This window comes from Nocardia sp. JCM 34519.1, assembly GCF_020361265.1.
GTDB lineage: Bacteria > Actinomycetota > Actinomycetes > Mycobacteriales > Mycobacteriaceae > Nocardia > Nocardia arthritidis_A.
The window spans coordinates 341,644-456,986 of the sequence record NZ_JAIRBR010000005.1 but is presented as its reverse complement, the minus strand read 5'-3'; the positions used below and the strand labels follow the sequence as shown (position 1 = coordinate 456,986).

Here is a 115,343-nt window from a genome sequence, read left to right as displayed (position 1 = left end):
CGGGCGAGGCGCTCTACGACATCGACCGGCCGGTGGTCTTCGCGCTGTTCCGGCCGCCACGCGCGCTACAGCACCTGCACAGCGTGCACGGGCTGCTCGCGGAGGAGCCCGCCACGCCGGCCGATGCGGCGCGCCGAGTGCGCCGCGCGCTCGTCGAACGACCGGTGGTGTATCTGGAAGACCTTGTGCCGCAGGAACGTCCGCTGCTCGGGCAGGAGCGGCTGATCGCGGAGGTCGAACTGCTCACCGGGCTGCGGGCCGAGCGCAGGGCCGAGGGCGTCGCGCTGATCGATGTCTCGGGGCGGCTGTCGGATATCCGCTTCCCGAGCACCGGGACGCTGGCCCAGGTGGCGCTGCTGCTGGTCGGCGAGATCGCCGATCTGGTGCTCGATATCGACAATCCGGTCGAAACCCGCACGGGCGCAACGGAACCCGACTCGGCCCTGACCGAACAGCTGGACGCGGCGATTCCGGAATCCACGCTGTTCGCACCGCTCGCCGAGCTGCCGCTACCGGATAACGAAGCGGCCGAACCGGATTCGGTGGACGAGGCCGAGGAGGACGCGGAACCCGAAGCGGCGCCGACATATCCGTACCTCGCCATGTCGTGGGTGCGGGAAACGGTGCAGGCGCTGGCCGACCGATACGGCAATACCTTCGCCGCCCAGTGGCAGGCCGATGTGCCCGGCCTGACCGCCGAGGTGGTCGCGCTGCTGGAGCGGCTGCGCCTGATCCGCACGGCGGACGACGGACTGCTGGTGCTGCCCGCGCTGGCGCGCTATCGCGGCGCCGTGGTGACCGTGCGCACCAAACGCGCCGAGGAGCTTTTCGTCCCCGCGTGGCGAGCGACGGGCCCGGAGGAGGCAGCGGAGCGTGACCACGGAGGGACCCGGGAGCCGCGCAAATCGAACACAGCCGCCGAAACCATGGGCACGGAAGGGATTTGATATGACGCTCATCCACGGCGGGGTCCGTTTCGTGCCGACCAGGGCCGGCATCGTGAACCTGTGGGACTACCGCGATCAGGAGTTCTGCTTCGCCGACGGCCGGCTGGTGCTGCGCGGGCCCAACGGTTCGGGTAAGACCAAGGCGCTGGAGGTGTTGTTCCCGTTCGTATTCGACGGGCGGATCGAGCCGCGCAGGCTCAACCCGTTCGCCGGTGAGGAACGCACCATGAAGTCGAATCTGCTGTATCGCAAGCAGGAATCGGCCTACTCGTATGTGTGGATGGAGTTCGCGCGCGGCGACTGGGACGATCCGGAGGTCGTCACGATCGGTATCGGCATGCGCGCGACCCGCTCGTCCGACAAGGTGACCCGCTGGTATTTCGTCGCGGACGGCCGTGTCGGCGTTGATTTCTCGCTTATCGGCCCGGACGATCGGCCGTTCACCCGCAAGCAGCTGGCCGACGAGATCGGCACCGACGCCATCGTCGACCGCCCGGTGGAATACCGGGCCGCGATCGATGCGCGAATGTTCGGTCTCGGCGTGCAGCGCTACGACCAGCTGATCAACCTGATCCTCACGCTGCGCCGCCCGCAGCTGGCGAAAAACCTCGACCCGCGCGGACTTTCGCAGGCGCTCACCGACGGCCTGCGCCCGCTGGACGAGCAGCTGATCCTGGACGCGGCCCGCTCCTTCAGCGATATGGAGGAGGTCGGCAAGACGCTGGAGGGTCTGGTGCACGCCGACAGCGCGACCAGGACCTTCGTCGACGTGTATCGGAAATACCTTGCGGTGCAGGCGAAGACGGATGTGGATCAGGTCCGCTCCCGGCTCGACGCGGTGACGCACGCGGGCACGGCGCTGTTCGCGGCCACCGCGCTGCGCGAGCGCAGGGAGGCCGAGCGCACCGCCGCCGAGACCCGCGCCGAGGACGCCGACCGCGCCTACGAGCAGGCGCTCAACGATCGCGAAACCCTGCAGCGCTCCAGCGCTTACGAGGGTAAGCAGCAGCTCGACGACCTGGCCGACGCGGTGCGCAGGCTGGAGACCTCGGCGGCGGTGCACCGGGACAAGGCGCTCAAGGCGCGCCAGACGCTCGACCAGCGGGCGCAGGAGGCCGAGCGGGCCCGCTCATCGGTTCAGGCGGCCGCCGCCGCGCTCGCCCGGGGTGAGGACGATCTGCGCGCCGCGGCCGAGGAGGCCGGCATCACCTGGACGACGCCCGCCGAGGACGCGCGCGCCGATCAGCTGACCACCGCGGTGCGCGGGCACGCCGAGGAGCGCGACGCCGATGTGCGCGCGGTGCGAAAGACGTTGGCGCTCATGGATACCGCCGCCGCCGAGCGAACGAGGGCGGAGCGGCTCGCCGAGCGCGCACGGGAACTGCGCGAAACCGCCGCGGCCGAGGTCGCGCATGCCGAGGCCGCCGTCGCGCTGGCCCGCACCGAGGCGTCGGCCGCGCTGCGCGCCTGGTGGCAGGAGTATCGCGCGGTCTACTCCCCCATCCAGGACGGCCTTTTCGACGCGCTCGACGCCACCATCGCGCAGGCCGGATCCGATGCGGCGACCATGCCCGCAGAGGTGCTGGCCGAGCGGTCCGAACCGTTGCTCGACGAGATACGCAATCGCCGTCAGGAGGCGCGCGCCGGTGCCGCCGCCGCGGCGGCACGACTCGCCGCGCTGGCCGCGGAGCGGGATCGGGTCGCGGCGCAAAGCGACGATGCCCCACCGGCTTTCGCCGCGCGCACCGGCACCCGCGAGGACCGGCCCGGCGCTCCGCTGTGGCGGCTGGTCCGGTTCGCCGACGACGTATCGCCCGCGGCCGCCGCGGGCATCGAGGCCGCGCTGCAGGCCGCCGATCTGCTCGACGGCTGGGTGTGCGATGAGCCGCCCGCCGATTACACCTCGGATCAGTTCCTGGTGCCGCTTCCGGTCGGGCACCGCCCCAAGGGCCGCACCCTCGCGGATGTCCTTGTAGTGGAAGAGGATTCGGCACAGCTCACGGTGCCGCGGGATACCGTCGCCGCGGTACTGTCCTCGATCGCGTTGTACGAGAAGGATTCCCAGCTCGACGGCGGTATCGCGGTCAGTAAGGCGGGCGGCTTCCGGCAGGGTGTCCAGATCGGCCGCCATCACAAGGCCGATGCCGAATTCATCGGCGCGACGGCCCGGGCCCGCCGCCGCGAACTGCGCCTCGCCGAATTGGCCACCGCCATCGAGGCGGCCGAGGCCGAGCGCGACGAGGCGCTGGCGGCCGAGGCCGCCGCCGAGGCCGAGCTGGCGCGAATCTCGGCCGCCGCCAAGGCCCTTCCGCGCCCCGGCGCGGTCATCTCGGCGCTGCGCGCGGTCTCGGAGACCGCGGGGATGATGCGCTCGCGCGCCGAGGCCGCGGCACAGGCCGAGCGCGATCTCGACCAGGCGGTCGCCGAGGCGACGGCCGTCGACAAGAAACTGCGCGCCGCGGCGGTGAAACACCGAACCCCGCGCGAGGCACGCGAACTCGACGCGCTGGCCGCGGCCATCCGGCATTTCGAGAACACCGGCACCGCGCTGCTGCGGCTGCGCGCCGACCACGAGCGGGAGCGCGAACGCGAACGCGAGGGCAGCGACCGGCACGACGAGGCCCGCGATCTGGCCGAGGCCTTCGCCGAGGAGGCCGCGGCCGCACAGGCGGGTTATGACGAACAGCTGCGCAAGCTGGAGACGCTGCGCGAGGCGCTCGGCGCGAGCACGGCCGATATCGATCGCGAACTCGAACAGGCGCGGGCGCGGATCGAGGCGGCCAAGGCCGAGCAGAAGGCGGCCCGCAAGGCGGCCAACGAGGCCATCGAGGCGGTCGGCGATGCCGAGGCCGCCTACCGCACCGCGCACGAATCGCTCGGCACCGCGCTCACCGAGGTGCTCGCCGATGTGAAAGCCCTTGCGCCCTATGCCCGTCCGGATCTGCTGTCGCTGCTCGGCGCGAATCCGGACAGCCGGTGGCCGAGCAGCGAGGCCGCCTGGTCCACGCCGGAGCAGCTGCTCTACCGCATCAGCGCGGCAGGCCCGGAGCAGGAGCCGAGCGTGCTGCCGGACGAGGTCGCCGAACTCTTCGAGAATCTGTCCGCCGCAACGGCTTCGGTCAAGGCCACCGAGGCGAACCGGAAGTCGACGCGCAGCGCGGTGACCTCGGCGCTGCAGGAATTCGATGCGGCGCTGGCCGGTTCCGGCCGCGACTACCGGCTGCAGTGGGACGCCGCCGACGGGCTCACCGTCGTCCAGGTCACCGACGACAACGGCGTCGCGGCGCTCGCCGATTTCGCGGCCCGCATCGATGCCGCCCGCCGCGATCAGGAGCTGCTGCTCACCGACGCCGAACGCCGCATCCTGGAGGACGCGCTGCTCACCGGCCTGGCCCAGCAGATCCACGAACGCACAAGCGACGCACGCGATCTCATCACCCGGATGGGTACCGAGATGAAGCAGCGGCGGATGTCGTCCGGCAATACCATCGGCGTGCATTGGGTACTTGCCGATACGTTGTCCGAGGCCGCCCGGGCCATGTGCAAGCTGCTGGACCGGGACGCATCCGCGCTCACCCCGGAGGATCTGGCGGCGATCCGGGCGCATTTCGCCTCCGAGATCCGCGCGGCGCGGGCCGCGCACCCGGAGCGGTCGTATCCGGAAATCCTGGCCGCCACACTGGATTATCGCACCTGGCGGGTGTTCTCGTTCACCATCATTTCCGGCGACGGCAGCGAGGACAAGCTCACCGTCGCCCGGCACAGCGCGCTGTCCGGCGGCGAGCAGTCGGTATCGCTGCACCTGCCGCTGTTCGCGGCCGCGCACGTGATGCTGGATTCGGCCGATCCGCAGGCGCCACGGCTGCTCGCGCTGGACGAGGCGTTCGCCGGCGTCGACGATAACGGCCGCAGCGAATTGCTCGGCCTCAGTGTGCAATTCGACCTCGACCTGTTCATGACCGGCTACGACCTCTGGATCACCTACGCGCATGTGCCCGGTTGCGCACACTACGATCTGGCCCATTCGACGGCCGAGAACACCGTCAGCGCGACGCTGCTGGTGTGGGACAGCGGCGAATTGCTCGCCGAGCACGACGGAACGGATCTGAGCAAGGCGCTCGGCTCACCGAACCGCCGCCGGGTGGCGCACACCATCGAGGGCGGACTGACCCTGCAGAGCGTCGGCTGAACGGCCGACGCCACAACACATTTGGAACGAGTTTGACTTACGCACTACCCCGGAAGGTCGCCGCGGCGACCGTGATCGGCACCACCATGGAGTGGTACGACTTCATGCTCTACGGCACGGCATCGGCGCTGATCTTCAACAAACAGTTCTTCCCGACGCTGAGCCCGGCTGCGGGCACGCTGGCCGCGTTCAGCACGTTCGCGGTCGGCTTCGGCGCGCGGCCGATCGGCGGACTGCTGTTCGGCCATTTCGGCGACCGGATCGGCCGCAAGGCGACGCTGGTGGTCTCGCTGCTGCTGATGGGTGTCAGCTCGACGCTGATCGGCGCGGTGCCGAATTACGCGAGCATCGGATTCTGGGCGCCCGCACTGCTTGTCGCGCTGCGGCTGCTCCAGGGCATCGGGCTCGGCGGCGAGGGCACGGGTGCGGTGGTGCTCTCGATGGAGTATGCGCCGCACGGCCGGGCCAACCGGTACGCGAGCTATCCGCAGTTGGGCACGCCCGCCGGATTGATCATCGCCAATGCTGTCTTCCTCGGCACCAGCGCGCTGCTGCCGGATGCCGCCTTCCTGGACTGGGGATGGCGAATCCCGTTCCTGCTCAGCGCGATTCTGGTGGGGCTCGGGTTGGTGGTGCGCCTCGGCATCGACGAGTCGCCGGTATTCGCGACCGCCGCCGAACGCGGCGAGCTGGTGACCTTCCCGCTGCGAGATTCGTTGCGGCTCGGCGTGGTTCGGCTCATCCTCATCTCGCTGACGACCATCGCGACCGGTGCGGTGGTCTACCTGTTCATGGCGTTCACGCTGACCTACGGCACCAAAGCCATCGGATACAGCCGGAATTTCCTGCTGCTCGCGGTGATCATCGCGTCGATCGTCTGGTGCGCGACCATGCCGCTGTGGGGTGCGCTCGGCGACAAGTTCGGCACCAGAAGGGTTTTCGCATTCGGCATGGCCGCGCTGCTGGTGTGGTGCGCGGTCTACTTCCCGCTGCTGAACACCGGTAATGCGGTGGCGGCGTATATCGCGCTGCTCGGCATGGGTGTCGTGCTGCCGATCGGGCACAGCGTCGGCGGCATCATCGTCGCCGAATTGTTCCCGGCGGCGGTCCGCTATTCCGGCGCCTCCCTGGTGATTCAGGTCTCGGTGGCGCTCGGCGGGGGTTTCGCGCCGTTGATCGCGGCGGCGCTGTGGGATGCCACCGGCGGTTCCGGCGGCGTCACCTGTTACGCGATCGGGCTCAGCGCGCTCAGTTTGATCAGCACGCTGCTGCTGGCTCAGACCGGAAGGCCGAGCGCGCCCGCCACCGCCGCGGTGAGCCGGTCGGTGACCCGTTCCGGCGACCAGCCGCGGCATACCGTCAGGTCGTAGATCACCCGCTCGTCGAAGACGGTGATCCACAGCAGCACCGCGTAGGTCGCCTCGAAGGATGCGGCTTCATCCTGTGCCACAAGGGATCCCAGTACATCGGCGAGGATGTCGTGCAGTGCGGTGATGGATTCGTCGCCCGCGTCGAGCCGCTCGATGAAACCCTTGTTGCTGCGGATGTGCCGCACCGCGGGCCCCCAGCGCATCGCCTCGGCCACCCAGACTCGGCAGAAATCGTGGAAACGCGCCGTCGGCTCGGCGGCGGGGTCGATCGCACCCAGGGCCGCGACCAGTTGTTCGATCGCCCGCCGGTGGAAGGCCTGCATGGCATCCAGCGGCGTCGGAAAGTGCCGGTACGCGGTCGCGACGCCGACCCCCGCCGCCCCGGCGAGTTCCGGGACGGAGAAGCCGAGGCGGCCGGACTCGAGCAGGCCGCCGACTGCGTCGATCAGCATCGCGATGCTGCGCTGCGCGTCACTGCGCGTCTTCGCCGGTCCGCCGCCGCGTGTGGTCTCGCCGGTCGGGAGCGCCACTCGACTCAGCCGCCCGGCCGGAGGTTCGATGCCGACCGTATCCGGCACATCCGCACGAAGTCAGCTGTCACGTTGGCAACCACCCGACCATCCTCCCTCTCGGCAGGGGTTGTGCCACGCAGACCACACCTTTCGCCGTTGAGTAGAGAAGATCTTCCCAACTGTTTATGCTACAGGCGAGAAGATCTCCTCAGTTAGGAGGGCGGATGCGCGCGGCGGCCCCGGGTGTCCTACTCGTGCTGATCATGGCCCAGCCGAATCTGGCGACGGGCATGATGCCGTACTACCGCCATGCCTGGGGGCTCGCGCCGCTACTTATCACGGTGATCTTCGCGGCCTACCTGTTCGCGCTGGTCCCGACGCTCGCACTGCTCGGCACCCCGCCGTCGCGCGCGGGCTGGTGGTGGCGCATCGGATTCGGCAGCGGCTGCGGCATCGCCGCGGATATCGCGATGAGCCTCGCCGATTCGGCGACGCCCGCCTGTGTCGCGCGGATATTCGCCGGGCTGTCGGTCGGGCTGGTGACCGGATCGCTGGCCGGGCTGATCCTGGAGCGGTCCGGGGAACGCGGACGCACCGCGATGGCCACCGCGACGGTGCTCGGCTCGGCGCTCGGCACCATCGGGGCCGCCTGGGCGGCGCAATACCTACCCCGGCCCGGCGTCACCGCATACGCCGGTCATGCCGTGCTACTGGGAATCGTTGCGGCCGTTGTCGTTTCGAATCGCTCACCGGTCGAGCGCGCACGGATCGACGCGGCGCGTACCGCGCTCCCGAGCACCGAATCGCCGATCGCCGGATATCTGAACGGAATCGCCGCATGGGTTTCGGCCGGATTGGTGGTGGCACTGCTGCCGAGTTACGGCGCGGAACTGCTCGGCACCGGCAATCTGGCGCTGCTCGCGCTGCCGGTGACCCTCTACCTCGTCAGCGCCTGGGTGGTGCAGCGGGCCGTGCCGCCGAATGTCCTTCCCGGCGAGCCGATTCTGGGCCAGCTCAGCATTATCGGCGGTATCGCGCTCGCGGCCGCGGTGGCGCTGGCGCCGAATCTGTTGCTGCTGCTCGCGGGCGCCGCGCTGGCGGGCTGCGGGCAGGGCATCGCCTATCGCACCGGGCTGCGCATCGTCAGCGCGGCGACGCCGCCGGATCGGCACGCGCGGGTCGCGGCGCGCTACGCGGCGGTCGCGTACCTGTGCGCGGCCGTCGCCACCATCGGCTTCGGCGTCGTCGCCACGGTGGGCACCATGCCGCTCGCCGTTGTCGCGGCGGCGATCGTGCTGTGCGCCGTGGCCGCGGCGACCGTACTCGTCCGCGGGCGTGCGACGGCGCGCGTCCCCGTCGATTCCCCGGCACCGACTACGACAACCGCATAACCGGACTCGATCCGCATTACGCCCGGATTCCGGCATTCGCCGGATAGCGCGCGAATATTCGCGATTCGGCATATCGCCCCCGATCGCGTAATTTCACATGCCCGATTCCGGTGCCGCATAATGTCTTTCACCACGAATCCGGAAACAGGCTCGTTACTTTCGTTCATCACGGGATAAAGACCCGATGTTTCACTTGAATACGGCCGAACGAAAAGTATTTTCGGCCTTGCTTATTCGGATAGTGAACGGAACCCGCCATGGCCGCACCGACTCGACTCGGCCCGAACAATCCCGCACTCGGCACACCGCCGACGGCGAATAACGAACTCAAACGCTCACTCGGGCGATTCGACCTGATCGCCATGGGCGTCGGCACCATCGTCGGCGCGGGCATCTTCGTCACCACCGGCGTCGCCGCGGCCACCAAGGCCGGGCCCGCCATCGTCCTGTCCTTCGTGCTGGCCGGGCTGATCTGCGTGCTCGTCGCGCTGTGCTACAGCGAACTCGCCGCCATGACACCGTTTTCCGGCAGCGCGTACACCTACACCCGGGCCACCATGGGCGAGGCGCCCGCCTTCCTGGTCGGCTGGAATCTGCTGCTCGAATACGCGGTCGCCGCGGCGGCGGTGGCCATCGGATGGTCCGGATTATTCGGTGCGGCACTGCATTCCCTTTTCGGCGTGACATTGCCGCACGCGATAAGCGCCGGACCCTCGGACGGCGGTGTGCTGAACCTGCCCGCCGTGCTGATCACCGCCGCGATCGTCGCAATTCTGGTGTTCGACGTGAAAGTCACCGCGGTTGTGGTGAAAACGCTCGTCGCGGTCACCATCGGAGTGCTGATCCTGGTTATCGCGGTAGGTGGCCCGCATATCGAACCCGGACGCTGGTCGCCATTTCTTCCGTTCGGCGTCAACGGAATCGCCGCGGGCGCGGCACTGGCCTTCTTCGCCTATCTGGGCTTCGATATCGTCGCCACCTCGGCCGAGGAGACGCGCAGGCCGGCGCGCGATCTGCCGTGGGGCATCATCGGTTCGGTCGTGGTGGCCACCGCGCTGTACGTCGCGGTGAGCGCGGTGCTCACCGGTGTCGCGCCCTATCGGAGCCTGGACAATGCCGCACCGGTGGCCACCGCACTGGCCGCCATCGGCGCCGGCTGGATCGGCAAGGTCATCCTGGTGGCCTCGGTCGTCGCACTCACCAAGGGTCTGCTGATGCTGTTCTACGGGCAGACCCGGCTGATCTTCGCGATGAGTCGCGACGGCATGCTGCCACCGGTCTTGTGCCGCACCAGCTCTCGCGGTGTTCCGGTGCGCACCGGCCTGGTGCTCGGCGTGATCATCGCGGTGGTCGCCGGGCTGCTGCCCATCGGAACCGTCGCGGAGCTGGTGAATATCGGCGCGCTGTTCGCCTTCGTCACCGTCGCGATCGGCGTCGTGGTGCTGCGCCGCACCGCTGCCGACCGGCATCGGCCGTTCCGGGTGCCGTTCATGCCGGTGGTCCCGATCGCCGCCGTCGCGGGATGCGCCTGGCTGGCAACCACTTTCGAGGCACTCACCTGGCTGCGCTTCGCCGTGTGGAGCGCGGTGGGCGCGGCCGTCTATTTCGGTTACGGCCGTGCCCATTCGGTGGCGGCCCCGACGAAAGGTCGAGCGTGACAGCGCAATTGGACAGCATGTATCCCACCCGAGTGGATTTCGGGACGGTCGAGGAGATCCATCGGGCCGCCGCGGCCGCACTGCCGCCGGACGTCCTCGATTTCGTCGAAGGCGGCGCCGGACGGGAAACTACGCTGCGCGCCAATCGGGCGGCATTCGAGCGCTGGCGGATCCTGCCCGAGCCGATGAGCGGCGTCGCGGTGCCCGACACCCGCACCACCCTGCTCGGTATGCCGCTCGAAATCCCGGTGCTCACCGCACCGTTCGGCGGTGACGCACTCTTCAACGCCGCCGGTCATCCGGCCGTGGCCACGGCCGCCCAACGGCACGGTGCGCTGTCGATCGTGCCGGAGGCGGGCAGTTTCTCCTACGAGCAGGTGCGGGCCGCAGCACCGGATGCGGCCCGGATCGCGCAGATTCACCCGTTCGCGCACGCACCCGCGGTCGCCGAGCGGGTGCGCAGGGCCGGGTTCGCCGCGCTCTGCGTGACGGTCGACTGCGCGGTCGGCGGCTTTCGCACCCGGAATATGGGTAACCGCTTCGATCCGGATATGCGGCATTTCGGCGGCAATCTCACCGGGCGCGACGGCGCGCCCGGAGTCGCCGAGGTGTTCGGCCATCTGCTGAAACACGGTGCCACCGCGTGGAATTGGTCCGATCTGCGGGCGGCCGCCACGGAATTCCGGCTGCCGTGGATCGCCAAGGGCATCCTGACGGTCGCCGCGGCCGAAACCGCTGTCGCGGCCGGCGCCGCCGCGCTTGTCGTATCCAATCACGGTGGCCGCCAAGTGGATCCGGCCCCCGCCAGCCTGGAGATGCTGCCGTCGATCCGGGCGGCGGCCGGGCCCCGGATCCCGATCCTGTTCGACAGCGGAATACGCACGGGCAGCGATATTTTCATCGCCCTCGCCCTCGGCGCCGACGCCGTGGTGCTCGGGCGCGCCACGATTTACGGCCTGGCCGCCGCGGGCGAGGCCGGGGTGAGCCGGGTACTCGAACTGCTCACCGAGGAGCTGCGCACCCTGATGATCCTGTCCGGCGCGGCCACCATCGCCGATATCGACGGCTCTCGGCTGCTGGCGGTGCGGGAATGAACGCCCCGTTCCCCGCGGCCCGGCTCGGCTCCGGCCTGGTGTTCACCTCCGGACTCGCCTCGATCGACCCGGCCACCATGACGCCGAAGCACACCGAATTCGCCGATCAGCTCGAAGACGTACTGCACCAACTGGATTCGGCGCTGATCGCGGCGGGCAGCTCGCGTGAGCGCACGCTCAAAATCGACTGTTATCTGGCGGATCGCCGCTGGTTCCCGGCCTGGAACGCCGCATTCGCCGCATTCTTCGGGGCCACCACACCCGCTCGCACCACCACCGTCACCACGCTGCCCATCGACGGGCTGCTCATCGAAATCCAGGCCGTCGCCGTCGCGGGCTGACCATCGAAATACAGGAGAATCCATCATGACCGCAGCAACTACGATCGCACTGTTCAACCAGCCCGAAGCGCCCGGACTCACCATTCGCGATGTGATCGAGGGCCAGACCGCCGCCCAACTGGTCGTCGCCGCCGACGACTGGGGTTGGTGGGCAACGCTTTTGAACGGCGACTCGATCGCGCCGACCAGCGGTATCCAGCACACCGTCACCGAGGGTCTGGTGCGCGCCGGATTCCTGACCCGGCGCGGGCACCGCTTCCAGCTCACCCACACCGGCCACGACATCGCGAAGAATCGTGGCTTCATCCGGGTCGCGACCCGCGGCTGGGAGCCGACGTTCCGGCAGCTGTCCGGCAATGGCGACCGGCCCTACATACCCGCCGCCACCGAACCGGCCGAGGTGGCCCGCGGCTGCACCGATATCGCGCGGCGCCGCCCGGAAATCCTGCAGGGCATCGGACGTGCCATCGCCGCGCGGGAACCGGGCTGCACCATCGATCTCGGCTGCGCGGGCGCCGGGCGGGTGCGGGCGCTGGCCGAACTCGCGCCCGCCGAACGGTTCATCGGAGTGGATATCGAGGACGAGGTGATCGCCGCTGCCACCGCCGAAATCGCGGAATCGGCGGCGGCCGACCGGATCCGGCTCTTCACCGGATCCGTGCAGCCCGGCGCTGCGACGCCGGACTGGCTCGCGCTGATCGACCGCGACGCGGTGACCACCGCGATGTCGTTCTTCCTGCTGCATCAGCTGGCCAGCGACGGCGGCGGCATCCTGGCGGTGCTCGGCGCGTGGATGGACTGGTTCCCGAATCTGCGCCGCCTCGTCGTCGGGGACGGATATCTGCTCGACGCGCCGCAGTGGACGGCGCAACCGTGGTTCGCGCCGACCTACGAGATCTACCACACCATCACCGGTGTCCGGCTGTGGACGCGGGAGGAGTACGAGCAGGCCTTCCACGCACTGGGCTGGTCGGTCGCGCGCAGCTTCGACGATCACACCATGCTGGTGACGACCATTCTGGAGCGCTGAACCACCGCGTCGCGCAGCCGGTTCGGGCCTACCGGTCGTGTGCGTCCGGGCGCATCGGCGGGCAGACGCCGCCTGGGATGGTCGCGCGTTCGAAATGCCACCACTCGTTGCCGTACATCCGGCACAGACCCCAACGGGCGCCGTTGGCCTCCAGCCATTGCGCGCCCGCCTGCGGGCCGACGTCGACCGCCTGTCCGGAGACGTGTGTCGATTCGTCGGGCGGCAGCACCCAGCGGCGGGCGGCATCGGGACTGCCGTAGGTCCGCACCCCGTCGTCCCAGAGTCGCTGCTGTTCGTCGCGGGTGCGGTAGCCGGAGGTGATGGACAGCGGCACACCCTCGGCGTGCGCCGCCCGCTCGGCGAGGGTGTACGCGACCGCGAGGCCCGGTTCCAGTCCCTCGGTGCCCGCAGCGGAGCCGAGGGCCGCACGCGGATCGATCGGTAGGCCGGGCGCGGCCTGCGCGGCGCCCGCCGCCACCGTGGCCGCGACCACCGCGGGCAGCAGCACCGCGGGCAGTCCGAGCCGAATCCGATTCGCCGAGCCATCGTTCGTCAGCAACATGGTGGCGATGTTAGCGGCACAGTCCACAATTCCCCAGGAAAGGTCGTTGTCCACAAACCTATTCCAGTGTTGTGGATCACCATGCACAGGAAATAGACATATATGAGTAACCGGAAAACTCCTGTGCTTTAGCGCAATTCGTGATAGATCCGCCAGCGGAATAGACCGATCGGACATGACCGCCGCATATGGCGGCGTGTCGGCCCGATCGCAGCCTCCCGCACCCCCGGATTCGGCCGTGACCACGCCGAATCCAGCCGCGGATCCGGGATCCAGGCTCAACGATCGCCCAGATCACACGAATCAGCTTGGCGCACAGCGCTTATCACGACCTAACGGGCCGATCGGCAATTTCACGCTCCCCCACCCGATTTCGCCTCGACCAAGCAGGTCGGCAGCCATTCGAACGGCATGGGATCCGGCGAAACAACGCAGGGCGGACATTCGAAACCGACCGCCCCGCTTCAAGATATCCACAGCTTGCGGAATTCCACAATTCACTCCCCAACCATGTGAAGAGTGAATACATCTGAATTGCCGGCACGTCGCACGGCAGCCCCCGTGCTACCCCTCCGCGCGACCCTCGAGCGCATGTCTGCCGTACGTTTCGGCGGCGGGCTGCATCCGGGTGCCCGCCCCGCGCTGGATCGTCTCCGTCGACTCCCGATTGCGCCCGATGCGCGCCCCGATCTCGCTGCCGTGCTCACGCGCGTAGGCGACCGCCAGCTCGATTTTCCGCGAGTGCAGATCGGACTGGGCGCTGAGCACCGCGATGCGGCGCTCCACCGGGCCGTCCAATTCCTGTAGGCGCGCAACGATTTCCCACACGTCCGGACCCGCCGCCAATGCGGCGCGGCGATCGCCGATGGGTCCGCGGAAAACGATGCCCGGATGTTCCAGCTGCGCGACACCCTCGCGGATGAGGCGATTCAGCAACACCTGGGCACTGGTTCCTTCCCGGGACGCTCGCTCGGACAACCAGCGGCTGGTCGCGTCCGAGATACGAATGGACGTACTCATTACCCTCCTCGACCTCCATTGGCACTTCCTCGGCAACATGGGTTCGCCATCCAAGGGTGCCGCGAAAACGGCGATGCCGCCCCGGTGATCGGGGGTGACATCGCCGTGTCCGCACGGATGTCAAAGCGGTCGAACGCCCAGTTCAGCGGCCCGAAGGGGCTCAGACGCGCTCCTTGGACCGGGTGCGCACCCGCAGCGCGATCGGCTTCTGGGTTTCGGCGAAGAAGTCGTTGCCCTTGTCGTCGACGACGATGAAGGCCGGGAAGTCCTCGACCTCGATCTTCCACACGGCCTCCATACCGAGCTCCGGATACTCCAGCACCTCGACCGATTTGATGCAGTCCAGCGCCAGCCGCGCCGCGGGCCCGCCGATGGAGCCGAGGTAGAACCCGCCATGCTCCTTGCACGCCTTGGTCACCTGCGCCGAGCGGTTGCCCTTCGCCAGCATGACGAACGAACCGCCCGCCGCCTGGAACTGATCGACATAGGAATCCATCCGGCCGGCGGTGGTGGGACCGAACGAGCCGGAGGCATAACCCTCCGGCGTCTTGGCCGGGCCCGCGTAGTACACGGCCATATCGCGCAGGTAATCCGGCATCGGCTCACCGGCGTCGAGCCGCTCCTTGATCTTCGCGTGCGCGATATCGCGGGCGACCACCAGCGGGCCGTTCAGCGAAAGGCGGGTCTTCACCGGGTATTTCGACAATTCGGCGCGGATCTCCGACATCGGCCGGTTCAGATCGATCCGCACGACGTCACCGCCCAGGATGGCGTCGGTCTGCTCGGGCAGGTACTGCGCGGGTTCGCGCTCGAGCTGTTCGAGGAATACGCCCTCCGGGGTGATCTTCGCCAGCGCCTGCCGGTCCGCCGAACACGAAACCGCGATGGCCACCGGACAACTCGCGCCGTGCCTGGGCAGGCGAACGACGCGCACGTCGTGGCAGAAGTACTTACCGCCGAATTGCGCACCGATACCGAAGGATTGGGTAAGTTTGAACACCTCTTCCTCCAACTCCAGATCCCGGAAGGCATGGGCCGCAAGGGATCCCTCGGTGGGCAGGTGGTCCAGGTAATGCGCGGACGCGTATTTCGCGGTCTTCAACGCGAATTCGGCACTGGTGCCGCCGATCACCACCGCGAGGTGATAGGGCGGGCAGGCCGCGGTGCCGAGCGAGCGGATCTTCTCGTCCAGGAATTCCAGCATCCGCGCCGGATTCAGGATGGCCTTGGTCTCCTGGTACAGAAACGACTTGTTGGCCGAACCGCCGCCCTTGGCCATGAATAGGAATTTGTATGCCGGATGCGCGGGATCGCCCGGGGTGGAATACAACTCGATCTGCGCGGGCAGATTCGAGCCGGTGTTCTTCTCATCCCACATGGTGATCGGCGCGAGCTGCGAATAGCGCAGGTTCAGCTTGGTATAGGCGTCGAACACGCCCCGGCTGATCCATTCGGCGTCGTCGGCGCCGGTGAGCACGCCCTCGGACTTCTTGCCCATCACGATCGCGGTGCCGGTGTCCTGACACATCGGCAGGATGCCGCCCGCCGAGATGTTCACGTTCTTGAGCAGGTCGAGCGCGACGAAGCGATCGTTGCCGCTGGATTCCGGATCGTCGATGATCTTGCGCAGCTGGGTGAGGTGCGCGGGCCGCAGGTAGTGGCTGATGTCGTGCATCGCCTCGGCGGTGAGCAGCCGCAGCGCCTCCGGCTCGACCTGCAGGAAGGTGCGGCCGTTGTGCTCGAACGTGCTGACGCCCTCGGTGGTGAGCAACCGGTACGGGGTGTCGTCGGCGCCGATCGGCAGCAGATCTGAATAGCGGAACTCCGGGGTCGTCACGGGTCGCGCACTCCTTCGGGGTGGGTCGGTGGGCTCGCGCCCGGCGCGGCCGGAACCGAAATCGGCCCGCTGGGACAGAGCACAGCGAGCGTATCGGCCATAACCGGCACCGACTTGCTTAGGCAAGCCTTATCGCCGCCGCGGAATGTGCGCGGCTGGGACCCGTCACAAAAGGTTGCACGTTCAACCCCGGGGGTGTTACCTCTTACCTGACACGTCAGAGTTTGGAGCGACCGTGACAGAACCCCACTGGCTCGATGACGTCGAAATGCGTGCCTGGTTGGGTTTCGTGCGCACTCGAGATCTGATCGCCGCCGCCGTCGGTCGCGACTCCACCCGCGAGTCCAACCTGACCTATATCGAATATTCCGTTCTGGCGAACCTGGCGAATTCCGCCGATCATCGACTCACCTTCGCCGACCTGGCCGCGCGCCTCGAATGGTCGCAAAGCCGGTTGTCCCATCAGATCACCCGGATGGAGAAACGCGGATTGGTGGTGCGCGAACCGATTCCGGACGACGCCCGCCGCACCGCCGCCCGGCTCACCCAGCGCGGAACCGATGTGCTGACCGCGGCCGCGCCCGCGCACGTGCTCAGCGTGCGCAGGCACATGATCGATGTGCTCGACCGTGAACAGCTGGCCGCGCTCGCCGATATATACGACACGCTGCTCGCACACCACCGCGGCACCGCGACCGAAAACGACTGAGCCCGGAAACGACTGGGGTTCAGGGCAATCCGAGCGCGCGCTCGAATCCGTCGGGCACCACGATATCGCCCCGATCCAATTCCGCCACCGTGGTTTTGCGCAGGCCCAGCAGCGCCGAATCGATTCCGCCGCGCAGGATGTCGAGCACATTCTCGACGCCCGCCTGACCGTTCGCGGCCAGGCCCCACAAATAGGCCCGCCCGATCATGACCGCGCGTGCGCCGAGCGCCACCGCCTTGACCACATCGCTGCCGCGCCGAATTCCGCCGTCCAGCAATACTTCCAGCTGCCCGCCGACCCGATCGGCGAGCACCGGGAGCGCGCGAATCGCCGCCGGTGTCCCGTCGAGATTGTTGCCGCCGTGATTCGATACCGAGATGGCGGCGACTCCCGCGTCGACCGCGCGCAGCGCGTCGTCCACCCGCATCACACCCTTGAGCATGACCGGGCCGTCCCACTGTTCGCAGATCCAGCGCACATCGGACCAGTCCGGCGGCGGGGTGCCCATCCATTCGCCGTACGCGCCGAAGAAGCCGGGCGCCGGTCCGTCGCCGACGGCCATATTCGGCGCGGTGAGATCCGGAATATGCTTGGCGCGCAGGTACGTTGCCAGCCAGCGCGGCTTCGCGACGGTCTGCGGCGCGAATTTCAGCATGGTGCGCAGGTCCAGCTTCTCGGGAATCACCGGGCTGCCCCAGTCCCGGCCGTGGGAGAAGGACCAGTCGAGGGTGAGGATGAGGCCCACCGCGCCCGCGCTTTTCGCGCGCGACATCCGCTGCAGGATCTCGTCCTTGCCGCCGCACCAATACAACTGGAAGAAGGTGGCCGGGTTCGCGGCGATCACCTCCTCGACCGGTTTGCTCGCGAATGAGCTGAGCCCCATGGCGATTCCGCGCGCGGCGGCGGCCCTGGCCACCGCGACCTCACCGTCCGGATGCACCGCCTGCACGCCGGTCGGCGAGATCAGCACCGGCATCGAAAGCGTTTGTCCCAGTACGGTCGTCGATTGGTCGCGAGCGCCGATCGGGCCCGCGACGTGCGGGGCGAAGCCGAGTTCGGCGAATGCGCGCTGATTGTCCTCGATGGTCTGGCCACGCTCGGATCCGGCGACCAGCGCGCCGTAAACCGATTTGGGCAGGCGCTTTTTCGCGCGCCGCTGCGCCTCGGCGACGGATTCGAACCACGGGTTCATCGGGGAGTTCCTTCCGCGAGTGTGTCCGGCCACAGCCGCCGGATATGTGCGACGAGGTCGGCGGTCAGCCGATCGAGCAGCTCGCGGCCCTCGATCGCGCCGGCGCCCACCGGATCTCCGAGCACACCATTCGGGCTGACGGCGCGCACGCCGCCGGACCGCAGCAGCGGCATGATCTCGGAAAGGGCTCTGGTATCGCCCTTTTCGGCGCGCTCCAGGCGCACCCTGGCCGGGTCGATGGCCAGTTGCAATGCGGTCTCGGACCGGCCCGCATGCGGATCACCCTGCCAGCGCGGCAGATACAGCCCGACATCGCGGGATTCCCCGCGCAGCACCGTCACCGCCCGGTCGAGCGGTTCCAGGTTGCCGCCGTGCCCGCTGACCAGCAGGATGCGCTCGAATGTCGCGGTGGCCGACCGGCACAGCTCCACCACCAGCAGCTCCAGCGCCGCCTGCCCGATCGAGATGGTGCCGGGAAATCCGGCGTGCTCACCGCTGGCACCGTACGGAACGGCCGGTGCCACAACGATATTCGAGTATCGCCCGGCCACCCGGCGGCAGAGTTCGACGGCGATGTCGGTATCGGTGGACAGCGGCAGATGCGGGCCGTGCTGTTCGGTCGCGCCGAGCGGTACGAGCAGCACCGCCACGTCCAGGGCACCCGCCTCCGGCCATGTGAGATCCGCCACCAGCATGCCGGGAGATTATCGTCAGTCGCTGACATAATCAACATCCGGCAATCGCGCCATAATCATCAGCTGTGACGGCAACGCGCGGCCGCCCCCGCGGCACCACCAAACGCGAACTCGAACTCATCGCCATGCGGCTGTTCACCGAGCAGGGCTTCGACGAGACGACGGTCGATCAGATCGCCGCGGCCGCCGGCATCAGCGGGCGCACCTTCTTCCGTTACTTCCCGACCAAGGCCGAGGTGCTCTGGTATCAGTTCGACGACGAAGTCGCGGCATTGCGCGCGGCCTTCGCCACCGTGCCCGACGATATTCCGATGATGACCGCCGTGCGTCGAGTCGTGGTGAACGCCAATCGATATCGCGCAGAGGACGTCCCCGAGCTGCGCACCAGGATGCACCTGGTGAGCGCGGTGCCCGCGCTCGCGGCCACCGCGGGTGCGCACTACGACGCCTGGGAGCGCGCCGTAAGCGACTTCGCCGCGCGCAGACTCGGCGAACCCACGGACGCGCTGATCCCGCTGGCCGTCGGCCGGACCACCCTGGCCGCCGCGCGCGCGGCCTTCGACGCGTGGCTGGCCCGCGCCGACACGGACCTCACTGTCTACCTCGACGCGGCACTGGCCGCACTCGCGCGCGGCTTCGACCCGACCGACGCCGAAACCGATCAGCTATCGGAGCTACCGGAAGGTTTCGGCGGCAAACGGCTCGGGGTATGACTAGGCTCGGTAACGGCTCGCAGCCGACAAGCACGAACGACCCGACAGATCCGTCGAAAGGGGCAGGAATTTCCATGTCCGAGGTTTCCATGAGCGTTTCGGCGGATTCGCTGCCGGCGGGCCCCGTCGACAACCTGCTCCCCGAACTCGTCGAGCATCTGCGGCAGAACCGCACCGCGCTGCGCGAGGAATGGGCCCGGCGCATCGGCGACGCCCAACTGCTCACCGCGATGACCCCGGAGGAAATCTTCTCCGAGGCGACCTCCATCTACGACAACTACGTCGAGGTGCTCGAGACCGGTAGCGCCGAGGCCCTGCAGGCCTACGCGCGCGACCTGTCCGAACGCATCATCCCGAGAGGCGTCGAGATCGAGGAGGTCATCGGCATCGTGCTGCTGCTGCGTGACGTGCTCGCCCGCTCGCTGTTCGAGAAGTACCAGGCCGATTTCGAATTGCTCAACGCGGTGCTCGACGCCTACGAGCCCGCCGCCAACCGCATCGCCAACACACTGGCCGTCTCGTTCGTGCAAGAGCGCGAACGCGTTATCCGCCAGCAGCAGGAGGCCATTCGCGAACTCTCGACTCCGGTGTTGCAGGTGCGCGAGCAGCTGCTCATCCTGCCGATCATCGGCGTGCTGGACGGCCAGCGCGCCCGCCAGCTCACCGAGCAGCTGCTGCGCGCGATCCGGGCGAACCGCGCCAAGGTGGTCGTCATCGATATCACCGGTGTGCCGCAGATCGATTCGACGGTAGCCAACCACCTGGTGCAGACGGTGGACGCCTCCGGCCTGATGGGCGCCAACGTCATCATCACCGGCCTGTCCTCGGAGATCGCCCTCACGCTGGTGACCATCGGCCTCGACCTGTCCAAGATGAACGCCGTCGGCGACCTCCAGGGTGGTATCGAGGAGGCGGAACGGCTACTCGGATACGAAGTTTCGCGGGTCACCGAGCGTGCCGGCGAGCGTGACGGTCGCTGATCAGGCGGGCTCATGCCGGTTCCGATTCTCAAGCAGGGTAACTATCTCATAGCGTCGGTCCAGTCAGCATTGACCGACGCCGATACCGAGCGCCTGCAGGACGACCTGATGAAGCAGGTCAGCAGATTCCGCGCGCAGGGGATCATCGTCGATGTCACCGCGATCGACGTGATGGATTCCTTCGCCGCGAGATCGCTGCGCACCATCGCGCATATGACGCGGCTGCGCGGCGCCGATACGGTAATCGTCGGGCTGCAACCGGAAGTCGCGTTCGCGATGGTGCAGCTCGGGTTGACGTTCGAGGATATGCACACCGCCCTCGATCTCGAAGAGGGTCTCGCGTGGCTGAATCGCAAGACGCCGACCCGCCGCGCGCAGCGAGACGGTCGTGACAGTGGCCGCTGAGAACGTGGTGATCGCGGTGCAGGTGTCGGGTGACATCGTGACCGCACGTCAAGCCGGACGTGAACTGGCAGCCAAACTCGGTTTCTCGCTGACCGATCGCACCATGATCTCCACCGCCATCTCCGAAATAGCCAGGAATATCACCAGTTACGCGGGCAGCGGCGAGATCCGGCTGCTGGTCGACGATCGCGAGGGCCGCCAGGCGCTGGTGGTCCAGGCCGAGGATCAGGGTCCCGGCATCCGCGATATCGCGCGGGCGCTCGAGGACGGCTACTCCACCGGGCGTGGGCTCGGGCTCGGATTGCCCGGCGCGAAAAGGCTGATGGACCGGTTGACCATCGAATCCTCGCCTGGCCGAGGCACGTTGGTGGAGATGTGGAAGTGGGTACCCAACGGTGCATGAGGACGGGTTCATCGGCCGAATCGAATGGGCGGTGGCCGGTCGCGCACTGCCGGGTCAGCGGGTCTCCGGTGATCGCGGGGTCGTTCTCGACGCGGGCGGGGGTTCGGTGCTCTTCGCGGTGCTCGACGGGCTCGGGCACGGTGCGCCCGCTGCCGACGCGGCCGACCGGGCCGCGCAGGTGCTCGCGGAGAACCGCGCCGAACCGCTGGACGTACTGATGGTGCTCTGTCACCGGGCGATGGCCGATACCCGCGGCGCCGCGGTGTCTTTGGCGCTGTTCGGCTCGGGCGATACGGTGCACTGGCTCGGGGTCGGCAATGTGGAGTCCCGGGTGTTGACGGCGGGTCCGGTCGGCCTGACGGTGCGCGCGAGCGCGCTGTTGACCGGCGGCATCGTCGGCTATCGACTACCGCAGAACCTGCAGACGCAGACCGTTCCGGTGCGCCCGGGCGATCTGCTGCTGATGTCCACCGACGGCATCGTCCCCGAATCCGCCGACGGCATAGATCTTTCCAAGTCGACCGCGGAGATCACCTCGGAGATTCTGGCCAGGCACGCCAAGGACACCGACGACGCGCTGGTGCTCGCGGCCCGCCATCGGGGTGGAACGGTCGCGGTGCCGTCATGAGCGAGGTCTTGGCGGCGTTTCTGGAGGATTACGCGAAAGCGCTACGGCGCCATCTGGATTCGCCGTCACAGGCCGGTCTCGGCGAGGGTTACGAACTCGGCAGGCGGGCGCTGGTGGAGGGCATCAGCCTGCTCGATCTCACCGAAAACCATTACCGGGTAACCCATTCGGTGGGCGGGCTGGATCCGCGGGTGACCGAGACGGCGCTGGAATTCCTGTTGCAGACGCTGGCGGCCCTCGATATCGCCACCCGCGGCTACCTCGACGGCGCCCGCCGCTACGAGCAACAGCGCACTCGCGCAGACGATCTCGCCGACCGTGACGCCTTCCGCACCGCGCTGGTGGAATCGCTGCAGGACGGTTTCTTCGTCGCCGACGCGCGCGGCACCATCGTCGAGGTCAACTCGGCCTTCGGCGCGCTGACCGGCTACGGCCCGGCCGATGTGCCCTATCCGCTGCCGCATCCGTGGTCGGTGCCGGACGGGCCGCGCTATCCCGATCTCGTCACCGCGGCACAGCGTTTCGTGCTGCCGATCCGGCACCGGGACGGGCGCCCGGTATGGCTCGCGGTGAGCACGAGCGCGCTGATCAAACCGGAGAACAACGAGCGCATCTTCGTCGGCACCATCCGCGACGTCACCGCGGAACACGATGCGCAGGCCCGGGATCAGGCCGCGTCCCGGCTGGCCACCGCGGTGGCCTCGGCGACGAGCGTGGTGGAGGTGCTCGCGGTCGGCCTCGACGAATTGCGGCGCACCGTCGGCGCGCAGAGCGCGGTGGTCTCGGTGTGGCCGAATCGGCACACCGGGCCCGAGGTGTATGTCTCGGGCGCCCAAGAGGATTCGGGCGACGCGGCGGGCGCCGGGCTCAGCGCGCGGGCGCGCGCGCTGCTCGACCGGGCGCGCAGGCAGCCGGGCCGCAGCCTGTTCGCGATTCCGGAGGGCACCGATTTCTCCGAGGGCATCGTCGCCCCGCTGGGCGAAACCGGCGACGCCGCACTGTGGTTGCGCTTCGCCGCGCCGCGCGCGATCAGTGCCGCCGACTGGACCCTGTTCTCTCTGCTCATCGGGCATCTCAGCCTGGCCGTGCAGCGGGCGCGCAACTTCGATCAGGCGCGGTCCACCTCGCTGACGTTGCAGCGGGCCATGCTCGGGCCGATCGAACTGCCGCCGCGCTTCTCGGTGCACTACGAGCCCGCGCTGCCGCCGCTGGAGATCGGCGGCGACTGGTACGACGTGGTGCCGCTGAAGGACGGCACCATCGGCGTCGTGGTCGGCGACTGTGTGGGCCGTGGCCTGTCCGCGGCCGTGGTGATGGGTCAATTGCGCACCGCGGCAAGGGCTTTACTGCTGCGCGGCGCCGGGCCCGCGCAGCTGCTCGCCGAACTCGACACCGTCGCGTCGCGGATACCCGGTGCGATGTGCACCACGGTGTGCGCCGCCGTGCTGGATCCGGTGCGCGGGCTGGTCCGCTACAGCAGCGCCGGACATATGCCGCCGATCCTCGCCGATGTGAATTCGACCGGCAGGCTGCTGGAGGGCGGGCGCTCGGTGCCGCTGGCCACCTTCGATCCGCCGCGGCGGCCCGAGGCCACCACCGCGCTGTCGCCCGGTTCGACGCTGGTGCTGTTCACCGACGGCCTGGTCGAGCAGCGCGGCGTCGATATCGATGACGGATTCGCCAAGATCGCCGCGGTGCTCGCCGACACCTCGGGCAAACTGCCGCGCGAGGTGGCCGACGCGGTGCTGTCGCGGCTGCGCCCGGCCGCGGGCTACGACGACGACGTCGCGATGGTCGTGTACCGGCAGCCGCCCGCCCCCCTGCATCTCGACGTGCCCGCCGAGGCGCGGCAGCTGGCCGGGCTGCGCCGCAGACTGAAGGCGTGGTTCGCGGCGGCGGCGGTGCCGCACGAGTTGGCCGCCGATCTGGTCGCCGCGGCGAATGAGGCGTGCAGCAACTGCATCGAACACGCCTACCGCGACGGGGCCGCTGTCGGAACCGTTGTGCTGCACGCCGAATGCGATACCGAACGGGTGGTCATCACGGTCGTCGACACCGGGTCGTGGAAGCCGCGCGCGGCGGATCCCGGCCATCGCGGTCGCGGCATCGATATGATGCGGGCGCTCACCGAGGAACTCGATATCGACCACACCGGACCGGGCACCCGCGTCCGCATGTCGGTCACCTTGCCCGCCATCGCGTTTCCGGTGGCCAATCCGCTGCGCGGGACGGGTCGGCGGACACCCGGGTAATCCGAGCTATCGAGCGACGCTCCCGGAGCCGGGAATACCGGCCTCGGGAGCATCGACCAATTCGGAACTACTCCGCTACGCGGACTGCGACAGCTGCTCGAGTATCTTCAACAAAAACATGAATGTGGACGAACCACTATCGATGCCCGCACCGATCATCATATTGTACAAAGAGTGCATTTTCGCTCCTAGCCATCAGTGCTTCGAATCGTTCCTACGATTCCGTTCAGAAATGCTAGAGCGAAGTGAAGCATGTCACAGTCACAATTAGATGTGATGTAAGTCACTCATTCTCCGTAGCACGCATAACTTCGGCAGTCGGAGGTCGAACCACGGATTCCCGCCGGTCGTAGGCCGGAACTTCCCTGCGGGCCAGCATATTTCAATCGCCAACAGCGACCGCGGCCACACCTCGGTCCGGCAACGGGAAGGGCAGGCAATGTCGTAGCAAAGTATTCTTCAGCAAATTTCGAGAATTTCACCGACCTGAAGTAAGCCGCTGGCGAAAACCGTGCCGCGCGCCCATTTGCCAGAAATAAGCGAGTACCGGGAAGAATTTTCGGCCACCTGTGCGACAGCTCCCGGCGACCGGGCGAAATGCACACCTATTGCGTGGATCGGGCCGCCCGATTTTGCGAGCTCGATGGCGGGCCCCGACCGGATGATCCGAGTGCGGGCGAGGCTCGATGCGGCGACACCCCGGACCGCAACGTGACAACCGTCCGCGATGGACAGGCGTCGTATAGGTTCGGTTACGGTGAGTGTGGCACGGCCGGTGCGTAGCCAGCGGTTGACAGGCTGTCCACCAGGCCCGAAGCCATGAGACGGATGGAGGAGATGCGGAAATCCGGTGCCGCGCCGACTGGAACGCCCCGGTTTCACCGGGATCGGACAGCAATCGGCATATGCTCGAAAGATCTTGTCGCGCAGGCTGTTACGACGGAATATCCCTGGTTGGGGCCGTTTTCGTGAACCATCAATAGTAGATTGGGATGCTGTGACCAACACTTCCGGAGATGCGTATCCCCTGGCGGAAACGATGACCACCTCGGTGGTGGAGCACGAGGGCGCGACCGTACTCGCGGTAGCAGGCGAGGTCGACCTGGCGACGGCCCCCGCACTGGAGAGCGCGATCGAGGGGATCCTGAGCGGTAAACCCGCTGCGCTGATCATCGATCTGAGCGCCGTCAGCTTCCTCGCCTCGGCGGGTATGGCGGCGCTGGTGGCCGCGCACAAGCGGGCGGGCGCCGCCACCGTGATGGCGGTGGTCGCCGAGGGACCGGCGACCAGCCGTCAGCTCAAGATGACCAGCCTCGATCAGGTCTTCGCACTACACGCGACCCTGGACGATGCGCTCGCGGGGCTCCGCTCGCGCTGATCGGGCTCGCGCTGACCGCTCAGCACAATTCCCGCAACTGCTCGACCAGCTTCACCCGATCGGCCGGGGTGGCCGCCATGGGGACGACGTTCAGCGTGGTGACACCCGCCTCGGCGAAGGCCGCGATCCGCTCCTTGACATATCCGGCCGGGCCGACCAGCGAGATGTTGCGGACCAGTTCGTCCGGCACCACCTTGGCCGCCTCCTCCTTCTTGCCCGCCAGGTACAGCTCCTGGATGCGGTCGGCCTCGGCGCCGTAACCGTATTTCGTGGCGAGGGTGTGATAGAAGTTCTTGCCCTTCGCACCCATGCCGCCGATGTAGAGCGCCAGATGCGGTTTCACGAATTCCAGCAGCGGTTCGACATTTTCGCCGATGGCCAGGGCCGGGCCCGCGAAAACCTCCAGCTCGCCGAGCTGCGGGTCGCGCTTGGCCAGGCCGGCCGCGAGCGCGCCGCCCCAGATCTCCTTCGCCTTCTCCGGCAGGAAGAAGATGGGCTGCCAGCCCTCGGCGATCTCGGCGGCCAGCTCGACATTCTTCGGGCCGAGCGCGGCGAGCAGCACCGGAATGCGTTCCCGCACGGGGTGATTGATGAGTTTGAGGGCCTTGCCCAGACCGGTGCCGCGCTCGGCGGGCAGCGGGATCTGGTAGTACTTGCCCTGGTATTCGAGGCGTTCACGCCGCCACACCTTGCGGCAGATCTCCACCAGCTCCCTGGTGCGGCCGATCGGCGCGTCGTACGGCACGCCGTGGAAACCCTCGATCACCTGCGGGCCGGAGGCGCCGAGGCCGAGGATGAACCGCCCGTCGGAGACGAAATCCAGACCCGCGGCGGTCATCGCGGTGAGCGACGGCGTGCGGGTGTAGATCTGCAGGATGCCGGAGGCCAACTGCAGCGTGCTGGTCTTCGCCGCGAGGTATCCGAGCGCGCTGACGGCGTCGAACGAGTAAGCCTCCGGGACGAAGACGATGTCCAGACCGGCCCGTTCCAGGTCGGCGACCTCGGCCGCCGCCTCCTTGAAACCGCCCGAATAGTTGATGCCCAATCCGATCCGCATAACCGCGGAGTCTAATTTGCCGCGTTGTTCCGCAACCGCCGGTACCGATCGACTGTCCGGACTCGCCGGACGCGCGGGCCGGGTATGAATCGGGAACCGGTAGCGTGGAGCGGCATCCGACGTCGCACTCCGAAAGGCAAACCACCCGTGTCGCAGTCGTTCGCCGAGGCCACCCTCGCGCAGTACCTGTCCGATCTGGCGGCGAAGGTGCCCGCGCCGGGCGGGGGCGCGGTGGCCGCACTGCACGCCGCGCAGGGTGCGGCGCTGGTCGCGATGGTGGCCCGCTACACGACCAGGGCCAAGGACGCCGACAACCGTCCCGTGGTGGACCGGATCATCGAGGCCGCCGATTCGGCCCGGCAGCGGGCGCTCGCGCTGGCCGACGCCGACGCCGCGGCGTTCACCGCGGTCGGCGCGGCGTACAAACTGCCCAAGGACACGCCCGAGCAGGTGGCAGCCCGCACCGCCGCGATCAATGACGCGCTGGTGCAGGCCGCCAAGGTGCCCGCCGCCGTGGTGGACGAGGCCGACGAAATCCTCACCCTGGCCGCCGAACTGCTGCCGATCGGCAATCCGAACGTGGTCACCGATATCGGCGCGGCCGCCGACGCCTGCCGCGCCGCCGCGGGCAGCTCCCAGCTCAATATCGAGATCAACGTCGGCTCGCTGCCCGCGGCGGAGGGCGACCGCTTCGCCCCCGTCCTGATTCGCATCGACGAACTGCGCGCCCGCGCCGACGCGCTGCACGCCGACGTTCTGCACGTCGTGCGCAGCTGAAAGGCGTTGCGGCACAGGTTCGGTCCTGCCGCGGACGCGGCCGGTTCGGGACTGCCGAAAGGCGTTGCAGCACATCGACGACCTTGGCACGGCGGGTCCGGAGCTCGCCGCGTCGACCGAAAGGTGTTACGGCACAAGTACGATCTTGCCGCGGACCTGCCCGGATTCGCTGAGGCGGTGTGCCTCGGCGGCCTCGGCAAGCGGGAGGATTCGGTCGATTTCGGGGCGCAGGACGCCCTGGTCGACGAGGCCGGCGATGATTTCGAGGTCGATGTCCGAGGGGGTGACGTAGAGGCGTTCGTAACGCGGGTCGGATTCGGCGTCGTTGCCCTGCGCGTCGATGAGCCTGCCGCCGGGGCGCAGCACTTTCAGTGAGCGGGAACCGTATTCGCCGCCGACCAGGTCGAAGACGATATCGATATCGCCGGTGACCTCGGTGAAATCCGCGGTGCGGTAATCGATCAGCTCGTCGGCGCCGAGGCCGCGCAGGAATTCGTGCTTCGCCACGCTGGCCGTGCCGATCACATGTGCCCCATAGTATTTCGCGATCTGCACGGCGAGGTGGCCGACGCCGCCCGCCGCAGCGTGGATCAGGATCCGTTGTCCTGGACGCACATTCGTGAGCGCCTGCCACGCGGTGAGCACCGCCGTCGGGAGGGCGGCGGTATGCGGGTGGTCCAGGGTCTTCGGCTTGGGGGCGGCGAATTCGGCACGGACAACCACGTATTCGGCGTACGCGCCGCTGCGGCCGAGCACCATCGAATACACCTCGTCGCCGACCGCGAACCGGTCGACACCCGCTCCGATCTCCGCGACCACCCCGGATACGTCGAAGCCGAGGGTGAACGGCGGCTCGCCCAGCTTCCGGATCCGGCCCGAGCGCAACTTCCAATCGGCGGCGTTAACGCTGGTCGCGGCGACCCGCACCAACAACTCATCTGCCCCTGGCACCGGCCGCTCCACCTCGACCAGCCGCAGCACCTCGGGGCCACCGAACACATCTTGCGTAATCGCGAACATGACGACGATTCTGCGGTGACCTAGTATCCCTTGGAAAGAAGGCACTTTCTTGATACCGAGGTACCCGATGGATACCGTCTGCGGCTGGGCCGAATCCGACAACCTGGTCGAAAGCTATGTGAAGCAATGCCCGGCCCGGGAGGTGCTCGGCGTACTCGCCGACAAATGGGTGCTGCTCGTGCTCGGCACGCTCCGGATGAACGGCGGCCCGATCCGCTTCAACGAGTTGCGCCGCAGGCTCGACGGCATCACCCAGAAGATGCTCACCCGCACGCTGCGCAATCTGGAACGCGACGGGCTCATCCGGCGCACGGTGTATCCGACCGTGCCGCCGCGCGTCGAATACGCGCTCACCGAACTCGGCGCCAGCCTCGGCGAGGTCAGCCACGCGATGGGCGTTTGGGCGGTGCGGCATCAGGGGCAAATCCTGGCCGCGCGCAACGAATTCGACGCGCGCGCGGAGCTGGAGCCGCAACCGCTCTGAGATCTTTACCCAGGTCAGGGCGATCATGGACGGCGTAAACTGGAGTTTTGCGTACCACACCAGCTCAAAGGGGTGGAGCCAATGAGGAGCGCTCTCCGACATCTGTTTCTCGCGACCGCAATCGTCGTGTTCGGCGTCTTCGGATCCGGTGCGGCAACGGCAGCCATGATCGATGCGCCGCCGGGACCCTCGGTGGTCGGTATCGCACCCTCCGCCGGTCAGACAGTAGGCATCGCCGCGCCCGTGACGGTGACATTCGCCGCCGCCGTCCAAGACCGGGCCCGCGCCGAACACGCCTTCACCATCAGCGCACCGAAACCGGTGACCGGAACCTTCAGCTGGATAGACGACCGCGACCTGCGCTGGAACCCCACCGGCTTCCTGCCCGCCGACGCCAGGATCAATGTCGGAATCGGACCGGTGCACACCCAATTCCAGACCAACGGCGGCGTCTCCGGCGAGGGCGATATGTCCGCACACACCTTCAGCATCCTGATCGGCGGGCAGGTGGTGCGGACCATGCCCGCCTCCTACGGCAAACCGGGTTGGGAAACACCGCCCGGTACCTGGCCGGTGCTGGAGAAGGCCCGCAGCGTGGTATTCGATTCCCGCACCATCGGCATCCCGCTCAGCTCGCCGCAGGGCTACATCATCAACGGTGAATTCGCCGAAAGGCTCACCTGGGGCGGCGTTTACATCCACTCCGCACCGTGGTCTGTGGAGCAGCAAGGTAATTCGAATGTCAGCCACGGCTGCGTGAACCTGGCGCCCGGCGACGCCGAATGGGTTTACAACACCATCAACGTCGGCGATCCGGTGAACCTGCACTGGTGATTCAGGCCGCTACCCGCACCGCGTCGTCGCGGGAAACCAGTGCGGCGTAACGGCCTTCGCGGGCCAGCAGCTCCTCGTGGGTGCCGCGTTCCACGATGCGGCCCCGGTCGAGCACCACGATCTGGTCGGCGTCACGGATGGTGGACAGCCGGTGCGCGATGGTGATCGTGGTGCGGCCCGCCGACAGCGCGTCGAGCGCGGCCTGCACCTCGTGCTCGGTCTGGGTGTCGAGCGCGCTCGTCGCCTCGTCCAGCACCAGGATCGGCGGATCACGCAGGATCGCCCTGGCCACCGCGAGGCGCTGTTTCTCACCGCCGGAGAAGCGGTAGCCGCGCTCGCCGACCAGGGTGTCGTAGCCGTCGGGCAGGCTCGCGATGTGGTCGTGTATCCGCGCGGCCCTGGCGGCGGCGTGCAATTCCTGGTCCGTCGCATCGGGTTTCGCGAAACGCAGGTTGTCGGCGACTGAGGCGTGGAAGAGGTAGGTCTCCTGGGAGACCACTCCCACCGCCGCCGCCAGATCCGCGAAACTCAGCTCGCGCACGTCGATTCCGTCGATCGTCACCCGGCCCGAGGTCACATCGTAGAGGCGGGCCACCAGGTAGCCGAGAGTCGTTTTCCCGGAACCGGTTTCGCCGACCACCGCAAGGCTCGTACCCGCCGGGACCGTGATATCGATATCGGTGAGCACCGCACCGGTGCCGCCGCCGTAGCCGAATCCGACGTGGTCGAAGGCGATCTCGCCCTTGATATCCGGCGCGGGCACCGGATCGGTGGGTTCCGCGAGATCCGGTCGTAGATCGAGGTATTCGAAGATCCGGCCGAACAGCGCCAGCGAACTCTGCACCTCGACACCGGTCGAGAGCAGCTGCACCATCGGGCGCAGCAGGCTGGTCTGCAGGGTGGTGAACGCGACGAGGGTGCCGATGGAAACCAGCGGATGCCCTGCGGCAACGGTCATTCCGGCCGCCCAGTAGATGACGGCGGGCATCGCGGACATGATTATCTGGATCGTCGACTGCCGCCACCGGCCGGCCATATTCGACCGAATCTCGAGATCTACCAGACCGCGGGATTCCCTGGTGAAATCGCCGACCAGTTCGGGTGCGCGACCCATGGTGCGCCCCAACAGGATTCCGCTCACCGACAGCGATTCCTCGACGATCGCCGACATGCTCGCCAACTGCTGCTGGCGCCGGCCGGTGATCCGGCGGCGCTCGTCACCGACCCGGCGGCTCACCCAGACGAAGAAGGGCAGCATCACCAGCGAGATGATGGTGAGCCGCCAGTCGAGCGCGACCATCGCCACCATTGCGGCGATGACCGTGGTGAAATTCGAGACCAGCGAGGTCGCGGTGGAGGTCACCGTCGACTGCATGCCGCCGATATCGTTGGCGATCCTGGACTGCACCTCACCGGTGCGCGTTGTGGTGAAGAACGCCAACGGCATTCGCTGCAACTGCGCGTAAACCCCGGAGCGCAGATCGTGCATCACCTCCTGGCCGACGGCGGTCGAGAGGTAGGTCTGTAGCACGCCGAACACGCTGGTGAGCGCGGCGACACCGATCATGCCCGCGGCGAGCAGGGTGAGCAGACCGGTGCGGCCGTGCGGCAGCGCGTCGTCGAGTATGCCGCGCAACATGAACGGTGCGGCCAGGGCCACCACCGAGGACAGGCCGACCAGCGCCGCGACTACGGCCAGTCGGGCGCGATAGGGATGGAAGAGCCGGACGATCCGGCGGATTTGATGCGGTGACTGCACGGGCGCCTCCTTCCGCGAAGAGTTACCCCATGAAACTGAGTATTGCTCATAATTGTTCCTCAAACAATGAGCTATGCTCAGAAACATGGACGCCGCTCCCGACCTGCCCGAGCTGTTCCTGCGCACCGCCCGCCGCATCCGCCGCAACCAAATGACCAGGCTCGCACCCATCGGCATCACCCCGGGGCAGGCCCGGGCGCTGCGCATCATCGGGCACCAGGACGAACCGCCGCGGATGGCGGCGCTGGCCGAACGCCTCGGCATCGTCCCCCGCTCCGCCACCACCGTCGTCGACGCACTCGAGGCCGCGGGACTCGTCACCCGCGCCGCCGACCCGAACAACCGGCGCTCCACCCTCGTCTCGCTCACCGCAGGCGGCCGGGAAACGCTGCGCCGGATCGACGGAGCCCGCCGCGCCGCGGCCGAGGAGATCTTCGCGACGCTGTCCGAGAATCAGCGGGAGACGTTGCGAAACCTCTTGGCCGCCTTGGAATCCGACGAACCATCTCGACCCTGACACCATGTCAGGACCGTGTCGGTCCCGTGTCAGGGCCGTCGCCGATCGTGGCGTAACAACCAGCCACGAAAGGTAATTCGATGACTCAGACGGTTCCCGTCCCGCAGGGCCTGCCCATGGCGCGCAACGCCGGTCCCTTCGTTCCGCCGCTGGAAATCACCCGGCTGCGCGCGGCGCGCCCGGTCAGTCCCATGGTGTTCCCCGATGGACACGAGGGCTGGCTCGTCACCGGGTACGAGGAGGTCCGCCAGGTGCTGGCCGACACCCGGTTCAGCTCCCGCCAGGACATCGGCATCATCCACGTGCCGTTCGAAACCCCCGGCATGCCAAGACAAACCGAACCGTCCCCGCAGACGCCGGGCCTGTTCGTCGCCATGGACCCGCCGGACCACACCCGGCTGCGGCGCAAGCTCACCGGCGCCTTCACCGTGAAACGCATGAGGGAGCTCGAGGAGCACATCGTCGAAATCGCCGAGCGGCAGCTGGACGCGATGACGCGGATGACCCCGCCGGTCGACCTGGTCAAGGAGTTCGCGCTGCCGGTGCCCTCGCTGGTGATCTGCGAACTGCTCGGCGTCCCCTACGCGGACCGGGCGAACTTCCAGGTCAACTCCGCCAAATTCCTGGAGCGGGAGGTGACGCTCGAGGACAAGATGGCCGCGTACGGCGCGATGACCACGTACCTGGCCGAACTGGTCGTCGGCAAACGCGCCGAACCCGGCGAGGACATCCTGTCCGATCTGGCCCGCGACGACGATCTCGGCATCGATGAACTGGTCGGCATCGCCTTCCTGCTGCTGCTCGCGGGTCACGAGACCACCGCGAACATGCTGGGGCTCGGCACCTTCGCGCTGCTGGAGAATCCGGACCAACTCGCCGAACTGCGCACCGACCCGGACCTGTTGCCGGATGCCGTCGACGAACTGCTGCGTTACCTGTCCGTCGCCGACATCTTCTATCGCTACGCCACCGAAGATATCGAGCTCGGCGGCGAAACGATCGGCAAGGGCTCGACCGTCGTCATCTCCCTGCTGGCCGCCAACCACGATCCCAAGCGCTTCCACGACCCCGACACCCTCGACATCCACCGCAGGGCCCGCGGCCTGGTGGCCTTCGGACACGGCATCCACCAATGCCTCGGCCAGCAGCTGGCCCGCGTCGAGATGCGCGCCGGTTTCGCGGCACTACTACGCCGCTTCCCAACCCTCGAACTCGCCGTCCCCGCGAACGAGGTGCGACTTCGCACCGACATGAATATCTACGGCGTCCACGAATTACCGGTCACCTGGACGGAAACGGCCCAGTAGACGACGCCGAATCGTCAACCCGCCCGGCCGATTTCGATCGAATTCGGCCGTCCGATCGGCGGCGAGTGCGGATTACGCGGTGGCGGGCCTGCGGCGGAGCCAGTTGGTGTGTTTGCGGACCGCGAAGTCGTAGGCCTCGGCGAGGAGGGGGCGCAAGGTGGGGAAGGTTTCGGCGGTGGGGTCGATGATGGCGATCCAGTGCTGGGCGGCGTAGAAGGGGTTGGGTATCAGGGCGTTTCGGGCCTTGTAGTCGTAATCGGTGATGAGGACGCCGTTTTCGTCGCGCTTGGTCGGGGCCGGGCCGAGCAGGGATGTGTAGGTTTCCTTGGTGAGGCCGATGTTCAGGCGGTAGTCGCCGGGGGCGGTCAGTGCGGAGACATTGTCGTAGTGGTCGCCGGTGACGATGGTGGCGAACGGCTGCTGACGCTTGGGCGGCAGATCACCGGTCGGATCGTAGATGAAGAAGCTGTCGCCGAGATTCGTCGCGACGGTCGTTCCGGGGAATTCGTCGGCGATGTACTGCTTGATGATTTCGGGGTCCATACCGGAATCCTTTCTTCGAAATATCGACGATTAAATCTTCTCATTGAATTGCCGATTGAGATTTTTCGGCGATATCGCGGGGCTCTGCCTCGGAAACACTCAAATCCGAGAGCAGCTATGGTTGAGGGGTGAGCGCACGGGCGACGCGGCGGTGGCGGGTGACGGAGCTGGCCAGGGCGGCCGGTGTCTCGGAACAACAGGTACGCAACTATGTCGACGCCGGGGTGCTGCCGCCGGTCGAGCGCACCGCGGCCGGATACCGGGTATTCACCGATCAGCACGCCGACGCATTGGCCGCGGCGCGCGCCATGGCCGTCGGATACGGCTGGTCGTGCACCCGAAAAGTGTTGAGCGCCATACACGATGACGATCTGTCGGGTGCACTGGCCGCGCTCGACGAGAGCCACGCCGAGCTGGCGCGGGAGCGCGAAAGAATCGCCGCCGCACTCGCCGCGTTCACCAAGGCGGCGAAAAGCCAAGCGCCACAGACCCGCAAGACCGCGCACATCGGACAGGTCGCCGCCGATTCCGGGGTGCGGACGCCGGTGCTACGACTGTGGGAGCGGCGCGGACTACTGCGCCCGCAACGGGATCGGGCCACCGGCTACCGCACCTACGACCCGGTCGAACAGCGCGCCGCCCACCTCGTCGCGGTGCTGCGCCGCGGCGGCTTCGCCTTCCCTGATATCACCGCCGCCCTCGACCACCTGCGCACCAACGGCAGCGTCGAGAAGGCCCGCACCGAACTCGCCCGCCGCGAACATCAGGTGACCGAGATCAGCCTGCAACGCCTGCGCGGTTCGGCGGCGCTGCACAGCTATCTCGACAACCATTATGTCTGATCGACTACGTCGCCTCGACCAGGTATTTCGCCACCGCCGCCTCGTCGAGCTCGATGCCGATACCCGGACGCTCTGGAATCCGAACCTTGTTGTCCCCATACGCCATTCGCGTTTCCGGGGTGAGCAGCTGTTCGAAGTTGTAGATCCCCTTGTCCAGCGCGAAGAATTCGACGACGAGGGTGTTCTGGGTGGCGCCGCACAGGTGGGCGTGCAGGTTGTGATGCCAGTGCGGTGCCATTTGCAGGCCGAACGAGTCGGCGGTGTGCGCGATGCGGACCCATTCGGTGACACCGCCGACGACGCCCGCATCGGCCTGCAGGATCGCGGCGGCCCCGGATTCGATGAGATGGCGGAATTCCCAACGGGTTTGGTGGATCTCGCCGGTGGCGACGGGGGTGCGGATCCGCCGGGCCAACTCGGCATGCCCAGCGACGGCGTCCGGGCTGAGTGGTTCCTCGAACCACCAGATGCCCGCATCGCCCGCCGCCCGCTCGAAGGCCTCGATGGCCGACTGTGCCTCGGGCACGGAGCGGTAGGCGTTGTTCGCGTCGAGCGCGAGTCGGCCGGTGTCACCGATGGTTTCGATGGCGGCGGCGACCCGGCGGGCGTCCTCGGCGACCGAGAGCCCGCCCACTTTGATCTTGTGGTCGGTGAACCCCTGCGCGGCATTGAACCGAATTTCGGCGCGCACGGCATCGGTCCACGCGCCGTCGTCCGGACGGTAGTAGCCGCCGGACGCGTACGCGGGCAACGCGGTCACCGCACCGCCGAGCAGGTTCACCAGCGGCAGCCCGGCGCGCTTGGCGCGCAGATCCCACAGCGCGATATCGATCGCCGACAGCGCGCGCAGCACCGCGCCGCGGCGGCCCGCGAGCAGGGTTTCCTGATACGCGCGCCCCCACAACCCGTAGACATCGTTGACGTCGGCGCCGAGATATACCGGCGCGAGCAGGTCGTCGACGGCCCGCTTGGTGAGCGCTCCCCCGGTGACACCCGCGTAGGTGTAGCCCAGACCCGTTGCGCCCGAGTCGTCTTCGAGTTCGACGAGCAGATATTGCCGGTCGTTCAGTTCGCGGTTGGACATCCGGGTCGGCCGGTCGACCGGAATCGCGACGACGCGGGTGCGGATTCGGGTGATGGTCATGCTCTGCTCCTCGAAACCTGGGCGGTGCGCACCGCCTGGATATTGGCGAATTCCAGCGCGCCGTAAGCGCTCAGCTCGCGGCCGTAACCGCTGGCCGCGACGCCGCCGACGGGCAGCCGCGGATCGGATTCGGAGATCCGGTTGATGAACACCGATCCGGCCGTCACCCGGTCAGCGAGCCGATCGATCCGCGACCGGTCGGTCCCCCAGATCGCGCAGCTGAGGCCGTAGACGGACGAATTGGCAACGGCCAGCGCATGTTCCGCCGAATCCACCGGGAACACCGCACCGAGCGGACCGAACGTCTCCTCACGGAAGGCCGGGCAGTCCGGACCGGGCACCTCGATCAACGTCGGGGTGAACCAGGCGCCGGGCCGGTCGTCGAATTCGCCGCCGGACAACACCTTCGCGCCCGCCGCCACCGATGCGTCGAGCTGACGGCGCAGTTCGTCGCGCAGATCGATTCGCGCCATCGGACCGATGAACGTCCCGGGCAGCGCCGGATCGCCGTAGGTCAAGGTGCCGAGCGCACCGGTCAATTCGGCGACGAACTCCGGAAATGCGGTGCGCTCCACGATGATCCGTTTGGCGGCGAGGCAGCTCTGTCCGTTGTTCAGATATCGCGACCGGGCCGCGGCCGCCGCGGCCAGCGGCACGTCGGCATCGGCGAGCACGATGAACGGATCGGATCCACCGAGCTCCAGCACGGATTTCTTCACCGCCCGCCCGGCCCGCGCCGCCACGACGGCGCCGACCCGATTGCTGCCGGTGAAGGCCACCGCCGCGACGGCGGGATCGTCGATGAGCCGTCCGATCCGCTCGGGTTCCAGCCGGACGCCGGTCAGCACGCCGGGGCCGAACGCCTCGTCGAACAGTCGCTGGACCGCGACCGCGCACCCGCTGACATTGTCGGCGTGCTTGAGCAGCACCCGATTGCCGATGGCGATGGCGGGTGCCATCGACCGGAACACCTGCCAGAACGGGTAATTCCACGGCATGATCGCCAGAACCACACCGAGTGGGCGCATTCGGATCCGGCCGGTGTCGGGCAGTACGTCGACCGATTGCGGCGCAAGCAGTTCCGCCAGGTGGTCGGCGTAGTAATCACAGGTGACGGCGCACTTCTCCAGTTCGGCGGCGGCCTGGGTGATCGGCTTGCCCATCTCCGCGGTGATCAGCGCGGCCAGCGACACCGATTCATCGCGGAGTCGAACCGCCAACCGCCGCAGGCCGTTCGCGCGTTCATCCACCGATAATTCGCGCCGCACCGCCAGCTCCAGTGCTGCCGCGAGTTCCGCATCGGTGGTGAAAGGGTAAGTGTCCAAAGGCTTCCCGGTGGCCGGGTCGATCGTGGTGATCACCGGCCCACCGCGTTATCCGCCCGCGCGGCGAGCCAGTCCTGGAATCGCCTGCCCAGCATCACCGGATGCGCCAGCAGCTTCGGCACATCCGGCGCGTTACCGACGGCCAGCCGCACATGGAGCAGCACCGGTCCGTCGATCGTCAGCACCTCGCGCATGCCCTGTTCGAGCTCCCGCTCGTCCGCGGCCCGGCGCACGGTCCAGCCCGCCGCGATCGCCAACTCCCCCAGGTCGATTCGCGAACCGTAGGTCGGCAGGTTCGCGGTGGCGCCGTATACGCCGTTGTCCAGCAGCACCAGCACCAGTTTCGCCGGGCGCAGAAAGCCCGCCGTGGCAAGCACATTCGGATTCATCAGCAGTGAGCCGTCGCCCTCGACGGTGACCACCTTGGGCACCGGCCGGTCGGCCAGCCCGAGCGCGATACCGGTGCCGACGGATCCGGCCAGACCCATCGAATCCAGCAGATAAAGGTGATTCGGCCGGTCGGCCACCGCCGCCAGTTCCCGGCTCGACGCCGCACAGGTGACCACCACCGGCAGGTCCGCGGTGTGCGCGGCGATAATGCGCAGCGCGTCTATGCGTTTCACGATCAGGCCGCCTTTCCGTCGGTGGACCAGAAGTGCGCGAGCACGACGACGGGCCGGAAGGTCATGCGCGCGTGCACGCCCGCCTCGGTGACCACCGCCCACCAGTCGGATGGCCCACTGCGCCGGTCCAATTCGAAATATCTGATGCCGAGTTCGTCGAGCAGGCCGGGCACATGCTGGCTGAACGTGTGGATCATCGAGTTGTACTCACCGAGCCCGCCGCGGGTGTTTGCGACGATCAGCAGCGGCAGCTGATAGGCGACGTTGAAGGTGGTCAACGCGGTGAGCGCATTTCCGAAACCGTTGTCCTGCATGATGATCGCGCCGAATCGGCCGGTCAGCGGCAGCGCGCCGAGCACGCCCGCGGCCTCCTCCTCGCGGGAGAGCGGGAAGACGGTGGCCGATTGCCCGTCGCGCCCACCGCTGGTTTCCACCAGCGCCGTGATGACGGGCGCGACGCTGACCGACGGAACGTAGCCGACCAGATCCACCCGCGCGGCCCACACACCCTCGGCGACCGCCGCCGCGTACGCATTGGAATTCACGAAAGTCCCTTCGCCGGAACCGACTGGTGATAGCCCACCAGATGGTGGAAACATACTACTTATGATGAGTAGCATGCAACTAGTAACAGCAGCGAATTCCTAAGCGCCGAAAGGCGGTTCAGTAGATGATCTGCTCCCCGTCGGGTACCGAGATCGATACCCAACGCCGCCACTCGGCGACCAGCCCCCGATTGTCCTCGCTGCTGTGCGCGACCAGCAGGTCTCCTGAACGCACCAGATGGATGCGCATCGCGCGCTCGGCGGCCACCCCGTCGCGGGCGCGCAGCGCATCGATGATCGCCTTGTGATCGCCGAGCGCCGTCTCCACCGACTGATATTTCGGCACGCTGTAGCGCCCGTCGAGGGAGAGCGTCTGGCGTAGCTCGGCGACGAATTTGGCCAGTCGCCGATTGCCGCTGGCCCGCAGGATCAGATCGTGCAGGCGCTCGTCGGCGGCGAAGTATTCGGCGCTGCCGTCGGCGGTGGCCGCCATGATGTCGTACTGCTCCTGCAGCTCGGCGTCGTCGCGGCTGGTCAGCACCGCGGCGGCGCTGCGGCAGGCGGGCGGTTCCAGCAGCACCCGCAGGCTGCACAGGTCGACGATGCCGCGGCCGTCCTGCCCGAGCACCCTGGCCCCGCGATTGCGCTCGATCCGCACCAGGCCCAGATCGGCGAGCTTGAGCAGCGCCTCGCGCACCGGCGTCCGCGATGCGCCGAAACGCTCGCCGAGCTCGCGCGACGAATAGAGCACGCCGCGTTCGAGCCGACCCTGCCGGATCGCGTCCCGGATCTCCTGGGCGATCTGCTCGGATTTGCTGTCTACCGACTCATCCTGGGACAAGACACCTCTTCATGGACCCGTGAGCAAGCGGAAATCGCCCGTGGCACAACCGCCCCGGGCGATTCCTCAGCATAGTCGCTCGGCGAGCCGCCTTCAGGCACCCGCCCGGGCCGCGTCGGACGCCCGCCACCGCAGCCCCAGGATAACCAGCAGCGCACCGACATTGGCCGCGATCATCACCCCCATCGCCAGCCCGGTGTCACCGCCCGACGCGTCTTCGATCCAGCCGAACGCGTACGGGCTGACGAATCCGGCCGCGTTACCGAGCGAATTGATCAGCGCGATGCCGCTCGCCGCGCCCGGGCCGGCGAGATAAGCCGTTGGCACCGACCAGAACAGCGGTTTCGCGGTCTGCGCCGCCATGGTCGCGATGCTGATCGCGATGAACGCGACGGCCGCGGTGTGCAGATTCCCGGCGGTGACCACGAAGGCGACCACCGAGACGGTCAGCGCGACGAGAACCGGTTTGGCCGAACGCTCGTCGCGCACCAGCCGCCCGCAGACGTACATGCAGATCGCGGCGAGCAGGAACGGCACCGCCGAGAGCCAGCCGACCTGAGCGCCGGTCAGCCCGTGCCCGACATCCTTGATCACCGACGGCATCCAGTAGGTGAGCGGGTACGCACCGCACAGCAGCAGGAAGTAGGCCAGACAGAGGGCGATCACCCGCTTGTCGAGCAGCGCGTCCCGATGTCCGGCCGGCGCGGCGAGCGCCCGCTCGGCCTCCTCCGCCGCGAGCGTGCGGCACAGCCAGTCCCGCTCCAGATCGGTCAACCACTGTGCGTCGCTCGGCTTTTCGGTGAGCAGAAAGAAGAATGCGATGCCGAGCGCGACCGCGGGCAGCCCGCCGACGACGAGCACCCAGCGCCAGCCGCTGAATCCGAGCGCACCGTCGAAGGCGTCGAGTATCCAGCCGTTGAGCGGGCCGCCGAGCACGCTGGCGATCGGGATGGACACCATGACGGTCGAAATCACCTTGGTGCGTTGGGCGTTCGGATACCAGCGGGTGAGATGGACGATGATGCCAGGAAAGAAGCCCGCCTCGGCGACGCCGAGCAGGAAGCGCAGCGCGTACGCCGTGGGCAGATTGGGCGCGAAAGCCGTTGCGGTGGCGATGATTCCCCAGGTCACCAGGATTCGGCTCAGCCAGAGCCGGGCGCCGACCTTGGTCATGATCACATTGCTCGGCACCTCGGCCAGCACGTATCCGATGAAGAAGATGCCAGCCAGGAATCCGTATTGGGTGGCGCTCATCCCGAATGTCTTCTCCATGCCGAATTTGGCGAAGCCGATATTGATCCGGTCGAGGTAGCTCACGATGTAGCCGACCATCAGCAGCGGGACCGTCCGTAGCGTGATCTTGCGAATCGCGTTCGCCTGCAACGGGTCCGCCGCGATGCGGGACGTCGCCTGATTCATCTTTCCTCCACAGCGCAGAGCCAGCCGTGTTGGCATGCAACCAAGTAAAGTGACATGCCTTATTTGATAAGTAGCATGCTACTTATGGTGTGACCTGACGCACAAGGGTTTTCGCGAAGATCCCGGAACGCGGACATCCCCGCCGTCCCGGTTCAGCTCGGGACGACGGGGATGTCGTTGCGATATCAGCGATTCCGTCGCGCGACGGAATCGGATGCGCTCAGCGCGACCGCTCCGCGGCGACCACCACATGCCGCAGCAGCAGCGCCGTGGTCACCGGGCCGATCCCGCCGGGCACCGGGGTGAGCGCGGAAGCCTTGCCGCGCACCGAATCCGCGTCGACATCGCCGACGATGCCGCCGTCGGCCGCCTCGTTGGTGCCGACATCGATCACCACCGCACCCTCGCGCACATGCTTGCCGGTGACCAGCCCGGCCCGGCCCGCCGCGGCGACGACGATATCGGCGGCGGTGGTGACGGCGGCCAGATCCGCGGTGCGGGAATGGCACACCGTGACCGTCGCGTCCTCGGCCAGCAGCAGTTGGGCCAGCGGCTTGCCGACTATGTTGGACCGGCCGACGACCGCGACATGCCGACCCGACAGCGGGATTTCGTAATGCTTCAGCACTTCGACGACGGCCTCGGAGGTGGCGGCGACGAAACCGGGCAGACCCGAGGCGAGCAGGCCGAGCGACAGCGGGCTCACACCGTCCACATCCTTGGCGGCGACGATCGCGGACGAGACGTCGTTCAGGGTGACGCCCGCGGGCAGCGGGGTCTGCAGCATGATCGCGTCGGTCGCGGCGTCGGCACTGCGGGCCGCGAGTTCGGCGCGGATCGCTTCCGCGCTCGCGTCCGCACCGAGATCGACCGTGTCGCAAGCGATTCCGAGTCGCTCGGCGGCCTTGCGCAGCGAGTTGACATACCAGGCGCTCGCCGGATCGGCATTGGCGACGACCAGGGCCAAGCGCGGGGAGGGGCCGAGCGCGGCCGCGCGCTGCTTGGTATCGGCGTTGATGGCGGCGGCGAGTTCCTTGCCGGTGAGCGAAACGGTATCCACGTTGTCACACCTTATCCGGGGCCGCCGAACCCCGGGCACAGCGGATCGCCCCGGTTCGCCCGCTTTGTCGGTAATTCGAAAATTCATCCACCGAATACGGCGAGCAATTACGTGTTCATCGGGGTAACCGGTCGTATCGTGTTGTGAGCTGAGCTACCGGCTAACTGTCAGCTGACGTACCTGAAGATCGCTCCACGCTCGGAAAGGTGTCGACTGTAGTGAAGATCTCGGAGCATGTGAAAACCGTGGTCGCCGCCACCGCGGCGGCCATCGCCCTCACCGGACTATCCGGCCTGCCCGCCCAGGCCGCACCACCCGATACCGACGCCCTCTACAACTCCGCCCAGCGCAATTTCACCGACGGCGACGACGCCGCGGGCCGCGCCGACCTGCGCACGCTGCTCGGCGCCGATCCGCGCGACGCGGAGGCGCTTGCGCTGCAGGCCATCTGGTCCCACTACGCCAACGACCTGCCCGCCATGGCCGATGCGATGGCCCGGCTCAACGCCCTCGACCCGGCCATGGCCGCCGGAACCACCAACGTGCTCAACGCGATCGGCGCCGCCGTCGGCACACTGCCGAATCCGCTGCCCGCGCTGGTCGGCCCGCAGACCGGCATCGTGGTGCTCGGTTACGGGCTGCTGCCCGACGGCGCACTGCGCCCCGAACTGGTGAACCGGCTGCAGGCGGCCTGGCTGCAGGCGGTCGCGTCACCGTTGTCCCCGGTGGTCGTCACCGGCGGCAATCCGCAGAACGGCGTCACCGAGGCCGAGGCCATGCGCGCCTGGCTGGTCGGGCACGGACTGCCCGCGAACCGGGTGAACGTGGAGAACCGGGCCGGATCCACCGTGCAGAACGCCCTGTACAGCGCCGGGATGCTGCGCGACCTGGGCGCGAGCAGCGCGGTGGTGGTGACATCGCCGAACCACATCCGCCGCGCCGTCGCCGATTTCATCGTCGCCGGGGTCCGGGTGGTGGGCGCGACAACCTCGCTGGACCAGCTGGTCTCGCAGCTGCCGCCGCCCGCCCGGCAGAGTCAGCGCGGCATCTACCTCGATGCCACCCGCACCTTCCGGTTGGCCACCGCTCGTTGATCCGCGTGCGTCGTGCGGGCGGGGCATCGCCCGCACGACGCGCGTTAAGGGTTGGCGTCACCGGTCGACGGTGGCGAGGATGTCCGAATGATGTCGACGGATGACGCCGCGGTGATCGCGCGGCTGCGGGCGGCGGGGTGTGTGTTCGCCGAGGACGAGGCCCGGCTGCTGATCGAGGCGGCCGCCACCGGTGCCGAGCTGGAAAGCCTTGTCGCGCAGCGCGTTTCCGGGACGCCGCTGGAATATCTGGTGGGGTGGGCGGAATTTCGCAAGCTGCGGGTCGCCGTCGCGCCGGGGGTTTTCGTGCCGCGGCGGCGCACCGCGCTGCTGGTGGACGAGGCGGTGGCGGCGGTGGCCGGTCGCACCGAGGTGGTCGCGGTCGATCTGTGTTGCGGTTCGGGGGCTTTGGGGATGGCGTTCACGACCGAGCTCGACGGAATTCGCGTCGAGCTCGTCGCGAGCGATATCGAATCGGCCGCGGTGGACTGTGCTCGGCGCAATCTGGAACCGCTCGGCGGGCGGGTCTATCAGGGCGATCTGTTCGCGGCGCTGCCAACGGATTTGGCGGGGCGCGTCGATATTCTGCTGGCGAACGTGCCGTATGTGCCGACCGCGGCGATCGCGGATATGCCGCCCGAGGCACGCGATTACGAACCGCACATCACCCTCGACGGCGGGGATGACGGGTTGGCGGTGTTCCGCCGGGTCGCGGGGGCAGCGCCGGACTGGTTGGCGCCGGGCGGCAAGGTGTTCGTGGAAGCCGGTGCGGGACAGGTCGAATCGGCCGCGGCGTATCTCGAACGATGCGGATTGACCGCGCGGGTGGCGGAATCGGCTGAGTACTATGCGACGGCCGTGATCGGCACTCGACCGAATCAGTAAGGGCCGAAACTTCTTTGGATCTCGGCGACCATCGCGAGTTGTTTGCGCACCTGGTCGAGCTGGGCGACATTGCCCTGGGTGACGGCCTCCGAGTACTGCGCGACCCCGGCTTCGATCGCCTGCACCGCGTGCAGGGCGGTCATCAACAGATTCCCCCGCAGGGCGGGCGCGACACCGTAGAGGGCGACGATGTGATCGTCCACCGCCAGCGCCGACTGTTCCAGATCGGCGCGTAGGTTCAGGCCCATTCCATTGTCGAAGGGGATGACCGTGCGCAGCGCCGCCATCGCGTCGCGCAATCGGCGGTGCAGCAGTGCTTCGCGTTCGTTGGAGGTCAGCCAGTGCAGCGGGGCGCGGGTGGGGCGGCCGGGGATCACCTCGTTGGCCTGCTGGGCTTGGGCCTCTTCGCGGCGCCTGTTGCTCCGGCCGGTCACCAAGAACAGGATGAACACCACCGCGATGACGAAGAGCAGCCCTCCCCCGGAGAACAATGGGAACACTTATTCCTCCCCTGTCATGGCCGACGCGGATCGGATCAGCGCGGGCCGAAACTCTTCTCGATTTCGGCGATCAGCGTCAGCTGGTCGCGCACCGCTCCCAGACCCGCCTCCAGCTGAGCGGTGTCGGCCCTTGTCGCCGACGACGCATATTCTGCTACACCGGCCTCGATGGCTTCCACCGCCTTCGTCGCCGAGGCCAGCAGCTCGGCCTTGTTCGCCTGCGGCAACCCGAAGATGGCGACGAGATGGTCGTCTATCGACAACGCCGTCTGCTCCAGATCCGCGCGCAGCACAATGGTAGTGCCGTTGTCGATGGCGCTCACCGTGCGCAGCGCCGCCATCGCGTCGCGCAATCGGCGGTGCAGCCGCGCCTCCGGATCGTGCGAACCCGCCCAGGAGATCGGTGCGCGGGTCGCACGGCCGGGGACGACCTCGTTCGCCGCGGCCTGCGAACGCCGCTGGTTGCGCGCGAGCAGAACCACCGCGCCGACGACGCCCGCGATGATCAGCACCACCACGATCAGCAAGATCACGATCATGCGCTACCTCCTGGTATGCGTCGAATGACTGGTCGAATGTCCGTGTGCGCGTAAATAACTGAAGATCGCGATGGCGACGACGACGATCACGATGGCCGCGAGCACCGCGAGCGCGATCTTCACCTTGCTCCACGGCCGGTCGCCGGACACCTGCCCGGTGAGACCGTTGATGTACACCTGGAACGGCTTCTCGTCGTATATCACCGTGAGCAGCCAGATCGGCAGCAGCAGATGTTTGAAACCCAGGTAGCGCCAATCGATTTGGAGATTGTGGATGCGCTGGTGGTCGCCGCCGATATCGGAGCGCACCGTCGACTCGATGGCGTGCTCCATCCGCTGCTGCGCCTCCGGCAGCGATTGCTCGGCATCCTTGTCGTAGGTGCGGCACAGATGCCCGGCCACGAATTCCGGTGAATACGAACGGGCCTCGTCCACCGGCCACGGTTCGAGCGACGCGATCCGCTTGCGGTCCAGGTTCTCGCCGTCGTTGGCCAGCACCGGCAGATCCGCGAAATCATTGGCGACCTGCCCGGATACGTGATACCAGTTGGTGCGCGTCTCGTATATCGGATCGCCGTCGTCATCGGTGCCGACCCGCACCTGATAGTCGTCGCCGCGCTCACCCTCGTACCAGGTGCTGGTATCGGCGTCATAGGTGAAGTAGGCGGTGTACAGGCTGGAGAACGCGCCCACGCGGCGGTACTTCTTGAAATCGCTCGGCGCGAACCACCGCCTGGTGACCCACTTTTCGATGAGCTGCCTGGCCTGCTTCTCATCGATCCGGAACGGCACCAGGCCGTCCACCGGCAGGCGAGCCGGGGCGTTGTGCACATCGTCGCGCTGGATCGGCGTCGCGCAGTAGGGGCATTTGGTCGCGGTCAGGCTGCCGTTGAATTCGGTTTTGCCACCGCAGTTCTGGCAGACCACCTCCCACTGCCCGCTCACCTGCGGCCCGGATCGGTTCGCCTGCAGCTCCCGCAATTCCGCCATGGCCGAATACAATTCGCGCGTCTGCGGCGGCGTATTCGGCGCGGTGATCTCGGAATAGTTACCGCAGTTCGGGCAGCGCAACTTCTGGCTGGCGATATCGAAGGCCAGCTGCCCACCGCACGCCGAACACGGATAGGTGCGCGTCAGCTCGGTGCGATGCAGCATCGCCCGATCCGCCACCTCCGGCGCGGGCTGCTGCTCCTGTTGCCTGGCCGGAACAGGTTGCGGCGCAATCTGAATCCCGATCGCCGGAGCGACACCCGGCCCCGCGGTGGCGACCGGCGGAGCCGCATAACCCGGCTGCCCCGCGAACTGCGGCTGCTGCGGCAACGGCGGCGGACCGGCCGGACGCAGCGGCGGCGGGCCACCCATCACCGGACCACCTTGCGGCGGCAGCGGCGGCGGACCACTCACCCCGATACCACCTTGCGGGGGCAGCGGCGGCGGGCCACCCACCCCGACACCGCCGTGCGGCAGCGGCGGTGGACCGGCCGGAGCGGCGGATCCAGTGGGCGGCGACATCGGACCGGCTCCGAAGTTCTGGGGCGGGTACGGAGTTGCCGACCGCGGACCGGCTGGAGCCTGGCCCATCTGTGCGCCGGATCCCGGGAATGGCGCACCATCGTTGCGAGGGCCCGACCGCGGGGGCAGCGGCGGCGGACCGGAAGGGGTCCGGTCCGGATCCGGGCCGGTGGGCGGCGGGTCACCCGGGAGTGGCGGCGGTTGCGGCGGTTGGTAATTCACGTTTGTTCACTGGTTCTGTGCGCGCGCCACATCGGGCGGGTGGTGCGGATTATGCTTGAGAGCCGGGTGCTCGACAGCGCCGCCGAGGACCTGGGCCGGGCGAACCGGATGCCGCCGCGTCGGAGCATGGCGCTCCGTCCGCGGAACCGTAGTTCTCCCCCTGACACGAATGTGTCTCCTTCGCGAACTGTTCGGTCTTGGCTTCGAGCGAAACCATCGGCGATACACTGCTCGAGCTGCCGTATCGCCGAATGGATACCGCTCGGCGCCGGAACCCTGGAGCCGAATCTGTTGGTATGCAACAGGATCCGACTCCGAGGGCCGAAACACTCAGTGCGGCAGCGGCGGCGGGCTGCCCGGCAGCGGGGGCGGCGCGGCGAACAGCGTCTGTAGCGCGGGCACCGTCGAGGCGGCGGCCCACCCGGCCATGCCCTCGCTCCACACATTGGTGTCGCGGGTCAGCTGACCGCTCGAAACATATTGGCGCAGTTGGTCGATCGGGAACGGTCCGGCCGCCTGCCCGTTCAGCTCGAAATGGAAGACCTGCTGCTGCGGCAGCGGCGGCGGAGCCTGTTGCGGCTGCGGCTGGTAGCCCTGCTGCTGGTACCCCTGCTGCTGGAAACCGCCTTGCACCGCACCCGCCATCTGACCGCCGAGCACCACGCCGAGTCCGGCCTGCATGGCCGCGCCCGCGACACCGCCGCCCTCGTTCTGCGCGGCGGCGAGCATGGCGTCGGCCGCCCGCACCTGGGTCAGGCGGTTCACATCGCCGATATTGTTGATGTAGCCGCTCTCCTCCAGACCGCGCGCGACACCGCGGGTCATGGCCTGCTGGATCTCCTCCGGCAGCGAGATGGTCATGGTGACCGCGTCGATGCCGAGCCCGAACGACTGCACCCGCTGTGCGACGAATTCGCGCAGCTTATCGGACAATTCGACCTGACGGCCCTGTAGGTCGATGGCGCCGAGTCCGCTGGCCATGACCATATCGGAGAAGGCGAGGGCGATATTGCGGCGGATCATCTCGGTGATCTGCTCCATATCGACAACGCTCTCGGTGCCGATCACCTGACGCAGGAACGTCGCCGGATCGATCACCTTCACGATGGTGGTGCCGTTGGCCCGTACCTGCACCATGCGGAAATCGGGGTCGCGGACCGTCACCGGTTGCGGTGTGCCCCAGCGCAGATCGGTGACCGGGCGGGTGTTGATGTAGTAGACCTCCGATCGGAACGGGCTGTTGAACCCGTACCGCCAACCCTGCAGCGTCGACATGATCGGCATGTTCTCGCTGGTCAGCGTGTAGTGGCCGGGACCGTAGGTGTCGGCGAGCTGACCGCGGTAGACGAAGATGGCCTGCTGACCCTCCCGGACGATCAGCTCGGCGCCGTTCTTGATCTCGTTCTCGTAGCGGGGAAAGCGCCAGGCCAACGTCGTATTCGTATCATCGAGCCATTCGATGATGTCGACGAATTCGCCCCTGATCATGTCCATCAGGCCCATGTGTGTTCCGTCCTCCCTCGGGCACAGCTACCCGCAGCGCCAGAGTAAACCACGGCGCGGTAAGCCTGCGCCCCTTGCGATGTCAGTATCCATCGGAGCACAGGCCGCGTTAATGCCTCATGAACGGGTGCGGCCGGTGAAGTCGTCCATCGAGTGGTATACGCCGACGCCGTTGAGGAACATGTCGCGCAGCTTGATGGGTAACAGTCCGGAGATGGCGCGGTTCAGCCGCGAGGTCCACGGCAGCACCACCAGCGGGGTGCCGTCCTTCATCTCGCGCCACGAGGTGTCGACCACCGAGTCGGCGTCCAGGATCGGGGTGAACAGGAAACCCTTTGCGCCGTCGAACATTCCGGTGTTGATGTAGGTCGGGCACACGGTGGTGACGGTGACGTGCGTATGCCCGGCCTGCTCCAGTTCGATGCGCACCGAATCGGACCAGCCGAGCGCGGCCCATTTGGAGGCGGCGTACACGCTCATCCTCGGGTTGGCCACCAAACCCGCCGAGGACGCGATGGTGAGCACCCGGGCGTCGCCGGTCCCGGCCACCATGGCGGGCAGGAATTCCAGCGTCACGTACATGGGCGCGAGGGCGTTGATCGCCATCGTCTTATCGATGTCGGCGCGGTCCTTCGTCTCCCAGAAGTAGTTGTTGCCGCGCACGATTCCGGCGTTGTTGACCAGGATGTCGATATCGCCGACGTCCGCGCGCACCGCCGCGGCCGCCTCGGCGATGGCCTCGGGCCGCGCGACGTCGACGGTGTAGTGGTGCACGGTGCCACCCCGCGCGGCGAGTTCGGCGGCGGTCTCGCGCAGCGCGACTTCGTTGATATCCCACAGCACGACGGCGGCCGCGCCCTCGCTCACCGCGCGCTCGGCGAACAGCCTGCCGAGTCCCATCGCCGCGCCGGTCACCAGAACCCGTTTGCCCGCAACCGTTTTCATTACGCTCCTGTTCGATGTGGTGGGAAAGCTATTTCTGGCGCAGCGTTTTCATCACGCCGAAGTAGGCCGTCATGGCTTTGGCCCAGAGCTCCTCGGACATGCCGGGCAGCGGTGCGATCGGCAATACCCGTTGCACCGCGATGGTTTGCGTATCGATGTACTTGAGCAGCCCCTCCGGGCCGTGCCTGCGCCCGGTGCCGGAGATGCCGAGCCCGCCGGATGGCGCGTCGGCGCTGCCCCAAGCCGCGATGAAGCCCTCGTTGACGTTCACCGAACCGGCGTTGATCCGGGCCGCGACCGCGCGGCCGCGCGCCGTATTCCGGGTCCACACACTGGCGTTCAACCCGTACGCGGTGTCGTTGGCCTGTTCGACGGCCTCGTCGTCGCTGCCGACCCGGTAGAGGGAGACGACGGGTCCGAACGTCTCCTCCCGATAGACGGTCATGCCGGGCCGGACGCCGGCGAGCACGGTCGGTTCGTAGAAATAGGGGCCGAGGTCGGGCCGCGCCTTACCGCCCGCGAGCACGGTCGCGCCCTTGACCACCGCGTCGTCGACATGCGCGGCGACCGTGTCGATTTGGCGCTGGAAGGTAAGCGAACCCATATCGCTGTCGAAGTCGAGCCCGCTGCCGAGCCTGATTTCCTTTACGTTGGACACGAATTCGGCGGTGAACGCGTCGTATACCTTGTCGTGCACATAGATTCGCTCGATCGATTCGCACAGCTGTCCGGCGGAGGCGAAGCAGGCGCGCACCGCGATCTTCGCGGCGCGGGCGATATCGGCGTTGTCGAGTACCAGCAGCGGATTCTTGCCGCCCAGTTCGAGCGAGTAGCCGATCAGCCGCTCCCCCGCCTGCCGCGCGATGGTGCGGCCGGTCGCGCTGGATCCGGTGTAGTCGACGTAGTCGGCGCGGGCGATCACCTCGCCGCCGATGGCCGAACCGCGGCCGAGCACCGCCTGCCACAGCCCGCGCGGCAAGCCTGCGCGCTCGGCGGCATCGATGGCCCACAGCGCGGTGAGCGCGGTCTGGTTGTCCGGGCGCGCCACCACGGCATTGCCCGCGATCAGGGCGGGCAGCGCATCGGATGCGGCGAGGGCGAGCGGATAGTTCCACGGCGAGATCACCGCGACGACGCCCTTCGGCCGGTGCCGCACATCCACCCGGGTGAGCACCGGGAGCACGCCGCGCGGCCTGCGGGTGGCCAGCAGCCGCCCGGCGACCGACGCGTAATACCTGGCGTTCACCGCGACATCGCCGACCTCGTCGAAGGCGTGCGCCCTGGACTTGCCGGTCTCGGTCTGCACGATATCGAGGATCGCGTCCTGTTCGGCCAGCACGATGTCGTGGAAGCGACGCAGCACCGCGGCCCGCTCGGCGACCGGCGTGCCTGCCCAAACCTGTTGCGCGCGACGGGCTTCGGCGAAGGCGCGGTCGATGTCGGCGGTGGACGACTGGGGTAGGTCGACGATTTTGTGCCCGGTGGCGGGCGCGTACACCTCGACGGCGGGCGCACCGCCCGCGACGGCGTGCCGCAGCAGCGACGCCACCTCGGCGAACGCCCGCGGTTCGGCCAGCTGGGTCATGGTTCCGCCCTCTCCCACAATTAAATGAACAGTGGTGTTAGATTAATGTGTCCGCCGGGATCCGTGTCAAGCTCTTCGGGTGCGGCACAGGTATGACAAGCTCCGGGTTGTGAGGCGCCACGATGGCCACTGATACCGCCGCACCGAAACGCGGCCGCCCGCCGCAGACGCCGGAACAGGCCGGCGAGGTGCGGGCCAGGATCGTGCTCGCCACGGCGGAGGTCTTCACCAGGGTCGGGTCGCGCGGGCTCAGCGTCGCACAGATCATCGAGCAGGCCGGTCTGGCGCGGCCGACCTTCTACCGATATTTCGGCAACGCCACCGAACCGCTGCACGCACTGCTCACCGCGTCCAACGACGGACTGGTCGGCGGGATCAGGGAGGCGCTCACCGGCTCCGACGAACCGGTACAACTCGGCATCCGGCTCATCGACGCCTATCTCGACTGGGCGCGCGGGCACGGGCCGATGCTGCGACCGTTGTTCGCCGAACTCCACGACCCGGCCTCACCGGTATCGGCGTACCGCGAGCGGGCCTTCGACGATATTCGCGCGCTGGTTCGCGAAACCTTCACCGCCCTCGGCCGTCCCGTGCCGAGCCCGCTGGATCTCGATGCGGCACTGCACGTCTGCGAATACGTGGTCTACCGGATCGCCTCCGGTGCGACGCCGGGCGGCGAGCCCGACGCGGAAATCGTTGCCGCGGCACGCCTCACGATGATCCGGGTGCTGCTCACCACCCTCGGCACCCGCGACGACCTCGCCTACGCGATGGAACTGCCCGGCATCTTCGCCGATTGAACCCCGGCGGCGCGATCCGCGTGATTCCAGGTGTGGCCGGATGAAAATGCCCGGCCCCCAATCGAATCGGAGAGATCATGGGCAAACGTGCCGTGCCGCTGTTCGCCGCGGCGATCACCATCGCCGCGGGACTGCTGCTGACCCCTACCGCGAGCGCGTCGGCCGCGGCCCAGGGCTGCTCGGTCACCGCAAGTTGGGGCATGGTCAACGGAAGCCGGCCACGCTTGCTCTTGCACGCCCAGAACGTTTGTCCGCCAGGAGTAACGGATCACACGATCAGCGCCGGCATCTTCGTCAACGGGGTGCCGGTGGGGCACCCGAGCAGCGCCACCGGCACCCTCGACTGGGTGCACTTCTGCACCGGCGCCGTCACTTCCGACTGGAAAGCGGTGTGGAACAACGGACAGTCCACCGAGGGCACCTTCGACTGCAACTGACACTTGTTGCGCCGCAACGGAGTTCATTTCCGTTCCGAAATGCGGGATGTACGCGGGAGTACGCGGACGAGCCGTAGTGAGGTCACTCACATCGATTCGCTATGACCAGACCCCTGGGGTCACCGACCCTGGGGGCACAGCGCCATTAGCCGCGCGTTCGCCATTGCGCGCCTTGCACCGCGAAACTTGCATCGACACCTACCGCCGCATGGGCTCCGAGCGGGTGATGCTCGCATGCGGGCACACGGTAAGCCCCATCATTGCCAGCAAACGCGCCATTGGTGCGACTCACTGAAACAGCTATCTCGAAAGGGTAACTGTCCCAGAAAGATTCGTCGGAGTTGTGCATAGCCGTTCCTAGTTACCGTCGGGTAGTGTCCGTCGCACCGACGATCAGAGACGATCCGGAACCGTAACAATCAACGATTCCCAGGAGCGCACGTGTCGCATTCTCGGTTCGAATCCATCGGTGCCTATCTGCCCGAGAAAGTCGTTACAACGCAGGAGTTGCTTTCCCGCCTGAAGGAACCCCCTACTTTCGATCTCGAAAAAATCACCGGTGTCAAGGAACGTCGCGTGCACGCCACCGATCCGGACGATTACGAGGACTCCTTCGCCATCGCGATCAAGGCCGCGACGGACTGTCTGTCCAGGTCACGGTATGAGGCCGGGGAGATCGACGTGGTGATCTCCAGTTCGATCACGCGCAGCAGGCATGCGACCCGGATGTACATGGAACCGTCCTTCGCCGGTGCCATCGCCCGGCATATCGGCGCGAACAATGCCATTACGTTCGATATTTCGAATGCCTGCGCCGGAATGCTCACCGGCGCCTACATTCTCGACCGGATGATCCGTTCCGGCGCCGTCCGCAACGGTTTGGTGGTAAGCGGCGAGGCGATTACCCCTATCGCCGATACCGCGGTGAACGAGATTTCCGAGAAATACGATCTGCAGTTCGCCTCGCTGTCGGTCGGCGATTCCGGCGCGGCCGTCGTACTCGACGAGGCGGTGGACGAGAACGATGTCATCCACTACATCGAGCTGATGACCGCGGCGGAATATTCGCAGTGCTGCCTGGGCATGCCGAGCGACCGCACCCAGGGCGTCGCGCTCTACACCGACAACCGCCGGATGCACAACGAGGACCGGTTCCTGCTCGGCACCGACGCGCAGCAGACCTTCCTGGCCTCGCGGGGCCGGGTATTCGCCGACGAGAAGTTCGACTACGTCATCCACCACCAGTTCGGCGCGGCGGCCATCCCGTGGATGAACGCCATCTGCGAGCGCGAATTCGGCAGCCCGATGCCGCCGGACCTGCGGGTTATCGAGAAGTACGGAAATACCTCCACCACTTCGCATTTCATCGTGCTGCACGATCAGCTGAGCGAGCAGGCCATCCCGGCGGGTTCGAAGCTGCTGCTCATCCCCGCGGCCTCCGGCATCGTCACCGGATTCGTGTCAACCACCATCTCGTCGCTGAAGGTCTGAGGTCGATCATGGGCATTCGTATCGAATCCGTCGGTGTGAGCACCGGCAACGACACGCACAGCGCGGTCGAGCACGGCGGGCGCGCGGCGCGAAAGAGCCTGGAGTTGGCCGGAATCCGGCCCGATCAGGTGGGCGTACTGATCAACGCGGGCATCTTCCGCGACTCCAATACGGTCGAACCGGCCGTCTCGGCGCTGATTCAGCGGACGGCGGGGATCGGGCTGGAGTACGCCAAGGACGATCCGCGCACCTTCTCCTTCGATCTGATGAACGGCGCGACCGGTGTGCTCAACGCCGTCCAGGTGGCCGCATCGATCCTGGAGACCGGCAGTGCCGAGCATGTGCTCGTCGTCTCCGGCGACACCCATCCGTCGCTGACCCGGTTCGCGGCCGCCGACGACTTCCCTTACCGCACAGCGGGTTCCGCGCTGCTGCTGGCGCGCACCGACGAGCCGGAGGGTTTCGGCCGGGTGCACACCGCGGCCGGCGACGGCACCCCGGCGGTGCAGGCCTACGTCGACACCGCGACCATGGGTCCGATCGGTCGCGGCCTGATGACCGTCGAGCGGGAGCCGGATTTCGCGCAGCGGCTGCTCGACGTCGCGGTGCAGGCCGCGCGCGGTGTGCTGATCGATACCGACGGCGTCGCGCTCATCGCCTCGACACCGACCGCAGAATTCCCGCTGCGGTTGGCGGAAAGCCTTGGCATCGAGGCGGATTCGGTGTTCACCCCGGATCTCACCTACGGTGACCCGCACACCGCCGCGCTGCCGCTGGCCTACGCGCGGGCGCTCGCCGGGGGCGGGTTCGGTGCGCACACGCAGGTGTTGTTCGTGGCTGCGGGCGCGGGGCCGGCGGCGGCCGCATCCCTGTACCGACTTCCGGCGCTCGTCGGAGCCCCCGCGTGACAACGGGAACCTACTGGCAGGCCATCGACCGGTTCCGCGAGGTCGTCCGGAGCGAGCCCGACCGCGAGGCCGTGCTCTACCCGGACGGCACGAACCTCGATGGCCTGCCTGCCTACCGGGATATCACCTACCGCGAGCTCGACGCCTGGTCCGACGCCATCGCCGAACATCTGCGGGCTGCGGGCGTCGGATCCGGCACGCGCACCATCGTGCTGGTGCTGCCGAGCCCGGAGCTCTACGCGATCCTGTTCGGGCTGTTGAAGATCGGCGCGGTACCGGTCGTCATCGATCCGGGCATGGGTGTGCGAAAGATGTTGCGCTGCTTGCGCGCCGTCGACGCCGAGGCGTTCATCGGCATACCGCAGGCGCATGCGCTGCGGGTGCTGTTCCGCGGCGGCTTCCGTCGGGTGCGCACCGCGGTCACCGTCGGCAGGCGGTGGTTCTGGGGTGGTGACACGCTGCGCGAATGGGGTCGGGTACCGGCTGGGACGCTGCCCGCCGCGACACCGGCGCCGGACGGCGATCTGCTCGTCATCGGATTCACCACGGGCAGTACGGGTCCCGCCAAAGCGGTGGAGATGACGCACGGCAACCTGGCCGCGATGGTCGAGCAGGTGCATGTGGCGCGCGGTGAGATCGCGCCGCAGACCTCGCTGATCACCCTGCCGCTGGTCGGAATTCTCGATCTGCTGCTCGGATCGCGGTGCGTGCTACCGCCGTTGATCCCGAGCAAGGTCGGCGCGACAGATCCGGCGCATGTGGTGCACGCCATCGAAACATTCGGCGTGCGAACCATGTTCGCCTCGCCCGCGGTGCTCATCCCACTGCTGGCGCACCTGCGGCGACGCCCGGCGGATCTGAAATCGTTGCGCAGCATCTATTCCGGCGGTGCGCCGGTGCCGGACTGGTGCATCGCCGGACTGCGCGAGGTGCTGCCCGAGGAGATCCTGATCTACGCGGGCTACGGCTCGACCGAGGCGCTGCCGATGTCCACCATCGAATCCCGGGAACTGTTCTCCGGTCTCACCGAGCGGACGCACCGCGGCGACGGCACCTGCATCGGACGTCCGGCGCACCGGGTCGAGGCGCGGATCGTCGCCGTCACCGACGATCCGATACCCACCTGGGAGCGGGTCGACGAGCTCGCCGGAGAACTCGAAAAGACCGGTGGCATAGGAGAACTGGTCGTCACCGGGCCGAATGTCAGCACCAGGTACTACTGGCCGGAATCGGCGAATCTGTTCGGCAAGATCGCCGAGGGCGACCGGATCTGGCATCGCACCGGAGATCTCGCCTGGATCGATGACGATGGCCGGATCTGGTTCTGCGGGCGCAAGAGTCAGCGGGTGGTCACCGCGGCGGGGCCGATGTTCACCGTGCGGGTGGAGCAGGTCTTCAATGTCGTCGCGGGTGTCGCCCGCACCGCGCTGGTCGGCGTCGGGCCGCGCGGCGCGCAGCGGCCGGTGCTGTGTTTCGAACTCGAGCCGGGGGCCGATGCCGCCGCCGTCGAGGCGGCGCTGCGGGCGCGCGGCGCGGAATTCGAGCTCACCAGGACGATTTCGGATTTCCTCTGTCACCGGGAATTCCCGGTCGATATCCGGCACAACGCCAAGATCGGGCGCGAACAGCTCGCCGTCTGGGCGGCGAAACAGCTCGGGGTCGCGCGATGAAAATCTATGCGCTGCGGGCGATTCCGGTGCTCGGATGGTTGTACCTGGCCGGTGGCGTCGCCGCCGCGGCCACCGGCAACGCGCCGGAGAGCAGGGTGCTGCGTGCGGTGTTCTGGATCGACGCGTTCCTCAGCGTCGTGGTGCACGCGGCGCAGGTACCGGCGGCGCTGCGGGCGGCCCAAGGGTCGGGACGGCCGCCCGCACGCACCGTACTGCTCACGCAGATATTCGGGATGACTTGGTGGGCTGAGCACGACGACACTTCGCTGGCGCTCGGCTTTCGTCGTGCTCAGCAGGCGCTGATGCGTTACCGGGGGCGCTTCGCTTCCGCGGTCAGCGTGGCGTCGGGGAAAGGAGCGTAGACGATGAAAGTGTTGGTGACCGGTGCGTCCGGGTTTCTCGGCGGGGCGCTGGTGCGCAGGTTGGTCGACGACGGCGAACACGAGGTGGCGATCCTCGCCCGCGGCAGCAGCAGGCTCGACGATCTCGGTCCCGCCATCGATCGGGTGCGGGTGATAGTCGGCGACCTCGCCGATCCGGCCTCGCTGGACCGCGCCACCGCGGGCATCGATACCGTATTCCACAGCGCCGCAAGGGTCGACGAGCGCGGGACGCGGGAGCAGTTCTGGGCGGAGAACGTGCGTGCCACCACCCGCCTGCTCGGCTCGGCCCGGGCCGCCGGGGCCGCACGGTTCGTCTTCATCTCCAGCCCGAGCGCGCTCATGGACTACCACGGCGGGGATCTGCTCGATGTCGACGAGTCGCTCCCCTATCCGCACCGCTATCTGAACCTGTACTCGGAAACCAAGGCGGCCGCCGAGCGAGCCGTATTGTCCGGGAACACCGCGGGCTTCAGCACCTGCGCGCTGCGTCCGCGCGCCATCTGGGGCGCCGGTGACCGGTCCGGGCCGATCGTTCGGCTGCTGAGCCGCGCCGCCGCCGGACGGCTGCCTGATCTGTCGTTCGGCCGAAAGGTGTACGCCTCGCTGTGCCACGTGGACAATATCGTCGACGCCTGCGTCAAGGCGGCGGCCTCGGATGCGGTGGGCGGCAAGGCATATTTCGTCGCCGATGCCGAAAAGACCGATGTCTGGGAGTTTCTCGGACAGGTCGGCGCCGAACTCGGCTATCCGCCGCTCGGCCGCGAGCCGAACCCGCGGGTGATCGCCGCCGTGGTGAACGTCATCGAGACGATCTGGCGGGTGCCCGCCGTCGCCACCCGCTGGTCACCGCCGCTGTCGCGCTACGCGTTCGCGCTGCTCACCCGCAGTGCCACCTACGACACCTCGGCCGCCACAAGGGATTTCGGCTATCAGCCGATTGTCGACCGGGAGACCGGGCTCAAAAGCTTTCTGGACTGGCTGCAAACGCAGGGCGGAATCGCCGCACTCACCCGCGACCTGCGCTGAACCGCACACTCGCCGATCGGAGCACCGATGAGCACTGACACCGTTTTCCGCAGGCGGATCTCGCCGACCGAACGCATGTATCTGTGGGCTCGCGAACTCGCGCCGCCGTTCCTGATGCAGATAGTCATTCACGGCTCGGGTGACCTCGACCCGGGTGCGGTGCAGCGGGCCGTAGATATCGCCTCGGCGGCGAATCCCGGCTCCCGGCTGATCCGCGACGGCCGGTACTGGGTGGACAGCGGCCGGGCCGCCGCGGTCCGCGTCGTCCCGGGCGCGACGGTGAAATATCCGCTGCTGGAAGAGGATCCGGTGCTGACCAGCCCGATCGGACCGACCCCCGATCGCACTTGCGAGGTGCTGCTGCTCACCGGCGCGCCGGTCACCCTGGTGGTACGCACCTTTCACGGCGTCATGGACGGTATGGGCACGGTGATGTGGGTGCTGGATATCTTCCGTGCGCTGCGCGGCGAGGAGCCGATCGGCGCAACCGATCCGATCGCGGACGCGGAACTCGTCTCCCGGATCGGCGCGCCAGGCAAGCCGACACCGATACTGCCGATCTATCCGGCCGCGACCGGTCACGGCAGGCAGCTGCCCGGTATGAAGCGACACCTGTTGCGGCAGCGGACCATCGATTTCGCCGGGAAGAGCCCGCTCGCGCGGGTGGCCGCGATACTCGCCGAAACCGCGGGCGCCACTTCACGTTTCATGATTCCGGTCGATCTGCGCAGGCACGATCCGCAGCTGCGCTCCACCGCGAATCTGGCACTGCCGCTGTTCGTCGACGTCGCACCCGGCGAGGATTGGCGGACGATCAACGCGCGGATCCGCACCGGGCTCGCGGAGAAACGCGAGCTGAACCAGATGAACAACGGCGGCCTGCTGGCGTTCCCCGACGGCGTCGCGCACGCGATCATGCACGCGGGCAACTGGATCGGCGCGCGGCTCGGCCGGAATATGGTCTCGGCCACCGTCAGCAATATGGGCCGCTTCCGCCTCGACGACCTGTCCGTACCCGGCTGGCGGGCCACCGATATCCGGATGCTGCCCCAGCACAGCGGGATGATGCCGCTGCTGTTCGGGGTCGCGGAATACGATGGCCGAACCCATATCACCGTATCCGCCCGCAACGGCGTCGGCGTCGAGGAGCGGCTGGAGGCGCTGCTGGACCGGATCGCCGCGACGCTGGAACGCGAATTCGCACCCGCCGCGGCGGACTGACCATGGTCACCTGGGCTCGTCTCGTCATCGCCAGGCCGCGCACGGTGCTGTGCATCGTCGCCGGCGTCATCGCACTGCTCGGCCTGTTCGGCGCGGATACCGCCAAGCGGGTGAGCGCGGGCGGATTCATCGCTCCCGCAAGCGAATCCGCGCAGGTGGATCGCCTGGTCAAGGAGCATCTCGGACCGCAGAATCCGGATGTGATCGCCATATACACCGCGCCGGACGGCAAATCGCTCGACGATATCGGGCCGGATATCGGCCGCGCGGTGAGTCGGATCGCTCCCGGCCTGTTGGCGCGGCCGGTCCAAACCTATTGGAACAGTGTGCCGCCGCTGCGGCAGTACCTGCGTTCGGCGGACAACCGGCAGGCGGCGGCGGTGGCCTTCCTGGCCGGTGACGAGAACCGCCGGGTCACCGCCTATCCGGATATCCGTGCGGCGCTGGATATTCCGGGCGTCACGGTGCGATTCTCCGGATACAGCGCGCTGTCCACCGAGATCACCGCACAGTCGGAGCACGATCTCGTGGTGGCGGAATCGATTTCGCTTCCGGTAACGCTGCTCGTGCTGGTGCTCGTCTTCGGCGGCGCGGTGGCCGCGGCGCTGCCGGTGGCGGTGGGGCTGCTCGCCGTATTCGGTTCGCTCGGGGCGCTGCGCGCGATCACCGAATTCACCGAGGTGAGCACGTTCGCGGTGAATATCGCCTCGCTGCTCGGGCTCGGCATGGCGATCGACTACGGACTGTTCCTGGTCACCCGGTTCCGGGAGGAGATCGCCGACGGATATCCGGTGCCGGTGGCCATCGAGCGCACCTGCGCCACCGCCGGTCGCACGATCGCATTTTCGGCGCTGCTGCTGATCTGCGCATTCGCCGGAACATTCGCCTATCCGCAGGCGGTGCTGCGCTCACTCGGTTTCGGCGCCATCGCGGCGGTGGCGCTGGCCGCGGCGCTCTCGCTCACGGCGCTGCCCGCGCTGCTTGCGCTGTTCGGGGCGCGGGTCGGCCGCTCGCGGGTGTCGGCGCGGACCGAAAACCTCTGGGGCCGAGTGGTCGACGGGGTCCTGCGGCGGCCGGGGCTGGTCGCGCTCGCGGTCGGCGCCGCGCTGTTGGCGCTCGCCACGCCGCTTTCCGGCCTGCGGCTGGGCGATATCGATCAGCGCGCGCTGCCGCCAGGCAATGAAATGCGCACGACCGTCGAAGAACTCACCGCGAAGTTCCCGGCGGCGAGCAGCGGCGTCACCGCGGTGCTGCGCGGCACCGACGGCGCCGCACCGCAATCCGCCGCGGTGGACGCGGCGGTGCGCGAACTCGGCGCGGTCCCTGGCGTGCGTCAGGTGGCACAGGTGGGCCGGGCCGACGATTTCGTTGTGCTGCACGGCTTCCTGGATGCCGCCGACCGCAGTGAACGCGCGACCGCGGCGGTCCATTCGATGCGCGCGCTACGTCCGCCCGCCGGAACCGAACTCCGGATCGGCGGCGATACCGCCGCGACGGTGGACAGCGTCGATTCGATCGTCGCGCGGATGCCGCTGATGGTGCTGGCGATGGTCGCGGCGACCGTCGTACTGCTCACCGCGGCCTTCCGCTCGATCATGCTGCCGATCAAGGCCGTCGCCATGGCATTCCTCAGTCTCGCTGCCACTTTCGGCGTGCTGACCTGGATCTTCCGCGACGGTCACCTGGCCGGACCGCTCGGCATCAGCCCGGGGCCGATCGCCGCCGGAATGATGGTGCTGATCATCGCGGTGGTATTCGGATTGTCCACGGATTACGAGGTTTTCCTGCTGTCGCGCATGGTGGAGGCGCGCGCCGCCGGCGCGGATACCTCGGCGGCGGTGCGGATCGGCACGGTCAGGACGGCCAGGGTGATCACCGCGGCCGCGACGCTGCTCGTCCTGGTGACGGGCGCGTTCACCCTCTCGCCGTTGACGCCGATGCGGTTCATCGGGCTCGGCATGATCATCGCGCTGGTGGTCGATGCCACGCTGGTGCGAATGTTGTTGGTACCGGCCCTTGTTCAGCTGATGGGAGCGGCCAACTGGTGGCTGCCGTGGCCTTCGCGCCCGCGGCGGGCGGCGGAACTCACCGATACCGCGCACACCGAATCGGCCGCCACGATGTGAGTTGCGCATTCCGAACCGACCGGTAGGCTGGCTGCCGTGCGGCCCCAAGCGAATTGGGGCCGCAGCAGCCGATCCGACCGTTGTCCGAACCTTTCTCAGGACCCCGGCCTCGACAAGGATGCTGCCACATCCGCGCGGATAAGTCGCATCGGAACGGCGACAATCGCACGCGCAACGGATCGTGCCGGTGTTCGTTCGCTATGAGCGACCGCGAGCTGGGCAAATGCGCACCGAAAACCGTTGGAAGATAACGAAATCGCAACGTACCGGCACTTATGTTCCCGAATCGTTGTCTACCGGCCTAGATGAGCTCGCCCGCAATCGCGGCGACCAGACCGCCGTCGACGATCAAATCCTGGCCGTTGACATAGGCCGCTTCGGACGAGGCGAGGAAGACGACCACATTCGCCACCTCCTCGGCGGTGCCGACCCGGCCCGCGACGATCTCCCCGGCCACCGCGGACTTCGCGTCGGCGGATACCGCGGCATGGAACATCGGGGTCTCGATATAGCCGGGGCTCACCGAGTTGACCCGAATACCCTTGGGCCCCAACTCCGCCGCCAAAGTGTGTGCCAGATTGTGCACGGCCGCCTTGGTCGCCGAGTACAGCGAGCCGCCCGGCAGTCCGCGATGCAGCGTCCACGACGCGTTGACGACTATCGCGCCGCCCCGGGACAGCAGCGGAATCGCCTGCTGGATGGTGAAATACACGCCCTTGAAATTGATCCCGACAACCCGGTCGAATTCGGCCTCGGTGACCGCGTGGTTCGGCCCGAACGAGGCGACGCCCGCATTGGCGAAGAGGATGTCGAGTCGGCCATGACGCTGCCGGATCGCCTCGATCAGCGCGCTCAGGTCGGCGAGATCCGCTGCGTCACCGGCGATTCCGAGCGCCCGCTCGCCCAGTTCCGCGACGGCGGCATCGAGCTTGGCCTTGTCACGTCCGGTGACGATCACCCGCGCACCCTCATCGATCAGTCGACGAGCCGTAGCGAACCCCATGCCGCTGGAACCGCCGGTGATGAGGGCGACCTTGTCCTGGAATCGAAAACTGCTGTGTGCCATGGGTTCAGCGTGCTGTTTCGACCGAAGGGCAACCAGTGTGCAATCAACATGGGTGTGGCACCACCACCTTCACGCCGGTGCCGCGACCCGAACCCGCAGCAATCGTTCGACCCTGGCCGCGGTTTCGGTATCCGGGCGCGGGTTGTACAGCTCGAGATACCAGTCCGGATGGTCGACGACGGCCAGCGTCGTGGTGTCGAAGAAGAGGTCACCCACCTCCGGATGATGCACCGCCTTCACCGCCTGAGCCGGAATCCCGACGTCGTGCCGGGCCCACAGTTCGGCGAATTCCGGGCTCAGCGAACTCAATTCGGCGACCACCCGGCCGAAGCCCGGATCGTCCGGCGCATGCGCCGCTGCCGCTCGGAAGGCGGCGACCACGGCGGGCGCGTTCGCGGCCCACTGCCGGTGCGCACCCCGATACCTGACATTGGTGAAGAACGAGATCACGCAGTTGTGATCGCCGTCGCCGTAGCCGAACACCGTGCGCGTTCCGTCATTGATAGCCAACAGATTCCAATACCGGTCGCGCAGAATCGCGGGCCGCGGCGACCACGCATCCACCAACTGCCGCAACTCCGGCCCCACCTCACCCCCCGCACCCCCGCCGACCCGCGGCGGATTCAGCCCGGCCAGCACATAAAGGTGCTCCCGCTCCGCCCCGCTCAACCGCAGCGCCCGCCCCACCGCCTCCAACACCTCCCCCGAAACCTTGATATCCCGCCCCTGTTCGAGCCACGTATACCAAGAAACCCCAACCCCAGCGAGCATCGCCACCTCCTCCCGCCGCAATCCCGGCGTGCGCCGCGTGCCGACGACGGGTATGCCCACCTCACCAGGAGTCAGCCGGGCCCGCCGGGTCCGCAGGAAATCACGAAGCTGCTCGCGGCGCCGACCGCGCCCCACACCGGAATCACTCGTCACGGCCTGGTCAACAATCCAGCGCGGCTCCGCGCTTCCCGGCAGATCGCCGCTTACTTCGTTGGTTTCATTCAAGCCCTTTCGCGAATTCCTCCATATCCACCTCGACGGTGTCCTCAGCTTCGGCCTGTGCGATGCCCTCAGCGAGGCGGGCAGCGTTGGCAGGGGAACGCAGCAGATAGATCGTTTCGCGCAGGGAGTTGTACTCGTCCTCGGAAATGAGGACGGCGTTACCTTTGCGGCTGGTGATGTGGATGGCCACGGCGTCGTCGTTGACCTGCTCGATGAGCGGGTACAGATCGGCGCGGGCCGCACTGGCGGACATAGTGGTCCTGGATGCATTCCTCTCGGGGCAGCACCACCATGGTGCCGGGTTCGGCACGCGTGGGTTGATCCCGCGAACAGTAGACCACCTCGCGTCAGCCGGTCCGAGCCTGGAGCGCCGCGAGGAGTTGCGCCGCCGCGTCGTAGTAGGCCGCGCGGATGACGAATCGGCGGAAACCCCAGCGCTTTTCGTGTTGTGACAACTCGTCGATCAGTTCCGGCAGGGTGCCGATCAGCACGTAGGGTGCGGCCAGCAGGTCGGATGCGGTGATGTCCGGTATTTCGGCGGCGAAACGGGTGGCGGCGGCCTCCGCGTCGTCGGTGATTTCGACGTATTGGACCAGCGCCTCGAAGTCCGGGTTGCGGTCGCCTGCGGCGGCCCGGACGTGGTCTATCTGTGCGTCGATTTGGTCGCGGTGCCAGTTGACCTCGTGGTTGTGGCCGTCGGGGAGGGTGCGGCCGGTGCCGGAGAAGCTGATGATGTCGGCGTGCCGGGCGGCGTGGCGCAGCACGCGGTTTCCGCCGCCGCCGATGCGCAGCGGGATGGGCTGTTGGATCGGTCGCGGGCGGGTCAGGACGGCCTCTCGCAGGCGGACGTGCACGCCGTCGAAGGTTACGGGGTCGCCGGTGAGAAGTCGGCGGGTCGCGTCGGCCACCTCGATCATCCGGTCCACTCGCGCGCCCGCCGACGGGTATGGGCGACCCTGCATGAGCCATTCGGCCGGGGTGTGGCCGGCGCCGATCCCGAACTGCGCGCGACCGCCGGATAACAGGTCCAGCGTCGCCAGTTCGTTGGCCAGCGGTAGGGGTTCCCACATGCCCGCGTTGATCACGTTGGCGCCGAGGCGGATTCGTTCGGTCACCGTCGCCGCGGCGGCCAGTGCGACGAGCGGGGCGGCGTAGGAGCCCGGATGGTCCGGGACCAGTAGCGCGTCGAATCCGTCCGCGTCGCACCGGCGGGCGAATTCGCCCCATGAACCCGAACCGGGATCGCCGACCATCGAGATCCGCATCGTCTCCACCCTTCTCCGCCCTTGCCGCACACGGTAATTCGCGATCGGCGCGATGCGCGGAATTCAGCGGAGCGCGAATTCCGGTGTGTCAGCTGCCCGCCGGGAGTAGGGGCGCGACCACCTCGGCGATCTGGGTGGCGAGATCGCAGGTCATGAGGTTCGCCGAGGTGGGTGGCACGTTGGTGGCGACGAACAGCGAGCCGGTGCGCATCTCCACGTTCACCTCGCAGCCGCCGGGGATCGCGGGATGCGCCTTGTAGCGCAGGGCTTTCCGCGCACCGACCGCGATATCGGCGGCGTCCGGGAATTTACTCTTGACCTGGGCGAGCGTGCTGTTGGTCGTCTGCACCACGAAGCCGTAACCCGCCTTCGCGACATAGACGCAGCCGGTGCGGGTGCTGTCGGCGACGCGGTCGTTCTGCGCTGCGGCCGGGCGGGCGTCCCACTGGTGGTCGGCGAGGATTTGCGGGGTGAGCGCCTTACACGGATCGAAGGGCTGCGATACCGCACCGGCCGAGCTGCTGGGGGCGGCCGTTGTCGCCGAATCGCCGCTCGCGGCCTGTCCGCCGCCGCATCCGGCCAGCAGTGCGGCCACCGCGATCGCGAAATCCGCTGGCGCGGCGCGGAATCGACGCCTCATGGCTGCAGCTCGCGCATTTTGGCGGCGAATTCGGCGTCGGCGCGGACGTAGGAGTCGCAGATCGTCTTGAACAGCGACTTGATGTCCTGCGCGACCGAAATGTAGTCGGTGAGCGTGTCGTAGGCGTTGTTCGGCCCGCCGACGCCCTTCTCCTGGAACATCCGCACCAGCTCGGCCGCCGAGGTGAATTTCGCTCCGGCGTCCTCGCCGAGGCCCCAGGTCTCGTTGTACGCGATCTGCTGTGCGACGGTCTGCGCGGCAATGAGTTCGGTGATCAGATTCTGGCATGCGGTGTCGATGGCGACGAAGCCCGCCGGATCCATCCGCACCGACAGCGCCCCCGACTTCGCCTCCTGGATATACGAACTGAACGGACTGTTCAATGGCACTGGGCTCACCCCTTCCGGTAGTGCCCTCCGATCATATGGACGTACACCAGCGCCGTCCGGTTCCGCGGATCACAGAGAATCTTTGCGCCGGGCCGCTTTCCACGCGGCGTAGCGGTCGGGCAGGCAGACCGCGCACGGCCGGAAGCCGGCGCGGATCGCGATGTCCTCGTCGGCGAAGAAGACCCGCTGGTCACGGTAGTGGCCGCGGGCCAGCGCGCGCAGTGCGGATGGGCAGTCGAGGCGGCCGTAGATCTTGGCGCGCCGATGGCCGCCCAACCGCCCCGGGGTCGCGCTGGCGTATGGCCGGCCCGCGGCGTCGAGCAGGGTATACATGGATCCGGTTGGCGTGCGCGGTTATTCGGCGTCGTGCAGGACGAGGCCGAGGGTGTGCCGGATACCGCCGCGCAGGCGGCTCACGCCGTGCCGCACCGGCGCCCTCGACCAGCCGCGGCTGGACGGCGTCGGCCGGTCGCGGGTGGTGAAGATCAGCCCGTGACCCTGTTCCAGCACGGTGACCGTGCCTTTCGACTGCGCACGCAGCCGCTGCTCCACCAGGAGGAATTCACCGCCGGTGTGGTCGATGCCCGGCCGGTCGAGACCGATCACCACCTGCAGCGGAAATACCAACTCTCCGTACAGGTCCCGGTGCAGTGCGTTCCAATCCCCTTCGGTGTAGCGGAGCAGTATCGGCGTCGGCCTGGATTGACCTGCGGCGCGGCAGGTTTCGAGCCAGTCGCCGAAGTCGTCCGGCCACGGCGCCGGATCGCCCAACCGCTGCGCCCAGGACCGTGCCACCGGCAGCAGCCGCCGGTAGAAGGCGGCGCGCAACTCCATGATCGGCGCGGGCACCGGATCGGCGAAATAGCGATAGGTGCCCTGCCCGAAGCGATGTCGCGCCATATCGATGGTGGCGCGGAACCGCGGCCGGTCGTCCCACATGTCGACGAATCCGGCGCATTCGTCCGGCGTGAGGATGGGTCCGGTTTGAGCGCAACCGTGCGCGTCGAGTTCCCCGGCGAGCTCGTCCCACGGTTGCGCCTCGACCCGATCCGTCAGTGCGGCAGTGGATTTCATGCCGCCTCCAGGGCCAGCAGCGTATTCTTCGCCGCGACGCCGCCGACGTACTGCCCGATCGACCCGTCGCTGCGCACCACCCGGTGGCACGGAATCACCACGGGCAGTGGGTTGTTGGCGCACGCCGAGCCGACCGCTCGCACGGCGCGCGGATTCCCGACCGCCGCCGCGACCTCGGCGTAGCTGGCCCGGCGGCCGTAACCGATATCGGCCAGATGCTCGATCACCTGCCTGCGGAACCCGCCGGTCAACCGCAGATCCAGCGGCAAGTCGAAATGCGTTCTGGCGCCTGCGAAATACTCGTCGATCTCGCGGGCCACCGCGTCGAGGCGGCCCGGCGCGGCGAGTACCCGCGGGCTGATCCGGGTGGCCAGTGCGGCGAGCACCGCATCGTGATCCTCGTTCGGGTAGGCGACGCGCACCAGACCCGCCGGGGTCGCGGCGAGCAGCAGCGAGCCGACCGGGGTGTCGACGGTGCGGTAAGCGATATCGAGCAGACCCGCCTGCTCGGCCTCGGCGGCCAGCCTGCGGTGCAGCCCGGCGAGGGTATCGGCGCTATCCGCGGACAGCGCGTCGAACAGGCCGTTCGGATCCGGGATGGTGACCATCATGATCGGTCCTCCTGGTAGATCTTTCGTAATGTTTTCAGGCCGTCCGCGGCGGCGCGGCGGGCGGCGTCGGTGGAATTGCCGAGCAACTGGGCGATTTCGGCGTGCGGCAGGCCCGCCAGATAGTGGTAGGCCACCGCTTGGCGCTGCTTGGCGGGCAGCGCCGCGAGCGCGGACCACAGATCCGGGTCGTAGCCCGCCGGATCGGCGCCGGGTGCCGGACGCTCGGGCAGCGTGTCGGCCGGAACCGGCGCGCGGGTCAGCGCCCGGCCGACGTCGATGGCGCGGCGGTGCGCGATGGTGACCAGCCAGGCCTCGATATTGGCGTCGGGGGCCAGGTCCGGATAGGCGCGCAGCGCCGAAAGGAAGGTTTCCGACCAGGCATCCGGCGCGTCATCGGGACCGAGCACCGCCCGGCACACCCGAAGCACCATCGGCCCGTACTCGGCGACCACTTGCTCGAACGGAGGCAAACTCACACCCGGTAGACGCACCGGGCGCGGAAAACGTGAGATCGGCCGGTCACGGGGTGTTTCCGCGGGAAAGTCCGCTGGCGCGCAGCACCCGGCGTTCGATTCCGGCGCGGATGGCCGCCTCGGCGCCGATGATCCGCACGTGGCGCCGCGCCCTGGTGATGGCCGTATACAGCAGTTCCCTGGTGAGCAGCGTGGATTCCGGTTCGGGCAGCACCACCGAGACCGTATCGTACTGACTGCCCTGGCTGCGGTGGATGGTCATGGCGAAAACCGTTACCACCGAGGGGAATTGGGTGGGGTGCACCAGATACGGTTCGCTGCCGCGCTGCAGGGCCGCGCGCAGCGAGCCGTCGGGCATCCGGACGATGACGCCGGTATCGCCGTTGTAGATGCGCGCCTCGTGATCGTTGGCGGTGACCAGCAACGGCTGCCCGGGATACCACTGCGACTGATGGGATTCGGGACCCGCGCCGCCCGCGGCGGCCCATTCCGCGGCCATCCGGTCCCAGCGCTCGACGCCGAACGGCCCCTGGCGATGCGCGCACAGCAGCCGATGCGATTCGAGCGCGGTCAGCGCCGCGGCGGCGGCACCGGCCCGCGCCGCCTCGGTGGTGTCGCGGGCCGCGCGCACCACGTCGGCGCGCACTGCGGCGACGTCTTCCGGTGCGCTGAAAGACAATTCGTCGCCGCCGGCGCGCAGCAGCGCGAGTGCGGCATCGGCGTCGCCCGCGCGGACCGCGACGGCCAGGTCGGCGATGCGGCCACCGAAGCGGCGGCCGCGGGTCAGCCGGACGATGCCGCCGCGCAGCCTGGTTCGCTCCAGCCCGCTCAGCGACTCCGAATGACCTTGCGCCGCTTCGGCTTCCGATCCGATAATGCGGTCGAGCAGCGGATTCGGCGCGCCCGCCACGGGACCGGCGACCAGATCGGCCAGCACCGCGCCCGCGTCGACCGAGGCCAGCTGGTCCGGATCGCCGACCAGGATCAGTCGGGTGTCGGGGCGCAGCGCGGCGAGCAGACTGCTCATCATGGTCAGCGACACCATCGAGGTCTCGTCCACCACGATGACGTCGTATGGGAGCCGGTTGAATTCGTGATAGCGGAAGCGACCGCTGCGCCCGCGCTGCCACCCGAGCAGCCGGTGCAGCGTCGCCGCCGTGAGCTCTGGCAGGCCGAGCGCGGCGGCCTGTTCGCGCACCGCCTCCTGTAGCCGCGCCGCCGCCTTACCCGTCGGTGCGGCCAGCGCGATGCGCAGCGCGGGCAGTTTGGGATTCGCCATCTGGTGCGCCTGCAGCAGCGCAAGAATCCGCGCGATCGTATGCGTTTTTCCGGTGCCGGGACCGCCCGCCACCACGGTGGTCCAGTGGGTCGCGGCGAGCGCGGCGGCCAGGCGCTGCCGGTCGGGACCGGCGCCGAGCGGCGCGTCGAAGAGTCGATCCAGTTCCCGCCGAACCAGATCCGGGTCGACCGTCGGATGCCGCGCCGAACGCTCGGTGAGCACCCGCCGAATCGTCTGCTCCTGCTGGTAATAGCGATCCAGATAGAGCAAAGGGCCGGTGTCGCCGGGGCGTTCGGCCTCAACCAGGCGCAGCGGCCGCAGCGGGCCCGCCTGGCCGCCGCACACCAGCGGGCTCACCCGCAGCGCCGCGACAACCGCGTCGATCTGCGGCCACGGCAGCGTCGCCGGATCGACACCCGTTCCGGCGTCCCAGGTTTCGTCGGCGTCGATCCCGATCTCGCGCATCCGGTGCAGCTCCAGACAGACCGATCCGGACCGCACCGCGCGCACCGCGAGGGCCGCCGCGAACAGGACCTCCTCGCTCGATTCCCGGCCGAGCCGGCCGAGCCGCAGCGCGACATGGACGTCGGCGGCCGAAAGCACGCCCGCCTCGTTGAATTCGCGCAGCAGACCGGTGCCGCGCTGTGCGATCTGGATCGATGTCATCGCCGATCACCGGCCAGCAGGTCGGAGAGCTCGACGACGAGGGCCGCGGGCGGATGCCAATCGAAAACGCCGCAGCCGTGCGGTGTTTCGGGCCCGATCATGCCGCGCACGAAGAGGTAGCGGCAGCCGCCGAGGTGCCGGGCCGGATCGTAGCCGGGCAGCCGCCAGCGCAGATAACGGTGCAGCGCAACGGAATACAGCAGCGCCTGGAGCGGATAGTGCGACCGCAGCATCTCCGCGGCCATCCGGTCGCGGGTGTAGTGCGCGACGGTCAGATCGCCGGTGCCGAGGCGGTTGGTTTTGTAGTCGACGACGATGAAGCGCCGCCCGCCGTCCGGACCCTCGACCCGCAGAACCGCATCGATGCTGCCGGTGAGGTAGCCGCGCAACGGGATATCGTCCAGATGGGCAACCAGATCGGCGTATTCGTAGAGGTCGTCGTCGGCGGGCAGATGGGCGCGCAGCAGGTCGGCGATCCGGCGCAGGGTCGCCGCCGGGGCGTCGCCGTCCGCCAGCGGCAGCTCGAATTCCAACTCGTTCAACCGATCCCGGTTCGGGATATCGGCCAGGGCGCCGAACCCGAGCGGGGTGCGCAGCACCGCGAGCAGCGCGGTGCCGAGTATCGCCGGATCGGCCTCGGCGAGCAGCTCCTCGGTGGCCGCGCGGCAGCGGGTGTGCACCTCGGTGCCGAGATCCGCCGCGTCCGTGTCGATCAGCTCCAGCACGCCGTGCACCAGGGTGCCGAATTCCGCGCCGTACGGCAGCGCGTTCATCAGCGATGGCGCCGCATCCGTTGCGGCCGTGTCCGTTTCGGCGAGCACCGACGGATCGGCCGGTTCGTCCGATGGTCCGCGATCGTCCTCGGGTTCGGCATCGGTGACCGCGGCGTCGTGCGCGCCCGCGGTGAGCGCCGAATACGAGGTGCGCCGCCAGTGGTGGTCCAAGGTGCGGGTGAACCGCGCGACGGCGAGTTCACCCGTCGGCGTCTCGGTGCGGATGCGCCGCGGCGTCACCTCGGCCGTTCCGTCCACCGCGGTCACCGCGACGGCCTCCGGCGCACGGGCCGCCCAGGCCGAAAGCGCTTGCACCACAGCGCTGTCCGCGGGCACGGCGGCCTTTGCCGGTACCAGGTCACCGCCGTCGGGGCGGCCGAGGATCATTCGGTGCAGCGGTGCGGCCGCGGTGGTGATGGCAGGCGCCCACCACGCGACGATCTGGCACATGGCGCGGGTCAGCGCGACATAGAGCAGCCGCAGTTCCTCGCCCGCCTCCTCGGTTTCGCTGCGCAGCTTGCGCTCGCCGTAGCCGGGGGCCTCCTGACCGCCGACGTCCAGCGCACGGGCGCCGGTGTCGTCGTGGAACAGCAGCGTCTGCGGATACGGGTTCTTCGCGCTGTCCCACGCGAAAGGCAAATAGACGACCGGGAATTCGAGGCCCTTCGCGGCGTGCACGGTCGCGATCTGCACGGCGGCGGCATCACGGTCCAGCCTGCGGCTGCGGTCGGCGACGGCGCCGGAGGCCGGATCGCGCACCCTGTCGGCCAGCCAACGGGTCAGCGCGGTGAGACCGAGCGATTCGGTGAGCGCGACCTGATCCAGCAGTTGGGCGATGTGCCGCAGGTCGGTGAGCTGGCGCTCCCCGTTCTCCACCGCGAGCAGTCGGCGCGCGAGATCCGTTTCGGCGGAGAGCTTTTCGAAGACCGCGGCGAATCCGGCGCGGGCGAACAGCCGGGCCGCGTCGCGCAGTTGGGCGCTGATCCGGCCCACCAGATCGGCTCCGCCGCCGTCGATATCGGCCGCGGTGCAGCCGAGAATCGGGGTGCACGCGGCCAACCGGACCCGATCCGCCCGATGCGGCTGTTCCAGCGCACGCAGCACCCACAGCCAATCGGTCGCGGCCGCGGTGCCGAATACGCTGGTGCCGCCGGCGAGCACCGACGGAATGCCGACCCGATCCAAAGCCGTTCGCACCACATCGATTTGCGAGCGCGTGCGCACGAGCACCGCGATATCACCCGGCCCGATCGGCCGCGCCGAACGCTGCCCCGAGCCCAACACGGCCGCCGAACGCTCCCACGGCGCCGCCGAGGAATCGGCGACAACGCCGCCCAATGCCTCGATCCCGAATCCGGCGCGCGATCCGCCATCGGACCCCGGCCGCTGGGCGGTCACGAATTCCGCTGCCGCCGAGCCGGAATCAGCGGGTGGCACAATGTCGCGCTGCCGCTTGGCCGTATCCAGCACGACACCGGATTCCAGCAGCCGCACGATATCCGCGGCCAGATCGTCGGCGACCTTGGCGCGCATCCGGCCGACCGCCGGGAAACCCGATTTGTTCAGCGGCCCAGCGCCTTTGCGCGGCAGACAGCGCAGCCGCAGCGGGGTGATCAGCTCGGCCGGACCGGACAGCCGCGTCCACGGGCGCGTCGCCGCGACCGGGTGTACCAGGATGTCCCGGTGGCCGAGGGCCGCGCCGCCGTGTAGATGGTCGAGGGCCGCGAGCAGCCCGGCGTCGCTGCGCCAGTTGGTGGTCAGCTCGCTGCGCGTATCCGCGTGCGCGACGGCGTCCAGGTAGCTGAGCACCTCCGCGCCGCGGAAGGCGTAGATGGCCTGTTTCGGATCGCCGACCAGTACCAGGGTGGCGTGTCCGTGGAAGGCGCGGCGCAGGATATCCCACTGCAGCGGGTCGGTGTCCTGGAATTCGTCCACCAGCGCCACCCGGTAGCGTTCGCGGATGCGGCGGCAGGCGCGCGGCCCGTGCGCCGGATCGGCCAGCACCTCGTGCAGCAGCACCAGCAGGTCGTCGAAGTCGCGCAAACCCGAAAGCCGTTTGCGCCGTTCGGTTTCCGCACGCACGGCGGCGGCGAAGGCGACCCGCTCCCCCGCCGGGCCGTCCTCGTCCGGCACCAGCCGCGCCTGTCGGTCGCGCACCGCGGCCAGGCCGAGCTGATGCGCCTCCTTCAGCGAAAACGGCTGTGCCGCACGGGCATACCGATTCAGGTACAGATCGTCGACCGCCGTGCCGATCAGTTCGTCGATCGTCTCGACCAGCCGTGCCCCCGGATCGTGCTCCCCGGCCAGGCCGAGTTCGTCGAGCATGCGCTGGCAGAAGCTGTGCGTGGTGGCGATGGTGCCCGCGTCGAAATCCGAAAGGGCGGTGAGCAATCGGGCCCGCCGCCGCCACACCTCATCCGGATCCGCCTGCGCCAGATGCCGGATCACCTCGTCCGGATGCGTCCGCGCCCCGAGCGGATCGGCCAGCGCCGCCGCCACCGCGACGAAGCGGTCCCTGGTGCGCTCCCGCAGTTCCTGAGTTGCGGCCCGGCTGAACGTCACCAGCAACAGCTGGGTGATGTCGACACCCGCCTCGGCCACATAGCGCACCGCGAGCCCGACGATCGCGTGTGTCTTCCCGGTGCCCGCGCTCGCCTCGAGCACGGTGGTCCCGGTGGGCAGCGACCCGATCGGGTCGAACGGCTCCGCGGTATCGATCCGCGAGATCGTGCTCGCGACCGTCATCCCCGGAACCCGCCCACCGGTCCGGGAAGGGATCGCGGGGAGATCAATCCGCGCATACCCGCCACCATCCCTTCCGATTCACGACACACAGCATCTTTCCCGAAGCGGCGGTTCCGATGCCGGGGGCGCGCCGATCGGGCCCGGATTCGTTCACGGTTGGCCCTGCGACTCGGCGCTGAGCAACGGAACCCACATGCGCCGGGCCAGCGCGCCGAAACGGGTGGATTCGCCGGGTTCACCGCTGGGCGCGGGCGTCGCCATCAGGTCTTCCAGGCGGGGCGCCGGACCCCAGACGTAGCGCAGATGACGGTCGGTGTGATCGCCGAACTGTGCCGGACCGTTCGGTCCGCCGTTGAATTCGCGTTCCGCGGCGGCGCACGCCTCCTCGACCGACGCGCCGCGGAAGCGGCGCTCGGCGTAGACGGCGGTGGCGGTGGGCGCGACGGGCAGTGGTTCGGTCAGGCCCGCGTCGCGCAACCGGACCAGCTCGCGCAGCGCGGCCATGGCGGCGGGCACATCCGGCGCGGTGAGTTCGGAACGCCAAGCGGGACGGCCGAATTGGCCGCGGCCGGTGGTCACCGCGCGCCACGGCCGATCCTCGGTGACGGCCAGCGCGAGCAGCGAAACCCACGCCGCGATGCGGTGTTTCGGCGCGAGCCGGGAAAATGTGGTGCGCACCAGCGTTTCCCCGCGCACCTCCGGCACCGTGCCGGTGAGCCTGCGGCCGTCGCCGAGATCGATGGCGATATCGACGGCGCGCGCCTGCCCCGCGTAATCGGCTCGCGCCGCCCGCACCAGCTTGTCGACGGTCTGCTCCACCTCGTCGAGCACCGCGCCGCCGAGGCCGAACGGCGGCAGCGTGCCGCGCCGCCATTCGGCCGCGCGCAGCGCACCGGGCTCCGCGCCGGTGAGCCGAGCGGCCAGCATGCGTTCGCCCAGTTCCCATTTCGCGAGGCCGTCGAGTTCGATGGGCAGCCGGTCGGCGATGTCCTCCTCGTGTTCGGGCACCCGGATGCCGAGCCGCTGCCACAGAAAGGCGCGCACCGGATGTTCGGCGAACGAAATCAGTTCGGCCAGGCCGACATCCGCCGGTGCGGCGGCGGGCAGCGGTTCCGGCAGGAATTCCGGCCGCGGCGCGGGCGCACGCCCGGCCGAGCGCGCGCCCGCGAGTGCGACGGCGTCGAAGCTGAACGGCGCGTCGGCGCGGAAATTGCGACGGTCGAAGGCCTGCAACGGATGCCGGGTGACCACCGCGTCCATACCCGCCGCGCCGACGTGGGCGCGCAGCACATCCAGCAGTTCGGCCACCGGGATTGCGGGCGGGCGGTGCGCTCCGGTGACCGGATCGGCGCCGGTGTGCAGGAGCAGCAACTTCTCCTGGGCCGCCATGATCGCGTCGAGTAGCAGCTGCCGATCCTCGCCGCGTGAATCCCGTTCGCCCAGTAGCGGTTCCCTGGCCAGCACGTCGTCGCCGTCGACGCCGCCGGGGCGCGGGAACACATCGTCGTCGAGGCCGAGCAGCACCACGACCCGGTGCGGCACCGACCGCATCGGCACCATGGTGCACACGGTCAGCTCGCCGGTGCGGAAATTGGCTCTGGTCGGCCGGGCCGCGAGCCGATTGGCAAGCAGCACGGCGACATCCGGCAGCCGCAGCTGCGCGTCACCGGCGTGCTCGGTGGCCGCGGCCAGTTCGCCGCGCGCCTCGGTGCGCACCCAGGCCTGATTGCCGGGTACGTCGGTGAGCAGGTCGAGCGCGCGACCGAGCACCTCGGCCCACTCGTGCGCCGGGCGCGGGCCGCGCAGATCGCGCAGGCAGACCGCGAGCCGGTCGACGAATTCGGCGAAGCGCCCGGCCAGGTCGACGTCGTTGCTGTCGACATCGTCGAGTGGGAGCACGAGATCGAGCCAGTCGTCGGCGGATTCGTCCGCGGTGACCCCGAGCAGGATGCGGTCGACGGCCGTATTGAGGGTGTTCTGCGCGAAATCGGCCAGCCCGAACGCCTGCCGCTGCCGCTGGCCGATCCCCCACCGGGCCCCGGATTCGGCGGCCCACTCGCGCAGCCGCTCGATATCGTCGTCGTCGAATCCGCAACGGCGGCGCACGGTTTCGGCGGCGGCCAGATCGAGCACCTGCGTCACGGTGACGCGACCGTCGGCCAGTTCCAGCAGCGTGGCGATCACCGCCAGCAGCGGATTGGTCACGCCGCGCCCGCGATCGGCGAGCCGGACCCGCAGCAGATGCGCCGGATGCGCCGAATCCTGCTGTGCCGCGGGCTCTCCGGTCATGCGCTGGCCGAAGGCGGCCAGCACCAGCGGTGCGTAGGTCTCCACTTCGGGGCACATGATCAGCACATCGCGGGGTTCCAGCGTCTCATCGGCCGCGAACAGCCCGAGCAGACAGTCGCGCAGCACCTCCACCTGCCGGGCCGGGCCGTGGCAGGAGTGCACCTGAACGCTGCCGTCGCCTCGAATGTCGCGCGGCGGCCAGCGATCGTTGCGAATGCCCTGCTGTAGGGCCGCCAGCAAAGTCTGCGAATCCGGCTGCGGCACAGGGTCATCGTCCGAAGCCAATGCCGCGGCCGGGGACGAAACCGCCTCGGCGCCCGCGGATCGCCCACTGCCGCGATGGTGGATATCGATACCGCGCCCGGCCAACCGCTGCTGTAGTTCACGCACATCCCGCCCCAATCCGGCCAGCAGCGGATGCCGCACCCGGGTGGCCGAGGTATCGGCCGAACGCGTCGCCGCCACGGGCGAATTCGCCAGCTCGGCCCACATCGCCGGGCTCGGATGCGCCAACCACAGGTGCACATCCCGCGCCTCGGCCAGCGCGGAAAACACCGCGAGCTGATCGGCGGGCAGCCGCGTCACACCGAAAAGCGAGATCCGGCAGGGCAATTCCACCGAATCCGGTTCGGCCCGCAGCCGGGCGCATGCCGCGTCGAGGCGTTCCGCGGGGCTCGGCGCACCGATTTCGGCGCGCAGCAGCCGCCACAGCCGCGGCTGCCACCGCAGATCCTCCGGGATCGCACCGCCCGCCCCGTCGGTGTCGGCGCCCGCGGCCCATTCGGTGATCAGGCCGGGCCGCTGTGCCGCATAACTGTCGAAAAGCCCCGCGAGATGAGCCGCCGTCGCATAACGGCGCCCGACCCGATAGTCCTGTCCCGCAACCTCGTTCACGCCGAGATGCCGAGCCAGCACCGCGGCCCACGGCTCGCCGACGCATCCGTCGAGCACCCGGAGCAGCGTCCACACCACCCGCTCCGGCGCCCACGGATCGTCCTGCGGCCGCATCCGGTTCGCCGCCGCGAGCACCTCGGCCACCAATCCGGCGGGCGCCGGAAACGCGATATTCGCCGCGACACCATCGCCGTGGCCGCCCACCCCGAGCACCCCGGACAGCCGCTGAGTGAGCCAGCGCTCCACACCCTTGGCGGGCACCGCGACCACCTCCGCCGCGAACGGATCGGCCAGCGGCACGGACAACAGTTCACCCAGGACGTCGGCGAGGACGTCGGCGCGCTCGGCACGGTGGATGTGCAGCGGCATCTGCGCGCCCTCTCGGTCGGTGGGTAGGCGGTCGGTGGGTCGACGGTCGGTCGACGGCTTCGCGCACGTTTATACGCGCAGCGATCGGTGCGCAACCCACCCACCCCGCTGCGCCGGCAGTGAATTGAGCCACACCCGAACGAATCGCACCGCCGTGTCACCGCGGTCGCGCGCACCGGATGTGCGACAGTGCTGAACCGGGGAGGAACGGGAAAGGCTGCACCGAAAGGCTGGTTTCGCGTTTCATGGATGCGATGGTGATTCCCCTGGTACCGAGAGGCGGATTCACGGTCCGCCGGGTCGGCGATCGCTGGGAGTTGGTCAACTCGCGCCACTACGGCCGCACCGTCGTTCTACATACCTGGCCGAGGGACAGACATGCGGAGGCGTTCGAGCACTGCTATCGGCTCAACGGTCGCACGGTCGAGGAACTGCGCGCCGCATTCCGCTGAATACCAGGTCATGACCCGCGAAAATGCCTGCGGCGCAAGGCGGGCACCGGCGTTAGCACAACGATCGTCCGAGCTCAAGACGTGCGTCCGCGATGCGGATGTGCCATCGTGGTCCCTCGTGCGTTACCCGTTGGTCGCCACCCCTCGCGTGGCCGCATCCGCCTGTGTCCTCGCCGCCGCCGCATTCCTTGCCCCGAGCGTGCCCGCGCTGCTACCCGTCGCCGCCGCGGCGCCCGCGCTCAGCGCGGGCTGCATCGCCGGTTTCGACTGCGATATGAGCGCCCGCATCGCGAAGGTGAATTCCTTCCTGGACGGCAAGGATTCCGTCACCGGCTACGTGGTGCGCGACCGGGTGAGCGGCGGCGTATACGCCAATTCCAATGCGGAGAACCAGATCTGGACCGCGTCCACCATCAAGCTGGCCATCGCCGAGGACCTGCTGAACCGCCAGCGGGTGGGCGCGATCACCCTCTCCCCGGAGGACCGCACCGCGCTGGAGTCGATGCTGGCCACCTCGAACGACAATGCGGCGGACCGGCTTTGGAACAAATACGCCGGCCTGGACCGGATGGCGTTCAACAATGCGTTCCGCGCCAACGGTATGAGCGGCCTCGTCCCGCAACCGACCAACACCGCGCTGTTCCCCGATTGGTCGTTCCAGAAGTGCACCGCCGCCGACCTGGACCGCCTGATGAACAACGTCCTCGATCACATGCATCCCGACGACCGCAACTACCTGCTGGACCGGATGCGCTCGGTGGACAGCAACCAGCACTGGGGCGTTTGGGGCGCGGGCGAGGCGATGCGGCCCGGCCTGAAGAACGGCTGGTCCGACGAGCAGGGCGGCTGGGTGGTCAACTCGGTCGGCTTCGCGGGCCCCGGTGAGCGCTACACGCTGGCCATCATGACATCGATGGGCGATAAGGGCGGCTACACCGAGGGCTCCGATATCGACACCAAGGTCGCGCGGATGCTGTTCGAGGGACGCTAGATTCGGCGCCGCCGCCTCGGAAAACGCTGCTACGCCGTGACTCTGCGCAGGTGTAGCGGCGCGCCGTCGCGCGGGAACGGTATCGAGCTGAATCCCCAAGGCATGCGGTAGCTTTCGGGGATCTCCCATTCGTAGTCGCGCAACATCGCGGCCAGCACGGTCTTCACCTCGAACATGCCGAAATGCATGCCGATGCATTTGTGCGCGCCCGCGCCGAACGGTATCCAGGCCAGCCGGTGCGATTTGTCCTCGCGCCGCGGTTCGGTGAACCGCTCCGGATCGAATACCTCCGGCCGCGTCCACAGCTCGGGCAGCAGATGGTTCACCTGGTACGCCAGATCGATCTGGGTGCCCGCCGGAATGAAGTGCCCCTGAATCTCGGTGTCGCGCACCGCCCTTCGGACCAGGCCGGGCACCGGCGGCATGAGCCGCAGGCTCTCCCTGATCACCAGGTCGAGCTGGGGCAGCCGGTCCAGATCGGCGATGGTGGGCGATTCCACGTCCAGCGCGCGCACCTCGGCGCGCACCCTGCGCTGCCATTGCGGATGTTTGCCGAGGTAGTAGGCGACGGCGGTGGCCGTTGTCGTCGTGGTGTCGTGCGCGGCCATGATCAGGAAGATCATGTGGTTCACCACATCCGCGTCGCCGAACCAGCCGCCGTCCTCGCTGCGCGCGTGGCACAGCCCGGAGAAGAAGTCCGCTGTTTCGGTGCGCCGTTTCTCCGGCAACATGCCGGTGAAGTACTCCTCCAACACCTTTCGCCCGTGCAGCCCGGCGCGCCAGTGCCCGCCCGGCACCGAATGCCGGACGAATGCCAGCCCGGCATGCGTGCAGGCGAGGAAGGCGTCGAGCAGTTCGCGCCGTCTGTCCCCCACATCCACCGCCATGAAGATCTCGGCGGCGATCTCCAGCGTCAGCTCCTTGATGGTCGGGTACAGCCGCACCGTATTCGCGCTGTCCGGCACCCATTTCGCGACGCCCGCGCGCACCACTGGCGTCAGTGCGGCCAGATGCGCCTCCAGCCGTTCCCTGGTGAACGCCTGCTGCATGATCCGCCGATGGAATTTGTGTTCCTCGAATTCCAGCAGCATCAGGCCGCGCCGGAAGAACGGACCGATGAAAAAGTCCCAGCCCTGACCGAAATCGCGGCGGCGATGCCCGAGCACCTCATCGATCGCCTCCGGCCCCGCGACCATCGCCCCGTGCGCACCGAACATGGTGTTCACGGTGACCGGACCGAAGCGGCGGTATCGGTCCATGAGTTCGGCGGGGCCCCAACGCAGATAGTGCAGCGCCCGGCCGAGATACGGCAGCCCGCCGTCGCCGCGCACCCGGGTGCTCTCGCTGCCCGCCGGCGGTGCGGCGAGCGCCGCGGGCCGGTGCGGCACCAGCCGCAGCGCCAGATCGATCAGGTGCTCGCTCGGGATCTCGATCAGCGAGATGTTCTCGGAATCGGTGCGCACGCTGGGGTTTCGGTTGACGACACGATCCCCGGCAACCACGGCAAACCTCCCTGAACGGCCGAAACCTATCGTATGCTCAATTTCACATTTGTTCGGTCACTTGGACGTAGTAAAAGGGCTCGCGCGACCATCGGTAATGAGGCCGACTACGGTTGGGCATGTCAGGAACGTTCGAGGGGTCCCAATCCCCGGTCATCGAGGAGCAGGACGATGAGCAACGAGTCAGCCGACGGCCGCCCGCAGCCCGCGGTGGCCGGACGCACCGGTAAGCACCGCGTCGTGATCATCGGCTCCGGCTTCGGCGGGCTGTTCGGGGCCAAACATCTCAACCACGGCGACGTCGAGGTCACCCTCATCTCCAAGACCTCCACCCACCTCTTCCAGCCGCTGCTGTACCAGGTCGCCACCGGCATCCTGTCCACCGGCGAGATCGCGCCCGCCACCCGGCTGGTGCTGCGAAAACAGAAGAACGCCCAGGTGCTGCTCGGCGAGGTCACCGATATCGATCTGGTCAACAAGACGGTCACCTCGGAGCTGCTCAACCTCGAGACCGTCACCCCGTACGACAGCCTGATCGTCGCCACCGGCGCGCAGCAGTCCTACTTCGGCAACGACCGATTCGCCACCTTCGCCCCCGGCATGAAAACCATCGACGACGCGCTGGAGTTGCGCGCCCGCATCCTCGGCGCGTTCGAGGCCGCCGAACTGGTGACCACCCAGGAGGCGCGCGACCGGCTGCTCACCTTCGTCGTCGTCGGCGCGGGCCCCACCGGCGTCGAATTGGCCGGGCAGATCGCCGAACTCGCGGACCGCACACTGGAGGGCACCTTCCACAACATCGATCCGCGCGACGCCAGGGTCATCCTGGTCGAGGGCGCGGGCGCGGTACTCGGCCCGATGGGTCCGAAGCTCGGCGGCAAGGCGCAGCGGCGGCTGGAGAAGATGGGCGTGGAAATCCAGCTCAACGCGCTGGTCACCGATGTGGACGCGCAGGGCGTCACGGTGAAGGACAGCGACGGCACCATCCGCCGCATCGAGGCGTCCACCAAGGTGTGGTCGGCGGGCGTGCAGGCCAGCCCGCTCGGCAAGATGCTGGCCGAGCGGTCCGACGGCACCGAGGTGGACCGGGCCGGACGGGTCGTGGTGGAACCCGACCTCACCATCAAGGGCCATCCGAACGTCTTCGTGGTCGGCGACCTCATGTCGGTGCCGGGTGTGCCGGGGCAGGCGCAGGGCGCGATCCAGGGCGCCACCTATGCGGCCAAGGCCATCAGGGCCGGACTGAAAGGTCAAGCGCCGCAGGAGCGTAAGCCGTTCAAGTACTTCAACAAGGGCAGTATGGCGACGGTGTCGCGGTTCAGCGCCGTCTGCCAGATCGGCAAGCTGGAATTCGGCGGGTTCATCGCCTGGCTGGCCTGGCTCGCACTGCACCTCTACTACCTGGTCGGCTACCGCAGCCGAATCGTCACGGTGATCCAGTGGTTCGTCACCTTCCTCGGCCGCACCCGCGGGCAAATGGCCGCCACCGAGCAGTGGGTGCTCGCCCGGCTCGCGCTGGAACTGGTCAACGCCAGCGGCCAGGAGGCCGACGAACTCACCGGCGCGCTCGGCGCGCCACCAGCGGATAACGGCCGCGCACCCGGGGCACGCACGTCGGACATGCGCGCGGGTTAGTTCCGAGCCATCCGGGCGACCGCTCTGTGCGAATGCCGAAGGACAGATTGTCGTCTTTCGGACAGAAAGGTCGTTGATGGAAAGTTCTCGGGAGGGTGCACCCTTCTTCGGGCAATATCGGCGCAGGATGGTGGCCCTGGTCGCGGTCGCCGCGCTACCGGCTGCCGCCGCGCTGGCCGGTGCCGGGACCGCGGCGGCGGAGCCCGCCGCCGAATCGCCGTCCCCGTACTCCGCGCCCGCGCCCCAGAACGAGGCGGATCCGTTCGCCCCGTTGCTGATGACGGTGCCGGGAGTGCTGCTCGCGGTTCAGTCGATGATTCCGCAGCCACTGCCCGGAGTGCCGGTGGATCCGCGCATGTACGACTCCGCCGCGGTCGCCGATGCCGCTGAGGGTTCGGTACCCGCAGCCGATTCGGCTCCGGCACAAGGCGGTTCGACACCCGCCGTCGATTCGGTTCCGGCGCAGGACAGTTCGGCGCCCGCGGTCGATTCGGTTCCGGCGCAAGCGGATTCCGGTGCGCCCGTCTTCGTCGGCCGCAACTCGTCATCCGGCGTGCGCGCCATACCGGACGGCAGTGAGCTGGCGCCGGTCGACCCGACCCGGCTGCATATGCCGGATCCGGCCGCGGCCGCGCCGGTGGCGCCCATCGCACCGCCCGCGGGGAAGCTGCGGGCCGGTGACACCCAGGTCGACATCCCGGCATGGCTGCCCCCGGAACAGGCCGCGCAGGCCAACGGGGCCGCCGCCCGGACCGAGGCGGAGCTGGCCAGGACCCTCGACTCGGCCGGATTCGCGCCGAGCCGGTCGGACCGGATCGCCGCGCAGGCGCTCGGCACCGGCGCCGTCGGTGCCGCGGTCGGCGCCGGGGTGGTCAGTCCGCTGACCGTCGTCGCGGCGATGATGGGCGGATTCATCGGCGCCATGGCAGGTACCCCGTTCGCACCCGCGGGCTGGGTGTTCGGTCCGATGGCCGGCGCCACCGCGGCCGCAACGCTGGTCACGGTTCCGGCCATGGCGGTCGGGACCGCGGTCGGTGCGGTGGTCGGCGGGGTCAACGGCTACCTGGCGCCGCCGGTGGGCGGCCCGGCGCAGAGCTAATTCGGCGTGTCGGGGCCGGGCCGGTTCGTGTCGCGAAATCGGTCCGGCCCTTCGGTTTTCGGCAGCGAATTCCGTACTTTGCGCACATCGTGGGCGTTGGCCTGCGGCGCAGTGGGTCAGCAAGATCAATGCCGATCGACAGCTAATCGATGGCAATGTGAAAGGTGTTGCGAGACCCGGAATTAGACCAATCCGCCGGTCCGCCAGGTCCGAATGTGGGTCAGCGAACGCCACTCACTCGGACGAAAGGTGATCTATGGGCACAGGCAAACACAGAGCTCCCAATCCGCAGCGGCAGAAGGTCGGTTCGATGGTCGCCGCGGGTGCGATGCCCCTGATGCTGGCGCTCGTCGGCACCGGAACCGCCAATGCGGCGCCGGCCACCGCACCGACGGTCACCCAGCCGGATCAACAGAAGCCACAGTGGCCCGCCGCGGATGCGCCCAACGTGCACAAGTACGAGGGCCTTACCATCCCGGACAATACGAAGAGCTCGCTCCAGTGGTCCCGCTCCGTACCGGACAAGAGCTATCTCGCGCCGGTAGGGGTGCTGCACGCGCCCGCTCCGGTCGCACCGGTACCGCCGATCGCGCCGCCGCCCGGCAAATTCCGCTTCGGCGACATCCAGGTCGACGCGCCGGACTGGATCAACCAGGAGCAGGCGATCCAGATCAACGACAACGCCGCCGTCACCGAGGCCAACCTGGCGACCTTCCTGGATTCGATCGGCATGGAACGCAGCCGCTCGGACCGGATCGCCGGCCAAACCGTCGGCACCGCCGCCGTCGGCGCGCTGGCCGGAGCCGCCTCCGCGGCGCCGTTCGCGCTGACCTCGGCCGCCGTCGGCGCGGCGCTCGGACTCGTCGTCGGGGTGCCGTTCGTCCCGGTGGGTATCGTCGCGGGTCCGGTGCTCGGCGCGGCCATGGGCGCGGCGGTGATCACCGTCCCCGCGGCGGCGATCGGCGCGGCGGCCGGTGCGGCCGTCGGCGCGGTCAACGCGTTCAACGCGCCGCCGCGAGTAGTGCCCAACGTTTGACGGTTTTCGACGGGGAGGCGGGGTTCCATCGGGGTCCCGCCTCTTCGTTGTAGGTGGTGCCACACCCCGTCTGAAGAGTGCACACCCTGTACAACCAATGTGCGGTTCGAAGACAGGGAGCGACAACGCCACATGCCAACGCACCACGTGCCCACCTGGGGCAATCCGGTCGTCGCAGTGGCGCATCCACCACCCGGCGCACCGATCACTCCCCCAGCACCGCTCCCACCCAAGTAGATAGGCTCCCGCCACCCGCGAGCGGCAACCGGCTCGCCCGCAACCCATCGGTCCAGCTCGCCCGGTCGTCCGGGTAGACCAGTTCGCTCGCCAGCGCTCGCGGCGCCGTCAACGCATCGTCAACCGTTGTGCCGTAACCCAATTCGAGGCGATGACGCAGCAGCGGCAGCTCGCCCACATCGGCGGTCAGCTCACCACGCCAGCTGCCGGAATCCTCCCCCACTCGGCCGATCTGCACCCGCTCCCGCAGCCGCAGCCGCGAATCAAGCGCCAACCGCACCGTGGTCACGGCGCGATGCCGCGCACCGCCCGCGATGATCGTCGGTTCCGGATCGAAATCCAATTCCGCGCCGGTGTCGAGTTCGAAATGCCAGTGCGCCAGCGAATCCGGGGTCGCGGTGCTGGGCAGCGCGATGGTTGCGGCGACCGAGCGCACGGTGAGACGTGCGCCCGCGCCGACGACGATCGCGATATCGAGTTCGTCACCGCCGAGCGGTGTGGCGGCGGTACCGATCAGGTGCACCGTATCCGCGCCGGTGCGGCGGGCCGACAGCCCGCCGCTCGCGTGGATCTGCGGCAGCGCGCCCTTCCGGGCGACAATCCGTAACTCAGTGCGCAACAGCGGATTCCGCGCCACTATCCGCTTCGGCGACGATCCGCAGCTGTTCGCGCACCCAGGCGAGCACCGGCGTGGCGGCCGGGTCCGCGGTGAGCGAGATCAGCGCGGTGGGGCGGCCTTCGCGAACCTTCGCGGCGTCGCGCTCCATCACGCCGAGATCGGCGCCGACGAGCGGGGCGAGATCGGTCTTGTTGACCACCAACAGATCCGAGAAGGTGACGCCGGGGCCGCCCTTGCGCGGCACCTTGTCGCCGCCCGCCACGTCGACGACGAAGATCTGCACGTCGATCAGGCCGGAGGAGAAGGTGGCGGTGAGGTTGTCGCCGCCGGATTCCACCAGGATCAGATCGAGCGGCGGGTTGGCCGCGATCAGGTCGTCGATGGCGTCCAGGTTCGCGGTGATGTCGTCGCGGATGGCGGTGTGCGGGCAGCCGCCGGTCTGCACGGCGGCGATCCGCTCGTCCGGCAGTACGGCGTGGCGGCGCAGGAAGTCGGCGTCCTCGGTGGTGTAGATATCGTTCGTCAGCACGGCGAGGGACAGTTCGTCGCGCAACTGCCTGCACAGCGCGGCCACCAGGGCGGTCTTGCCGGAACCGACCGGGCCACCGATGCCGATGCGCAGCGGCTCCCCCGGCGTGCGCTCGCGCTTGGGGCGATCGTGCGAGTGATCGTGCGGTTCGCCGTCGATCAGATGCGGGGGCATTGGTGAATCTCCTTACTCTCGGTCGACGTGCGGCTCAGCTGGCGAACAGCGGTATGGCGCGGTCCAGGTGACGCTGGGCCAGCACGTCCTGCAGTGGGTCGGATAGGGCGGCCAGGCCGGTGACGGCCGCCGCGGCGGTGCGGTCGCACAGGCCGGTGAGCCGGAAGGTGCATGCGGCGATCGCGGCCGGGTCGAGCGCGAGCAGCCGCTGCGCCGCGGTGGCGGCGCCGGTGAGCGTGGTGTACACCACGATGCCCGCGAGCTCGGCCGGTGTCACCCCGCAGGCCGCGCCGACCGCGCCGAACACCGTCGACAAGTGCGGCCTGGCTCCCAGCTCGGACCAATCCCGTTGGGGCCAAAGCTGTTTCGCTAAGCGAAGCAGTCCGCGACCCTGTGCGCGCGACGCCGTGCGGGCGCCGGGGGACGGCGTGCGCGCATCGGCCTCGGCCTCGGCCCGCGCGGGATCGAGTTCACCCGCGCACACCGCGGCCGCCAGCGACGCCGCCACCAAACCGGAGGTCCCGATGCGCCGCCGCAGATACAGTTCGACGGTCGCGATATCCCGGACCAGCCCCGAGGCCACCGCCTCCTCCACCCCGCCGGAGTGCACGTGCCCACCGATCGGCAGCCGCGAATCCGCCAACGCCAGCAGGGTTGCCAGACTCGTCACACCCGAGGACGGCACTGCGGCCGAGCCGACCGGCGACGGATGAAGACGGCTTTCACGCACCAGCCGATCCTATGCCGACCCATGTTGCGGATATGTTGCGCCGTACCCGACACACACTTTCGGGCAGCCGTCCCCGGCCCCCACGGGCGAGCTCGCTCGAGGCACTGACCCAACGGCGGCCGCCTCACGAAATTCGATCGCCGCCCGCATCGGGATCCGCGCGAGACACGCACCGAAACGACGCGCCGGGCACAGCCCACACCGCATCGCGCTCCTACTGAGCAGCCTCGGCATCGAAGTCGTCGAGCCCGTTCACCCGGGTGTTGTGCGCGGCCCTGATCAACCACGCACCATCGCGTTTCACCATGACCAGCGTGATCAATCCGCCTCGATCCGCTGCGCGATCCGCGCCGGGCAGGCGATGCTCCGGCCAATTCCAGGCCGTGTGGACCAGTGCCACATCCGATGTGATCGCGTCGACGCTGACGATCCGTTGCGAATAGTTCCGCTTCTGTCGAAGGATCGATTCGGGAACGTCCTTGTGGCCCTGGACATTTTCCTGTCGGGTCCGCCACCAGATCCCGCGGTGGGTGATGAAATCCGCGTCGTCGGTGAAGTATTCGCCCCACGCGTCCATCTCGTGCCGGATCCACAGCTCGGTCTGCTCGGTGAGCGCCGATCGGATGCTCAGTTCGTCTTCCGCGTTCATACCTCGATCATGAAACCTCAACATTACTTAATATCAAGGCGGATCATGAACTCGCCGAATCGGATCCGGGCCGTGGCGTCAGCGCCGCGTCGCGCGCTCCATGAAGCGCTGGGCCTGGCCGCGGGTGAGGCCGGACCAGGCCTGGATCGCGCCGGACCACCAGGGTGCGACTTCGCGCGGCCGGGCGACCACTGCGTGACACACCAGATCCGATGCCTCGTCGACGGTCAGGCCCGGCATCCGGCTGAAGTCGGTCGGCGCGCTCATTCTGGTGTGCACCAGCGGCATATAGATGGAACTGGTGGTGACGCCGTCGGCGGCGATTTCGGCGGCGACGCTGCGCAGCCATACGTCGAACGCCGCTTTGGAGGCGCTGTAGGCCGCCCACTTCGGCATGGGCGGCATCAGCACACCCCAGGTGGAGATGTTGACGATATGTCCGCGGCGGCGTTCGCGCATGGCGGGCAGCAGCGTGAGCATCAGGCGCACCGGCCCGAGATAGTTGACGTCGATGGTGCGGGTGAAATCGTGGAAGCGGTCGTAGGATTCGTCGATCGATCGGCGAATCGACTTGCCCGCGTTGTTGATCACCACATCGATGTGGCCGTACTCGTCGAGCAGTTGCCTGGCGAGCCGTTCGACGGCCGCCATATCCGTCATATCGGTCGGGTACACCGCCGCCGTGCCGCCGTCGGCCCGGATCTCGGCGGCGACCGATTCGAGGTCGGCCGCGGTGCGCGCCACCAGCAGCACCGTCGCGCCCGCCGCGGCGAGTTTGCGCGCACTCGCCTTGCCGATACCGTGCGACGCGCCGGTGACCAGCACGATGCGATCGGAAACCGCGGCGCGCAATGCCTTTTCCCGTGGGCGCGAGGTGGGGTAGAGCAGCCGGGTCGCGACCCGCTCGGCGAGCGGCCGACCGTTCGACGTCGGTGTGTCGTTCACGCTTAGACTCTATGCCCCGAGCACCGGTCGCACCTGCGCCTCGGCGGGAAAGATCACCGGATCGGCGCGCGGGGCCGGTTTTCGCTACGCGGGAGGCGCGCAGTGAGGCAGGACGCTTCACGCACCCAGTAGTCCTGCCCCACAGGCGATTCGGCACCGGATATCCGGCGCCGCTACCCAGATCGATTACGCGCTACCCGCCGACGATGCCCCCGCAGTCCGACACCGGCGCCGTGGCATCCGGCCCGAGCGCGCGAAGACGCGCGGCGGCGGACCGTTCTCCAGACGTCGATCGATCCGGTGCCAGCATGACCGAAACGGCTTTGTGCCGGATTGTCATTCGATCAACGCCGGCGCGCTCACCGTTGCGTGCGCGCGGCGAACCAGGTGACCACCGCCATGGCGGCGAGCACCACCGCACCCACCACGATCGCGACATGCATTCCGCTGACGAAGGATTCGCGGGCGGCGTGGATGAGCCCGGTGTCGCCGCGGGCGGCGTCGATGGTCTCGCCGAGCGTCGCGCCGTACGAGCCGCCGGACCGGAAGACAAGCGCCGCAAGCGATCCCAGCAGCGCCAGGCCCAGCGCATTGCCCAGTTCGAAGCTGGTTTCGGAGATGCCGACGGCCGATCCGGCCCGCTCCGGCGGCACCGCGGAGACCGCGACATCCGACACCATGGTGAACGCGAGCCCGTATCCGACGCCTCCGACAACCGATCCGATCAGGTACCACGCCAGCCCGCCGTCCACGCCGACGCCGAGCAGCAGCAGGTTGCCGACGGCCGATGCGCTCAGCGCGAAGACAAAGGTGGCCCGCACCCCGAACCGCTGCCCGACTCGCGCGCCGAACATCGAGCACAGGAATACGACGACGGCTCCCGGAATGCCGAACAGCGCCGCGTGCAATGCGTCGCGCCCGGTCACCGATTGCAGGTAGATGCTGGTGAGGTAGCTCGTCGCGGCCAGCGACATCATGCCGGTCAGGCTGGAACCGATCGCGACGGAGAACTGTGCCCGCCGGAACAGTCGCAGGTCGAGCAGCGGTTCGGCGATATGGGTTTGGCGGCGCACGAACGCGGCGAGCACCACGACGCCGATCACCCCGATGACGATCGCCAACGGGTCGAATCCCTCGGCTGCGGTGTGTTTGATCGCGTACACCACCGGCAGGATGCCGCCGATGGACAGCACGACGCTCGGCAGGTCGAGCGGTCCGCGCACCCCGGACCGATGTTCGGGCAGCACGAACGGCCCGAGCGCGAGCAGGATCAGCAGCACCGGAATATTGATGAGAAATACCGAGCCCCACCAGAATTGGTGCAGCAGCAGGCCGCCGATCACCGGCCCGATCGCCGATCCGCCCGCGAAGAACGCGGTCCACACGCCGATCGCGGCGGCCCGTTCCCGCGCGTTCGGGAACAGGCTGGAGATCAGCGCCAGGCTGGACGGCAGCAGGGTCGCGCCGCCGATCCCCATCAGCGCCCTGGCCCCGATCAGCACCTCCGGATTGGGCGCGAGCGCCGCGACGACGGAGGCGATGCCGAATACGGTGGCGCCGGCGAGCAGGATATTGCGGCGGCCGATCCGGTCGCCCAGGTTGCCCATGGTGATGAGCAGTCCGGCGATGAGGAAGCCGTAGATGTCGAGAATCCACAGCTGTTCGGCGGCGGTGGGGTCGAGATCGGCGGTGAGCGTCGGCAGCGCGAGGAAGAGCACCGAGATATCCATCGAAACCAGCAGCACGGGCAGCAGCAGCACCGCGAGTCCGAACCAGGCCCGGCGCGAGCTCGGCGCGGCGGGCGCCGCGGAACGCACCGTATCCAGGTCAGTCATGCAATCCCTCTCATTGATTCCGTCAAGCCGCGTACGCCGTACGCACAGATCCGGGTACAGTGTACGCACGAAGGCTCCGGAACGAAAGCGAGTCATAGGATGACCGAGTCGAAGCTCACCCGGGCGGCCATCGTCGATACCGCCATCGCCCTCGCCGACACCGAGGGTCTCGACGCGCTGTCGATGCGCCGGATCGCCGACCGGATGAATGTCGGCGCGATGTCGCTCTACCGGCACGTCGCGAACAAGGACGAACTGCTCGCCCTGATGACCGACGAGGTGGCCAGGCAGAATCCGTACCCCTCACCCGACGGCCGGGATTGGACCTGGCGCGACCGGGTCCGCATCGCCGCGGAGATCGATTGGGCGCTCTACCAACAACATCCGTGGGTGCTGCTCACCTTCGCCACCCCGCGCTACAGCTTCGGCCCGCAGAGCCTGGCCTGCCTGGCGTGGCTGGTCGAGGGCTTCCGCGAGCTGAACGTGTCCACCCGCGAGGCCACCACCATGTCGTTCACCGTCTGGAACTACATATCCGGCGCGACGCTGCCGCATATCAGCGCGGCGCTCATGGCACGCAAGGAAATGAATCCGGAGGGCACGAACGGTTTGCGATCGCTGCTGGAAGGAAGATCACAGTATCCCGTTCCGGCGGCGCTGGCCGATCTCGACGGCGCGGGCGTCAGCGATCTGACCCAGGAAGACCTGCTATTTCTCGGGCTGACCGCGCTGTGCGACGGATTCGAGGCCCGCGCCGGTCGGCTGACCCGGGCGAACGGCAGTTGACCTCTACTTAAGTCGAGGTTCAAGGATGGTGACATGCATGCCATCCAGCTACACGCATTCGGCCCGGCCGAGAATCTGCGGTACGACCTCGTGCCCGACCCGCTGCCCGGGCCGGGTCGGGTTCGGATCGCCGTCGCGGCGGCCGGAGTCCACCTCGTCGACACCAAACTCCGGGCCGGGCAGCCGGGGCCGTTCCCGCTGCCCGAGCTGCCGACGATCCCCGGAAGGGAGGTCGCGGGCGCCGTCGACCGGGTCGGTCCGGATGTCGATCCGGCCTGGCTCGGCAAGCGGGTGGTCGCACACCTCGGGGCGGCCCCCGGCGGTTATGCCGAGCTCGCCGTGACGGAAGCCGCACGGCTGCACGAGATTCCGGACGGCATGGCTGCGGCCGATGCCGTCGCGATGATCGGCACCGGGCGCACCGCCCTCGGCATCCTGCAGTTCGCCGAGCTCGGACCCGACAGCGTCGCGATCGTCAGCGCTGCGGCGGGCGGTATCGGCACCCTGCTGGTGCAATACGCGAAGAACGCGGGCGCCTACGTCGTCGGGCTGGCCGGTGGACCCGCGAAAGTCGAACTGGTGCAACGCAATGGCGCGGATATCGCCGCCGATTACACCCGCGCCGACTGGGCCGACACCGTGCGCGTCGCGCTGGGCGACCGCAGGGCAACCGTGCTGTTCGATTCCGTCGGCGGCGAATTCGCCAGGGCCGCAATCGATCTTCTCGGCAAAGGTGGACAGCGCCTGGTCTACGGCTGGTCCGGCAGCGACGAGGAGCCGCTGAAGTTCTCCGAGGCCGAACTGGCCGCCCGCGGCATCACCTCCGAAATGGTGCTCGGCCCCGCGATGCTGCGGCCGGTGGGCGGGGATATCCGGGTGCTGGAGGACCGCGCCATGGCCGAGGCCGCAGCTGGGCGGTTGCGCCCTGCGGTGCAACGGTTCTCACTCGCCGAGGCCGCCGAGGCGCATCGCGCGCTGGAAACCCGCGCGACGGTCGGCAAGGTGGTGCTGGTGCCGTGAACCGTTAATCCGTTGAGCCGACCCGCCCGGCTCCCCTACCGTCATCCGGTATGGGGATGAATACGCTGCTCAACGTCGTCGATGTCGAGGCGACCTGCTGGGACGGCCCAACTCCGCCGGGCGCGGTGGACGAGATCATCGAAATCGGGCTCACCGTGGTCGATCCGGCGGCCGGTATACGAATCGCCAAGCACCGCATCCTGGTTCGGCCCGAACGGTCCACGGTGAGCGAATTCTGCACGGAACTCACCGGACTCACCCAGGCCGAGGTCGATACCGGCATCTCGTTCGCCGAGGCCTGCCGCCTGCTGGCCGACGAATACGACGCGCACGCCCGCCCGTGGGCCAGTTGGGGTGACTACGACCGCAAACAGTTCCTGCGCCAATGCGAGAACACCGGTGTCGCTTACCCGTTCGGCCGCGAGCACACCAACGCGAAGCAGATCTTCGCCGAGGCGTACGGCCTGCGCAGACGCCAGGGTATGGCGGGTGCGCTGCACATCGCCGGACTGCCCCTGGAGGGGCGCCACCACTGCGGCGCGGACGACGCCTGGAACATCGCCGCGCTCGTCCTCGACCCGAAGGTCCGCAATGCCTGGCGCACAACGACTTTCGCCGCGTGACGGTCAGACCGTCGGTTCGCCGTCGACCACCGCGTAGATGAAGCCGTCCCAGCCTTTGCGACCCACCGTCTGCAGCACGGTCGCCGACGCGCCGATATCCGTGCCGAACAGCTCGATCACCTCGCGGCTCGCCTTGATCGCCGTATCGTCCGAATCGGCGTCGGCCACACCGCCATTGCGTACCACATTGTCGACGATGATCACCGAACCGGGCCGGGTCAGCCGCAGCGCCCACTGCACATAATTGCTGTTGTTGACCTTGTCCGCGTCGATGAACACCAGATCGAAGGGTTCCGGCTGCTCCTGCGCCAGCACGGGCAACGTGTCCAGCGCGGCGCCGATCCGGATCTCCACCCGCTCGCCGACACCGGCCCGGTCCAGATTCTCCCTGGCCACCTCGGCATGCTTCTGCTGGTATTCGAGGGTGATCACCTTGCCCTTCTCCCCGACCGCCCTGGCCAGCCAGATCGTGCTGTAGCCGCCGAGCGTGCCGATTTCCAGCACCCGCCGCGCGCCCGCGGTGCGGGCGATCAGCTCGAGGAATTTGCCCTGCGCCTCGGTCACATCGATCGGCGGCAGCCCGGCCTCCGCATTCGCCTGCAGGGCCGATTCCGTTTCCGGATCGGTCACCAGCGCGTGCACCACGTAGTCGTCTACCTCAGCCCATTCGGTTCTGGTCATATCGGCAGTCTGCCACCGGACCCGCGCCGTGCCGTTTTGAATTCCGTCACAGGCCGAGACCACCTGCGGCTCTTGCGGAATCGGGAGCCGTCCCGAGCCACAGGCATGAAACCGCCCCCGGCCCTTGCGGATCGGGGGCGGTTGAACCAACTACTGCTGGTAGCCGCTCGGCGGCTGCCACGGACGTCCGTGCGGATCCTCCGGGCGGTAGGCCGGGGGCGGGGGCGGCTGATAGGCCTCCGGCTGCTGGGTGGGCGGCTGCGGCGGCGTGGCGTTCGGGACCTGCGGCACCTGCGGCACCAACCCCTCCACCGGCACCCGCGCACTGGCCTCGGCCGCGCGCACCGCCCGCTCGATATTCGGATCCGACGAGGTGTCGAACCAATCCGCCACCTCCGAATCGTCCTCCGCCGCTTTGCTTTCCGCGCCGTCGGCGGCCGGCGGCTCGTACCGGAAGACGCCGTCCTCGCCCTGCGTGCCGAAACTCTTCGCGAAACCCTCCAGCGCCTTGCCGAAATCGCTCGGCACCAGCCACACCTTGTTCGCGTCGCCCTTGGCGACCAGCGGCAGGGTCTGCATGTATTGGTAGGCAAGCAGTTCCGGCGTCGGCTTACCGGATTTGATTGCCGCGAAGACCTTTTCGATGGCCTTCGCCTGGCCCTGCGCCTGCAGGTAGGCGGCGGCCCGCTCACCCTGTGCGCGCAGGATCCGGCTCTGCCGTTCACCTTCCGCGGACAGGATGGCCGCCTGCTTGGAACCCTCGGCGGACAGGATCTGCGCCTGCTTGGCGCCCTCGGCCGTCTTGATCTGCGATTCGCGGGTACCTTCCGCGGTGAGGATCATGGCCCGCTTCTCGCGGTCGGCCTTCATCTGCTTTTCCATCGACTCCTGGATCGACGGCGGCGGATCGATGCTCTTCAGCTCGACGCGCGCCACCCGCAGCCCCCAGCGGCCGGTGGCCTCGTCGAGTACGCCGCGCAACTGGCCGTTGATCTGATCGCGGGAGGTCAGCGTCTGCTCCAGGGTCATGCCGCCGACCACGTTGCGCAGCGTCGTCACCGTGAGCTGCTCGACCGCGGCGATGTAGTTGCTGATCTCGTACACCGCCGCCTGCGGGCTGGTGACCTGGAAGTACACCACGGTGTCGATGTGCAGGGTCAGGTTGTCCTCGGTGATCACCGGCTGCGGCGGGAACGACACCACCCGTTCGCGCAGGTCCACCTTGGCCCGCACCCGATCCGCGAAGGGCACCAGAAATGTCAACTGGCCGGACACGGTCCGCGAATACCGGCCGAGCCGCTCGATGACCGCCGCTTCCGCCTGCGGAACCAGGGCGATCGATTTGAACACCACCACCACGACCAATAGGACGAGGACGGCGGCAACGATCAATACAGCCATTACGGCCCCTTCCAGACGACGGCGGTCGCGCCGTCGATCTTCATGACGTACACCGTTTCACCCTCCGGATACTCCTCCGTCGGATCGAGCGGCCGGGCGGTCCACACCTCACCGCCCAGCTTGATCCGGCCGCTGTGCTCGGCGACCCGTTCGAGCACCAGCCCCGATTTGCCGGTCAGCGCCGCGACGTTGGTGGCGACCGGTGGCGGAGTTGCGAAGCGCCGCAACAGAACCGGCCGCACCACGAACAACAGCAGCAGCGAGGCCACCGCGAAGATCACCGCATCGGCCACCACCGGCGTGCCGGCGCCGAATCCGATACCGGCGGTTATGAGCGCGCCGCCACCGAGCATGAGCAAGGTGAAATCACCGGTGAGCATCTCCGCTGCCGCGAGCAGAGCTCCCGCGACCAGGAAAAAGATTGCGGCCACGAAAACCACTCTAGTGCGACGGCCCCGTTCCGGGGCGCTACAGACACGGTTGCTTGTCCGCCTCTCCGGTATTTTCGCCGATCGTTACCGCCTCGGTATTTTCCGACCGGGCCGGCGGACGAGTGCGGGTCGACTTCTGGGCGTACCCGGCGAGTTACCCATGTCCGCATGAAATCTGTAGTCGCCGTTCGTAAGACCGACATCCCGGGAAGCCCTGTTAAGTTCGACCCGTGAGTTCCCGTGACAGGTACGGCGATATCTTCTCCGGCCACCCACGCAAACAGCGCCGCGCGGTGCCGACGGTGGCGGCGGAGCGGGATCTGGTCGTCGAGGACGCGGCGACCGGATTCTGCGGCGCCGTAGTCGGTTTCGAACGCAGCTACGACGGTGAGTTCGTGAAATTGGAGGACGCGCGCGGCGCGGTGCGGCTGTTCGCGCTGCGCGAGGCGGCCTTCCTGATCGACGGCGAACCGGTCACCCTGGTGCGGCCTACCGCGCGACAACCCGAGCAACCCGCCCGTTCCGCCTCGGGCTCCACCCGGGTCGAGGGCCTGCGGGCCAAGGTCGCCAAGGCCAGCCGCATCTGGGTGGAGGGCGTGCACGACGCGGCGTTGGTCGAGCGGGTGTGGGGCCATGACCTGCGGGTCGAGGGCGTCGTGGTGGAACATCTGGAGGGTTTGGACAATCTGGCCGAGCGGCTCACCGAATTCGGCCCCGGCCCCGGCCGCCGGGTCGGCGTGCTGGTCGATCACCTGGTCACCGGGTCGAAGGAGACCAGGCTCAGCACCGGACTCGGCCCGCACGTGCTGGTCACCGGGCATCCGTACATCGATGTGTGGCAGGCGGTGCGGCCGTCCGCCGTCGGCATCGCGGCGTGGCCGGACATCCCGCGCGGCGAGGACTGGAAGACCGGGGTGTGCCGCAGGCTCGGCTGGGGCACACCGCAGGACGGGTGGCGGCGTGTGTACGACGCCGTCGAATCGTTCCGCGACCTGGAAACCCCGCTCATCGGCGCGGTGGAACGACTCATCGATTTCGTCACCGAAACCGAGTGATTCCGGACGGCCCGACAAGATGCCGGAGCTCCACACCAGCCTCTATGCTCGGTAATTATGTGTTCTCCCAGTGCCACGCTGACCGTGTGGGCCGGTTCCTGGCTGGCCGGCTCCAGCGCGCCCGATGACGTGCTGGAGGCCCTGCACGCATGGGCGCCCAAGCACACCATCGCGGCGGGCGACCCGGTCACCGGCGGCCGCACCGACCTGCCATGGTCGTCCCGCGGCAACCTGCCTGGCACCGGAGTCATGGCCCTGCTCAAGGTGATTCGCGAAACGATGACCGAACCGGGCGCGCTGCTGCGGTTGGTGCTGCCGGTGCCGGGCGATGTGCGCGGCCTGCCGGCGGGCACCGCATTCGCCGCCGATGCGATCGACGCCGGTGAGGGGCTGTTGATCGGTGTGCCCGGCACGGAAGGCACCGGGCTCATCCCGCAGTGGGCCGATGAGGACACCCTGCAGTGGACCGTCTACAGCACGCCCATTCCGCCCGCGCCCGGCCCCGATATGTCGCTGGGTGAGGCGGAATACGCGATGCGCGAGGCGGTGCGCGACGCCGCCGACGCGCTGATGCAGCTGCACACCACCTCCGTCGGCAGCTCCGACACCGACCCGCGCGAACTCATCGAGGCCGAGCTCGCCGACTACGCCCGGCACGACTACCCGGATTCGATTCCGTTGCGCGCCAGGCGGATTCTGGACACCGCCGATCATGTCGCGGCCATTCTCACGGTGGCCCAGCGCGAACCGGCCTCCGCGCCCACCTCGGCGAGCGCCATCCTCACGCAGGAGACGCTGCTGCGCCCGCTGTGGGACGCGATCCGCGCGGCGCGGCTGGCCGCGGTGCACGCCCCGGCCCGCGGCCGGGCCTGACGGCTCCGAAAGAACAAGCCCGGCAAGAACATTCGCCGACCGTACGGTTCGTCGATGCCTACCTGCCCGGAATACCAAGTGCGCCGTGCGAATTCGCGTGCGAGCCGAGCCGGGAACCCTAAACTGTTCCACCATGATCAACCGTCGCCGGATCGCCGCCGCGTTCGCGACCGCACTGCTCGGATTCGCAGGTTTCACCACACCCGCCGCGGCGGTGATCGGCGGCGCGCCCGTCGATGTCGCGTCCTATCCGTGGCTGGCCGCCATCGGATCGCCGCTGTTCGTCACGCGCGCGGACGGTCAGTTCTGCGAGGGCGTGCTCATCGCGCCGGACCGGCTGCTCACCGCGGCGCACTGCGCCGTCATCGCGCAATTCGCGCCCATCCCACCGGCCATCACCTTCGGCCGCACCGACCTGGCTGCGGTGGGCGGAGATAACGTGCGCGTCAAGGAGATTCGGGTGGATCCCGATTTCCGTGTCTCACTCGTCGACGGCGATCTCGCCTTCCAGAACGATCTGGCCATCCTCATCCTGGACCGGCCACTGCCCGGCCCGATCGCGGAAATCGGTGCGCCACACGGTGATTCGGGTGCGGTCGTCGGCTGGGGCGCGACGGCGCCGGACGATTGGTCGAATACCGCCCTGCACACCGCGACGGTCCCGATCGTGCCGGATGACCGGTGCGGCACCGCATATGGACCCACCTACGATCCGGCGACCATGCTGTGCGCCGGATCCGACGCCACCGACACCGGCCAATTCGACAGCGGCGGACCACTTCTCGTCGACGGCCGGGTGGTCGCCATCCTCTCGTGGGGTAAGAGCGGCGACCATCCCGGCGTCTACATGCGGATTCCGGCGCTCAACTTCTGATCAGCTGATGAACGGGATATATCCCGGATAGACGAAGTGGCTCGGACCGCCACCCGGCTGGCCCCAACCGGCAATCGCGTTGAACGGCAACTTCTTCAGCTCATGCGGGTTGCCGTCCTGATCGGCCTGCCAGCACTGCATCGTCACCCCGTGGAAGCTGGTGCACACGATCCGGGTGCTGGTGCCGAACGGCGAGGTCAGCCGGTAGCTTCCGTCGAACGGATTCCAATATCCCGGATCGGACGGCGTCAGGAAGTTCTTGGTCTCGAAGACCGAGACCGGACTGTTCGGCTGCTGCACCGGCCAGTCGTCCGCGGCGGCGTTGCCCGCACCGGCGATCAGCGCGGTACCGGCCGCGGCCGCGGCCGCCATGGCGAGGGTGACGCGTCGGGAAGTGGTTTTCATTCGTGCCCCATCCTTCGGTTATCGATTGATGAACAGCATCGTCTTGACCATCGGTCCCGGTGTAGTTACCCGTTAGCTTCGTGACCACCCCCGAATTCCTTGGGCAGCCAACAGCACCGCGGCCGTGACGAGGAACGGGGCGACCACGAAGGCCAAGCCGCCTATGGCCAGATCCGGATCGTGCAGGGCGATGTTGTTCCAGTGGTTGGTCACCAGGAATTGCGAGGTCACCTGGAATGCGGCGTGGAATCCGATGCTGGTCCACAGACTCCCGGTTTTCGCCCGCAGCCCACCGAGTACCAGCGCGAAGACGAAGAACAGCGCGATCCGATCGATCGTCGTCGCCGAACCGTGCAGCACACCCCATGCGGTGAAGAGCGCGGCCTGGCTCACCACCGTGACGGCGACCGAGTAGCGCTCGCGAAGGTTGGCGAAGAAGTAGCCGCGAAAGATGAGCTCCTCCGGAATCGCCTCGAACAGCAATACCAGCACCACGAGTCCCGCCAGCGCGAGCAGCGTCCGCGGCAGCGAGGTGCGTGGATCGATATCGGCCCAGCCGAGCCCCAGCAGCACCGCCGCGGTCACCCCGGCCGGAACGGCCCAGCACGCCGCGCCGAACAGAAACTGCCGCCACCCACGCGCGAACGAGGTCCACTCGAGTCCGGACCACGGCCGCCGGTCCAGCCAACGCCGCGCCGCGTAGATCAGCGGAACCGTCACCAACGTCGCACCCAACGCGCGCAAGATGTGTAGGCCGTGGGTGTACTCCGCACCGAACACCGCGGACACCCCACGGGTCAGCACCAGCCACCAGACGACCACCGCAACGAATACGACACCACCCCGGACAACCAGTCCGGGTCGCTCAACTCCTCCAAAAGCACCCACACCGCAAGTTATCCCGCGATCACACGCCGCGACGTCCTCCGAAAGTCGGATCCGTGGCCCACTGAGAGCTCGGCCTCGGTTTCTGGGGATCGGTGAGTTGCTTTGCGGTTGCGCAACTACCAGCCCTACATACCGATCACTCCGAACCGAGTGCGGACCAATCGAGAACCTTACTCCCGGCGCGACCCGCAGCAGCCGATGGCGCACGGCGCACCGTTCAGGGTGCAGCCCAGGCTTTCGAAGGTGCTCAAATGTGCTGCGGCGGAACCGGTCAGCTGTTCGGTCACCAACTCGGCGACCAGTTGGGCGAATCGCGGGTCCGTGCCGGGTGTCCCCGCGCGGGCGAAGGCGATGCCGAGTTCGGCGGCCCGGTCCTTGGCCTCGTTGTCGAGATCCCAGATCACCTCGAGGTGGTCGGAGACGAATCCGACGGGACACACGACCACCGCGCGCACGCCCGATTCGGCGATCCGGTCCAGGTGGTCGACGATGTCGGGTTCCAGCCACGGCACCTGCGGCGGGCCGGAGCGGGACTGCCACACCAGGTCGTAGTCGTCGAATCCCGTTGCCGCCGCGCACAATCGGGCCGCCTCGGCGACCTGGCGGCTGTACAGCTCACCGGTACCGGGCGGGCCGGCGACGGCGTCGGCGCGCACCGGGATCGAATGCGCGGTGAACACCAACCGCGCCGCATCGCGAACATCCCGCGGCAGTTCGGCGACCGCGGCGCGGATGGCGTCGGCGAACGCCTCGATCAGCAGCGGATGGTCGAAATACTGTCGCAGCTTGAGCATTTCGGGCGCATCCGGGCCGACGGACGCACGCGCCCGGACGATATCCTCCTGGTACTGCAGACAACCCGAGTACCCGCCCCATGCCGATGTGGGAAATACCAGGGCGGAACGGATTCCGTCGGCGCGCATCCGCTCGACGGTGTCCTCCACCATCGGATGCCAATTCCGGTTGCCGAAGTACACCGGCAGATCGATTCCGCGGGAAGCGAATTCGCCCTCCACCGCCTTGATGATGTCGCGGTTGAGCGCGTTGATCGGCGAAACACCGCCGAAGTGCAGATAGTGCTGCGCGACCTCGGCGAGTCGCTCCGGCGGCACGCCCCGGCCCCGAGTGACGTTCTCCAGGAACGGCATCACGTCCTCGGGGCGTTCGGGGCCGCCGAACGAGAGCAGCAGCAGCGCGTCGTAAGCCATTACCTCAGTTTGCCGAGAAATTCTCGGGGAACCAGGTGTTGTGGCTGGCGCCACCGTCCACATAGATGATCGAACCGGTGGTGCCGGGCAGCCAATCCGAGAGCAGCGCGCAGATCGACCTGGCCACCACCGTCGGATCGTCGACATCCCAGCCGATCGGGGACGCGCCGTCCCAGTAGGTGTTGAGCTGGTTCAGCTTGGCCGCGTCGTCGGTGGCGGTGCCCGCGATGGCCTTGGCGGCCAGCGTCTTGATCGGGCCCGCCGCGATCAGGTTGGAGCGAATCCGCTTGGCATTGCCCACTTCTCGCGCCACATACCGGTTCACCGACTCCAGCGCGGCCTTGGCGACGCCCATCCAGTTGTAGAACGGCATGGCGGTGCGCGGATCGAAGTCCATGCCGACGATCGAACCGCCCTCGTTCATCACCGGCAGCACGGCGCGGGCCAGCGAGGCGTAGCTCCAGGCGGAGATTTCGAACGCCTTGGCCGCATCCGGGCCCGGACCGTCGAGGAACGGCACCGCATCCGGCCCCATCAGGGTTTTCGGCGCGAACGCGATGGAGTGCAGCACGCCGTCGACACCCTCGGGCGCATGCTCGCGCACCCGCTCGGCCAGCGTCGCCAGATCCTCCTCGCTGGTGACGTCGAGCCCGATGGCGGGCGGGACCTCCTGCGGCAGCCGCTTGGCGATCCGATCGATCAGCCGCAGCCGCTCCGGGATGCCGGTGATGATCACCTTGGCGCCCTGCTCCTGGGCCACCGCCGCCGCGTGGAACGCGATCGACGAATCGGTGATGATGCCGGTGATCAGGATGGTCTTGCCTGCGAGCAGTCCGCCCATGAGTTCTCGGTTCTCCTGAGAGTTGGTGGTGGGGGTACCGCGGCCGCGAAAACCTTACGGCCGCAGGGTGTTTCGTCAGGTGGTCAGTGGCCCATGCCCATGCCGCCGTCAACCGGGATAATCGCGCCGGTGATGTAGGAGGCCTCGTCGGAGGCGAGGAAGCTGATGGCCGCGGCGACCTCTTCGGCCTGCCCCATCCGCCCTGCGGGGATGACCTTCAGCGCCGTCTCGCGCATCTCCTCGGTCATATCTTCCCGAGTCATATCGCTGTCGATGAGACCGGGCGCCACCACGTTGGCGGTGATGTTGCGCGAGCCGATCTCCCGCGTGATCGCACGTGCCATACCGACCAGGCCCGCCTTCGAGGCGGCGTAGTTGACCGACCCAGGCGCACCCATCTGGCCGATGACCGAGCCGAGGAAGATGATGCGACCCCAACGGGCGCGCAGCATCGCTCGGTTGGCGCGCTTGGCGACGCGGAACGCGCCGGTCAGATTCGCATCGATGACGCGACTGAACTGCTCCTCGCTCATCCGCATCAACAGCGTGTTATCGGTGATGCCCGCATTGGCGACGACGACTTCCACCGCACCCTGATGCGCCTCGACCTCGGAGAACGCCCGATCGATCGATTCCGCATCCGTCACATCGCATTTCACACCGAACAGACCGTCCGGCGCCCCCGAACCACGATGGGTGACGGCCACCTTGTGCCCGTCGGCGTGCAGACGCTGCGCGACCGCGAGTCCGATGCCGCGATTACCGCCGGTCACCAGCACGGACCGGGATGTGAGGTTCGACATGGCGACCAACCTACCTGGTGGAGTCCTCGACACCATTATCGGTACGCCTCAAATTTCGCCTCCACACGCGTCGATCCGATTCTCGGCAATGACATATGACAAAGCCCGGCCGCCTGGCCGGGCCGTGCCCACAGAGGATTGCGGTAATGCGAAAGCCGCAATGGAGAAATCGAATAGGCTGCGGCCCAACAGGCGTACCGCCAACTGCAGACAGCACGCAGAGTTGGCAGCCGCCGATCAGGGCAACCGTTGCCTGCCGAGCAGACCCGTGACGACACCGGCGGCGACGAACAGCATGCCGAGCAGCAACCAAGGCCGGCTGGCATCGCCCCTGGTGAGCTCGAAGCCGATCTGCTCCTGCAGCGTGTTGTACACCTGCGTGAGTTCGGTCAGGCTGGATGCCTTGTAGAACTCACCGCCGGACAGCCGGGCGATCTCGCGCATCGCGTCATCGTCGACGGGCACGGACTGCCGCTTGGTGCTGCCGTCACTCGGGTCCGGAATATCCACCGCACCCCAGCTCGTGCCGTACGAAATCGTCGAGATCGGAACGTGTTTGCTCTTCGCCAGCCGGGCCGCGACGTATTCGTGCCGCGGATTGTCCACATCCTCGAACGCCGGAACCGTCTGCTTACCGTCGGACATCAGCACGATGCGGGCGGGCGGCGGGTCCTGCGAACCGCCGAGCACCGAACCCAGCGTGTCGATGGCTTGCAGCGCGGTGATGATCCCTTCGCCGGTGGCGGTGCGCTCGGCGAGTTTGATGTTGTCGATGGCCGCCTTGACCTGTTCATGGTTCGGGGTCGGCGTCACCAGCACCGATGCGGTGCCCGCGAAGGTGATGAATCCGACGTTCAAACCCGATGGCAGCCCGTCGACGAATTCCTTACCCGCCTTCTTCGCGACCTCGATCCGGCTGGGCGGCACGTCGGTCGCCTCCATCGACAGCGATACGTCCACCACCAGCATGACGGTGGCGCGGTTGCGGGCCACCTTCTTGACCGCGGTGGGCCCGGCGGCGGCGATGGTGAGAAATACCAGGCCCGCCACCAGGAGCACGATCGGTATGTGCCGCAACAGACTCGGCCGCGTCGGGGCGACCTTCTCCAGCAGCTCCATATTGGTGAAGCGCAGCGTGTTCTTGTGCCGTGCCACCTGAACGAGCACATAGCCGAGCACGATCAGCGCGACGATCACGAGGAAGCCGAGCCAGACAGCAGAGGTGAATCCGGAAATACTCACTGGCGTGGTGCCCGCCCGCTCGGGGCGCCGAAGCTGTGGCGCCGGGTGGATACGAACCGGACCACATCGGCGATCCAGTCCCGGTCGGTCTGCAGGGTGAGCACCGGCGCCCCGCAGCTGCGCAGGGCCTGTTCGACCTGTTGCCGGTGCCGTTGCGCCGCGGTCGCGAAGTCGGCGCGCAGCGTCGGGGTGAGGCTGAATTCGCGGGTGCGCCCGGATTCCGGATCGTGCAGCACCACATCGCCGACATCGGGCAGTGCCAGATCGCGCGGATCGAGCACCTCCACCGCGAGCAGTTCGTGCCGGGCCGAGATGGCGCGCAGCGAACGCTGCCAATCGATTTCACCGAGGAAATCGCTGATCACCACGGCGAGACCGCGTTTGCGCTGCGGTCTGCGCAATGCCTCGATACCGGCGCGCAGATCGCCGCGCACACCGTCGCGGGCGTGCGGGGTGGTCGCGATATCGCGCAGCAGCGACTGCGCGTGAATTCGCCCGCTACGCGCGGGAATTCGCACCAGTCGCTCACCGGTGGCGACGACGGCGCCGATCCGGTTGCCGCCGCCGCTGGTCAGATGGGTGACGGCCGCGGCGGCCGCGATGGCGAGATCGCGCTTCTGGCACAGCGCGGTGCCGAAGTCGAGGCTGGCCGACAGGTCCACCACCATCCAGGTTTCCAGCTCGCGGTCGGCGATCATCTGCCGCACGTGCGGGTGGGTGGTGCGGGCGGTGACCGACCAATCCATTTGGCGCACATCGTCGCCCGGCTGGTAGGCGCGCGCCTCACCGGGTTCGGATCCGGGGCCCGGGATGAGCCCGAGATGGTCGCCGTGCAGGACGCCGTCGAGTTTGCGCCGGACCGTGAGTTCGAGCGTTTTGAGCGCCGCCGACAGCTTCGGATCGGTGAGCTCACCCGATCGGAAGGACGGCGGGGCGTGGTTCGGCGTCGTCACTTCGGCTGGTTGTTACCCGCGGGCTGCGGCACCTGGCCGACGGGCTGCATATTCGGCTGTTGCGGAACCGGTTGCGGCACACCGTGCGGGCCCATCGCGGGCGGTGCCGGCGTCGCGGGGGCGCCCGGGGCGACGGCCTGCGGCGCGACCTGCGGCAGCCCGACGGTCTGCAGCACCCGCTTGATCACGTCCTCGGGGCTGATCTCGTCGGCGAGCGCGTCGTAGGACAGCACCAGGCGGTGCCGCAGCACATCCGGGATCACCTCGACGACATCCTGCGGCACCACGTAATCGCGGCCGCGGATCAGCGCGACGGCGCGGGCCGCGGCGATGATGCCGAGGCTGGCGCGCGGCGATGCGCCGTAGGACACCCAGTTCGCCACGTCGGTCATGCCGAATTCGGCCGGGGTGCGGGTCGCCGCGATCACCCGGACCACGTAATCCACCAGGGCGTGGTGCACGAAGGTGTTCGCGGCCAGATCCTGCAGCCGGATCAGCTCGGCAGGCTCGAGGACCTGCTTGGGTTCCGGTGGGGTGACGCCCATCCGGTAGATGATCTCGCGCTCCTCCTCCACCGAGGGGTAGTCGACGACGACCTTGAACAGGAAGCGGTCGCGCTGCGCCTCGGGCAGCGGGTACACGCCCTCGCTCTCGATCGGGTTCTGAGTCGCCATGACCAGGAACGGATTCGGCATCGGGTAGGTCTTGCCGCCGATGGACACATGCCGCTCGGCCATCACCTCGAGCAGCGCCGACTGCACCTTGGCCGGTGCGCGGTTGATCTCGTCGGCGAGGACGAAATTGGCGACCACCGGGCCGAGTTCGGTGTCGAATTCCTCGCGGCCCTGGCGGTAGATGCGGGTACCGGTGAGGTCGGTCGGCACCAGGTCGGGCGTGAACTGCACGCGGGAGAACGAGCCGCCGACCACCTTGGCGAAGGTTTCCACGGCGAGCGTCTTCGCGATGCCGGGCACACCCTCGAGCAGCACGTGACCACGCGCCAGCACACCGACGAGCAGCCGCTCGACCAACCGGTCCTGCCCGACGATGACCCGCTTGACCTCGTAGATCGCCTTTTCCAGGGTCTGGACGTCACGCTCCAGGGTGCTCGGTGCCGATGGCGCATCTTTCGCCAAATCGGCCCCACTCACACCGTCCGTCGAAGTCACCAAAATCCCCGCTTTCGCTTTGGTCCTGTGCGTGCTGCCACAACTATTCCAGGTATCGCCGCCGGATGCCGCAACCGGACCCCGGCAGAACCTAGGAAACCGATGTGAATCCAGCGCTGCCGAACCGGAACACAGCGACTCAACCGGTGACTATGCGCACCGCATAAGGCATGATGCCACCTTCGCGCACCGGCGACACCCTGACGACGTCACCGGACTGCGGCGCCTCCACCATCTGCCCGTTGCCGAGATAGAGCGCGACGTGTTCGCTGCCGTTGGGTCCCCAGAACAGCATGTCGCCGCGAACCCGTTCGGCCACCGGCACTCTGGTGCCCGCGTTGTACTGGTAGCCGCTGTAGTGCGGCAGCGAGACGCCGATGCCCGCGAAGGCGTAGACCATCAGCCCGGAACAGTCGAAGCCGACCTTGTTGTAATCGCCGTAGCTGTCGGCGACCCCGCCGTCCCGGATGCCCAGGGTCGGCCCGTTCTCGTCGCCGCCGCCCCAGGAGTATTGAACGCCGAGCTGCGACATCGCCCGGTCCACCACGGTTTCGATGGCGTCCGAACCGCCGATCGACGGCATGGCCGCCGCGGGTGGCCGGCGCCGCGGCGGGGATTGGGTCTCGAGATCGGTGTGCGGGCGTTTGCCGTCGCCGAGTTGGGCGGCGCGATCCCGGGCGGCCTGGTCTGCCGCGGCGCGCGCGGCCGCGGCGGCCGCCGCCGCCCGCACCGCCGCCTCCTCGGCCTTGCGTTGCTCGTCCCATGAGTTGTACGCGTCGCGCTGGGCCACCAGCCCGGCGACATTCTTGCGGGCCAGGTCGAGGCGGCCCTGTGCGGTCTCGCGCTGCTGAATCAGATTGTCGCGCTGCGATTTCTGCCGGTCCAGCTCGGATTTGGCCGCGGTGACAGCCTGTTCGGCGTCGGACTTCTTCTGCTCGGCGGCGGTCGCGGCCGAATCGGCCTCCGTTTTCGCCTGCCGCGCAAGGGAATTCTTATTCGCCTCGGTGACCTGGGCCCGGCGCAGGCCGTCGAGCACATGCTGCTGCTGTTTGGCCACCACGGCCAGCAGCTGCGCCCGGTCCAGCACCGTGTCCGGGGTGGACGCGGCGAGGAAGGTGACCATGGTCGGCGTCGCGGGTTTGGTGTAGGCCTGCGCGGCGAAGACGTCGAAGTTGCCGCGCGCCTGGCCGACCTGCGCGGTCGCGTCGGCAAGTTCCCGCTGTGAGTCGGCGACCGCGACGACGGCGCGATCGCAGGCGGCACGGGCGTCCTGCAGGTCGACCAGCGCCTTGTTCACCGCCTCGCGCTTGAGCTCGACCGCACCGTCGAGCTGCTGCAGCTGCTGATCCGCCGCGGCGACCTGGTTGATCAGCCCGCCGACCTCCGCGACGCCCGCGTCGACCTGCGCTCTGCCCTCGGTGATCTGGCCGTCGCTCGGATTCGGCGGCGGTGGCGGCACCGCGCCGGCCGGTCCGGCGGCGATTGCGACCGAGACGGATAGCAGCAACCCCAGAGCGACCCATAGTCGAGGCCGGGAACCGACCTCACCGCTGCTGCGCATCGCACCTCCCAAGGATCCGACCGTGGCTCTATTCGATTCGCGGTGTTCGCGGGCCTCGCGCGGGTCGTGCGGCGCGGTCGCGGCCGACAGCCTGTTTGACCTCACCAGCACCAGCCGAACCAAGGAGCTCAGTGGCCGACGGATAGCCCTTGCAACACTTCTTCCCCATCAGAGAACAAACGAACCGTACGACACTTTTTTCACGGAGGAAACACCGGTAACAGAATCACACCAGCGTAATTCGTACGTTGCCCGCAATTAGCTCAACGCGCGTCAGGATTCGCGGCCGGAAAACAAACCAACCGTCAGGAAAAGTTGCTGAGCGGATACCCGCTACGAGGGGTTGGCCCCATCCTCGGCCGCCGCCGAAACCCCCACCCGCGCAGCCTCTTCCGAGCGACGCCGCGCCTTGAGGTAGTACAGCCCACCCACGGCCAGGACCGTACCGGCCAGCAACACTCCGGTAATGGCCGTCCACGGCGTGCCGCCCGGACTCTCCAGCCGGTCGACGAAGATCTGCGCCGACTGCGCCGAATCGCCACCCTTGAACTTGGCGCTGTCCTCGGCCCACTCCAGGCGCGCCCGGTTGATCGAATCGCTCCAAGTGCCGACATAATCGGCGCTGAACACCACGACGGTGCCGTGTTGGGTCTTGCCGACCTCGGTGGCCAGGTCCCGTAAGCTCGAGTCGTGGGCCGGATTGCCGGGAACGACCACAATGCTCAGCGGGATCCCATGGGCTCTCGCGTCGGCGGCGATTGCCGCGAGTTCATCCTTGTCCCTGCCCGTCAGTGTGGCCACATGACCGGCCGCCAGATCGGCGTTGATCTCCACGATCGTCGAATCGTCCACACCCGGCGGCAGTTCCGCGGCCATGGGGGTGAGAACCGAGGTGTGCGAGACGGTCATGTTCCATCCGGTCTGTCGAGCCGCATCGGCGTGCGAAGCGACGGGCATCCAACACTGGGCGAGCGACGCTGGGTCATCACCCGACTGCTCGAATGCACAGTACGCGACCGGAACTCGGCGCATGCGCACGCGGCGCGTGGTTCGCCCCCCGCCGTTTCACAGGACAAGCGTACTGTTAGTCTCGACGGCGCGAGGAACCAGTGCCTGCGAGCAGTGGCTGCCCTCCATATACGTAGTCGCCGGCACAGCCCCGCCGGCGGCGACCCTCACAGACGAGTGGAGCTGACGTGACGACAAGTATCGATACTTTCGGCGCCAAGGGCACCCTCGAGGTCGGAAGCAACTCCTACGAGATCTTCCGCCTCTCCGCCGTGCCCGGCACCGAGAAACTCCCCTACGCACTGAAGGTCCTCGCGGAGAATCTGCTTCGCACCGAGGACGGCGCGAACATCACCGCGGACCATATTCGGGCCATCGCGAACTGGGACCCGTCGGCTCAGCCGAACACCGAAATCCAGTTCACCCCGGCCCGCGTCATCATGCAGGACTTCACCGGCGTGCCCTGCATCGTCGACCTGGCCACCATGCGCGAGGCCGTCGCAACCCTGGGCGGCGACCCGAACAAGGTGAACCCGCTGGCCCCCGCCGAGATGGTCATCGACCACTCGGTGATCATCGACGTATTCGGCCGCGAGGACGCCTTCCAGCGCAACGTCGAGATCGAATACCAGCGCAACGGCGAGCGCTACCAGTTCCTGCGCTGGGGCCAGACCGCCTTCGACGACTTCAAGGTCGTGCCGCCGAGCACCGGCATCGTGCACCAGGTCAACATCGAGCACCTCGCGCGCGTCGTCATGGTCCGCAACGGCCAGGCCTACCCCGACACCTGCGTCGGCACCGACTCGCACACCACCATGGTCAACGGCCTCGGCGTACTCGGCTGGGGCGTCGGCGGTATCGAGGCCGAGGCCGCCATGCTCGGCCAGCCGGTCTCCATGCTGATCCCGCGCGTGGTCGGCTTCAAGCTGACCGGTGAGATCCAGCCGGGCGTCACCGCCACCGACGTCGTGCTCACCGTCACCGATATGCTGCGCAAGCACGGTGTGGTCGGCAAGTTCGTCGAGTTCTACGGCAAGGGCGTCGCCGAGGTGCCGCTGGCCAACCGCGCGACCCTGGGCAATATGAGCCCCGAATTCGGTTCCACCGCCGCGATCTTCCCGATCGACGAGGTCACCGTCGACTACCTGAAGCTCACCGGCCGCAGCGACGAGCAGGTCGCGCTGGTCGAGGCGTACGCCAAGGAACAGGGCCTGTGGCACGACGCCGACAAGGAGCCCGCCTACTCGGAGTACCTGGAGCTCGACCTGAGCACCGTGGTGCCATCGATCGCGGGCCCGAAACGTCCGCAGGACCGGATCCTGTTGTCGGAGAGCAAGATCGCCTTCCGCAAGGACATCCACAACTACACCAACGATCCGGAGGCCACCCCGCACTCGCACCTGGACGAGGCCATCGAGGAATCGTTCCCGGCCAGCGATCCGGCCGCACTTGCCTTCGCCGACGACGACGCCGTACTGCCGACCGCCGCGAACGGCAGCACCGGCCGCCCGTCCAAGCCGGTCAAGGTGTCGACCGAGGAGTACGGCGACTTCATCCTCGACCACGGCGCGGTGGTGGTCGCCTCCATCACCTCCTGCACCAACACCTCCAACCCGTCGGTCATGATCGGCGCGGCCCTGCTCGCCCGCAACGCGGTTGAGAAGGGCCTCACCCGCAAGCCGTGGGTGAAGACCTCGATGGCGCCGGGTTCGCAGGTCGTCAACGGCTACTACGAGAAGGCCGGCCTGTGGCCGTACCTGGACAAGCTGGGCTTCAACCTGGTCGCGTTCGGCTGTGCCACCTGCATCGGCAACACCGGCCCGCTGCCGGAGGAGATCTCCAAGGCGGTCAACGACAACGACCTGACCGTCACCGCGGTGCTGTCCGGCAACCGCAACTTCGAGGGCCGCATCTCCCCCGACGTGAAGATGAACTACCTGGCGTCGCCGCCGCTGGTCATCGCGTACGCGCTGGCCGGAACCATGGACTTCGACTTCGAGCACGACGCGCTCGGCAAGGACACGAACGGCAACGACGTCTTCCTGCGCGATATCTGGCCGTCGCCGCAGGAGATCCAGGACACCATCGACCGGGTCATCTCCCGCGATATGTTCCTCGAGGATTACAAGGACGTCTTCAAGGGCGACGAGCGCTGGCGTTCGCTGCCCACCCCGCAGGGCAAGACCTTCGAGTGGGCCGAGGAGTCGACCTACGTCCGCAAGCCCCCGTACTTCGAGGGCATGCCGCAGACCCCGACGCCGGTCACCGATATCAAGGGTGCGCGCGTGCTGGCGCTGCTCGGCGATTCGGTCACCACCGACCACATCTCCCCGGCGGGCAACATCAAGCCGGGCACCCCGGCCGCGCAGTACCTGGAGGCCAACGGCGTCGAGCGCAAGGATTACAACTCCTACGGCTCGCGCCGCGGCAATCACGAGGTGATGATCCGCGGCACCTTCGCCAACATCCGGCTGCGCAACCAGCTGCTCGACGACGTCTCGGGTGGTTACACCCGCGACTTCACCCAGGACGGCGGCCCGCAGGCGTTCATCTACGACGCCGCGCAGAACTACCAGGCCGCGGGCATCCCGCTGGTGGTGCTGGGCGGTAAGGAGTACGGCTCGGGTTCCTCGCGCGACTGGGCGGCGAAGGGCACCAGCCTGCTCGGCGTCAAGGCCGTGATCACCGAATCGTTCGAGCGCATCCACCGCTCGAACCTGATCGGTATGGGCGTCATCCCGCTGCAGTTCCCGGCCGGTGAGTCGGCCGCGTCGCTGAAGCTGGACGGCACCGAGACCTTCGATATCGAGGGCATCACCAAGCTGAACGAGGGTGTGACTCCGAAGACGTTGAAGGTCACCGCCACCAAGGAAAACGGTGAGCGGATCGAGTTCGACGCGGTGGTCCGGATCGACACCCCCGGTGAGGCCGACTACTACCGCAACGGCGGCATCCTGCAGTACGTGCTGCGCAACATGATCAAGGCGTAATAGCCTGGTTACCGAAAGGTGCGCTTCCCCGTCGCCCGGGCGAAAGCCCGGGCCCGGCAAGGGATTCCGGCGTCGGCCGGATGACGGGGCAGCGCACCCCTTCGTATGCGGCACCGGAACGGAAACGGAGGCTTGATTGCCCAAGGTCAGTGACGACCACCTGGCGGCCCGGCGCAGCCAGATCCTCGACGGGGCGCGCAGCTGCTTCGCCGAGTACGGCTACGACGGCGCGACGGTGCGGCGGCTCGAGGAGGCCACCGGGTTGTCCCGCGGCGCGATCTTCCACCACTTCCGGGACAAGGACGCGCTGTTCCTGGCGCTGGCCCAGGAGGACGCGGATCGGATGGCCGATGTCGCGGCCAACCAGGGCCTGGTGCAGGTGATGCGGGATATGCTCGCGGATCCGGCCCAATTCAACTGGCTCGGAACGCGTTTGGAGATCGCGCGGCGGCTGCGCACCGATCCGGAATTCCGGGCCAACTGGGAGCAGCGGTCCGAGGAGGTCACCGCGGCGACGCTGGCCCGCCTGGAGCGCCGCAAGGCCGAGGGCGCGCTGCGCGACGACGTGCCCACCGATGTGCTGCTCGGCTACCTCGATCTGGTGCTCGACGGGTTGATCGCCCGGATCGCCTCCGGGCACACCAACGAAAACCTCTCCGCCGTATTGGATCTCGTGGAAGCCTCGGTCCGGCGCAAACCGTAGGCTCAGCCACAGCAGAGACCGAGGCCGCCGGTTGGTGATGCGGTGTATTCCCGTGCGGCGGTTTCGGTTTCGCGGAGCATCCGCTCGCGGTCCTGGGAGTCCAGATAGTGGCCGCGGGTGATGACGGCGTGGATGGCGCGGGTGTTGCCGATCGCGGTGAGCGGATTCGCGTCCAGGACCACCAGATCGGCCTGTTTACCCGGTTCCACGGTGCCGGACACCTTGTCCAGGCCGAGGCAGCGGGCCGCGTCCCGGGTGGCGGCCTGCAATGCGCGCATCGGCGAGAACCCGGCCCGCACAAGCCATTCCAGTTCCTCATGTAGGGCGATGCCCGGGAAGACATACGGGTTGCTGGTGTCGGTGCCCGCGACGATATCGACACCGGCCTGATACATCGCGCCGAGCAGTTCCAGTCGTGAATCGAAATTGCGTTGGCGTATCGCGATTTCGGCCGGTTCGACGGCTCGCCCGATAGGATTGGCGGTCCACGCCTTCGTGATATCCGTCGGCAGATAGCGCAGATACTCCTGGCCGCCCGCATTGCTCGGGTCGCCGTCCCGTACCCGGCGCAGCACGGTGATGGTCGGGCACTGCCATGCGCCGCGCTCCTTCAGCAGGGCGAACAGTTCCGCCGCCCGCTGCGGGCTGTAGCTGTCGGCGGCCGTGCGCTCCAAGTGGAGGCCGCGCTCGAGCCATTCCTTCCCGAAGTCGGGACCCGAGGCCATGGCCTCGATTTCGGCGTACAGCTCGTCGCGGCGGGCCGAGGTGGTGAGCTGCATTCCGTACATGTGCTCGACGGTGTACTGCCCGAGCCGGACCGCCTCGTCCACCGGAATACGGCTCGGCACATGGCCGCCGAATCGGATCCCGATCCTGCTCGCCTCGTCGGCGATGGCCGTGAAACTCTCCCTGGTGAGCAGCGAATAGACCTTCACGAAGTCGTAGCCGTCGGCACGGGTGCGCCGCACCTCGGCGCGCGCCTCGGCCTCGGTGCCGACCACCGCGGAGTCGGGCCAGATGCCCGGCCTGCCGTCGATGATGTTGCCAGCGGTCACGATTCGCGGGCCGAGCGTCTCGCCGCGTTCGATGCGTTCGCGCAGCGCGAGGGTTTCCGGCGCGCCCCACATTTCCCGAATCCCGGTGACGCCGTGCACGAGATGCATCGGCGGGAAGATCTTGTCGGCCTGCGCACCGTGGGTGTGCATATCCCACAGGCCGGGGATGACGTATTTGCCGGGCAGTTCGAGCACCCGGACCGGTTGCGGCAGTGGCACATCCGGAAAGCGGCCGACCGCGAGGATGCGATCGCCCGCCAGCACCACCGTCGCATCGGGCAGCGGCGCCGCGCCCGTGCCGTCGATGACGGTCACCTTGGTCAGCACCGTGACGGGAGCCGAATCATCCGCTGCCGCAGCGATCGCCCGCGCCCCGAGCCCGCCCGAGATCGCGCCGACCGTACCCGCCGCCAACCATCCGAGGAGTTCGCGCCGGGCCAGTCCGCCGATATCCCCACTGTTCGTCCGTACCACTCCACCGAACGTACCGTCCGGGTCGGCGAATGCCGAGCGATTTCCCGCGTGGGCAACGGGAAATCCATTGCCGGAGCGGGTCTCTCGTCAGTAGTTGGCGTTCAGGTAGTCGGCGGCATGTGTGGTCCACAACACGTTGGTTCCCGGCATGGTGTGCCCGGAGTACAGCACATGCTGTCCGTCCGGCCACGGCGTGAGGTAACCGAGCAGCCCGCGCATCGCGTCGGCGTAGCGGTCCAGATTCGAGATCGGGTCGCGCAGCAGCCATTCGAGCAATTCATGGAAGATCAGCGGCGTCAGGTTGCCGATCCTGGCCCCCTCCAGGAAGGAGAAAGGCGAGATGCCGACGTCGATGAGGCGCAGCGGCGAATCGGCGGGCGATGCGGTGATGATATCGCCGGGGTTGGCGTATTCACGGACGTCCACCGTCGGCGGCCAAATACCGCGCTGTCCGTGCAGGCCGTAAGTGTTCGGCGGGCAAAGGTTTTCGACCGACTGCCCGGCCCGGCGCAGCGGGTTGGCGATATTCACCGCGAAGGCGATCTCCAGCGGCGACCCGTCTGAATTGGTGTAGACCCCGGCGGCGACACCCGCCAATATCCCGCTCACGCAGAGACCGCCGAGCGAATAGCTCAGCAGCCCACAGACATTCGGCGAATCCCGGATCGCATCGACAGCTGCCGCGATCCCGAGCCGCACCGAGGTGTCCAGCGACGGCCCCCACAGATCCGGCGTCGCCCCGATCGAGGCGGGCCAATCCGGCTCGAAACAGTGGAAACTGTCCGGGTCGAGTAGTTTCGCCACATCCTGCAGCATGCCCGTCGGCGTGCCGTTGGGATTGCGCGGCTCCCCGGTCCCGCGCAGCGTAATGATGTCGATCATGTCTTCCCCTCACGCACCGAAGCCTTCGGCGCCCCACGTTGAAGATATGACGGTTATCGCTCGGGAACCCGAGTAGTTAACTACTTCATACCGGCCGGTTCATTGACCGAACCAGCGTTCATTACCATAACGGCAGGATGGCCCGCCGCGAACCCCGGGGTGATCGTTCGCGGCGGGCGACACCTCCTTTCCTCGCGCCACCCGCGCACCGGACCCTCAATTCCGGTGGCGGGCAGTCCATTTCGTCAGCGCTGATTCGGCTTGTGGCCGTGGTTGGCCTTCTTCTTGCGGCCTGCGCGTTTCTTGCTGGCCCGTTTGGACATGGGTATTCCGTTTCTGTTCAGGCGGCGAGTTGGTTGGTCCAGGACGCCAGTCGGGTCCGGGCGCGCGAATTGCCCACCAGCGCAGCGGGTTCGGCTTGTTCCGCGCCGACGTAGTAGCCACCGTTGACGACCGGGGTCGCCGGGTCGCTCAGCGTGGCGAGCAGGGCGGCGGCGGTGTCCAGCGGCGCGGTGGCGTGGCTGCGGACCTGCGGCATGTCGATCTCGAAATCGGCGGGGTGCACGTTCACGACGGTGAGTCCGGCGGGTCCGGTCTCGGCGAGCGAGCGGCCGAACATAGTGAGCGCCAGCTTCGACTGCGCGTAGACCGAGAGCTGGGTGTAGATGCCGCGGTTGCGGTCCAGATCCGTGTAGTCGATATTGCCACCGGTGTGCAGCTTGGACGTCACATTGAGCACGCGGCCGCGGGATGCGGCGATCAGTTCGGCCAAATCCATCGTCAGTCGTTGCGGCGCAAGGTAATTCACCTGGAAGGTCAGCTCGTGACCATCCGCGGTGTGCGATTTGCGCTGCGGCGCCGCGATCGCCGCGGCATTGATCAGCGCGTCCAGGCGCGGCAGCGCGGCCGCCAACTCCCGGCCGAGCTGACCGACCTCGGCGAGGACACGGAAGTCCGCGTCCACCGGGCGGATCCGATCGGCGGGCGCCCCGGCGTGGACCAGGCGCTCGACGGATTCGTCGGCGCGCTCCTTGTCCTGCGCATGCGCGAGCACGGTGGCGCCGTCCGTCGCCAGGCGCAATGCCGTCGCGTAACCGAGCCGTTCGTCGACGCCGGTCACCAGCACGATCCTGGCAGCGGACGAGAATTCGGACATAGCTCTCCTATCGAATGATGGTGTGCGGCAGCAAGAAAAGAAGCGCACACCGACGAGAATCGCGAGTGGACAACGAAAGTCGCGCTGCGCACGACCTTCAGCGGAACCGCCGAACCGCGCCCGATGGACGCGACGGCATCGCCGTCACCGGATCAGGCTCGGCCGAAGCGAATTCGGCGGTGAGCCCGGCGGGCGGCGTGAAGATGACCGAACGACTAGCCGTGACTCGGCGGTTCGTCCTCACTCCCGAAGCCGACCAGCTCCAGGGCGGATGGCGGCACGGCCGCGGCGCGGGCAACACCGGACCGCTCGCGCATGGCGCGGCGGACTCCGAGGGTTGCGGTCATGGCTCGATCAAATCCGATTCGATACACCGACGGCAAGCCATCCGCGACCGGATTGACGAATCCTTAGCGCCACACCGTCATTCGGATTCGAGGCTGTTGAGCAACAGCCGCACGATGCGGTCGAGTTCGCGCCGGTCCTCGGCGGAAAGTACAGCAAGCAAACGGGTTTCGTTCGCGGCGTGCGCGGTGACGGCCCGGTCGATCAGCTCGCGCCCCGCCTCGGTGAGCGCGACCCGGACGGCGCGCCGGTCGGCGCTGTCGGTGATCCGCCGCACCAGGCCCGCGGATTCCAACCGGTCCAGCCGCCCGGTCATACCGGCGCGCGACAGCATGAGGGTGTCGGCGAGTACCGACGGGTTCAGCTCGTACGGCGCGCCTGCTCGCCGCAACGCCGCGAGCACATCGAATTCGCCGCGCTGCAGGCCGTGCGCGGTGAACACGGCCTCGATCTCCCGCAGCGCGATCGCCTGCAATCGCCCGAGCCGACCGGCGATACCCATCGCCTCCAGCTCGAGATCGGGCCGCTCCCGCGCCCACTGCGCCAGGATCGCGTCCACCACATCCTCAGCCATGGACAGGATTCTATTCGATGGTTTATAGTTCGTTAGCGAATTATCAAGTAGCGAACTACTGGAGGACGATATGACCACCGCACGCATCCCCGCCGCGATCCGCCGGGCCGAGGACGCCGAGATCCACACCACCCCGGGAGTGCGGATGCGACTGCTGATCGATGCGGCCGAGGCGGGCGGGGCGGTGAGCACGCTGGAGGTGACGATGGACCGGGGAGCAGACGGCGCGACGCCGCACTACCACACCAAATCCGACGAGCTGTTCTATGTGGCCGACGGCGAACTACAGGTGCTCACCGGCGAGGAAATCGTCACGGTCGGCGCGGGTGGCGCGATCGTGGTGCCCAAATTCATGCCGCACGCCTTCGGCGCCGCACCCGACAGCCCCGCGCGCATCCTCATCGCGCTGATGCCCCCGGTCGAACGGTTCGGGTACTTCCGCCTCCTGGAGCGATTCGTCAACGGCGAGGCCACACTGGCCGACCTCGGGGCACATCAGGAGGAATACGACAACTACTTCGTGGATTCGCCGCGGTGGTGGGCCGAGCGCAATGCCAACCGCCGGTGAATGTGGTCCAGATATCAGCCCTGAACAGGAACAACTCTCGCGCGGGCGAAAGTTGATCCGGATATGACCTATTCCGTCCCAGTCACTGTCCGCGGCTACGAGCTCGACACCCAGGGCCACCTGAATCAGGCGGTATACCTGCAGTACGCCGAGCACGCCCGCTGGGAATGGCTGCGGGCGGCGGGTCTGCCCCAGGACAAACTGCTGGCCACCGGCGTCGGCCCGATAGTCCTGGAGAACAACATCAAGTACCGCAGCGAACTGCGTGGCGGCGACGAGGTCACCATCACCTGCGAATTCGTTTGGGCCAGAGACAAAACCTTCGGTATGCGCCACGAGGTGCGCAAGCTCGACGGCACCATCGCCGCCGAGATCACCGTCACCGGCGGCCTGCTCGACCTCACCGCGCGCAAGCTGGTGCCGAATCCGAGCGAGCGGCTGCGCGCACTCGCCGATCGCCCGGACCTTCTCGGCACCGAGAAGGATTAGCACCCGCGCATTTGCAAAGCCGCCAATCGTCGGCAATAACCGCCCAGCCTTCCCGGCTGGAAGTAGCTGAAAGATTGCG

Annotated in this window: 109 protein-coding genes (1 of these 109 running past the window's edge); 48 read left to right on the top strand and 61 right to left on the bottom strand. The window is 68.0% G+C overall.

Going from position 1 to position 115,343, the window contains the following annotated elements; genetic code table 11:
• The 3 genes in view from LGY53_RS16765 to LGY53_RS16755 are tightly spaced (at most 32 nt apart) and all read left to right on the top strand, a layout consistent with a single transcriptional unit that may run on beyond the window.
• Positions 1-947: the 3' portion of a DUF2398 family protein gene (locus LGY53_RS16765; RefSeq protein ID WP_225727639.1), read on the top strand. Its footprint begins 514 nt before the window's first position; only the last 947 of its 1,461 coding nucleotides appear in the window; the start codon falls outside the window, past its left edge; it ends in the stop codon at positions 945-947.
• A 1-nt stretch (position 948) separates the two neighbouring features.
• Entirely contained in the window at positions 949-5,136 is a 4,188-nt protein-coding gene (locus LGY53_RS16760; protein WP_225727589.1) for a TIGR02680 family protein, read from the top strand.
• Between the two features lie 32 nt (positions 5,137-5,168).
• Complete coding sequence (locus LGY53_RS16755; RefSeq protein ID WP_225727588.1) at positions 5,169-6,506, top strand: MFS transporter; 1,338 nt, start codon at positions 5,169-5,171, stop codon at positions 6,504-6,506.
• Here LGY53_RS16755 and LGY53_RS16750 read toward each other — a convergent pair.
• Positions 6,413-7,084, bottom strand: a complete 672-nt coding sequence (locus LGY53_RS16750) for a TetR/AcrR family transcriptional regulator (RefSeq protein ID WP_225727587.1) — start codon at positions 7,082-7,084, stop codon at positions 6,413-6,415. The two genes, LGY53_RS16755 and LGY53_RS16750, sit on opposite strands and share 94 nt — an antisense overlap.
• 158 nt (positions 7,085-7,242) lie before the next feature.
• Between LGY53_RS16750 and LGY53_RS16745 the strand changes: the two genes are divergently transcribed.
• From LGY53_RS16745 to LGY53_RS16725, 5 genes are all read left to right on the top strand, one after another.
• Positions 7,243-8,409, top strand: a complete 1,167-nt coding sequence (locus LGY53_RS16745) for a hypothetical protein (RefSeq protein WP_225727586.1) — start codon at positions 7,243-7,245, stop codon at positions 8,407-8,409.
• 257 nt (positions 8,410-8,666) lie between these two features.
• Positions 8,667-10,067 (top strand): amino acid permease, encoded by a 1,401-nt coding sequence (locus tag LGY53_RS16740; RefSeq protein WP_225727585.1) that lies wholly within the window; start codon positions 8,667-8,669, stop codon positions 10,065-10,067.
• The gene (locus LGY53_RS16735) at positions 10,064-11,161 is read left to right on the top strand and encodes an alpha-hydroxy acid oxidase (RefSeq protein ID WP_225727584.1); all 1,098 of its coding nucleotides are present in this window, start codon (positions 10,064-10,066) and stop codon (positions 11,159-11,161) included. Before LGY53_RS16740 ends, LGY53_RS16735 begins: the two co-directional genes overlap by 4 nt.
• Positions 11,158-11,502, top strand: coding sequence for a Rid family hydrolase (locus tag LGY53_RS16730; protein WP_225727583.1), 345 nt, complete (start codon positions 11,158-11,160; stop codon positions 11,500-11,502). Before LGY53_RS16735 ends, LGY53_RS16730 begins: the two co-directional genes overlap by 4 nt.
• A gap of 25 nt (positions 11,503-11,527) precedes the next feature.
• Positions 11,528-12,532 carry a class I SAM-dependent methyltransferase gene (locus tag LGY53_RS16725; RefSeq protein ID WP_225727582.1) on the top strand — a complete coding sequence of 335 codons (1,005 nt, stop codon included), beginning with the start codon at positions 11,528-11,530 and terminating at the stop codon, positions 12,530-12,532.
• Positions 12,533-12,560: 28 nt separating this feature from the next.
• On the opposite strand, the gene LGY53_RS16720 is transcribed toward LGY53_RS16725, so the two are convergent.
• The 3 genes from LGY53_RS16720 to LGY53_RS16710 all read right to left on the bottom strand — a co-directional run bounded on the left by LGY53_RS16720 (position 12,561) and on the right by LGY53_RS16710 (position 15,951).
• Positions 12,561-13,094 (bottom strand): M15 family metallopeptidase, encoded by a 534-nt coding sequence (locus LGY53_RS16720; protein ID WP_225727581.1) that lies wholly within the window; start codon positions 13,092-13,094, stop codon positions 12,561-12,563.
• Positions 13,095-13,658: 564 nt separating this feature from the next.
• Positions 13,659-14,114 (bottom strand): hypothetical protein, encoded by a 456-nt coding sequence (locus LGY53_RS16715; RefSeq protein WP_225727580.1) that lies wholly within the window; start codon positions 14,112-14,114, stop codon positions 13,659-13,661.
• 160 nt (positions 14,115-14,274) lie between these two features.
• The gene (locus LGY53_RS16710) at positions 14,275-15,951 is read right to left on the bottom strand and encodes a fumarate hydratase (protein ID WP_167475790.1); all 1,677 of its coding nucleotides are present in this window, start codon (positions 15,949-15,951) and stop codon (positions 14,275-14,277) included.
• A 235-nt stretch (positions 15,952-16,186) separates the two neighbouring features.
• Here LGY53_RS16710 and LGY53_RS16705 point away from each other — a divergent pair, with 235 nt between their 5' ends.
• Positions 16,187-16,660 carry a MarR family winged helix-turn-helix transcriptional regulator gene (locus LGY53_RS16705; RefSeq protein WP_225727579.1) on the top strand — a complete coding sequence of 158 codons (474 nt, stop codon included), beginning with the start codon at positions 16,187-16,189 and terminating at the stop codon, positions 16,658-16,660.
• A 19-nt stretch (positions 16,661-16,679) separates the two neighbouring features.
• Here the strand turns inward: LGY53_RS16705 and mftD are convergent, their stop codons facing one another.
• Both mftD and mftE read right to left on the bottom strand, forming a co-directional pair.
• The gene (gene mftD / locus LGY53_RS16700; RefSeq protein WP_225727578.1) at positions 16,680-17,852 is read right to left on the bottom strand and encodes a pre-mycofactocin synthase MftD; all 1,173 of its coding nucleotides are present in this window, start codon (positions 17,850-17,852) and stop codon (positions 16,680-16,682) included.
• A complete protein-coding gene (mftE, locus tag LGY53_RS16695; protein WP_225727577.1) occupies positions 17,849-18,547 on the bottom strand; it encodes a mycofactocin biosynthesis peptidyl-dipeptidase MftE in 699 nt (232 codons plus the stop codon). The genes mftD and mftE overlap by 4 nt, the downstream gene beginning before the upstream one ends.
• A 65-nt stretch (positions 18,548-18,612) precedes the next feature.
• Between mftE and mftR the strand changes: the two genes are divergently transcribed.
• The 7 genes from mftR (at position 18,613) to LGY53_RS16660 (ending at position 25,306) form a co-directional block, all read left to right on the top strand.
• Positions 18,613-19,260 carry a mycofactocin system transcriptional regulator gene (gene mftR, locus LGY53_RS16690; protein ID WP_225727576.1) on the top strand — a complete coding sequence of 216 codons (648 nt, stop codon included), beginning with the start codon at positions 18,613-18,615 and terminating at the stop codon, positions 19,258-19,260.
• Positions 19,261-19,334: 74 nt separating this feature from the next.
• On the top strand, positions 19,335-20,240 hold the full coding sequence (locus LGY53_RS16685; RefSeq protein ID WP_167475795.1) for an STAS domain-containing protein: 906 nt from the start codon (positions 19,335-19,337) through the stop codon (positions 20,238-20,240).
• Positions 20,241-20,252: 12 nt separating this feature from the next.
• A complete protein-coding gene (locus LGY53_RS16680) occupies positions 20,253-20,645 on the top strand; it encodes an STAS domain-containing protein (RefSeq protein ID WP_167475796.1) in 393 nt (130 codons plus the stop codon).
• Positions 20,635-21,048, top strand: a complete 414-nt coding sequence (locus LGY53_RS16675; RefSeq protein ID WP_167475797.1) for an anti-sigma regulatory factor — start codon at positions 20,635-20,637, stop codon at positions 21,046-21,048. Before LGY53_RS16680 ends, LGY53_RS16675 begins: the two co-directional genes overlap by 11 nt.
• Positions 21,041-21,676: a SpoIIE family protein phosphatase gene (locus LGY53_RS16670; RefSeq protein ID WP_167475798.1), complete on the top strand. Its 636-nt coding sequence runs from the start codon at positions 21,041-21,043 to the stop codon at positions 21,674-21,676. Before LGY53_RS16675 ends, LGY53_RS16670 begins: the two co-directional genes overlap by 8 nt.
• Positions 21,673-23,928, top strand: a complete 2,256-nt coding sequence (locus LGY53_RS16665) for a SpoIIE family protein phosphatase (protein WP_225727575.1) — start codon at positions 21,673-21,675, stop codon at positions 23,926-23,928. The genes LGY53_RS16670 and LGY53_RS16665 overlap by 4 nt, the downstream gene beginning before the upstream one ends.
• 1,039 nt (positions 23,929-24,967) lie before the next feature.
• A complete protein-coding gene (locus LGY53_RS16660) occupies positions 24,968-25,306 on the top strand; it encodes an STAS domain-containing protein (protein WP_167479511.1) in 339 nt (112 codons plus the stop codon).
• Positions 25,307-25,325: 19 nt separating this feature from the next.
• On the opposite strand, the gene LGY53_RS16655 is transcribed toward LGY53_RS16660, so the two are convergent.
• Positions 25,326-26,363, bottom strand: coding sequence for an LLM class F420-dependent oxidoreductase (locus tag LGY53_RS16655; RefSeq protein ID WP_225727574.1), 1,038 nt, complete (start codon positions 26,361-26,363; stop codon positions 25,326-25,328).
• A gap of 147 nt (positions 26,364-26,510) precedes the next feature.
• Between LGY53_RS16655 and LGY53_RS16650 the strand changes: the two genes are divergently transcribed.
• Positions 26,511-27,140, top strand: coding sequence for a cyclodeaminase/cyclohydrolase family protein (locus tag LGY53_RS16650; RefSeq protein ID WP_225727573.1), 630 nt, complete (start codon positions 26,511-26,513; stop codon positions 27,138-27,140).
• A 126-nt stretch (positions 27,141-27,266) separates the two neighbouring features.
• Here the strand turns inward: LGY53_RS16650 and LGY53_RS16645 are convergent, their stop codons facing one another.
• Complete coding sequence (locus tag LGY53_RS16645) at positions 27,267-28,160, bottom strand: NADP-dependent oxidoreductase (RefSeq protein ID WP_225727572.1); 894 nt, start codon at positions 28,158-28,160, stop codon at positions 27,267-27,269.
• A gap of 67 nt (positions 28,161-28,227) precedes the next feature.
• On the opposite strand from LGY53_RS16645, the gene LGY53_RS16640 reads away from it, so the two are divergent.
• Positions 28,228-28,644 (top strand): helix-turn-helix domain-containing protein, encoded by a 417-nt coding sequence (locus LGY53_RS16640; protein ID WP_225727571.1) that lies wholly within the window; start codon positions 28,228-28,230, stop codon positions 28,642-28,644.
• A gap of 81 nt (positions 28,645-28,725) precedes the next feature.
• Positions 28,726-29,478, top strand: coding sequence for a L,D-transpeptidase family protein (locus tag LGY53_RS16635; protein ID WP_225727570.1), 753 nt, complete (start codon positions 28,726-28,728; stop codon positions 29,476-29,478).
• 1 nt (position 29,479) lies between these two features.
• Here LGY53_RS16635 and LGY53_RS16630 read toward each other — a convergent pair whose 3' ends face one another.
• Positions 29,480-31,237 carry an ABC transporter ATP-binding protein gene (locus LGY53_RS16630; protein WP_225727569.1) on the bottom strand — a complete coding sequence of 586 codons (1,758 nt, stop codon included), beginning with the start codon at positions 31,235-31,237 and terminating at the stop codon, positions 29,480-29,482.
• A gap of 85 nt (positions 31,238-31,322) precedes the next feature.
• Here LGY53_RS16630 and LGY53_RS16625 point away from each other — a divergent pair, with 85 nt between their 5' ends.
• Together LGY53_RS16625 and LGY53_RS16620 are read left to right on the top strand one after the other, a co-directional pair.
• Positions 31,323-31,754, top strand: a complete 432-nt coding sequence (locus LGY53_RS16625) for a MarR family winged helix-turn-helix transcriptional regulator (protein WP_225727568.1) — start codon at positions 31,323-31,325, stop codon at positions 31,752-31,754.
• Positions 31,755-31,834: 80 nt separating this feature from the next.
• Entirely contained in the window at positions 31,835-33,061 is a 1,227-nt protein-coding gene (locus tag LGY53_RS16620; RefSeq protein ID WP_225727567.1) for a cytochrome P450, read from the top strand.
• A gap of 72 nt (positions 33,062-33,133) precedes the next feature.
• On the opposite strand, the gene LGY53_RS16615 is transcribed toward LGY53_RS16620, so the two are convergent.
• Positions 33,134-33,604 carry a DUF6194 family protein gene (locus LGY53_RS16615; protein ID WP_225727566.1) on the bottom strand — a complete coding sequence of 157 codons (471 nt, stop codon included), beginning with the start codon at positions 33,602-33,604 and terminating at the stop codon, positions 33,134-33,136.
• A 128-nt stretch (positions 33,605-33,732) separates the two neighbouring features.
• On the opposite strand from LGY53_RS16615, the gene LGY53_RS16610 reads away from it, so the two are divergent.
• Positions 33,733-34,446 carry a MerR family transcriptional regulator gene (locus LGY53_RS16610; RefSeq protein ID WP_225727565.1) on the top strand — a complete coding sequence of 238 codons (714 nt, stop codon included), beginning with the start codon at positions 33,733-33,735 and terminating at the stop codon, positions 34,444-34,446.
• Between the two features lie 4 nt (positions 34,447-34,450).
• Here the strand turns inward: LGY53_RS16610 and LGY53_RS16605 are convergent, their stop codons facing one another.
• From LGY53_RS16605 to LGY53_RS16575, 7 genes are all read right to left on the bottom strand, one after another.
• Entirely contained in the window at positions 34,451-35,590 is a 1,140-nt protein-coding gene (locus tag LGY53_RS16605; RefSeq protein ID WP_225727564.1) for a mandelate racemase/muconate lactonizing enzyme family protein, read from the bottom strand.
• Positions 35,587-36,951, bottom strand: coding sequence for an aldehyde dehydrogenase family protein (locus LGY53_RS16600; RefSeq protein WP_225727563.1), 1,365 nt, complete (start codon positions 36,949-36,951; stop codon positions 35,587-35,589). The genes LGY53_RS16605 and LGY53_RS16600 overlap by 4 nt, the downstream gene beginning before the upstream one ends.
• Positions 36,948-37,538 (bottom strand): thiamine pyrophosphate-dependent enzyme, encoded by a 591-nt coding sequence (locus tag LGY53_RS16595; RefSeq protein ID WP_225727562.1) that lies wholly within the window; start codon positions 37,536-37,538, stop codon positions 36,948-36,950. Before LGY53_RS16595 ends, LGY53_RS16600 begins: the two co-directional genes overlap by 4 nt.
• Before the next feature lie 2 nt (positions 37,539-37,540).
• On the bottom strand, positions 37,541-38,083 hold the full coding sequence (locus LGY53_RS16590) for a thiamine pyrophosphate-binding protein (protein WP_225727561.1): 543 nt from the start codon (positions 38,081-38,083) through the stop codon (positions 37,541-37,543).
• 118 nt (positions 38,084-38,201) lie between these two features.
• A complete protein-coding gene (locus LGY53_RS16585; RefSeq protein ID WP_225727560.1) occupies positions 38,202-38,924 on the bottom strand; it encodes a GntR family transcriptional regulator in 723 nt (240 codons plus the stop codon).
• Positions 38,925-39,017: 93 nt separating this feature from the next.
• The gene (locus LGY53_RS16580; RefSeq protein ID WP_225727559.1) at positions 39,018-40,343 is read right to left on the bottom strand and encodes an MFS transporter; all 1,326 of its coding nucleotides are present in this window, start codon (positions 40,341-40,343) and stop codon (positions 39,018-39,020) included.
• Between the two features lie 220 nt (positions 40,344-40,563).
• Positions 40,564-41,403 carry a bifunctional 5,10-methylenetetrahydrofolate dehydrogenase/5,10-methenyltetrahydrofolate cyclohydrolase gene (locus LGY53_RS16575; RefSeq protein WP_225727558.1) on the bottom strand — a complete coding sequence of 280 codons (840 nt, stop codon included), beginning with the start codon at positions 41,401-41,403 and terminating at the stop codon, positions 40,564-40,566.
• A gap of 218 nt (positions 41,404-41,621) precedes the next feature.
• Here LGY53_RS16575 and LGY53_RS16570 point away from each other — a divergent pair, with 218 nt between their 5' ends.
• Together LGY53_RS16570 and LGY53_RS16565 are read left to right on the top strand one after the other, a co-directional pair.
• A complete protein-coding gene (locus tag LGY53_RS16570) occupies positions 41,622-42,497 on the top strand; it encodes a YdcF family protein (RefSeq protein ID WP_374111191.1) in 876 nt (291 codons plus the stop codon).
• 87 nt (positions 42,498-42,584) lie between these two features.
• A complete protein-coding gene (locus LGY53_RS16565; RefSeq protein WP_374111189.1) occupies positions 42,585-43,379 on the top strand; it encodes a putative protein N(5)-glutamine methyltransferase in 795 nt (264 codons plus the stop codon).
• Here the strand turns inward: LGY53_RS16565 and LGY53_RS16560 are convergent.
• The 6 genes from LGY53_RS16560 to LGY53_RS16535 all read right to left on the bottom strand — a co-directional run bounded on the left by LGY53_RS16560 (position 43,373) and on the right by LGY53_RS16535 (position 50,185).
• The gene (locus LGY53_RS16560; RefSeq protein ID WP_225727556.1) at positions 43,373-43,879 is read right to left on the bottom strand and encodes a hypothetical protein; all 507 of its coding nucleotides are present in this window, start codon (positions 43,877-43,879) and stop codon (positions 43,373-43,375) included. The two genes, LGY53_RS16565 and LGY53_RS16560, sit on opposite strands and share 7 nt — an antisense overlap.
• A 35-nt stretch (positions 43,880-43,914) precedes the next feature.
• Positions 43,915-44,418 carry a hypothetical protein gene (locus tag LGY53_RS16555; RefSeq protein ID WP_225727555.1) on the bottom strand — a complete coding sequence of 168 codons (504 nt, stop codon included), beginning with the start codon at positions 44,416-44,418 and terminating at the stop codon, positions 43,915-43,917.
• Positions 44,419-44,421: 3 nt separating this feature from the next.
• Entirely contained in the window at positions 44,422-45,822 is a 1,401-nt protein-coding gene (locus LGY53_RS16550; RefSeq protein ID WP_225727554.1) for a hypothetical protein, read from the bottom strand.
• Positions 45,823-46,482: 660 nt separating this feature from the next.
• Positions 46,483-47,655 (bottom strand): SPFH domain-containing protein, encoded by a 1,173-nt coding sequence (locus LGY53_RS16545; protein WP_225727553.1) that lies wholly within the window; start codon positions 47,653-47,655, stop codon positions 46,483-46,485.
• Positions 47,656-47,772: 117 nt separating this feature from the next.
• Complete coding sequence (locus LGY53_RS16540) at positions 47,773-48,600, bottom strand: SDR family NAD(P)-dependent oxidoreductase (RefSeq protein WP_225727552.1); 828 nt, start codon at positions 48,598-48,600, stop codon at positions 47,773-47,775.
• Between the two features lie 28 nt (positions 48,601-48,628).
• Positions 48,629-50,185 carry a succinic semialdehyde dehydrogenase gene (locus tag LGY53_RS16535; RefSeq protein ID WP_225727551.1) on the bottom strand — a complete coding sequence of 519 codons (1,557 nt, stop codon included), beginning with the start codon at positions 50,183-50,185 and terminating at the stop codon, positions 48,629-48,631.
• A 122-nt stretch (positions 50,186-50,307) separates the two neighbouring features.
• On the opposite strand from LGY53_RS16535, the gene LGY53_RS16530 reads away from it, so the two are divergent.
• The 9 genes from LGY53_RS16530 (at position 50,308) to LGY53_RS16490 (ending at position 60,247) form a co-directional block, all read left to right on the top strand.
• Positions 50,308-50,985: a TetR/AcrR family transcriptional regulator gene (locus tag LGY53_RS16530; protein ID WP_225727550.1), complete on the top strand. Its 678-nt coding sequence runs from the start codon at positions 50,308-50,310 to the stop codon at positions 50,983-50,985.
• Positions 50,986-51,062: 77 nt separating this feature from the next.
• Entirely contained in the window at positions 51,063-51,422 is a 360-nt protein-coding gene (locus tag LGY53_RS16525) for a hypothetical protein (protein ID WP_225727549.1), read from the top strand.
• 441 nt (positions 51,423-51,863) lie between these two features.
• Positions 51,864-52,913: a 3-oxoacyl-[acyl-carrier-protein] synthase III C-terminal domain-containing protein gene (locus LGY53_RS16520; RefSeq protein WP_225727548.1), complete on the top strand. Its 1,050-nt coding sequence runs from the start codon at positions 51,864-51,866 to the stop codon at positions 52,911-52,913.
• An 8-nt stretch (positions 52,914-52,921) separates the two neighbouring features.
• Positions 52,922-53,821: a hypothetical protein gene (locus LGY53_RS16515; protein ID WP_225727547.1), complete on the top strand. Its 900-nt coding sequence runs from the start codon at positions 52,922-52,924 to the stop codon at positions 53,819-53,821.
• The gene (locus LGY53_RS16510) at positions 53,818-55,491 is read left to right on the top strand and encodes a fatty acid CoA ligase family protein (RefSeq protein WP_225727546.1); all 1,674 of its coding nucleotides are present in this window, start codon (positions 53,818-53,820) and stop codon (positions 55,489-55,491) included. The genes LGY53_RS16515 and LGY53_RS16510 overlap by 4 nt, the downstream gene beginning before the upstream one ends.
• Positions 55,488-55,853 carry a hypothetical protein gene (locus LGY53_RS16505; RefSeq protein WP_225727545.1) on the top strand — a complete coding sequence of 122 codons (366 nt, stop codon included), beginning with the start codon at positions 55,488-55,490 and terminating at the stop codon, positions 55,851-55,853. The genes LGY53_RS16510 and LGY53_RS16505 overlap by 4 nt, the downstream gene beginning before the upstream one ends.
• 3 nt (positions 55,854-55,856) lie before the next feature.
• Positions 55,857-56,900, top strand: coding sequence for an NAD(P)-dependent oxidoreductase (locus tag LGY53_RS16500; RefSeq protein ID WP_225727544.1), 1,044 nt, complete (start codon positions 55,857-55,859; stop codon positions 56,898-56,900).
• 27 nt (positions 56,901-56,927) lie between these two features.
• Positions 56,928-58,121, top strand: coding sequence for a peptide synthetase (locus LGY53_RS16495; RefSeq protein WP_225727543.1), 1,194 nt, complete (start codon positions 56,928-56,930; stop codon positions 58,119-58,121).
• A gap of 2 nt (positions 58,122-58,123) precedes the next feature.
• Entirely contained in the window at positions 58,124-60,247 is a 2,124-nt protein-coding gene (locus LGY53_RS16490) for an MMPL family transporter (protein ID WP_225727542.1), read from the top strand.
• A gap of 301 nt (positions 60,248-60,548) precedes the next feature.
• Here the strand turns inward: LGY53_RS16490 and LGY53_RS16485 are convergent, their stop codons facing one another.
• The 13 genes from LGY53_RS16485 to recC form a co-directional block, all read right to left on the bottom strand.
• Positions 60,549-61,313 carry a glucose 1-dehydrogenase gene (locus LGY53_RS16485; RefSeq protein ID WP_225727541.1) on the bottom strand — a complete coding sequence of 255 codons (765 nt, stop codon included), beginning with the start codon at positions 61,311-61,313 and terminating at the stop codon, positions 60,549-60,551.
• Between the two features lie 69 nt (positions 61,314-61,382).
• Positions 61,383-62,309, bottom strand: a complete 927-nt coding sequence (locus LGY53_RS16480; RefSeq protein ID WP_225727540.1) for a helix-turn-helix transcriptional regulator — start codon at positions 62,307-62,309, stop codon at positions 61,383-61,385.
• Positions 62,302-62,559 carry a type II toxin-antitoxin system Phd/YefM family antitoxin gene (locus tag LGY53_RS16475; protein WP_225727539.1) on the bottom strand — a complete coding sequence of 86 codons (258 nt, stop codon included), beginning with the start codon at positions 62,557-62,559 and terminating at the stop codon, positions 62,302-62,304. The genes LGY53_RS16480 and LGY53_RS16475 overlap by 8 nt, the downstream gene beginning before the upstream one ends.
• Before the next feature lie 94 nt (positions 62,560-62,653).
• Positions 62,654-63,571: a TIGR03621 family F420-dependent LLM class oxidoreductase gene (locus LGY53_RS16470; protein ID WP_225727538.1), complete on the bottom strand. Its 918-nt coding sequence runs from the start codon at positions 63,569-63,571 to the stop codon at positions 62,654-62,656.
• Between the two features lie 88 nt (positions 63,572-63,659).
• Complete coding sequence (locus tag LGY53_RS16465) at positions 63,660-64,211, bottom strand: DUF3558 domain-containing protein (RefSeq protein ID WP_225727537.1); 552 nt, start codon at positions 64,209-64,211, stop codon at positions 63,660-63,662.
• On the bottom strand, positions 64,208-64,600 hold the full coding sequence (locus LGY53_RS16460) for a hypothetical protein (RefSeq protein WP_167475839.1): 393 nt from the start codon (positions 64,598-64,600) through the stop codon (positions 64,208-64,210). Before LGY53_RS16460 ends, LGY53_RS16465 begins: the two co-directional genes overlap by 4 nt.
• Before the next feature lie 69 nt (positions 64,601-64,669).
• Positions 64,670-64,933 (bottom strand): Ada metal-binding domain-containing protein, encoded by a 264-nt coding sequence (locus LGY53_RS16455; protein WP_225727536.1) that lies wholly within the window; start codon positions 64,931-64,933, stop codon positions 64,670-64,672.
• 21 nt (positions 64,934-64,954) lie between these two features.
• On the bottom strand, positions 64,955-65,674 hold the full coding sequence (locus LGY53_RS16450) for a 2OG-Fe(II) oxygenase (protein ID WP_225727535.1): 720 nt from the start codon (positions 65,672-65,674) through the stop codon (positions 64,955-64,957).
• Complete coding sequence (locus tag LGY53_RS16445; RefSeq protein WP_167479513.1) at positions 65,671-66,282, bottom strand: methylated-DNA--[protein]-cysteine S-methyltransferase; 612 nt, start codon at positions 66,280-66,282, stop codon at positions 65,671-65,673. The genes LGY53_RS16450 and LGY53_RS16445 overlap by 4 nt, the downstream gene beginning before the upstream one ends.
• On the bottom strand, positions 66,282-66,755 hold the full coding sequence (locus LGY53_RS16440) for an RNA polymerase sigma factor (RefSeq protein WP_225727637.1): 474 nt from the start codon (positions 66,753-66,755) through the stop codon (positions 66,282-66,284). Before LGY53_RS16440 ends, LGY53_RS16445 begins: the two co-directional genes overlap by 1 nt.
• 49 nt (positions 66,756-66,804) lie before the next feature.
• The gene (gene recD, locus LGY53_RS16435; RefSeq protein ID WP_225727534.1) at positions 66,805-68,703 is read right to left on the bottom strand and encodes an exodeoxyribonuclease V subunit alpha; all 1,899 of its coding nucleotides are present in this window, start codon (positions 68,701-68,703) and stop codon (positions 66,805-66,807) included.
• A complete protein-coding gene (locus LGY53_RS16430) occupies positions 68,700-72,221 on the bottom strand; it encodes a UvrD-helicase domain-containing protein (protein ID WP_225727533.1) in 3,522 nt (1,173 codons plus the stop codon). The genes recD and LGY53_RS16430 overlap by 4 nt, the downstream gene beginning before the upstream one ends.
• 150 nt (positions 72,222-72,371) lie before the next feature.
• Positions 72,372-75,773, bottom strand: a complete 3,402-nt coding sequence (recC, locus tag LGY53_RS16425; RefSeq protein WP_225727532.1) for an exodeoxyribonuclease V subunit gamma — start codon at positions 75,771-75,773, stop codon at positions 72,372-72,374.
• A gap of 254 nt (positions 75,774-76,027) precedes the next feature.
• Here recC and LGY53_RS16420 point away from each other — a divergent pair, with 254 nt between their 5' ends.
• Together LGY53_RS16420 and LGY53_RS16415 are read left to right on the top strand one after the other, a co-directional pair.
• Positions 76,028-76,225 carry a hypothetical protein gene (locus tag LGY53_RS16420; protein ID WP_225727531.1) on the top strand — a complete coding sequence of 66 codons (198 nt, stop codon included), beginning with the start codon at positions 76,028-76,030 and terminating at the stop codon, positions 76,223-76,225.
• 118 nt (positions 76,226-76,343) lie between these two features.
• On the top strand, positions 76,344-77,216 hold the full coding sequence (locus LGY53_RS16415) for a tat pathway signal sequence (RefSeq protein WP_225727530.1): 873 nt from the start codon (positions 76,344-76,346) through the stop codon (positions 77,214-77,216).
• 29 nt (positions 77,217-77,245) lie between these two features.
• Here the strand turns inward: LGY53_RS16415 and LGY53_RS16410 are convergent, their stop codons facing one another.
• Positions 77,246-78,718 (bottom strand): cytochrome P450, encoded by a 1,473-nt coding sequence (locus LGY53_RS16410; protein ID WP_225727529.1) that lies wholly within the window; start codon positions 78,716-78,718, stop codon positions 77,246-77,248.
• Positions 78,719-78,889: 171 nt separating this feature from the next.
• Here LGY53_RS16410 and LGY53_RS16405 point away from each other — a divergent pair, with 171 nt between their 5' ends.
• From LGY53_RS16405 to LGY53_RS16395, 3 genes are all read left to right on the top strand, one after another.
• Positions 78,890-80,353, top strand: coding sequence for an NAD(P)/FAD-dependent oxidoreductase (locus tag LGY53_RS16405; RefSeq protein WP_225727528.1), 1,464 nt, complete (start codon positions 78,890-78,892; stop codon positions 80,351-80,353).
• A 76-nt stretch (positions 80,354-80,429) separates the two neighbouring features.
• Entirely contained in the window at positions 80,430-81,452 is a 1,023-nt protein-coding gene (locus LGY53_RS16400; RefSeq protein WP_225727527.1) for a hypothetical protein, read from the top strand.
• Positions 81,453-81,708: 256 nt separating this feature from the next.
• Complete coding sequence (locus LGY53_RS16395) at positions 81,709-82,488, top strand: hypothetical protein (RefSeq protein WP_225727526.1); 780 nt, start codon at positions 81,709-81,711, stop codon at positions 82,486-82,488.
• A gap of 205 nt (positions 82,489-82,693) precedes the next feature.
• Here the strand turns inward: LGY53_RS16395 and LGY53_RS16390 are convergent, their stop codons facing one another.
• From LGY53_RS16390 to LGY53_RS16365, 6 genes are all read right to left on the bottom strand, one after another.
• Positions 82,694-83,344: an urease accessory protein UreD gene (locus tag LGY53_RS16390; protein ID WP_225727525.1), complete on the bottom strand. Its 651-nt coding sequence runs from the start codon at positions 83,342-83,344 to the stop codon at positions 82,694-82,696.
• The gene (ureG, locus tag LGY53_RS16385; RefSeq protein ID WP_225727524.1) at positions 83,334-84,047 is read right to left on the bottom strand and encodes an urease accessory protein UreG; all 714 of its coding nucleotides are present in this window, start codon (positions 84,045-84,047) and stop codon (positions 83,334-83,336) included. The genes LGY53_RS16390 and ureG overlap by 11 nt, the downstream gene beginning before the upstream one ends.
• Before the next feature lie 34 nt (positions 84,048-84,081).
• Positions 84,082-84,717 (bottom strand): urease accessory protein UreF, encoded by a 636-nt coding sequence (locus tag LGY53_RS16380; RefSeq protein WP_225727636.1) that lies wholly within the window; start codon positions 84,715-84,717, stop codon positions 84,082-84,084.
• 274 nt (positions 84,718-84,991) lie between these two features.
• Entirely contained in the window at positions 84,992-85,426 is a 435-nt protein-coding gene (locus tag LGY53_RS16375; RefSeq protein WP_225727523.1) for an SgcJ/EcaC family oxidoreductase, read from the bottom strand.
• Between the two features lie 78 nt (positions 85,427-85,504).
• Positions 85,505-86,371 (bottom strand): SDR family NAD(P)-dependent oxidoreductase, encoded by an 867-nt coding sequence (locus tag LGY53_RS16370; RefSeq protein ID WP_225727522.1) that lies wholly within the window; start codon positions 86,369-86,371, stop codon positions 85,505-85,507.
• A 359-nt stretch (positions 86,372-86,730) separates the two neighbouring features.
• Positions 86,731-88,206 carry an MFS transporter gene (locus LGY53_RS16365; RefSeq protein WP_225727521.1) on the bottom strand — a complete coding sequence of 492 codons (1,476 nt, stop codon included), beginning with the start codon at positions 88,204-88,206 and terminating at the stop codon, positions 86,731-86,733.
• Between the two features lie 99 nt (positions 88,207-88,305).
• On the opposite strand from LGY53_RS16365, the gene LGY53_RS16360 reads away from it, so the two are divergent.
• From LGY53_RS16360 to LGY53_RS16350, 3 genes are read left to right on the top strand one after another with little or no spacing between them, the layout of a single operon-like run.
• Positions 88,306-88,992 (top strand): TetR/AcrR family transcriptional regulator, encoded by a 687-nt coding sequence (locus tag LGY53_RS16360; protein WP_225727520.1) that lies wholly within the window; start codon positions 88,306-88,308, stop codon positions 88,990-88,992.
• A gap of 33 nt (positions 88,993-89,025) precedes the next feature.
• A complete protein-coding gene (locus LGY53_RS16355) occupies positions 89,026-90,012 on the top strand; it encodes a zinc-binding dehydrogenase (protein ID WP_225727519.1) in 987 nt (328 codons plus the stop codon).
• A 50-nt stretch (positions 90,013-90,062) separates the two neighbouring features.
• A complete protein-coding gene (locus LGY53_RS16350) occupies positions 90,063-90,635 on the top strand; it encodes a 3'-5' exonuclease (RefSeq protein WP_225727518.1) in 573 nt (190 codons plus the stop codon).
• Between the two features lie 3 nt (positions 90,636-90,638).
• On the opposite strand, the gene LGY53_RS16345 is transcribed toward LGY53_RS16350, so the two are convergent.
• The 3 genes from LGY53_RS16345 to LGY53_RS16335 form a co-directional block, all read right to left on the bottom strand.
• Entirely contained in the window at positions 90,639-91,316 is a 678-nt protein-coding gene (locus LGY53_RS16345; RefSeq protein ID WP_225727517.1) for an O-methyltransferase, read from the bottom strand.
• Between the two features lie 150 nt (positions 91,317-91,466).
• A complete protein-coding gene (locus LGY53_RS16340) occupies positions 91,467-92,717 on the bottom strand; it encodes an SPFH domain-containing protein (RefSeq protein WP_225727516.1) in 1,251 nt (416 codons plus the stop codon).
• Positions 92,717-93,148 (bottom strand): NfeD family protein, encoded by a 432-nt coding sequence (locus LGY53_RS16335; RefSeq protein ID WP_167475860.1) that lies wholly within the window; start codon positions 93,146-93,148, stop codon positions 92,717-92,719. Before LGY53_RS16335 ends, LGY53_RS16340 begins: the two co-directional genes overlap by 1 nt.
• A 230-nt stretch (positions 93,149-93,378) precedes the next feature.
• On the opposite strand from LGY53_RS16335, the gene LGY53_RS16330 reads away from it, so the two are divergent.
• From LGY53_RS16330 to LGY53_RS16320, 3 genes are all read left to right on the top strand, one after another.
• On the top strand, positions 93,379-94,203 hold the full coding sequence (locus LGY53_RS16330) for a DUF3097 domain-containing protein (RefSeq protein ID WP_225727515.1): 825 nt from the start codon (positions 93,379-93,381) through the stop codon (positions 94,201-94,203).
• Between the two features lie 57 nt (positions 94,204-94,260).
• Entirely contained in the window at positions 94,261-95,076 is an 816-nt protein-coding gene (locus tag LGY53_RS16325) for a hypothetical protein (protein ID WP_225727514.1), read from the top strand.
• Positions 95,077-95,209: 133 nt separating this feature from the next.
• Positions 95,210-95,950, top strand: a complete 741-nt coding sequence (locus tag LGY53_RS16320) for a trypsin-like serine protease (RefSeq protein WP_225727513.1) — start codon at positions 95,210-95,212, stop codon at positions 95,948-95,950.
• Here the strand turns inward: LGY53_RS16320 and LGY53_RS16315 are convergent, their stop codons facing one another.
• The 10 genes from LGY53_RS16315 to LGY53_RS16270 form a co-directional block, all read right to left on the bottom strand.
• Positions 95,951-96,355 carry a hypothetical protein gene (locus tag LGY53_RS16315; protein ID WP_225727512.1) on the bottom strand — a complete coding sequence of 135 codons (405 nt, stop codon included), beginning with the start codon at positions 96,353-96,355 and terminating at the stop codon, positions 95,951-95,953.
• A 72-nt stretch (positions 96,356-96,427) separates the two neighbouring features.
• A complete protein-coding gene (locus LGY53_RS16310) occupies positions 96,428-97,177 on the bottom strand; it encodes a CPBP family intramembrane glutamic endopeptidase (RefSeq protein ID WP_225727511.1) in 750 nt (249 codons plus the stop codon).
• Positions 97,178-97,413: 236 nt separating this feature from the next.
• A complete protein-coding gene (locus tag LGY53_RS16305) occupies positions 97,414-98,451 on the bottom strand; it encodes a ferrochelatase (RefSeq protein WP_225727510.1) in 1,038 nt (345 codons plus the stop codon).
• A 4-nt stretch (positions 98,452-98,455) separates the two neighbouring features.
• Positions 98,456-99,292 (bottom strand): NADH-dependent enoyl-ACP reductase InhA, encoded by an 837-nt coding sequence (gene inhA / locus LGY53_RS16300; protein WP_167475866.1) that lies wholly within the window; start codon positions 99,290-99,292, stop codon positions 98,456-98,458.
• 83 nt (positions 99,293-99,375) lie between these two features.
• Positions 99,376-100,095 (bottom strand): 3-oxoacyl-ACP reductase FabG1, encoded by a 720-nt coding sequence (gene fabG1 / locus LGY53_RS16295; protein ID WP_167475867.1) that lies wholly within the window; start codon positions 100,093-100,095, stop codon positions 99,376-99,378.
• A 237-nt stretch (positions 100,096-100,332) separates the two neighbouring features.
• Positions 100,333-101,337 (bottom strand): VWA domain-containing protein, encoded by a 1,005-nt coding sequence (locus tag LGY53_RS16290; protein ID WP_225727509.1) that lies wholly within the window; start codon positions 101,335-101,337, stop codon positions 100,333-100,335.
• On the bottom strand, positions 101,334-102,290 hold the full coding sequence (locus LGY53_RS16285) for a DUF58 domain-containing protein (protein WP_225727508.1): 957 nt from the start codon (positions 102,288-102,290) through the stop codon (positions 101,334-101,336). Before LGY53_RS16285 ends, LGY53_RS16290 begins: the two co-directional genes overlap by 4 nt.
• Complete coding sequence (locus LGY53_RS16280) at positions 102,287-103,441, bottom strand: MoxR family ATPase (RefSeq protein WP_225727635.1); 1,155 nt, start codon at positions 103,439-103,441, stop codon at positions 102,287-102,289. The genes LGY53_RS16285 and LGY53_RS16280 overlap by 4 nt, the downstream gene beginning before the upstream one ends.
• A gap of 157 nt (positions 103,442-103,598) precedes the next feature.
• A complete protein-coding gene (locus tag LGY53_RS16275; RefSeq protein ID WP_225727507.1) occupies positions 103,599-105,020 on the bottom strand; it encodes an NlpC/P60 family protein in 1,422 nt (473 codons plus the stop codon).
• Positions 105,021-105,353: 333 nt separating this feature from the next.
• On the bottom strand, positions 105,354-105,929 hold the full coding sequence (locus LGY53_RS16270) for a DUF6676 family protein (RefSeq protein ID WP_225727506.1): 576 nt from the start codon (positions 105,927-105,929) through the stop codon (positions 105,354-105,356).
• A 287-nt stretch (positions 105,930-106,216) separates the two neighbouring features.
• Here LGY53_RS16270 and acnA point away from each other — a divergent pair, with 287 nt between their 5' ends.
• Together acnA and LGY53_RS16260 are read left to right on the top strand one after the other, a co-directional pair.
• Positions 106,217-109,018, top strand: coding sequence for an aconitate hydratase AcnA (gene acnA / locus LGY53_RS16265; protein WP_225727505.1), 2,802 nt, complete (start codon positions 106,217-106,219; stop codon positions 109,016-109,018).
• Between the two features lie 136 nt (positions 109,019-109,154).
• Positions 109,155-109,721, top strand: a complete 567-nt coding sequence (locus LGY53_RS16260) for a TetR/AcrR family transcriptional regulator (RefSeq protein WP_167475874.1) — start codon at positions 109,155-109,157, stop codon at positions 109,719-109,721.
• A 2-nt stretch (positions 109,722-109,723) separates the two neighbouring features.
• Here LGY53_RS16260 and LGY53_RS16255 read toward each other — a convergent pair whose 3' ends face one another.
• The 5 genes from LGY53_RS16255 to LGY53_RS16240 all read right to left on the bottom strand — a co-directional run bounded on the left by LGY53_RS16255 (position 109,724) and on the right by LGY53_RS16240 (position 114,207).
• Entirely contained in the window at positions 109,724-111,250 is a 1,527-nt protein-coding gene (locus LGY53_RS16255; protein ID WP_225727504.1) for an amidohydrolase family protein, read from the bottom strand.
• Between the two features lie 87 nt (positions 111,251-111,337).
• Entirely contained in the window at positions 111,338-112,132 is a 795-nt protein-coding gene (locus tag LGY53_RS16250) for a hypothetical protein (protein ID WP_225727503.1), read from the bottom strand.
• A 340-nt stretch (positions 112,133-112,472) separates the two neighbouring features.
• Complete coding sequence (locus LGY53_RS16245) at positions 112,473-113,288, bottom strand: SDR family NAD(P)-dependent oxidoreductase (RefSeq protein ID WP_225727502.1); 816 nt, start codon at positions 113,286-113,288, stop codon at positions 112,473-112,475.
• 215 nt (positions 113,289-113,503) lie between these two features.
• Positions 113,504-113,635 (bottom strand): hypothetical protein, encoded by a 132-nt coding sequence (locus LGY53_RS43625; protein ID WP_255663414.1) that lies wholly within the window; start codon positions 113,633-113,635, stop codon positions 113,504-113,506.
• A 77-nt stretch (positions 113,636-113,712) separates the two neighbouring features.
• Complete coding sequence (locus tag LGY53_RS16240) at positions 113,713-114,207, bottom strand: MarR family winged helix-turn-helix transcriptional regulator (RefSeq protein ID WP_225727501.1); 495 nt, start codon at positions 114,205-114,207, stop codon at positions 113,713-113,715.
• A gap of 70 nt (positions 114,208-114,277) precedes the next feature.
• On the opposite strand from LGY53_RS16240, the gene LGY53_RS16235 reads away from it, so the two are divergent.
• On the top strand, positions 114,278-114,775 hold the full coding sequence (locus LGY53_RS16235; RefSeq protein ID WP_167475878.1) for a cupin domain-containing protein: 498 nt from the start codon (positions 114,278-114,280) through the stop codon (positions 114,773-114,775).
• 63 nt (positions 114,776-114,838) lie between these two features.
• Positions 114,839-115,264: a thioesterase family protein gene (locus LGY53_RS16230; protein ID WP_225727500.1), complete on the top strand. Its 426-nt coding sequence runs from the start codon at positions 114,839-114,841 to the stop codon at positions 115,262-115,264.
• Positions 115,265-115,343 lie beyond the last annotated feature (79 nt).

Bases quoted from the DNA above. Each gene is read 5' to 3' on its own strand.
- LGY53_RS16725 (WP_225727582.1), top strand. From the start codon at position 11,528: ATGACCGCAGCAACTACGATCGCACTGTTCAACCAGCCCGAAGCGCCC.
- LGY53_RS16525 (WP_225727549.1), top strand. From the start codon at position 51,063: ATGGGCAAACGTGCCGTGCCGCTGTTCGCCGCGGCGATCACCATCGCC.
- LGY53_RS16315 (WP_225727512.1), bottom strand. From the start codon at position 96,355: ATGAAAACCACTTCCCGACGCGTCACCCTCGCCATGGCGGCCGCGGCC.
- LGY53_RS16505 (WP_225727545.1), top strand. From the start codon at position 55,488: ATGAAAATCTATGCGCTGCGGGCGATTCCGGTGCTCGGATGGTTGTAC.
- LGY53_RS16365 (WP_225727521.1), bottom strand. From the start codon at position 88,206: ATGACTGACCTGGATACGGTGCGTTCCGCGGCGCCCGCCGCGCCGAGC.
- LGY53_RS43625 (WP_255663414.1), bottom strand. From the start codon at position 113,635: ATGACCGCAACCCTCGGAGTCCGCCGCGCCATGCGCGAGCGGTCCGGT.
- LGY53_RS16250 (WP_225727503.1), bottom strand. From the start codon at position 112,132: ATGATCGACATCATTACGCTGCGCGGGACCGGGGAGCCGCGCAATCCC.
- LGY53_RS16375 (WP_225727523.1), bottom strand. From the start codon at position 85,426: ATGAACGCGGAAGACGAACTGAGCATCCGATCGGCGCTCACCGAGCAG.
- LGY53_RS16665 (WP_225727575.1), top strand. From the start codon at position 21,673: ATGAGCGAGGTCTTGGCGGCGTTTCTGGAGGATTACGCGAAAGCGCTA.
- LGY53_RS16645 (WP_225727572.1), bottom strand. From the start codon at position 28,160: ATGTTCGCGATTACGCAAGATGTGTTCGGTGGCCCCGAGGTGCTGCGG.
- LGY53_RS16545 (WP_225727553.1), bottom strand. From the start codon at position 47,655: ATGGGCCTGATGGACATGATCAGGGGCGAATTCGTCGACATCATCGAA.
- LGY53_RS16325 (WP_225727514.1), top strand. From the start codon at position 94,261: ATGTGTTCTCCCAGTGCCACGCTGACCGTGTGGGCCGGTTCCTGGCTG.
- LGY53_RS16760 (WP_225727589.1), top strand. From the start codon at position 949: ATGACGCTCATCCACGGCGGGGTCCGTTTCGTGCCGACCAGGGCCGGC.
- fabG1 (WP_167475867.1), bottom strand. From the start codon at position 100,095: ATGTCGAACCTCACATCCCGGTCCGTGCTGGTGACCGGCGGTAATCGC.
- inhA (WP_167475866.1), bottom strand. From the start codon at position 99,292: ATGGGCGGACTGCTCGCAGGCAAGACCATCCTGATCACCGGCATCATC.
- LGY53_RS16350 (WP_225727518.1), top strand. From the start codon at position 90,063: ATGGGGATGAATACGCTGCTCAACGTCGTCGATGTCGAGGCGACCTGC.
- LGY53_RS16680 (WP_167475796.1), top strand. From the start codon at position 20,253: ATGCCGGTTCCGATTCTCAAGCAGGGTAACTATCTCATAGCGTCGGTC.
- LGY53_RS16530 (WP_225727550.1), top strand. From the start codon at position 50,308: ATGGCCACTGATACCGCCGCACCGAAACGCGGCCGCCCGCCGCAGACG.
- LGY53_RS16405 (WP_225727528.1), top strand. From the start codon at position 78,890: ATGAGCAACGAGTCAGCCGACGGCCGCCCGCAGCCCGCGGTGGCCGGA.
- LGY53_RS16740 (WP_225727585.1), top strand. From the start codon at position 8,667: ATGGCCGCACCGACTCGACTCGGCCCGAACAATCCCGCACTCGGCACA.
- LGY53_RS16655 (WP_225727574.1), bottom strand. From the start codon at position 26,363: ATGCGGATCGGATTGGGCATCAACTATTCGGGCGGTTTCAAGGAGGCG.
- LGY53_RS16565 (WP_374111189.1), top strand. From the start codon at position 42,585: ATGATGTCGACGGATGACGCCGCGGTGATCGCGCGGCTGCGGGCGGCG.
- LGY53_RS16685 (WP_167475795.1), top strand. From the start codon at position 19,335: ATGTCCGAGGTTTCCATGAGCGTTTCGGCGGATTCGCTGCCGGCGGGC.
- LGY53_RS16485 (WP_225727541.1), bottom strand. From the start codon at position 61,313: ATGGCACACAGCAGTTTTCGATTCCAGGACAAGGTCGCCCTCATCACC.
- LGY53_RS16445 (WP_167479513.1), bottom strand. From the start codon at position 66,282: ATGGTCACCATCCCGGATCCGAACGGCCTGTTCGACGCGCTGTCCGCG.
- LGY53_RS16730 (WP_225727583.1), top strand. From the start codon at position 11,158: ATGAACGCCCCGTTCCCCGCGGCCCGGCTCGGCTCCGGCCTGGTGTTC.
- recD (WP_225727534.1), bottom strand. From the start codon at position 68,703: ATGACATCGATCCAGATCGCACAGCGCGGCACCGGTCTGCTGCGCGAA.
- LGY53_RS16660 (WP_167479511.1), top strand. From the start codon at position 24,968: ATGACCACCTCGGTGGTGGAGCACGAGGGCGCGACCGTACTCGCGGTA.
- LGY53_RS16615 (WP_225727566.1), bottom strand. From the start codon at position 33,604: ATGGACCCCGAAATCATCAAGCAGTACATCGCCGACGAATTCCCCGGA.
- LGY53_RS16320 (WP_225727513.1), top strand. From the start codon at position 95,210: ATGATCAACCGTCGCCGGATCGCCGCCGCGTTCGCGACCGCACTGCTC.
- LGY53_RS16535 (WP_225727551.1), bottom strand. From the start codon at position 50,185: ATGACCCAGCTGGCCGAACCGCGGGCGTTCGCCGAGGTGGCGTCGCTG.
- LGY53_RS16275 (WP_225727507.1), bottom strand. From the start codon at position 105,020: ATGCGCAGCAGCGGTGAGGTCGGTTCCCGGCCTCGACTATGGGTCGCT.
- LGY53_RS16340 (WP_225727516.1), bottom strand. From the start codon at position 92,717: ATGGCTGTATTGATCGTTGCCGCCGTCCTCGTCCTATTGGTCGTGGTG.
- LGY53_RS16360 (WP_225727520.1), top strand. From the start codon at position 88,306: ATGACCGAGTCGAAGCTCACCCGGGCGGCCATCGTCGATACCGCCATC.
- ureG (WP_225727524.1), bottom strand. From the start codon at position 84,047: ATGCCCCCGCATCTGATCGACGGCGAACCGCACGATCACTCGCACGAT.
- LGY53_RS16240 (WP_225727501.1), bottom strand. From the start codon at position 114,207: ATGGCTGAGGATGTGGTGGACGCGATCCTGGCGCAGTGGGCGCGGGAG.
- LGY53_RS16430 (WP_225727533.1), bottom strand. From the start codon at position 72,221: ATGACGGTCGCGAGCACGATCTCGCGGATCGATACCGCGGAGCCGTTC.
- LGY53_RS16305 (WP_225727510.1), bottom strand. From the start codon at position 98,451: ATGGCTTACGACGCGCTGCTGCTGCTCTCGTTCGGCGGCCCCGAACGC.
- LGY53_RS16620 (WP_225727567.1), top strand. From the start codon at position 31,835: ATGACTCAGACGGTTCCCGTCCCGCAGGGCCTGCCCATGGCGCGCAAC.
- LGY53_RS16245 (WP_225727502.1), bottom strand. From the start codon at position 113,288: ATGTCCGAATTCTCGTCCGCTGCCAGGATCGTGCTGGTGACCGGCGTC.
- LGY53_RS16465 (WP_225727537.1), bottom strand. From the start codon at position 64,211: ATGAGGCGTCGATTCCGCGCCGCGCCAGCGGATTTCGCGATCGCGGTG.
- LGY53_RS16230 (WP_225727500.1), top strand. From the start codon at position 114,839: ATGACCTATTCCGTCCCAGTCACTGTCCGCGGCTACGAGCTCGACACC.
- LGY53_RS16400 (WP_225727527.1), top strand. From the start codon at position 80,430: ATGGAAAGTTCTCGGGAGGGTGCACCCTTCTTCGGGCAATATCGGCGC.
- LGY53_RS16470 (WP_225727538.1), bottom strand. From the start codon at position 63,571: ATGCGGATCTCGATGGTCGGCGATCCCGGTTCGGGTTCATGGGGCGAA.
- LGY53_RS16580 (WP_225727559.1), bottom strand. From the start codon at position 40,343: ATGAATCAGGCGACGTCCCGCATCGCGGCGGACCCGTTGCAGGCGAAC.
- LGY53_RS16640 (WP_225727571.1), top strand. From the start codon at position 28,228: ATGGATACCGTCTGCGGCTGGGCCGAATCCGACAACCTGGTCGAAAGC.
- LGY53_RS16270 (WP_225727506.1), bottom strand. From the start codon at position 105,929: ATGACCGTCTCGCACACCTCGGTTCTCACCCCCATGGCCGCGGAACTG.
- LGY53_RS16605 (WP_225727564.1), bottom strand. From the start codon at position 35,590: ATGACCATCACCCGAATCCGCACCCGCGTCGTCGCGATTCCGGTCGAC.
- LGY53_RS16345 (WP_225727517.1), bottom strand. From the start codon at position 91,316: ATGACCAGAACCGAATGGGCTGAGGTAGACGACTACGTGGTGCACGCG.
- LGY53_RS16555 (WP_225727555.1), bottom strand. From the start codon at position 44,418: ATGATCGTGATCTTGCTGATCGTGGTGGTGCTGATCATCGCGGGCGTC.
- LGY53_RS16475 (WP_225727539.1), bottom strand. From the start codon at position 62,559: ATGTCCGCCAGTGCGGCCCGCGCCGATCTGTACCCGCTCATCGAGCAG.
- LGY53_RS16715 (WP_225727580.1), bottom strand. From the start codon at position 14,114: ATGAGTACGTCCATTCGTATCTCGGACGCGACCAGCCGCTGGTTGTCC.
- LGY53_RS16235 (WP_167475878.1), top strand. From the start codon at position 114,278: ATGACCACCGCACGCATCCCCGCCGCGATCCGCCGGGCCGAGGACGCC.
- LGY53_RS16720 (WP_225727581.1), bottom strand. From the start codon at position 13,094: ATGTTGCTGACGAACGATGGCTCGGCGAATCGGATTCGGCTCGGACTG.
- LGY53_RS16395 (WP_225727526.1), top strand. From the start codon at position 81,709: ATGGGCACAGGCAAACACAGAGCTCCCAATCCGCAGCGGCAGAAGGTC.
- recC (WP_225727532.1), bottom strand. From the start codon at position 75,773: ATGCCGCTGCACATCCACCGTGCCGAGCGCGCCGACGTCCTCGCCGAC.
- LGY53_RS16355 (WP_225727519.1), top strand. From the start codon at position 89,026: ATGCATGCCATCCAGCTACACGCATTCGGCCCGGCCGAGAATCTGCGG.
- mftD (WP_225727578.1), bottom strand. From the start codon at position 17,852: ATGAACCCGTGGTTCGAATCCGTCGCCGAGGCGCAGCGGCGCGCGAAA.
- LGY53_RS16635 (WP_225727570.1), top strand. From the start codon at position 28,726: ATGAGGAGCGCTCTCCGACATCTGTTTCTCGCGACCGCAATCGTCGTG.
- LGY53_RS16455 (WP_225727536.1), bottom strand. From the start codon at position 64,933: ATGTATACCCTGCTCGACGCCGCGGGCCGGCCATACGCCAGCGCGACC.
- LGY53_RS16515 (WP_225727547.1), top strand. From the start codon at position 52,922: ATGGGCATTCGTATCGAATCCGTCGGTGTGAGCACCGGCAACGACACG.
- mftE (WP_225727577.1), bottom strand. From the start codon at position 18,547: ATGCTGGTGGCGGATCTCACATGGCCGGAGGCGGGTGCCCTGGACGTG.
- LGY53_RS16625 (WP_225727568.1), top strand. From the start codon at position 31,323: ATGGACGCCGCTCCCGACCTGCCCGAGCTGTTCCTGCGCACCGCCCGC.
- LGY53_RS16495 (WP_225727543.1), top strand. From the start codon at position 56,928: ATGAGCACTGACACCGTTTTCCGCAGGCGGATCTCGCCGACCGAACGC.
- LGY53_RS16745 (WP_225727586.1), top strand. From the start codon at position 7,243: ATGCGCGCGGCGGCCCCGGGTGTCCTACTCGTGCTGATCATGGCCCAG.
- LGY53_RS16450 (WP_225727535.1), bottom strand. From the start codon at position 65,674: ATGAAATCCACTGCCGCACTGACGGATCGGGTCGAGGCGCAACCGTGG.
- LGY53_RS16500 (WP_225727544.1), top strand. From the start codon at position 55,857: ATGAAAGTGTTGGTGACCGGTGCGTCCGGGTTTCTCGGCGGGGCGCTG.
- LGY53_RS16490 (WP_225727542.1), top strand. From the start codon at position 58,124: ATGGTCACCTGGGCTCGTCTCGTCATCGCCAGGCCGCGCACGGTGCTG.
- LGY53_RS16540 (WP_225727552.1), bottom strand. From the start codon at position 48,600: ATGAAAACGGTTGCGGGCAAACGGGTTCTGGTGACCGGCGCGGCGATG.
- LGY53_RS16420 (WP_225727531.1), top strand. From the start codon at position 76,028: ATGGTGATTCCCCTGGTACCGAGAGGCGGATTCACGGTCCGCCGGGTC.